At 72.5% G+C, this 112,525-nt stretch carries 96 protein-coding genes and 1 pseudogene (2 of these 97 only partly in view); 48 read left to right on the top strand and 49 right to left on the bottom strand.

From position 1 onward, the window contains the following. From QE401_RS01645 to QE401_RS01615, 7 genes are all read right to left on the bottom strand, one after another. A protein-coding gene (locus QE401_RS01645; protein ID WP_307136515.1) for a monovalent cation/H+ antiporter subunit A crosses the window boundary here: on the bottom strand, positions 1–1,929 show its 5' portion. The gene continues 957 nt to the left of window position 1, outside the view; the window shows 1,929 of its 2,886 coding nt (coding positions 1–1,929); the start codon lies at positions 1,927–1,929; its stop codon lies off the left edge, out of view. An 84-nt stretch (positions 1,930–2,013) separates the two neighbouring features. After that, the gene (locus QE401_RS01640; protein ID WP_307136514.1) at positions 2,014–2,493 is read right to left on the bottom strand and encodes a PTS sugar transporter subunit IIA; all 480 of its coding nucleotides are present in this window, start codon (positions 2,491–2,493) and stop codon (positions 2,014–2,016) included. Positions 2,494–2,626: 133 nt separating this feature from the next. Further along, on the bottom strand, positions 2,627–3,943 hold the full coding sequence (locus QE401_RS01635) for a sigma-54-dependent transcriptional regulator (RefSeq protein WP_307136513.1): 1,317 nt from the start codon (positions 3,941–3,943) through the stop codon (positions 2,627–2,629). Further along, on the bottom strand, positions 3,940–5,391 hold the full coding sequence (locus QE401_RS01630) for an ATP-binding protein (protein WP_307136512.1): 1,452 nt from the start codon (positions 5,389–5,391) through the stop codon (positions 3,940–3,942). The genes QE401_RS01635 and QE401_RS01630 overlap by 4 nt, the downstream gene beginning before the upstream one ends. Positions 5,392–5,545: 154 nt before the next feature. After that, on the bottom strand, positions 5,546–6,514 hold the full coding sequence (locus tag QE401_RS01625) for a Bug family tripartite tricarboxylate transporter substrate binding protein (RefSeq protein ID WP_307136511.1): 969 nt from the start codon (positions 6,512–6,514) through the stop codon (positions 5,546–5,548). 109 nt (positions 6,515–6,623) lie between these two features. After that, on the bottom strand, positions 6,624–7,553 hold the full coding sequence (locus tag QE401_RS01620; RefSeq protein ID WP_307136510.1) for a dihydrodipicolinate synthase family protein: 930 nt from the start codon (positions 7,551–7,553) through the stop codon (positions 6,624–6,626). Continuing rightward, entirely contained in the window at positions 7,550–8,272 is a 723-nt protein-coding gene (locus tag QE401_RS01615; protein ID WP_307136509.1) for a GntR family transcriptional regulator, read from the bottom strand. Before QE401_RS01615 ends, QE401_RS01620 begins: the two co-directional genes overlap by 4 nt. Before the next feature lie 125 nt (positions 8,273–8,397). On the opposite strand from QE401_RS01615, the gene QE401_RS01610 reads away from it, so the two are divergent. Further along, a complete protein-coding gene (locus QE401_RS01610; RefSeq protein ID WP_307136508.1) occupies positions 8,398–9,378 on the top strand; it encodes an alpha/beta hydrolase family protein in 981 nt (326 codons plus the stop codon). A 77-nt stretch (positions 9,379–9,455) separates the two neighbouring features. Beyond that, positions 9,456–10,517, top strand: coding sequence for a lytic murein transglycosylase (locus tag QE401_RS01605; RefSeq protein ID WP_307136507.1), 1,062 nt, complete (start codon positions 9,456–9,458; stop codon positions 10,515–10,517). Between the two features lies 1 nt (position 10,518). Here QE401_RS01605 and QE401_RS01600 read toward each other — a convergent pair whose 3' ends face one another. After that, positions 10,519–11,409, bottom strand: coding sequence for a LysR substrate-binding domain-containing protein (locus tag QE401_RS01600; RefSeq protein WP_307136506.1), 891 nt, complete (start codon positions 11,407–11,409; stop codon positions 10,519–10,521). A gap of 141 nt (positions 11,410–11,550) precedes the next feature. Here QE401_RS01600 and QE401_RS01595 point away from each other — a divergent pair, with 141 nt between their 5' ends. The 4 genes and pseudogenes from QE401_RS01595 to QE401_RS01580 all read left to right on the top strand — a co-directional run bounded on the left by QE401_RS01595 (position 11,551) and on the right by QE401_RS01580 (position 16,288). Next, positions 11,551–12,489: a dihydrodipicolinate synthase family protein gene (locus QE401_RS01595; protein ID WP_307136505.1), complete on the top strand. Its 939-nt coding sequence runs from the start codon at positions 11,551–11,553 to the stop codon at positions 12,487–12,489. A gap of 192 nt (positions 12,490–12,681) precedes the next feature. Further along, the gene (locus QE401_RS01590; protein WP_307136504.1) at positions 12,682–13,395 is read left to right on the top strand and encodes a hypothetical protein; all 714 of its coding nucleotides are present in this window, start codon (positions 12,682–12,684) and stop codon (positions 13,393–13,395) included. Positions 13,396–13,467: 72 nt separating this feature from the next. Further along, positions 13,468–14,205: pseudogene (locus QE401_RS22950) on the top strand (serine/threonine-protein kinase); the annotation flags it as partial. Between the two features lie 1,216 nt (positions 14,206–15,421). Next, the gene (locus QE401_RS01580; RefSeq protein ID WP_307136502.1) at positions 15,422–16,288 is read left to right on the top strand and encodes a hypothetical protein; all 867 of its coding nucleotides are present in this window, start codon (positions 15,422–15,424) and stop codon (positions 16,286–16,288) included. A gap of 12 nt (positions 16,289–16,300) precedes the next feature. Here QE401_RS01580 and QE401_RS01575 read toward each other — a convergent pair whose 3' ends face one another. The 3 genes from QE401_RS01575 to QE401_RS01565 all read right to left on the bottom strand — a co-directional run bounded on the left by QE401_RS01575 (position 16,301) and on the right by QE401_RS01565 (position 18,963). Further along, positions 16,301–17,551, bottom strand: coding sequence for a hypothetical protein (locus QE401_RS01575; protein WP_307136501.1), 1,251 nt, complete (start codon positions 17,549–17,551; stop codon positions 16,301–16,303). Positions 17,552–17,564: 13 nt separating this feature from the next. Continuing rightward, positions 17,565–18,263 (bottom strand): OmpA family protein, encoded by a 699-nt coding sequence (locus tag QE401_RS01570; RefSeq protein WP_307136500.1) that lies wholly within the window; start codon positions 18,261–18,263, stop codon positions 17,565–17,567. Between the two features lie 70 nt (positions 18,264–18,333). Beyond that, a complete protein-coding gene (locus QE401_RS01565; RefSeq protein ID WP_307136740.1) occupies positions 18,334–18,963 on the bottom strand; it encodes a TetR/AcrR family transcriptional regulator in 630 nt (209 codons plus the stop codon). 113 nt (positions 18,964–19,076) lie between these two features. Here QE401_RS01565 and QE401_RS01560 point away from each other — a divergent pair, with 113 nt between their 5' ends. Genes QE401_RS01560 through QE401_RS01550 form a run of 3 tightly spaced genes read left to right on the top strand, consistent with a single transcriptional unit; the run spans position 19,077 to position 22,869 of the window. Further along, a complete protein-coding gene (locus QE401_RS01560) occupies positions 19,077–19,601 on the top strand; it encodes a (2Fe-2S)-binding protein (protein WP_307136499.1) in 525 nt (174 codons plus the stop codon). Continuing rightward, positions 19,598–20,584, top strand: coding sequence for an FAD binding domain-containing protein (locus QE401_RS01555; RefSeq protein ID WP_307136498.1), 987 nt, complete (start codon positions 19,598–19,600; stop codon positions 20,582–20,584). The genes QE401_RS01560 and QE401_RS01555 overlap by 4 nt, the downstream gene beginning before the upstream one ends. Beyond that, a complete protein-coding gene (locus tag QE401_RS01550) occupies positions 20,581–22,869 on the top strand; it encodes a xanthine dehydrogenase family protein molybdopterin-binding subunit (RefSeq protein ID WP_307136497.1) in 2,289 nt (762 codons plus the stop codon). Before QE401_RS01555 ends, QE401_RS01550 begins: the two co-directional genes overlap by 4 nt. A 73-nt stretch (positions 22,870–22,942) precedes the next feature. Here the strand turns inward: QE401_RS01550 and QE401_RS01545 are convergent, their stop codons facing one another. The 4 genes from QE401_RS01545 to proV form a co-directional block, all read right to left on the bottom strand. Beyond that, entirely contained in the window at positions 22,943–23,971 is a 1,029-nt protein-coding gene (locus QE401_RS01545; RefSeq protein ID WP_307136496.1) for an NAD(P)H-dependent flavin oxidoreductase, read from the bottom strand. Positions 23,972–24,056: 85 nt separating this feature from the next. Next, a complete protein-coding gene (locus tag QE401_RS01540; RefSeq protein WP_307136495.1) occupies positions 24,057–24,932 on the bottom strand; it encodes a glycine betaine ABC transporter substrate-binding protein in 876 nt (291 codons plus the stop codon). Positions 24,933–25,042: 110 nt separating this feature from the next. Further along, positions 25,043–25,972 carry an ABC transporter permease gene (locus QE401_RS01535; protein WP_307136494.1) on the bottom strand — a complete coding sequence of 310 codons (930 nt, stop codon included), beginning with the start codon at positions 25,970–25,972 and terminating at the stop codon, positions 25,043–25,045. Between the two features lie 28 nt (positions 25,973–26,000). Then, on the bottom strand, positions 26,001–27,233 hold the full coding sequence (gene proV, locus QE401_RS01530) for a glycine betaine/L-proline ABC transporter ATP-binding protein ProV (protein ID WP_307136493.1): 1,233 nt from the start codon (positions 27,231–27,233) through the stop codon (positions 26,001–26,003). Positions 27,234–27,703: 470 nt separating this feature from the next. On the opposite strand from proV, the gene QE401_RS01525 reads away from it, so the two are divergent. The 4 genes from QE401_RS01525 to QE401_RS01510 all read left to right on the top strand — a co-directional run bounded on the left by QE401_RS01525 (position 27,704) and on the right by QE401_RS01510 (position 30,059). Further along, positions 27,704–28,126, top strand: coding sequence for an RbsD/FucU family protein (locus QE401_RS01525; RefSeq protein WP_307136492.1), 423 nt, complete (start codon positions 27,704–27,706; stop codon positions 28,124–28,126). Further along, on the top strand, positions 28,123–28,947 hold the full coding sequence (locus QE401_RS01520) for an amidohydrolase family protein (protein ID WP_307136491.1): 825 nt from the start codon (positions 28,123–28,125) through the stop codon (positions 28,945–28,947). Before QE401_RS01525 ends, QE401_RS01520 begins: the two co-directional genes overlap by 4 nt. 87 nt (positions 28,948–29,034) lie before the next feature. Further along, positions 29,035–29,346, top strand: a complete 312-nt coding sequence (locus QE401_RS01515; RefSeq protein WP_307136490.1) for a hypothetical protein — start codon at positions 29,035–29,037, stop codon at positions 29,344–29,346. A 41-nt stretch (positions 29,347–29,387) separates the two neighbouring features. Then, positions 29,388–30,059, top strand: a complete 672-nt coding sequence (locus tag QE401_RS01510; RefSeq protein WP_307136489.1) for an HD domain-containing protein — start codon at positions 29,388–29,390, stop codon at positions 30,057–30,059. Between the two features lie 5 nt (positions 30,060–30,064). On the opposite strand, the gene cyoD is transcribed toward QE401_RS01510, so the two are convergent. Genes cyoD through cyoA form a run of 4 tightly spaced genes read right to left on the bottom strand, consistent with a single transcriptional unit; the run spans position 30,065 to position 33,996 of the window. Then, complete coding sequence (gene cyoD, locus QE401_RS01505; protein WP_307136488.1) at positions 30,065–30,430, bottom strand: cytochrome o ubiquinol oxidase subunit IV; 366 nt, start codon at positions 30,428–30,430, stop codon at positions 30,065–30,067. A 2-nt stretch (positions 30,431–30,432) separates the two neighbouring features. Then, on the bottom strand, positions 30,433–31,071 hold the full coding sequence (gene cyoC / locus QE401_RS01500) for a cytochrome o ubiquinol oxidase subunit III (RefSeq protein ID WP_307136487.1): 639 nt from the start codon (positions 31,069–31,071) through the stop codon (positions 30,433–30,435). Between the two features lie 2 nt (positions 31,072–31,073). After that, positions 31,074–33,062, bottom strand: coding sequence for a cytochrome o ubiquinol oxidase subunit I (cyoB, locus tag QE401_RS01495; RefSeq protein WP_307136486.1), 1,989 nt, complete (start codon positions 33,060–33,062; stop codon positions 31,074–31,076). A gap of 4 nt (positions 33,063–33,066) precedes the next feature. Further along, positions 33,067–33,996: a ubiquinol oxidase subunit II gene (gene cyoA, locus QE401_RS01490; RefSeq protein WP_307136485.1), complete on the bottom strand. Its 930-nt coding sequence runs from the start codon at positions 33,994–33,996 to the stop codon at positions 33,067–33,069. Positions 33,997–34,546: 550 nt separating this feature from the next. Here cyoA and QE401_RS01485 point away from each other — a divergent pair. From QE401_RS01485 to QE401_RS01475, 3 genes are all read left to right on the top strand, one after another. Then, complete coding sequence (locus QE401_RS01485; RefSeq protein WP_307136484.1) at positions 34,547–36,379, top strand: SLC13 family permease; 1,833 nt, start codon at positions 34,547–34,549, stop codon at positions 36,377–36,379. A gap of 69 nt (positions 36,380–36,448) precedes the next feature. Further along, entirely contained in the window at positions 36,449–37,459 is a 1,011-nt protein-coding gene (locus tag QE401_RS01480) for a Bug family tripartite tricarboxylate transporter substrate binding protein (RefSeq protein ID WP_307136483.1), read from the top strand. 125 nt (positions 37,460–37,584) lie between these two features. Further along, complete coding sequence (locus tag QE401_RS01475; protein ID WP_307136482.1) at positions 37,585–39,150, top strand: sensor domain-containing diguanylate cyclase; 1,566 nt, start codon at positions 37,585–37,587, stop codon at positions 39,148–39,150. 39 nt (positions 39,151–39,189) lie between these two features. On the opposite strand, the gene QE401_RS01470 is transcribed toward QE401_RS01475, so the two are convergent. The 3 genes from QE401_RS01470 to QE401_RS01460 all read right to left on the bottom strand — a co-directional run bounded on the left by QE401_RS01470 (position 39,190) and on the right by QE401_RS01460 (position 42,466). Then, positions 39,190–40,680: a DUF4403 family protein gene (locus QE401_RS01470; protein WP_307136481.1), complete on the bottom strand. Its 1,491-nt coding sequence runs from the start codon at positions 40,678–40,680 to the stop codon at positions 39,190–39,192. 98 nt (positions 40,681–40,778) lie between these two features. Continuing rightward, a complete protein-coding gene (locus QE401_RS01465) occupies positions 40,779–41,600 on the bottom strand; it encodes an inositol monophosphatase family protein (RefSeq protein ID WP_307136480.1) in 822 nt (273 codons plus the stop codon). Beyond that, positions 41,597–42,466, bottom strand: a complete 870-nt coding sequence (locus QE401_RS01460; RefSeq protein WP_307136479.1) for a diacylglycerol/lipid kinase family protein — start codon at positions 42,464–42,466, stop codon at positions 41,597–41,599. The genes QE401_RS01465 and QE401_RS01460 overlap by 4 nt, the downstream gene beginning before the upstream one ends. A 167-nt stretch (positions 42,467–42,633) precedes the next feature. Here QE401_RS01460 and QE401_RS01455 point away from each other — a divergent pair, with 167 nt between their 5' ends. Further along, the gene (locus tag QE401_RS01455) at positions 42,634–44,325 is read left to right on the top strand and encodes a methyl-accepting chemotaxis protein (protein ID WP_307136478.1); all 1,692 of its coding nucleotides are present in this window, start codon (positions 42,634–42,636) and stop codon (positions 44,323–44,325) included. 126 nt (positions 44,326–44,451) lie between these two features. Further along, complete coding sequence (locus tag QE401_RS01450) at positions 44,452–44,958, top strand: hypothetical protein (protein WP_307136477.1); 507 nt, start codon at positions 44,452–44,454, stop codon at positions 44,956–44,958. A gap of 193 nt (positions 44,959–45,151) precedes the next feature. On the opposite strand, the gene QE401_RS01445 is transcribed toward QE401_RS01450, so the two are convergent. The 5 genes from QE401_RS01445 to QE401_RS01425 form a co-directional block, all read right to left on the bottom strand. After that, positions 45,152–46,054 (bottom strand): ABC transporter ATP-binding protein, encoded by a 903-nt coding sequence (locus QE401_RS01445; RefSeq protein ID WP_307136476.1) that lies wholly within the window; start codon positions 46,052–46,054, stop codon positions 45,152–45,154. After that, on the bottom strand, positions 46,051–47,070 hold the full coding sequence (locus QE401_RS01440) for an ABC transporter ATP-binding protein (RefSeq protein ID WP_307136475.1): 1,020 nt from the start codon (positions 47,068–47,070) through the stop codon (positions 46,051–46,053). The genes QE401_RS01445 and QE401_RS01440 overlap by 4 nt, the downstream gene beginning before the upstream one ends. 284 nt (positions 47,071–47,354) lie before the next feature. Next, complete coding sequence (locus tag QE401_RS01435) at positions 47,355–47,993, bottom strand: hypothetical protein (protein WP_307136474.1); 639 nt, start codon at positions 47,991–47,993, stop codon at positions 47,355–47,357. Between the two features lie 152 nt (positions 47,994–48,145). Then, positions 48,146–49,483 carry an omega-aminotransferase AptA gene (gene aptA / locus QE401_RS01430; protein WP_307136473.1) on the bottom strand — a complete coding sequence of 446 codons (1,338 nt, stop codon included), beginning with the start codon at positions 49,481–49,483 and terminating at the stop codon, positions 48,146–48,148. 104 nt (positions 49,484–49,587) lie between these two features. Then, complete coding sequence (locus QE401_RS01425) at positions 49,588–50,529, bottom strand: GntR family transcriptional regulator (RefSeq protein WP_307136472.1); 942 nt, start codon at positions 50,527–50,529, stop codon at positions 49,588–49,590. 105 nt (positions 50,530–50,634) lie between these two features. Here QE401_RS01425 and QE401_RS01420 point away from each other — a divergent pair, with 105 nt between their 5' ends. The 10 genes from QE401_RS01420 to QE401_RS01375 all read left to right on the top strand — a co-directional run bounded on the left by QE401_RS01420 (position 50,635) and on the right by QE401_RS01375 (position 61,162). Next, the gene (locus QE401_RS01420) at positions 50,635–52,071 is read left to right on the top strand and encodes an amidase (RefSeq protein ID WP_307136471.1); all 1,437 of its coding nucleotides are present in this window, start codon (positions 50,635–50,637) and stop codon (positions 52,069–52,071) included. An 11-nt stretch (positions 52,072–52,082) separates the two neighbouring features. Further along, positions 52,083–52,919 (top strand): alpha/beta hydrolase family protein, encoded by an 837-nt coding sequence (locus tag QE401_RS01415; protein WP_307136470.1) that lies wholly within the window; start codon positions 52,083–52,085, stop codon positions 52,917–52,919. Between the two features lie 60 nt (positions 52,920–52,979). Continuing rightward, on the top strand, positions 52,980–54,542 hold the full coding sequence (locus tag QE401_RS01410) for an ABC transporter substrate-binding protein (RefSeq protein WP_307136469.1): 1,563 nt from the start codon (positions 52,980–52,982) through the stop codon (positions 54,540–54,542). A gap of 29 nt (positions 54,543–54,571) precedes the next feature. After that, the gene (locus QE401_RS01405) at positions 54,572–55,516 is read left to right on the top strand and encodes an ABC transporter permease (protein ID WP_307136468.1); all 945 of its coding nucleotides are present in this window, start codon (positions 54,572–54,574) and stop codon (positions 55,514–55,516) included. A 5-nt stretch (positions 55,517–55,521) separates the two neighbouring features. Then, a complete protein-coding gene (locus QE401_RS01400) occupies positions 55,522–56,334 on the top strand; it encodes an ABC transporter permease (RefSeq protein ID WP_307136467.1) in 813 nt (270 codons plus the stop codon). After that, complete coding sequence (locus QE401_RS01395; RefSeq protein WP_307136466.1) at positions 56,331–57,953, top strand: ABC transporter ATP-binding protein; 1,623 nt, start codon at positions 56,331–56,333, stop codon at positions 57,951–57,953. The genes QE401_RS01400 and QE401_RS01395 overlap by 4 nt, the downstream gene beginning before the upstream one ends. After that, on the top strand, positions 57,950–59,089 hold the full coding sequence (locus QE401_RS01390; RefSeq protein WP_307136465.1) for a C45 family autoproteolytic acyltransferase/hydrolase: 1,140 nt from the start codon (positions 57,950–57,952) through the stop codon (positions 59,087–59,089). Before QE401_RS01395 ends, QE401_RS01390 begins: the two co-directional genes overlap by 4 nt. 61 nt (positions 59,090–59,150) lie before the next feature. Beyond that, on the top strand, positions 59,151–59,426 hold the full coding sequence (locus tag QE401_RS01385) for a metal/formaldehyde-sensitive transcriptional repressor (RefSeq protein ID WP_307136464.1): 276 nt from the start codon (positions 59,151–59,153) through the stop codon (positions 59,424–59,426). Positions 59,427–59,435: 9 nt separating this feature from the next. Further along, on the top strand, positions 59,436–60,473 hold the full coding sequence (locus QE401_RS01380; RefSeq protein ID WP_307136463.1) for a nickel/cobalt efflux transporter: 1,038 nt from the start codon (positions 59,436–59,438) through the stop codon (positions 60,471–60,473). Next, positions 60,431–61,162, top strand: coding sequence for a GntR family transcriptional regulator (locus tag QE401_RS01375; protein ID WP_307136462.1), 732 nt, complete (start codon positions 60,431–60,433; stop codon positions 61,160–61,162). Before QE401_RS01380 ends, QE401_RS01375 begins: the two co-directional genes overlap by 43 nt. A 51-nt stretch (positions 61,163–61,213) precedes the next feature. On the opposite strand, the gene QE401_RS01370 is transcribed toward QE401_RS01375, so the two are convergent. The 5 genes from QE401_RS01370 to QE401_RS01350 all read right to left on the bottom strand — a co-directional run bounded on the left by QE401_RS01370 (position 61,214) and on the right by QE401_RS01350 (position 65,226). Next, complete coding sequence (locus QE401_RS01370; RefSeq protein WP_307136461.1) at positions 61,214–61,639, bottom strand: OsmC family protein; 426 nt, start codon at positions 61,637–61,639, stop codon at positions 61,214–61,216. A 99-nt stretch (positions 61,640–61,738) separates the two neighbouring features. Continuing rightward, positions 61,739–62,050 carry an ArsR/SmtB family transcription factor gene (locus QE401_RS01365; RefSeq protein ID WP_307136460.1) on the bottom strand — a complete coding sequence of 104 codons (312 nt, stop codon included), beginning with the start codon at positions 62,048–62,050 and terminating at the stop codon, positions 61,739–61,741. A gap of 4 nt (positions 62,051–62,054) precedes the next feature. Further along, on the bottom strand, positions 62,055–62,936 hold the full coding sequence (locus QE401_RS01360; protein ID WP_307136459.1) for an MBL fold metallo-hydrolase: 882 nt from the start codon (positions 62,934–62,936) through the stop codon (positions 62,055–62,057). 154 nt (positions 62,937–63,090) lie between these two features. Beyond that, positions 63,091–63,765 (bottom strand): nitroreductase, encoded by a 675-nt coding sequence (locus QE401_RS01355; RefSeq protein ID WP_307136458.1) that lies wholly within the window; start codon positions 63,763–63,765, stop codon positions 63,091–63,093. Between the two features lie 108 nt (positions 63,766–63,873). Continuing rightward, entirely contained in the window at positions 63,874–65,226 is a 1,353-nt protein-coding gene (locus tag QE401_RS01350) for a dicarboxylate/amino acid:cation symporter (RefSeq protein ID WP_307136457.1), read from the bottom strand. A gap of 258 nt (positions 65,227–65,484) precedes the next feature. On the opposite strand from QE401_RS01350, the gene QE401_RS01345 reads away from it, so the two are divergent. Together QE401_RS01345 and QE401_RS01340 are read left to right on the top strand one after the other, a co-directional pair. Beyond that, complete coding sequence (locus tag QE401_RS01345; protein WP_307136456.1) at positions 65,485–67,314, top strand: ATP-binding protein; 1,830 nt, start codon at positions 65,485–65,487, stop codon at positions 67,312–67,314. Next, the gene (locus QE401_RS01340; protein WP_307136455.1) at positions 67,314–68,666 is read left to right on the top strand and encodes a sigma-54-dependent transcriptional regulator; all 1,353 of its coding nucleotides are present in this window, start codon (positions 67,314–67,316) and stop codon (positions 68,664–68,666) included. The genes QE401_RS01345 and QE401_RS01340 overlap by 1 nt, the downstream gene beginning before the upstream one ends. A gap of 19 nt (positions 68,667–68,685) precedes the next feature. Here QE401_RS01340 and QE401_RS01335 read toward each other — a convergent pair whose 3' ends face one another. From QE401_RS01335 to QE401_RS01325, 3 genes are read right to left on the bottom strand one after another with little or no spacing between them, the layout of a single operon-like run. Further along, on the bottom strand, positions 68,686–69,264 hold the full coding sequence (locus QE401_RS01335) for a class I SAM-dependent methyltransferase (protein ID WP_307136454.1): 579 nt from the start codon (positions 69,262–69,264) through the stop codon (positions 68,686–68,688). Next, positions 69,257–70,153 carry an FkbM family methyltransferase gene (locus QE401_RS01330; RefSeq protein ID WP_307136453.1) on the bottom strand — a complete coding sequence of 299 codons (897 nt, stop codon included), beginning with the start codon at positions 70,151–70,153 and terminating at the stop codon, positions 69,257–69,259. The genes QE401_RS01335 and QE401_RS01330 overlap by 8 nt, the downstream gene beginning before the upstream one ends. Before the next feature lie 27 nt (positions 70,154–70,180). Then, complete coding sequence (locus QE401_RS01325; protein ID WP_307136452.1) at positions 70,181–75,274, bottom strand: heme utilization protein; 5,094 nt, start codon at positions 75,272–75,274, stop codon at positions 70,181–70,183. Positions 75,275–75,857: 583 nt separating this feature from the next. Between QE401_RS01325 and QE401_RS01320 the strand changes: the two genes are divergently transcribed. The 5 genes from QE401_RS01320 to QE401_RS01300 all read left to right on the top strand — a co-directional run bounded on the left by QE401_RS01320 (position 75,858) and on the right by QE401_RS01300 (position 84,332). After that, positions 75,858–77,999: a peptidase domain-containing ABC transporter gene (locus QE401_RS01320; protein WP_307136451.1), complete on the top strand. Its 2,142-nt coding sequence runs from the start codon at positions 75,858–75,860 to the stop codon at positions 77,997–77,999. Then, positions 77,963–79,411 carry an HlyD family type I secretion periplasmic adaptor subunit gene (locus tag QE401_RS01315; RefSeq protein WP_307136450.1) on the top strand — a complete coding sequence of 483 codons (1,449 nt, stop codon included), beginning with the start codon at positions 77,963–77,965 and terminating at the stop codon, positions 79,409–79,411. Before QE401_RS01320 ends, QE401_RS01315 begins: the two co-directional genes overlap by 37 nt. Before the next feature lie 130 nt (positions 79,412–79,541). Next, complete coding sequence (locus tag QE401_RS01310) at positions 79,542–80,516, top strand: UDP-glucuronic acid decarboxylase family protein (protein WP_307136449.1); 975 nt, start codon at positions 79,542–79,544, stop codon at positions 80,514–80,516. A gap of 13 nt (positions 80,517–80,529) precedes the next feature. Continuing rightward, entirely contained in the window at positions 80,530–82,503 is a 1,974-nt protein-coding gene (locus QE401_RS01305) for an O-linked N-acetylglucosamine transferase, SPINDLY family protein (protein ID WP_307136448.1), read from the top strand. Beyond that, entirely contained in the window at positions 82,500–84,332 is a 1,833-nt protein-coding gene (locus QE401_RS01300) for an O-linked N-acetylglucosamine transferase, SPINDLY family protein (protein ID WP_307136447.1), read from the top strand. Before QE401_RS01305 ends, QE401_RS01300 begins: the two co-directional genes overlap by 4 nt. 7 nt (positions 84,333–84,339) lie before the next feature. Here the strand turns inward: QE401_RS01300 and QE401_RS01295 are convergent, their stop codons facing one another. The 4 genes from QE401_RS01295 to QE401_RS01280 all read right to left on the bottom strand — a co-directional run bounded on the left by QE401_RS01295 (position 84,340) and on the right by QE401_RS01280 (position 86,527). Continuing rightward, on the bottom strand, positions 84,340–84,540 hold the full coding sequence (locus QE401_RS01295; protein WP_307136446.1) for a hypothetical protein: 201 nt from the start codon (positions 84,538–84,540) through the stop codon (positions 84,340–84,342). A 125-nt stretch (positions 84,541–84,665) separates the two neighbouring features. After that, positions 84,666–85,337 (bottom strand): 3-oxoacid CoA-transferase subunit B, encoded by a 672-nt coding sequence (locus QE401_RS01290; protein ID WP_307136445.1) that lies wholly within the window; start codon positions 85,335–85,337, stop codon positions 84,666–84,668. After that, positions 85,334–86,011 (bottom strand): 3-oxoacid CoA-transferase subunit A, encoded by a 678-nt coding sequence (locus QE401_RS01285; RefSeq protein WP_307136444.1) that lies wholly within the window; start codon positions 86,009–86,011, stop codon positions 85,334–85,336. Before QE401_RS01285 ends, QE401_RS01290 begins: the two co-directional genes overlap by 4 nt. A gap of 90 nt (positions 86,012–86,101) precedes the next feature. Continuing rightward, complete coding sequence (locus tag QE401_RS01280) at positions 86,102–86,527, bottom strand: PaaI family thioesterase (protein WP_307136443.1); 426 nt, start codon at positions 86,525–86,527, stop codon at positions 86,102–86,104. Between the two features lie 165 nt (positions 86,528–86,692). Here QE401_RS01280 and QE401_RS01275 point away from each other — a divergent pair, with 165 nt between their 5' ends. Continuing rightward, the gene (locus tag QE401_RS01275; RefSeq protein WP_307136442.1) at positions 86,693–88,105 is read left to right on the top strand and encodes a protein adenylyltransferase SelO; all 1,413 of its coding nucleotides are present in this window, start codon (positions 86,693–86,695) and stop codon (positions 88,103–88,105) included. Positions 88,106–88,144: 39 nt separating this feature from the next. Here the strand turns inward: QE401_RS01275 and QE401_RS01270 are convergent, their stop codons facing one another. From QE401_RS01270 to QE401_RS01255, 4 genes are read right to left on the bottom strand one after another with little or no spacing between them, the layout of a single operon-like run. Next, positions 88,145–88,936 (bottom strand): SDR family oxidoreductase, encoded by a 792-nt coding sequence (locus tag QE401_RS01270; protein ID WP_307136441.1) that lies wholly within the window; start codon positions 88,934–88,936, stop codon positions 88,145–88,147. Further along, positions 88,864–90,210: a cytochrome d ubiquinol oxidase subunit II gene (locus QE401_RS01265; protein ID WP_307136440.1), complete on the bottom strand. Its 1,347-nt coding sequence runs from the start codon at positions 90,208–90,210 to the stop codon at positions 88,864–88,866. Before QE401_RS01265 ends, QE401_RS01270 begins: the two co-directional genes overlap by 73 nt. 10 nt (positions 90,211–90,220) lie before the next feature. Next, the gene (locus QE401_RS01260; RefSeq protein WP_307136439.1) at positions 90,221–91,564 is read right to left on the bottom strand and encodes a cytochrome ubiquinol oxidase subunit I; all 1,344 of its coding nucleotides are present in this window, start codon (positions 91,562–91,564) and stop codon (positions 90,221–90,223) included. 6 nt (positions 91,565–91,570) lie between these two features. Further along, positions 91,571–92,149, bottom strand: a complete 579-nt coding sequence (locus tag QE401_RS01255; RefSeq protein WP_307136438.1) for a GbsR/MarR family transcriptional regulator — start codon at positions 92,147–92,149, stop codon at positions 91,571–91,573. 234 nt (positions 92,150–92,383) lie between these two features. On the opposite strand from QE401_RS01255, the gene QE401_RS01250 reads away from it, so the two are divergent. The 9 genes from QE401_RS01250 (at position 92,384) to QE401_RS01210 (ending at position 102,105) form a co-directional block, all read left to right on the top strand. Beyond that, positions 92,384–94,606 carry a TonB-dependent hemoglobin/transferrin/lactoferrin family receptor gene (locus QE401_RS01250; protein ID WP_307136437.1) on the top strand — a complete coding sequence of 741 codons (2,223 nt, stop codon included), beginning with the start codon at positions 92,384–92,386 and terminating at the stop codon, positions 94,604–94,606. 37 nt (positions 94,607–94,643) lie between these two features. After that, the gene (locus tag QE401_RS01245; RefSeq protein ID WP_307136436.1) at positions 94,644–95,681 is read left to right on the top strand and encodes a hemin-degrading factor; all 1,038 of its coding nucleotides are present in this window, start codon (positions 94,644–94,646) and stop codon (positions 95,679–95,681) included. Beyond that, entirely contained in the window at positions 95,678–96,562 is an 885-nt protein-coding gene (locus QE401_RS01240; protein WP_307136435.1) for a heme/hemin ABC transporter substrate-binding protein, read from the top strand. Before QE401_RS01245 ends, QE401_RS01240 begins: the two co-directional genes overlap by 4 nt. After that, positions 96,547–97,617, top strand: a complete 1,071-nt coding sequence (locus QE401_RS01235) for a FecCD family ABC transporter permease (protein ID WP_307136434.1) — start codon at positions 96,547–96,549, stop codon at positions 97,615–97,617. The genes QE401_RS01240 and QE401_RS01235 overlap by 16 nt, the downstream gene beginning before the upstream one ends. Beyond that, positions 97,614–98,390: a heme ABC transporter ATP-binding protein gene (locus QE401_RS01230; protein WP_307136433.1), complete on the top strand. Its 777-nt coding sequence runs from the start codon at positions 97,614–97,616 to the stop codon at positions 98,388–98,390. Before QE401_RS01235 ends, QE401_RS01230 begins: the two co-directional genes overlap by 4 nt. Positions 98,391–98,480: 90 nt before the next feature. After that, complete coding sequence (locus QE401_RS01225; protein WP_271138375.1) at positions 98,481–98,843, top strand: antitoxin Xre/MbcA/ParS toxin-binding domain-containing protein; 363 nt, start codon at positions 98,481–98,483, stop codon at positions 98,841–98,843. 7 nt (positions 98,844–98,850) lie between these two features. Further along, the gene (locus tag QE401_RS01220) at positions 98,851–99,369 is read left to right on the top strand and encodes an RES family NAD+ phosphorylase (RefSeq protein WP_307136432.1); all 519 of its coding nucleotides are present in this window, start codon (positions 98,851–98,853) and stop codon (positions 99,367–99,369) included. A 49-nt stretch (positions 99,370–99,418) separates the two neighbouring features. Then, the gene (locus tag QE401_RS01215) at positions 99,419–101,455 is read left to right on the top strand and encodes an NAD(+) synthase (RefSeq protein ID WP_307136431.1); all 2,037 of its coding nucleotides are present in this window, start codon (positions 99,419–99,421) and stop codon (positions 101,453–101,455) included. Positions 101,456–101,493: 38 nt separating this feature from the next. Next, a complete protein-coding gene (locus tag QE401_RS01210; RefSeq protein ID WP_307136430.1) occupies positions 101,494–102,105 on the top strand; it encodes a cysteine hydrolase family protein in 612 nt (203 codons plus the stop codon). A gap of 36 nt (positions 102,106–102,141) precedes the next feature. On the opposite strand, the gene QE401_RS01205 is transcribed toward QE401_RS01210, so the two are convergent. The 4 genes from QE401_RS01205 to QE401_RS01190 form a co-directional block, all read right to left on the bottom strand. Then, the gene (locus QE401_RS01205; RefSeq protein WP_307136429.1) at positions 102,142–103,203 is read right to left on the bottom strand and encodes an ABC transporter ATP-binding protein; all 1,062 of its coding nucleotides are present in this window, start codon (positions 103,201–103,203) and stop codon (positions 102,142–102,144) included. Next, positions 103,200–105,398: an ABC transporter permease gene (locus tag QE401_RS01200; RefSeq protein ID WP_307136428.1), complete on the bottom strand. Its 2,199-nt coding sequence runs from the start codon at positions 105,396–105,398 to the stop codon at positions 103,200–103,202. Before QE401_RS01200 ends, QE401_RS01205 begins: the two co-directional genes overlap by 4 nt. 7 nt (positions 105,399–105,405) lie before the next feature. Next, positions 105,406–106,446: an ABC transporter substrate-binding protein gene (locus QE401_RS01195; protein ID WP_307136427.1), complete on the bottom strand. Its 1,041-nt coding sequence runs from the start codon at positions 106,444–106,446 to the stop codon at positions 105,406–105,408. Between the two features lie 104 nt (positions 106,447–106,550). Then, on the bottom strand, positions 106,551–107,495 hold the full coding sequence (locus QE401_RS01190) for a LysR substrate-binding domain-containing protein (protein ID WP_307136426.1): 945 nt from the start codon (positions 107,493–107,495) through the stop codon (positions 106,551–106,553). A 100-nt stretch (positions 107,496–107,595) separates the two neighbouring features. On the opposite strand from QE401_RS01190, the gene QE401_RS01185 reads away from it, so the two are divergent. The 3 genes from QE401_RS01185 to hemH all read left to right on the top strand — a co-directional run bounded on the left by QE401_RS01185 (position 107,596) and on the right by hemH (position 111,263). Then, positions 107,596–109,086 (top strand): catalase, encoded by a 1,491-nt coding sequence (locus QE401_RS01185; RefSeq protein ID WP_307136425.1) that lies wholly within the window; start codon positions 107,596–107,598, stop codon positions 109,084–109,086. A 150-nt stretch (positions 109,087–109,236) separates the two neighbouring features. Further along, entirely contained in the window at positions 109,237–110,238 is a 1,002-nt protein-coding gene (gene hemC / locus QE401_RS01180) for a hydroxymethylbilane synthase (protein ID WP_307136424.1), read from the top strand. Continuing rightward, entirely contained in the window at positions 110,235–111,263 is a 1,029-nt protein-coding gene (gene hemH / locus QE401_RS01175; protein WP_307136423.1) for a ferrochelatase, read from the top strand. Before hemC ends, hemH begins: the two co-directional genes overlap by 4 nt. An 81-nt stretch (positions 111,264–111,344) precedes the next feature. Here hemH and QE401_RS01170 read toward each other — a convergent pair whose 3' ends face one another. After that, complete coding sequence (locus tag QE401_RS01170) at positions 111,345–112,007, bottom strand: hypothetical protein (protein WP_307136422.1); 663 nt, start codon at positions 112,005–112,007, stop codon at positions 111,345–111,347. A 42-nt stretch (positions 112,008–112,049) separates the two neighbouring features. Beyond that, positions 112,050–112,525: the 3' portion of a hypothetical protein gene (locus tag QE401_RS01165; protein WP_307136421.1), read on the bottom strand. Its footprint extends 1 nt past the window's final position; 476 of the gene's 477 nt are visible here — the last part of the coding sequence; the start codon is cut by the window's right edge — 2 of its three bases fall inside, at positions 112,524–112,525; its stop codon occupies positions 112,050–112,052.

Here is a 112,525-nt window from a genome sequence, read left to right as displayed (position 1 = left end):
CAGCAGGATCAGCGCCGCCAGCCGGTGGTACTTGGCCTGGTAGGCGGCGCCGATGGCGCAGAGCGCGCCCACCACCCAGACCAGCGCGATCACCGGGTCGGGCCGCGTCAGCTGCAGCCCGCCCAGCGCCAGGCCGTAGGGGGCCAGGGCCAGCACCGCGGCCAGCGCGGTGACGCAGACCATCAGCCGCAGCTGCATCTGCAGCCGCGCCGTGCCCAGCAGCCGCTCGGCGGTGCGGGCGAAGCGCCAGGAGAGGAACACCATCACCCGGTCGAACAGGCGGCGGCCATCAAGGCCGCGCAGCAGCGGCGTGCCGTCGATGCCGGCGCTGAGATGGCGCTGCAGCAGCAGGTAGAGCAGCGCGCCGCCGCCCAGCGCCACGAAACTCATCACCAGCGGCAGGTTGAAGCCGTGCCAGACCGCCAGGCTGTAATAGGGCGTGGCCTCGCCCAGCACCGAGCGCACCGCGACGTCGAGGAAGGGCCCGATGGTGGCGGCCGGCAGGATGCCCACGACCATGCAGCCGAAGACCAGCACCTCGACCGGCAGGCGCATCCATTGCGGCGGCTCATGCGGGGTCTTGGGCATGTCGCCGGTGGTCGGGCCGAAGAAGGCGCCATGGATGAAGCGCAGCGAATAGGCGACCGCGAAGATGCTGGCCAGCGCCGCGGCGAAGGGCAGCATGCTGTGCAGCATGGTGGGCGCGCTGGAGGCGGTCAGCGCCTCGGTGATGAACATCTCCTTGGAGATGAAGCCGTTCAGCAGCGGCACGCCGGCCATGGCCGCGGCCGCCACCATGGCCAGCCGCGCGGTGAAGGGCATGGTGGCGTTCAGCCCCGACAATCGCCTGATGTCGCGCGTGCCCGTCTCATGGTCGATGATGCCGGCGGCCATGAACAGCGAGGCCTTGAAGGTCGCGTGGTTCATGGTGTGGAAGATCGCGGCGACCATGGCCAGCGGCGAGTTCAGGCTGAGCAGCAGCGTGATCAGGCCGAGATGGCTGATCGTCGAATAGGCCAGCAGCCCCTTCATGTCGTGCTGGAAGATGGCGACATAGGCGCCGAGCAGCAGCGTGATCATGCCGCTGGTGCCGAGGATCCAGAACCAGGCATCGGTGCCGGCCATCACCGGCCAGAGCCGCGCCATCAGGAAGATGCCGGCCTTCACCAGCGTCGCCGAGTGGAGATAGGCGGAGACCGGCGTCGGCGCCGCCATGGCGTGCGGCAGCCAGAAATGGAAGGGGAACTGGGCGCTCTTGGTCAGCGCGCCGAGCAGGATCAGCACCAGCGCCGGCAGGTAGAGCGGGTGGTTGCGGATGACGTCGCCCGCCCGCAGCACCTGGTCCAGATCATAGCTGCCGACGATATGCCCGAGCAGCAGCACGCCGGCCAGCAGGGCGAGGCCGCCGCTGGCGGTGACGGTCAGCGCCATGCGCGCGCCGTCGCGCGCCGCCGCCAGATGCTGCCAGTAGCCGATCAGCAGGAAGGAGAAGAGGCTGGTCAGCTCCCAGAAGAACACCAGCTGGATCAGGTTGCCCGACAGGACCAGGCCCATCATCGAGCCCATGAAGGCCAGCAGGAAGGAGAAGAAGCGCGGGATCGGGTCGTCCGGCGACATGTAGTAGCGGGCGTAGAGCACGACCAGCAGCCCGATGCCGGCCACCATCACCGCGAAGACGGCGGCCAGCCCATCCATCCGCAGCACCAGGTTCAGCCCGAGCTGCGGCACCCAGGGGATGTCCAGCCGGGCCACGCCCCCCTCCGACACCGCCGGCCAATAGGCCAGCCAGACCATCAGCAGCGCGGCGAGGGCGATGCCGCCCGCCAGCCAGGATTCGAGGCGGCGGGCATTGCTGGGCAGCAGGGCGGCGGCGAGCGCGCCCAGGAAGGGCAGCAGGATGGCGGCGGGGAGGAAAACAGCGTCAGGCATCGGGCGCCGGGGTCTCCTGGGACGGCATGGCGGCGGCGGTGCCCGGGCCCGGCGGAGCCGGCGGGCGGGCGGGGCGGGTCGCGGTCAGTGCGGCTCGTCATCCCCCGGCTCGGGCGGGCGGGCCGCCTGCAGCATGGCCAGCGCCTCGGCGGCGGAGCCGGCCTGGCGCAGCTGGCGCGGCAGCTGGTTGCCGCGCAGCACCTTGCAGATGCCCGACAGCGCCGGCAGGAAGCCTTCCGGCGCATCCTCCGGCCACAGCACCAGGAAGACCAGGTCGACCGGGTCGCCATCGCGCGCATCGAACTCGATCGGCCGCTGCAGCCGCGCCAGCAGGGCCAGCGGCGTGGTCAGCCCCTCGAGCCGCGCATGCGGCAGGCCGACGCCGCGGCCGAGCGCGGTGGAGCCCAGGCGCTCACGCGCCAGCAGCGCCTCCAGCACCTCCTTCTTCGGCCGGCCGAGGCGTTCCGCGGCCTGTTCCGCCAGCAGCTCCAGCAGCTCGGCCTTGTCGGCCGGGGCCAGGCTGAGAATGGAAGCCTCGCCCGGGAACAGGTCGTTGATCGCCATCATATTCTCCAGAAACTGCCGCCGTCGGGGGGTAAATGACCCCCGTCACCTCAGATGACAAGGCTGTAATGTCGTGCAGCCCCGCATTGCGGCGTAAATGCGGCAGGGCGCGGCCGGATGCAAACTGCCCGCTTCAGCCGCGCAGGCCAAGCCGGCGCATGCGCTCCCACAGCGTCGTGCGCGAGATGCCGAGCAGCTGCGCCGCATCGCCGATGCGCCCGCCGCTGCGCGCCAGCACCCGCCGGATATGCTCGGCCTCGGCGGCGTCGCGCGCCTCGGCCAGGGAGGGCAGGCGCGGCGCCTCCGCCCCGCGCTCGGGGAACAGGTCGGCGGTCTCCAGGCTGCCGCCCTCGCTCAGCACCAGCGCCCGCTCGATGCGGTTGCGCAGCTCGCGCACATTGCCGGGCCAGTCATGCGAGAGCAGCGCGTCATGCGCGGCGGGCGCCAGCAGCGGCGAAGGCCGGCCGAGGCCGGCGGCGAAATGCCGCAGGAAATGCGCCGCCAGCCCCGCCACATCCTCGGGCCGCTGGCGCAGCGGCGGCACCGCCAGCTCGACCACGCCGAGGCGATAGTAGAGATCGTCGCGGAACCGTCCCTCCGCCACCCGGGCGCGCAGATCGGCATTGCTGGCGGCCAGCACGCGGGCGCGCAGCGGCAGCTCCTCCTGCCCGCCGAGCCGGGCGAAGCGCCGCTCCTGCAGCAGGCGCAGCAGCTTGGCCTGGGCCGTGGCCGGCAGCTCCGCCACCTCATCGAGGAACAGCGTGCCCTCCCCGGCCCGCTCGGCCAGCCCCGCCTGGCGGCCGGCGGCGCCGGTGAAGGCGCCGCGCTCATGGCCGAAGATGGTGCTCTCCAGCAGCTCGGCCGGGATGGCGGCGCAGTTCACCGCCAGGAAGGGCCGGCCGGCGCGCGGCCCGGCCTCGTGCAGCAGCCGCGCCGCCATCTCCTTGCCGGCGCCGCTCTCGCCGGCCAGCAGCACGGTGGTGTCGACGGCGGCGAGCTTCAGCAGCTGGCGCCGCAGCGCCTGCATCGAGGCGGATTGCCAGCCCGCCTCGCCGGGCGGCGGCGGCGCCGGCGGCACCCAGCCGGACAGCGCCTGCAGCTTGTCGATCAGCAGCTGCACGGGGAAGGGCTTCTCGACATAGTCGTCAGCGCCCGCGCGCAGCAGCCGCACCGCCTGCGCCACATCGCCATAGGCGGTGACGACGATCACCGGCGTGCCGCCCAGATCGGGCATCAGCCGCGCCAGCAGCGCCTCGCCGCTGCCATCCGGCAGGCGCATGTCGCAGACGATCAGCCCCGGGCGCTGCTTGCGCAGCTGGATCTCGGCCTCGGCCAGGCTGCGCGCCCAGCGCGTCTCCACCCCTTCCAGCGTCAGGCGCTGCAGCAGGGATTCGCCCAGCACCGCATCATCCTCGATCAGCAGCACCGAGGCGGGCAGCGCGGCGCTCATGCCCCGCCCTCCGGCTGCGGCGGCACCACCAGGCGGATCAGGCTGCCGCCCGGGCTGTCGCCGAGGGTGATCCCGGCGCCGAGCGCCGCCGCCAGCTCGGCCGCGATCGGCAAGCCGATGCCCTGGCCCCGCGCCACGCCCTCGGCCACGCTTTCGGCCATCGCTTCCGCCGCAGGCGCCTCGCCGGCCGCCTCCGGCGCCAGGCGGCGCCCGGCCTCGCGCGGCAGGCCGCCCGCCTCGTCGCGCAGCTCGGCGCAGAGTGCCTCGCCCTCGCGCGTCACCGAGAGCCAGACATTGCCGCCGGGGGGCGTCGCGGCCACCGCGTTCAGCAGCAGGTTCAGCAGCAGCTGGCGCAGGCGCTGCGCATCGGCGGGGAAGGGCTCGGGCAGCGCCACGCGCCAATGCAGCCGCACCGCGCCGCGCCGCGCCTCGGGCTGCACCAGCAGCTGCAGATCCTCGAGATCGGCGGCGGTGATCGGCCGCGGCTCGGCATCCTGGCGGTAGCTGGCCAGGGTCGAGCGCACCACCCCCTCGATCTGCCGCAAGCCGCGCTCCACCAGGTCGAGGGCGCGGCCGCGCACCGCGGCCTCGGCGCCGAAGCGGCGGATGGTGTCGAGCGCGGTCAGCATGCCGGCCAGCGGGTTGCGCACCTCATGCGCCAGGGTGGCGGCCAGCCGCCCCAGCATCGCCGCCCGCTCGCGCCCGGCCAGGCGCGCCGCCAGCGCCTCGCGCTCGCGCAGCCGCTCGGCCATCAGGTTGAAGGCGCGGGCCAGGCGGCCGGCCTCGGGGTCGCGGGCGGGCACCGGCATCGGCGCGAAATCGCCCTCCCCGGCGCGGTCCAGCGCCCCGGCCACGGCCAGGAAGGGCCGCATCAGCCGGCGCGCGAACAGCACGGTCAGCAGCGCCGCCAGCGCCGCCAGCGCCAGGTCGGCCAGCATCAGCCCCAGCAGCAGGCGGCGGCGGCGCTCGGCCTGCTCGGGGAAGGCGATCTGCGCCGCGACCAGCGCCACCACCGCATTGTCCTCCAGCAGCTCGCGCTGCGCCCAGGCCATGTCGCCGCGCGCATTCATCACCCAGGCGGGCGCGGTGACGCCAAGCGCCATGGGCGGCAGGCCCTGCGGCTCCCCGGCGCGCGCCAGCGGCATGCCGTCGCGGTCGCCGACCACGATGGCTAGGTCTGTGACGCCGCGCTGGAAGCCCATGGCGCGCTCCAGCACCGCCTGCAGCCCGGCGAAATCCCCGGCCCGCAGCGGCGGCAGGGCGGCGCCGGAGAGGCTGTCGATATAGACATCGGCCAGCCGCTCCACCTCATGGTCCAGCTCGCGCTGCATGACATGCAGCGCCAGATGGGTGGTGCCGACCGAGGAGGCGAAGACCGCGAGCCCCACCAGCAGCGGCAGGCGCACCGCCAGGGTGGTGGGGGTGGTGAAGAAGCCGGGCATGGCCATCAGGCATAGGCGCTTCGCCGCCGCCCGGCCAGACGGGGCGTGCGGGGCCGGCCCCTGGCGGGGCGCCGCGCCCGGGCCGGCATGGCGCGGTGTCCCGCCGCGCCGCAGGGCCGGGCCGCGGCCCCCCCGAAGGGACGCGGCCCGGCAGGTCAGGCTACTGCTTCTGGATGCCGGCCTGGGTGACCACGGCCTGCCACTTCTCCACCTCGGCGCGGACGAAGCCCTGCGCCGCCTCCGGCCCGGTGCCGACGGGCGTGGCGCCGAGCGCGGCCATGCGCTCCTGCACCGAGGCCTGGCGCAGCTGCGCCGCCGCATCGGTGGCGATCTTCGCCGCGACCGGGCCGGGCAGCCCGGCGGGGCCGATGATGGCGCCCCAGGTCGAGGCCTCGAAGCCGTCGAAGCCGCCCTCGGCCACGGTCGGCAGGTCGGGGAACATCGGCAGGCGCTGCGCCGCGGTGGTGGCGATGGCGCGCAGCTTGCCGGTCTGCACATGGCCGAGCACGGCGGGCAGCGTGTCGAACATCAGGTCGACGCGGCCGCCGATCAGGTCCGGATGCGCCGCGGTGGAGCCGCGATAGGGGATATGCGTCATCGCCGCGCCGGCGCGGTGGGCGAACATCTCGGCCGCCAGATGCACCGCGCCGCCGGTGCCGGCGAAAGTGATCTCGCCGGGCTTCGCCTTCACCAGCGCCGCCAGCTCGGCCACCGAGCGGGCCGGGAAATCCGGCCGCGTCACCAGCAGCAGCGGCACCGAATAGATCTGCGTCAGCACCGAGAAGTCGCGGATGGTGTCGAAGGGCGTGGTGTAGAGCGCCGCATTCACCGCGTGATTGACCGAGACAAAGCCCAGCGTGTGGCCATCCGGCGCCGCCTTGGCCACCGCATCGCTGCCGACGATGCCATTGGCGCCGGTGCGGTTCTCCACCACCACGGGCTGGCCCCAGAGCGGCGTCAGCTTCTCGGCGATCAGCCGCGCCGCGATGTCGGAGGCGCCGCCGGGCGTGTAGGGCACGATGATGCGGACGGTCTGCGAGGGCCAGCCGCCCTGGGCGCGCGCGGTGCGGGAGAGCAGCGGCAGGGCCGCCAGCGGCGCGGCGAGCGCCGCGCGTCGGGTGAGCGTCATCGGTCGTTCCTCGTTCTTTCTTGGGATGGTTCCGGCCGGGGCGCGTGGCCCGGCCGGTGTCGCGGGGGGCTGGCCCCCGCCCTGGCGCGCCGGCCGGACGGCGCGCGGCCTACTTCGCGGCGGCGGCCTGCAGCAGGCCCCATTCGCCGAGGCGCCGGCGCAGCTCGGCCTCGGCGCGCGGCGTCAGCGGCCAGGCGGAGGGCGGGCGGGTCGGGCCGCAATCCTCGCCCATCATCTGCAGCGCCGCCTTCACCACCGAGACATTGGTGCCGTTCTGCTCCTCGGCGCGCAGCGCCTCGAAGGCCGACATGGTCTCGATCAGCTGCGCCGCGCGGGCATAGTCGCCGGCCTCCAGCGCCGCATGGATGGCCACCGAATGGGCGGGCCAGACATTGATCAGGCCGGAGGTGTAGCCGCGCGCGCCGACCGCGTAGAAGGGCGGCGCCCAGGTCTCGGCCAGGCCGCCGATCCAGGCGATGTCGAGGCCGCGCGTGGCGCGGATCAGCTCGCCGAGGCGCAGCGGCGTCGGCGCCGCCCATTTCACGCCCACCACGCCCGGCACCTGGCAGAGCGCGATGATGTTGTCGATGCCGATGCCGTCATTGCGCAGATACAGCACCACGGGCAGGCCCTGCCCGGCCTCGGCCACGCGCTGCACATAGGCCAGGATGCCGCGCGGCGAGACGAAGGGATCGGGCGGCTGGTGCACCATCAGCGCGGTGGCGCCGGCGGCGCGCGAGGCGCGGGTCAGCGCCACGGCATCGCCGATGCTGCGGCCGATGCCGGCCAGCAGTGGCACCCGGCCGGCCACCTGCTCGGCCGCCATGTGCACCGCCGCCTCGGCCTCGGCGGTGGTCAGGCCGTAGAACTCGCTGGTGTTGCCATTGGCCACCAGCACATGCACGCCGGCCTGCACGGCGCGGTCCACCACCGGCTTCAGCTTCGCCGGGGCCAGCTTGTCCTCGGCGTCGAAGGGGGTGACGAGGATGCCGGAAATGCCGTTCAGCGCGGCGCGCAGCCCGGCCGGAGCGGTGGTCATGGTGTTTCCCTTTCATTGTGGTCGAGCGCGTCGAGAATGCCGCTGGCCTCCAGCGAGCGCGTGACATGGGCGCGCATCCTGGCCTCGGCCCGGACAGGGTCGCGGCGGCGGATGGCGGAGAGGATGGCGGCGTGCTCGCGCCAGGCGCGGCGCGGCTCCTGCGGGGTGGAGCGCAGCGCGCGCAGCCGGCCGAAATGGTCATAGGCGCGCAGCGCCTGCAGCGCGCGCAGCAGGAAGGCGTTGCCGGCCAGCGCGTCGATCGCCGCGTGGAAGCGCTCATTCGCCTCGGCCAGGGCGGCGATGTCGGGTGCCGGGCCGGGCTGGCGGCTCAGCGCATGCATGGCGCGCAGCTGGCCGCGCAGCGCGGCGATGGCCACCGGCTCGGCGCGGCGGGCGGCCAGGTTGGCGGCGGTGCCTTCGAGCGCCACGCGCATCAGCCCCATCTCGGCCAGGCGGTCGGGGCCGAACTCGGCCACCAGCGTGCCGCGGCGCGGCAGGGTGACGACCATGCCCTCCGCCTCCAGCCGGCGCAGCGCCTCGCGCACCGGCTGGGCGGAGATGCCCAGGCTCTGCGCCAGGGAGCGTTCGGAGAGCTTCTCGCCGCCCGGCAGGCTGCCATCGACGATGGCGTCGCGCAGCCGGCGATAGGCGCGCTCGGCGAGCGACATCATATCCTCGGCGGCGAAGGGCAGCAGCTTCGGGGCATCGCTGGGCAGCATGGCGGCAGGCTAGACCGGGCAGCGCGTGATCTGCAATAGCAGATATCACACAGCGCCGAGGGCCCCGCCGCCGCCGCTCGACAGCCCAGGCCTGGCCGGCGATGCTGCCGGCGGAGGAGCCCCGCATGCCGCAGCACAGGCCGCCCAGCGCCGAGGCCGCGCCGCCCGAAGGGCTGCGCCTGGTCGCCGCGGATGGCGTGCCGCTGGGCGGCTTCCTCTGGCGCGCGGCGCCCCTCGCCGGGGCCGAGGCGCGTCCCGTCGTGGTCATCAGCCCCGCCACCTCGGTGCGCTGCCGCTACTATGCGCGCTTCGCCGCCTGGCTGGCGGCGCAGGGCATCGACGCGCTGACCTTCGACTATCGCGGCATCGGCGAATCGCGCCCGGCGCGGCTGCGAGGCTTCCGCGCCGGCTGGGCCGATTGGGGCGAGCTGGACCTGGAGGCGGCGCTGGGCGCGGCGCTGGCGCGCTTTCCGGGGCGCGATCTGGCGCTGGTCGGGCATTCCATCGGCGGGCTGGCGCTCGGCCTGGCGCCCTCCGCCGCCCGGGCGCGGCGGCTGCTGACGGTGGGCGCGCAATACGCCTATTGGCGCGACTACGCGCCCCGGGCGCGGCCCGGCATGCTGCTGAAATGGCATCTCGCCATGCCGCTGCTGACCGCGCTGTTCGGCTATATGCCCGCCCGCCGCCTGGGCTGGATGGAGGACACGCCGGCCGGCGTGGCGCGCGACTGGAGCGGCATGGGCCCGCGGCTGGAGGCGCAGCTGCGCGACGGGCCGGCGCTGGCGGCGCGGCTCGGCACCCTCCGCGCGCCGCTGCTGGCGGTGAGCCTCGCCGACGACCCGCATGGCACGCCGGCGGCGGTGGAGCGGCTGCTGGCCTATTTCACCGCGAGCCCGCGGCACCGGCTGCATCTGGACCCGGCGGCGCTGGGGCTCGGGCCGGTCGGGCATTTCGCCTTCTTCCACAGCCGCTTCGCCGCCACGCTCTGGCCGCTGGCGCGGGACTGGCTGGTGGCCGGGCGGCTGCCCGAGGGCGCCACGCCCTGGCCGGCGCCGGCGGCCCGGCCCATGCGGCGGTCCATGACCGGCGAGATGGCGCGGCTGTGACCGGCAAATCCCGATTTTCCAGTCCTCTCGGCGCGGATACTGTTGCGCCGCCTGAGCCAAGCTGGCACCTCTCGCCCATGCTGCAACGACGCCTCCTGCTCGGCGGCGCCGGCGCTCTGCTCGCCGGCTGCTCCACCGCCCAACCCTCCGCCCCGGCCGCCAGCCCCGCGCCCGTCGCGCCGCCGGTCGCCCCCCCGGCGCCCGCCCCGGCCGCGCCCCCGGCCGCCAGCCCGGTGGTGATCGACGAGGCCGCCTTCCAGCGCTTCATCGCCGGGGTGCGGCAGGAGGCGGCGCGCAATGGCGTCTCCAACGCCATCCTGGCCCGCTCGCTGGACCGGGCGAAGCCGCAGCCGCGCGTGCTGGAGCTGGACCGCAAGCAGCCCGAGGGCGTGCTGAGCTGGGAGCAGTATCGCGACCGCATCGTGTCGCAGACCCGCATCCAGAATGGCCGCCGCGCCTATGCCGAGAACCGCGCCCTGCTGCAGGCGATCGAGGCGCGCTTCAACGTCTCGCCGCGCGTCATCGTCGCCATCTGGGGCATGGAGACGAATTTCGGCGCCAACACCGGCGGCTTCAACGTGGTGGACGCGCTGGCGACGCTGGCCTGGGAAGGCCGCCGCGCCAGCTTCTTCCGCAACGAGCTGATGGCGGCCCTGCGCATCCTCGAGGGCGGCCATATCGCGCCGGAGCGCATGCAGGGCTCCTGGGCCGGGGCCATGGGCCAGCCGCAATTCATGCCGACCAGCTTCGAGCGGCTGGCGGTGGATTTCGACGGCGATGGCCATCGCGACATCTGGGACAATCGCGGCGACGCGCTGGCCTCCATCGCCAATTACCTGGCGCGCAGCGGCTGGCAGGCCGGCCAGGGCTGGGCGATCGAGGCGCAGCCCCCCGCCGGCTTCGACATCCAGCGGGTCGATACCGAGACGCGCCGCTCCATGGCCGAATGGAGCCGCCTCGGCTGGCGCCGGGCCGATGGCTCGCCCCTGCCGGCCAGCGGCGACGCCAATCTCGCGGTGCCGACGCGCAGCTCGGGCCAGGTCTTCCTCGGCCTGCCCAATCTGCGGGTGATCCGGCGCTACAATTCGCCGATGAATTACGGGCTGGCGGTCGGGCTGCTGGCCGACGCGGTGGCCTGACTCAGGCGGGCGGCGGGGTGTCTTGCTCCGCCGCGCCCTCGCGCAGGGCCTCGGTCAGCAGCGCCGCCAGGCTTTCGCGCCGACCGCGGCCGACCAGCATGCCGACCTCCCGCGCATAGCGCGGCTCCGGCACCGCCAGCCGGCGGAGCGCGCGGCCGGCCGGCGCCTCGATGCCCCAATCCGGCAGCAGCGCGACCCCCAGCCCTTGCGCGACCAGGATGACGATCGCCTCCTGCGCGTCCAGCTCGAACAGTTCGCGCACCGAGAGGCGGTGGTCGCGCAGATAGTCGGTGACCAGCCGCCCGCTCCAGGATTCGCGGTCGGCGCGGATCAGCGGCGCGGCGCCGAGCAGCGCGGCGACACTCTCCCCCGCCAGCCCGGCGGGCGCGATCAGCGTCAGCGCCTCGCGCCGCAGCGTGTGCCAGGCCAGGCTTTTCGGCAGGGCGAAGGGCGGCCGCACGGCCAGCACGCAATCCAGCTCGCCGCGCTCCAGCCGCTGGTGCAGCTGGGCCGAGGTGCCGGGCACCACCTTGATCTCCACCCCCGGATGCCGCTCGGCCATGCGGCGCAGCGCCGTCGGCATCAGGCTGATCAGCGCGGTCGAGATCGAGCCCACCCGCAGCTGCCCCGAGGGCTGGCCGAGCTGCGCCGCGTGGCGCATCTCCTCGACCCGGAGCAACATCTCCCCGGCCAGGCCGAGCACCGCCCGCCCGGCCTCGGTCGGCACCAGGGAACGGCCGTGGCGCACCAGCAGCCGGGCGCGCAGCTCGCGCTCCAGCGCCGCCACCTGCTCGGCCACCGAGGCGCTGGCCAGGTTCAGCCGCCGCGCCGCCGCGGCCAGCGAGCCGGCCTCGGCCACCGCGCAGAAACTGGCCAGGAAGCGGGTGTTCATCGGCATGCCCTCCAAAGCACGGAATATCCGATGTCTGACCCTGGAACAAATCGGGTTTTCCGCGCGGCGCCCTGCCGCCATACAGGCTCGCCGCCCGTCCGCGCCATCCGCGCCGGCGGCGGCGCCTGACGGAGGAATTCCATGCCGCTCGACCACACCGCCAAGGGCGTCTACCCGATCGCCCCCACCCCCTTCGACGCCGAGGGGCGGATCGACTACGCCTCGGTCGACCGCATGACCGATTTCTACCTGGAATGCGGCAGCACCGGCATGACCGTGCTGGGCGTGATGGGCGAGGCGCCGAAGCTGGACGGGGCCGAGGCGCTGGAGCTGGCCACCCGCTTCGTCACCCGCGCGAAGAACATCCCGGTCATCGTCGGCGTCTCCGCCCCCGGCTTCGCCGCCATGCGCAGCCTGGCGCGCGCGGCGATGGACAAGGGCGCGGCCGGCGTGATGATCGCCCCGCCCAACACGCTGCGCACCGACGACCAGATCGTCACCTATTACCGCCAGGCCAGCGAGGCGATCGGCGAAGACATCCCCTTCGTCATCCAGGATTTCCCGCAGACCTTCTCCGTCGTCATGACGCCGGGCGTGATCCGCCGCATCGTGCAGGAGAATTCCGCCTGCGTGATGCTGAAGCATGAGGACTGGCCGGGCCTGGAGAAGATCTCCACCCTGCGCGGCTTCCAGGCGGATGGCTCGATGAAGCCGATCTCGATCCTCTGCGGCAATGGCGGGCTGTTCCTCGATTTCGAGGTGGAGCGCGGCGCCGATGGCGCGATGACCGGCTACGCCTTCCCCGACATGCTGTGCGACATCGTCCGCCTGCAGGCGGAGGGCAAGCGCGACGAGGCGCATGATCTGTTCGACGCCCATCTGCCGCTGCTGCGCTACGAGCAGCAGCAGGGCCCGACGGGCCTGGCCGTGCGGAAATACGTGATGGCCAAGCGCGGCATCATCGCCTCCGACGCGCAGCGCAAGCCGGGCGCCAGCCTGACCGCCAAGGCCAAGGCCGAGGTGGAATATCTGCTCGCCCGCGTCGCGCGGCACGATCCGCGCGCCGGCCGCAGCATCTGAGCGGCGGGCGCCGCCGCTCCGCCGGCGGCGCCATAACCTTTGCTTGACCAGCCGGGCGGCGCCTTGCCGCCGCCCGGGTGGCGGTCAAGATGCGGCGCGAGGCCGCCCCCCGGCGGCAACCCCGCCAGGACCGCCGATGCGCATTGCCCAGGACAGCCTTCCCCGGACCGCCCGCCGCCTGGCGCCGCGGCGATGAGCGACGCGGCCTCGCCCTGGGCGCAGGCGCGCGGCGCGCCGCAGGCCATGCCCGGCGCCCCGCCGCCCGAGGCTCCCGGCGCCTCCGCCGCCCTGCCGGCGCCGGAGACCGGCATGGTGACCGGCCGGGTGCTGCATTGCGTCGATATCCCGGCCCTCGACCTGCCCGGCTACCGGCTGCTGCAGGGGCTGATGCTGGAAGGGCCGCTGCGCCAGGCCAGGGGCGGCTGGCTCGCCTGGCTGCCCTTCATCCTGCTGGGCGGGCTGGCCGGCTTCGCCGCCGCGCATTTCGGCCTGACCGCCGAATTCTGGGTGGCGACCGGCAGCGGCCAGGGGCTGGTGCTGGGCGGGCGCGGCGTCTTCATCGCCATCATCGCCCTGCTGACGGGCAGCGCCCTGCTGGTGACGCTGCGCATGCTGCGCAGCCAGGGCCGCGTGCTCGCCGCCCTGCACCGCAGCGCGCCGCGCCTGCTGGGGCCGCACCGGCTCTGCCTCGGCGAGCACGGGCTGGCGCTGACCACGCCGCGGCAGATCTTCGCCGCGCGCTGGGAGATGCTCTCCCCCGCCCGCCAGGCCGGCGCCTGGGTGTTCCTGCTGGCCGATAACAGCATCGCCTTCTGGCTGCCGCACCGGCTGCTGGCCGAGCATCCGGAGGGCCCGGCCATCCGCGCCCTGCTGGCGGCGCGGATCGGCCTGGGCAAGGGCGTCTGACCCTGCCCATACCGCAGCATCGCGCAGCCCCCGGGGCTGGACGGCGCGCCTGCCCCGACGCAGGGTGACCGGATGTCCGACCCCGCCATCCCGCCGGAGATCTCCGCCAAATACGAGCTGCGCGGCACGCTGGGCCGCGGCGCCAGCGGCGTGGTGCTGGACGCCTTCGACCGGCTGATCCAGCGCCGCGTCGCCATCAAGCTGGTGCAGCTGCCGCCCGGCGGCGAGGCCGAGGCGGCGGAGACGCATCAGCGCTTCCGGCGCGAGGCGCAGGCGGCGGGCCGGCTGTCGCATCCCGGCATCGTCGCCGTCTACGACTATGGCGAGAATGACGGCCAGGCCTGGATCGTCATGGAGCGGGTCGGCGGCGGCACGCTGAAGGCGCTGCTCGACAGCGGCGTGCGCCTGCCGGTCGCGGAGGCGGCGCGCATCATCACCCAGGTGCTGGAGGCGCTGGCCTATTCGCATGCGCGCGGCGTGGTGCACCGCGACATCAAGCCGGCCAACATCATGCTGGACGATGCGGAGGATGCCGCCGCGCCGCGCGTGAAGATCACCGATTTCGGCATTTCGCGGCTGGAGGATTCGGCGATCACCCGGCTCGGCACCGTGCTCGGCACGCCGAGCTCGATGGCGCCCGAGCAGCTGCGCGGCGAGCCGGCCGACCAGCGCGCCGATATCTGGGCCGCCGGCACCGTGCTGTACCAGCTGCTGACCGGGGAGAAGGCGTTTTCCGGCGGCTTCCAGGCGGTGATGCACAAGGTGCTGCACACCGAGCCGGTGGCGCCCTCCCTGCTCAGCGACAGCCTGCCGCGCGGCTTCGACGCGGTGATCGCCCAGGCCTTGGCCAAGCGGCCGCAGGAGCGGTTCCAGAGCGCCGCCGATTTCGCCCGCGCGGTGGCCGAGGCGGCGCGCGAGACGCCGCCCCCCGCCTTCGCCGGGGCCGGCCCGCTGCCGGGGCTGGAGGAGGATGCGACGCTGGTCGGCGCCGCCCCCGCCCGGCCCGGCCCGCGCGCCCCGGGCCCGGCGCCGGCCGCGGCGAAGCGGCGTGTCCCCGCCTGGCTGCCGGCCCTGGCCCTGCTGGCGCTGGTGGGCGGCGGCGCCGGTGCCTGGTGGCTCTGGCCGCGCGGCCCGGTGGGCGACCCGGCCGCCGGGCGGACCGATATGGCGCAATCCGGAGCGGGCCAGTCCGGAACAGGACAGTCCGGAACAGGCCAGGCTGGAACAGGCCAGGCCGGCAATGGCCAGCCCGGCCCCGATCGATCCGGCACGGGCCAACCCCCCGCGGGCCAGACCGACACCAGCCAGGGCGGCACCCCCAGGCCCGACCGGCCCGAAGAGGCGGGCGGCCAGGCCGCGCAGGGCGGCACGCCGCCGGCCGGCGGCGCGGCGCCGGAAGCTGGCGGGCCGGCCCCGCAGGGCGCCCCGGGCGACGCCACGCCGCCCCAGGCCCAGGGCGGCCCGCAGCCGGAGCGCGCGCCGCAGCCCAGCGACGCCTCGCCGCCGGCCACGGCCGAAGGCGGCCGCCCCGCCACGCCGCCGCCGCCGGACAGGCCGGCCGACCCGCCGGCCAGCGCGCCGGGCGAGGGCCGGCGGGAGAACCCGGACGCGGCTCCACGGGATCCCCAGGGCGGCGCCAGCCCGGCGCCGCAGCGCCCCGCCGACCCGCCCGCCCCCCGCCCGGACACCCCGTCGCCGGGCGGAGAGGCCCGGCCGCAACCGCCAGCGCCGCAACCGCCCGCCGACGGGACCGCCCGCCCGCCCAAGAAGCCCCCGGCCGAGCCCGGCGAGACCCAGCGCCTGGAGGACACCCAGCGCCCGCGCCCCGGCAACGAGCCGCCGGCCGCCGCCCAGCCCCCGACGCCCGAGACGCGCCCCGCCCGAGACGCGCCCGCCCGAAGCCGCGCCCGCCCCGAGGCCCCCTGCACCGCCCCCTGCGCCCCCCACAACGCCGGGGGCGTCGCCGCAGCAGGCCGCGCCGGCCCAGCCCGAAACGCCGCCGCCCTCACTGCCGCCGGGCGGCTGGATGCCGGAGGGCCGGCCGGGCCTCTCGCCCGAGCCCGGCCCGGGCCAGGCGGCACCGGCGGCTCCGGGTGGTGGCGCGCCGCAGGGCCGGCCGCAGCCAGGCCCTTCCCTGCCCGGCTTCGCCGTGCCGGATCTGGCGCCCTCACCGGATGCGCTGCCGCCCGGCCGCCCGGGCGGCGAGCCGCCCGCCACCCCGGCGGCGCCCTCCGGCGCGGCCGGCATCGCCGCGGCCATGCGGCAGGCGCTGGCCGCCTCCTCCTGCGCGCTGGTCTCCGGCAGCGCCGGCGATCAGGGCGGCGTGCTGGGCGGCGCGGTGCGGCGCGGCGAGAGCGCCAGCCTGGCCGCCTCGCTGCAGCGCGCCGGCCTGCCCGCCGGCGCGGTGCGGCTCGAGCTGCAGGAATTCATCGGCCCCTATTGCCCGCTGGCGCCGGTGCTGGCGCCCTTCCTGGCGCCGCCCGGCGCGGCCCCGGTGCTGCGCCGCGATGGCGGCACGCCGCTGCTGCAGGGCGACCTGCTGCGGCTCGACATCGTCATGCCGCAGGCGCCCTCCTATCTGGAGCTGATCTACCTGACGACCGACGGCCAGGTGGTGCAGCTGCAGCCGCCCGAGGCGCAGGCTGCCGGCGCCCGGCTGCGCAAGGGCGATCCCGGCCCCGGCTTCCCGGGCTGGGTGGTGGAGGAGCCCTTCGGCACCGATCTGCTGCTGGTCATCACCTCCGACCGCCCGGTCTTCCCGGCCGGGCGCCCGGTGGTGCAGCCGATCGCCGAGTTCACCGCCCTGGCGCAGCAATCGCTGCAGCGGCTGCGCCAGGAGGGCGGCCGGGCCGAGATCCGCCCGCTGGTGGTCACGGTGGCGCCGCGCCGCTGAGGCCCGCTGTGTTCAGCGCGCGGCGGCCTCCGGCGCCGCCGCCAGCGGCAGGCCCTCGAAGAAGGCGCCGGCGCGCAGCGTCTCGCGCAGATTCTCGAGCTGCGCCTCGCCCAGCCCGAGCAGGCCGGCGCGGAAGAAGCGGCGATCGGGGGTGAACAGCAGATAGGCCTGCATCTCGCTGGCCATCAGGTCGTCATTGCGGGTGTCGTAGCCCTCGCGGCCGAGGAAGCGGCGGAAGGCGTCGCGCTCCGCCTCCACCAGCTGCTCCTGCCAGACGCGCCGCACATGGGCGGCGTAGAAGGGCAGGGTGAAGTCGTGGCCATGGCCGATCTCGTGCCGCAGCGTGGTGCGGCGCGCCGCCATGTCCACCGGCCCGCCCGGCGCGACGATGGAGAGCAGCGCGATCTCCCCCACCGGCTCGGCCCGGCGGGCCAGCGCATATTGCTCGGCCACCCATTGCTCACCCGGGTTCAGCGGCACGCCGTCGCGCGCCGCCAGCGCCAGGAAGCGCGCCACGTCGCTGCCGCGATAGTCATGGCCGTAATAATAGCTCTCGGCGCGCTGCCCGGTGCGGGCCAGCAGGGCGCGCAGCTCGGCCTCGGCCAGCACGCGGTCGCGCGGCGCGCCGGCCTTCTCCACCAGCGCGGCGATGCGGTTCAGCGCGGCGCCCTGGCTGGCGAGGTCGGGGAAATCCAGCACGAAGATGCGCGGATTCTCGGCCAAGCGCAGCAGGCGCGGCGCCGTGGCCCGGTGCGCGGCGATGCCGGCCTCGTCCAGCAGCGGGATGTCGGGCAGCACGGCCGGCGGCCGCAGCGGGCCGCCCTGCTCCAGCGGCAGGGTCAGGATCGGCGGCGGCGGTTCCGGCAGGGCGGCAGGCGGTGCGGGCGTGGCCGGGGCGGGCGCGGTGGCGGGCGGCGCGGCAGGCGCGGCCTGCGGGGGCTGGGCTTCAGGGGTGGGCGCTGCGGGGGCCGGGGCTGCGGGCGCCATGGCCTGCCCCGCCGGGCGCGGCGCGCCGTCATGCCGGCCCGGCAGCCCGACCAGCGCGGCGCCGGCCAGGCCGAGCCCGCCCAGCAGCCCGAGCCCGATCAGCCAGGGCCCGGCGCTGCGGCGGCGGCGCGGCGCCGGCAGGCGCGCGGCCGGCCACAGCCCGGTCTCGCCCTCCCGCCGCGGCCCCGGCCAGGGGCTGGGCGGCGGTGGCAGGCGGACGGTGTCGTCCGGCGGCGCAATGCGGGGCCCTGCTGGCCCCGAAGGCTTGGGCGGCACGGCCGGACGCGGCTCAGCCGCCGAGGTTCAGCACCTGCACCCGGCGGTTGCGCGGCTCCGGCACCTGGTCGGGCGTCGGCACCAGAAGCTGGGTCTGGCCATAGCCCACCGCCTCCAGCCGCGCCGGGTTCACGCCGAATTGCCGCACCAGCAGCTCGCGCACCGCCAGGGCGCGGCGGCCGGAGAGCGACTGGTTCAGCGCCTCCGACCCCACCGTGTCGGTATGGCCCTCGATGCGGAAGCGATAGGGGCCGAGCGCCTCGCTGTTCAGCGCGCGGCCGAGCGGCGCCAGCGCCTTCACCGCATCGGGCGAGAGGGTGGCGGAGCCGGTGGCGAAATGCACGGTGATCGACACCGCGGGCACCTCCGGCGGCGCGGTGGTCAGGCGCGGCGTCTCCGGCGTGCCGGGGCGCGGCGGCGGCACGGCGGCATTGCCGGCCAGGGCGGGCCCCTCGGCCGTCGGCGGCGGCGCGGCCGGCGCGGCGGCGGCAGCGGGGTCGTCGCCGGGGCGGCCGGCCGGGGCCGCCACGGCGTCCTCGCCGGAGGGCAGGCGGATGCCGCGGGTGCGCGGCCGCAGCTGCTCGATCAGCCGCTGGGTCTCCGCCCCCTCGCCCGCCGGGCTCAGCACCGGCGCCTGGGCCTGCGACACCACCGGCGCGGCAAGGCCGAGGAGAAGCGCCAGACAGGCGGGGGCGAGCGGCGGACGGGGCATGGCGGGCGGGTCTCCTGCAAGGCCCGCCGCTCTAGCATGCGGGGGCGGCGGGCCCAATTCACCGTCGCGTTCACGCCCCTTCGGGGGCGGCGGCGGGCGGGCGGCTGCGCATGCCCTCCACCAGCAGGCCGATGATGCGCCCGGCGCGGCGCCGCCAATCCGGCCCCGAAGGCGCGTTGTACAGGCCGAACAGGGTCTGCATCACATCCTCCGCCTCGGCATCCGGGCGCAGCCTTCCGGCGGCGACGCCCTGCTCCACCAGCCGCGCGACGATGTCGGGGAAGCTGGCCTTGGCGGCGTGCATCAGCTCGGGCTGCGCCTGCATCACCTGGCGCAGCGCATCGCCCAGGCCGCGCTTGGTGGCCATGTAGTCCAGGCTGCGCTGCAGGAACTGCGCCAGCGCCTCCTCCGGCGGCAGGCTGGCGGAGAGCCGCGCGCCGGCCTCCAGCATGGCGTCCAGCTCATCTCGGTAGAGCGCCTCGACCAGCGCCTCGCGCGTCGGGAAATGCCGGTAGAGCGTGCCGATGCCGACCCCGGCGCGGCGCGCCACGGCCTCCAGCGGGGCGGCGACGCCCTGTTCGGCCAGCAGGGCGCGGGCGGCGTCCAGCAGGCGGGCGCGGTTGCGGCGGGCATCGGCACGCAGCGCGCCAGTCGCCTTTTTCGCATCCGGAACGCCATCCGTCACCACCGCATCCTCCATCACAGGCACGACTCTCCCCTTGACCGGACCCTCCCGGATCCCGATTGTAGAAAACGGAGGCATCCTCCGTTTACTGCCTTACCCCGATTATCCGCCCAACGGGAGAGCCTGTCATGCCCCTGCCCCGCCTTCGGGAGGATCACACCGCGAAACCCGGCGGCGCCATCGCCCTCACCGTGAACGGCGAGGATTACATGGTGTCGGCCGAGGATCGTACCACCCTGCTCGACGCGCTGCGCGAGCATCTGCGGCTGACCGGCGCCAAGAAGGGCTGCGACCACGGCCAGTGCGGCGCCTGCACCGTGCATGTCGATGGCGTGCGCGTGCTCGCCTGCCTGACCCTCGCCCGCCAGGCGGAGGGGCTGCCGGTCACCACCATCGAGGGGCTGGCCGGGCCGGATGGCACGCTGCACGCGGTGCAGGCCGCCTTCCTGGCGGAGGACGCCTTCCAGTGCGGCTTCTGCACGCCGGGCCAGATCATGTCCGCCGTCGCCTGCATCCGCGAGGGCCATGCCGGCTCCGCCGCGGAGATCCGCGAATACATGTCCGGCAATCTCTGCCGCTGCGGCGCCTATCCCAACATCCTGGCCGCGGTGCAGCGCGCCGCCGCCACCCTGCGAGAGGAGCCCGCGCGATGAGGGACTTCACCTATCACCGCGCCGCCACCCTGGACGAGGCGCGGCATTACGCCGCCGCCCCCGGCACGGCGCTGCTGGCCGGCGGCACCACCCTGCTGGACCTGGCGAAATGCCGTGTCGAGCGGCCGGAGCGTGTCGCCGACATCACCCGCCTGCCCGGGCTGGAGGATATCCGCGCCGAGGAGGGCGGGCTGCATCTGGGCGCGCTGGTGCGCATGGCGCGCGCCGCCCGCCACCCCGCGCTGCGCGCCGCCTGCCCGGCGGCGGCCGAGGCGCTGGCGCTCTCGGCCTCGGCGCAGATCCGCAACATGGCGACGCTGGGCGGCAACCTGCTGCAGAAGACCCGCTGCGCCTATTACCGCGACCCGGTGAATTTCGCAGAGTGCAACAAGCGCAATCCGGGCAGCGGCTGCGCGGCGCAGCAGGGGGCGACGGGCGGCCATGCGCTGCTCGGCGGCAGCGAGGCCTGCATCGCCACCTATCCGGGCGATTTCGCCGTGGCGCTGGCCGCCTTCGACGCGGTGATCGAGACCGGCACGCGCTGGATGCCGGTGGGCGATTTCTTCCTGCTGCCCGGCGACACGCCGCAGCGCGAATTCGCCCTCGAACCGGGCGAGGTCATCACCGCCATCTGCCTGCCCGACAGCGCCGCCGCGCGCCGCTCCACCTATCTGAAGCTGCGCGACCGCGCCTCCTATGAATTCGCCAGCATCAGCGTCGCCGCCGGGCTGGCGCTGGGCGCCGATGGCCGCATCGCCGAGCTGCGCCTGGCGCTGGGCGGCGTCGCCACCATCCCCTGGCGGCTGCGCGCGGTGGAGGCGGCGCTGATCGGCGCGGCGCCGACACCGGCCCTGCTGCGCGAGGCGAGCGCGCTCGCCATGCGCGGCGCCGCGCCGCGCGAGGACAACCGCCACAAGCTGGCGCTGGCGCCCCGCCTGGTGCACCGCGCCCTGGAGCAGCTGCTGCAGGAGGCGCCGGCATGATGCCGCAGCCCCCCGCCGGACAGCGCGGCGATGCCGGGGACGGCATTGGCGGCCGCCCGCCGCGCATCGATGGCGAGGCGAAGATCCGCGGCCAGGCGCGCTACGCGCTGGACCAGCCGGTGGAAGGGCTGGCCTATGGCGCGCTGGCCACCGCCAGCATCGCCGCCGGCCGGGTGCGCCGGGTGGATGCGGAGGCGGCCAGGATCGCGCCCGGCGTGCTGCTGGTGCTGACGCCGCAGAACACCCCGCCGCTGCGCCCCGCCGCCAGCTGGACCGGGGCGCCGACCACGGCCAGCGAATACCGCGCCCTCGACCCCGTCATCCGCCATGCCGGCCAGCAGGTGGCGCTGGTGGTGGCGGAGACGCTGGAGCAGGCGACCGAGGCCGCCGCCCTGCTGCGCATCGAGTATGACGCGGCGCCGGCCATCGCCGATTACGAGGCGCCGGGCGCCGAGGCCGGGCCGCCCCTGCCGCCGCTGACCATCGAGCGCGGCGACGCCGCCGCGGCGCTGGCGCAGGCCGCGGTGCGCATCGCCGCCGAATACCGCACGCCGCGCGAATACCAGGCGCCGATCGAACCGCATGGGCTGATCGCCCGCTGGGAGGGCGACCGGCTGACGCTGTGGGAGCCCAGCCAGTGGCTGGACGGCATGGCGCGCAACTACGCCGAATGGTTCGGGCTGGAATTCGACCAGGTCCGCATCGTCTCCCCCTTCATCGGCGGCGGCTTCGGCAGCAAGGCCATCGCCCTGCCGCATGGCGCCATCACCGCCCAGGCGGCGCGGCTGCTGGGCCGCCCGGTGAAGCTGGCGCTGACCCGGCCGCAGACCTTCACCGGCTATGGCGGACGGGCGGCGACGCGGCAGCGCCTGGAGCTCGGCGCCGATGCCGAGGGAAGGCTGCTGGCGATCCGCCAGCGCGGCTGGCAGGAGACCTCGCAGCAGGGCGGCTGGGTCGAGCCGCTGAACGCGGTGACGGCGCTGATGTATGCGGTGCCGAATATCAGCAGCGAGCAGCGCCTGGTGCCGGCGCATACGGTGACACCGTCCGCCAAGCGCGCGCCGGGCGAGAATCCCTCGGCCTTCGCGCTGGAATGCGCGATGGACGAGCTGGCCCATGCGCTGGGCCTCGACCCGCTGGAGCTGCGGCTGCGCAACGAGCCGGAGCGCGACCCGCATTCCGGCCAGCCCTGGTCCAGCCGCCGGCTGCGCGAGGCCTATGCGGCGGGCGCCGAGGCCTTCGGCTGGTCGCGCCGCGACCCGCGGCCGGGCGCCATGCGCGACGGCGTGCAGCGCATCGGCTGGGGCATGGCGGCCGGCACCTATCCGGTGAAGCGCAGCCCCGGCGAGGCGATGGTGCGCATCCTGGCCGATGGCGGCGTCGAGGTCGCCAGCAGCACCAGCGACATGGGCACCGGCGCCTACACCATCCTGGCGCAGACCGCCGCCTCGGTCTTCGGCCTGCCGCTGTCGCGGGTGCGGGTGACGCTGGGCGATTCCACCCTGCCGCGCGCGCCCGTCACCGGCGGCTCGCAGATGGCCGGGCTGATGACGGGGGCGGTGGACAAGGCGGCGCGCGCGGCGCGGGACGAGCTGATCGGCCTGGCGCTGAGCGATCCGCGCTCACCGCTGCGCGGCATCGCCAACACCCTCTCCGTCACCGACGGCCTGCTGGTGCCGCTGCGCGGCGAGGCGCCGCCGCTGCCGGTGGCCGAGCTGCTGGCGCTGACCGGGCGCGACCGGGTGGAGGCGCTGCGCGACACGCTGGCGGAGAACGGGCTGCAGCCGGAGGACCGGCACCGCGCCTTCACCACCGTCTCGGCGATGCGCTCCTCCACCGATGGCGAGCATTCGATGCACAGCTGGTGCGCGCATTTCGTCGAGCTGGCGGTGGATGAGGCGCTGGGCAGCATCCGGCTGCGCCGCATCGTCACCGCCTTCGATAGCGGGCTGCTCTACAATCCGCGCCTGGCGGAAAGCCAGATCAAGGGCGGCGTGGTGATGGGCATCGGCCAGGCGCTGCTGGAGGGCGGCATCGTCGACCGGCGGCATGGGCGGGTGGTGAATGGCAATTTCGCCGATTACCTGCTGCCCACCCAGGCCGATATCCCGCCGATCCAGGCCATCTCGGTGGGCGAGCCGGATCTGCACGCCTCGGCGCTGGGCGGCAAGGGGGTGGGCGAGCTCGGCATTGTCGGTGTCGCCGCCGCCATCGCCAATGCGGTGTTCCACGCGACCGGCAAGCGGGTGCGCGACCTGCCGATCACCCTGGCCGACCTCGCCTGACGCGGCGGGGTCGGGCCGGGGCGCCGTCCGGCGTGCCATCGGCCCGCCAACCGGACAAAAAGCCGGCGGGCGTTCAGGCCGCCAACCGGAAAAAAAGCCGGCGGGCGGTCAGCCCGCCGGCGTCCAGGCCGGGTTGAGCAGGGGCGAGGCCGCGCCGAGGGCGCGCCGCGCCGCCCAGTATTCCGCGTGCAGCCTGTCCACCAGCGCGGCGGCCGGGCGCACCGCGTCGATGCCGGACACGCTCTGCCCCGCGCCCCAGATCTCCTTCCAGCGCTTCTTGCGGTCGCTGCCGAAATCCATGGCGCTGGGGTCGGAGGCGGGCAAATTGTCCGGGTCCAGCCCGGCGCGGCGCAGCGAGGGCTTCAGGTAGTTGCCATGCACGCCGGTGATCAGGTTGGTGTAGGACGATGTCGCCCGCGCCCGCCTCCACCAGCATCTGCTTGTAGTCGGGCACGGCGCGCGCTTCCTCCGTCGCGATGAAGGCGCTGCCCATATAGGCGAAATCGGCGCCCATCGCCTCCGCCGCCAGGATGCCGCGGCCGCTGGCGATGGCGCCCGACAGGGCCAGCGGCCCGTCGAACCAGCGCCGGGTTTCCTGCAGCAGGGCAAAGGGGCTTTGCGTGCCGGCATGGCCGCCGGCGCCGGCGGCGACCAGCACCAGCCCGTCCGCCCCCTTCTCCACCGCCTTGTGCGCGAAATCCTGGTTGATGACGTCGTGCAGCACATGGCCGCCATAGCCCTGCACCGCCGCGAACACCTCCGGCCGGGCGCCGAGCGAGGTGATGACCAGCGGCACGCGATGCTTCACGCAAAGCGCGAGATCCTGCTCCAGCCGGTCGTTGGAGCGGTGCACGATCAGGTTGATGGCGAAGGGCGCCGCGGGACGGTCAGGATGCGCCGCGTCATGCGCGGCCAGCCGCGCGCGGATCTCGGAGAGCCATTCGTCGAGCTGCTCGACCGGGCGCGCATTCAGCGAGGGCATGCTGCCGATGACGCCGGCGCAGCATTGCGCCACCACCAGCTCCGGCACCGAGACGATGAACAGGGGCGAGCCGATCAGCGGCAGGCGCAGCCGCCCCTTCAGGCCGTGCAACAGGGTCATGCCGAACTCCAGGACGTTTTCCGTCCCGGAGTGTGCGGCCGAACCGGGCGCCGCTCAAGCCGCGGCGCCCGGGCGGGTCAGGCGGTCAGGCGCGGAACCAGCCATCGATGCGCGAGCCATGCTCGCCGATATAGGCCTCCACCGCCGCGTCCGGGCTCTTTTCCTGCGCCACCAGCATGGCCGCCTCCAGCTCGGCCAGCGGCATGTTCAGGCGGGAGAGGAAGCGCGCCAGCTGCGGCTGCTGCTCGGCCAGGCCCGGCTTGCCCAGCGCCAGCACCTCCTCCTGCCCGCCCAGCGTGCCCTTCGGGTCGGCCAGGTAGCGCAGCTCATGCTTGCCGAACATCCAGTGCGGGCTCCAGGCGGTGGCCACCACCCAGTTCTCGCGGCGCATGGCGCGCTCGACCATGCTGAGCATGGCGGCCTCGCTGGATTCCTGCAGCGTGTAGTCGAGGCCGTATTCCTCGATCGTCTTGCGCGACAGGCGGGTCAGGCCGGCGCCGGGCTCGATGCCCTGGATGCGGCCGCCGAGCTTGCCGCGCACATCGGCCTTGGCCAGGTCGGCGATCGAGCCCAGCTCGGCCTCCGGCACATAGGCCGGCACCACCCAGCCCAGCCGCGCGCCGCTGTAGAGCACGCCGAGCCGCTCGACCTTGCCCTCGACGCGGGTCCAGTAATCGGCATGGGTCTGCGGCAGCCAGCACATCAGCATGGCGTCGACATCGCCGCGCAGCAGCCCCTGGTAGAGCGGCGCGACATCGGTCTGCACCAGCTCCACCTTGGTCTCCAGGCGCTGCTCGGTCAGCCTGGCGGCGAGGCGGGTGATGAACTCGGCATCCGCCCAGGGGGCGAAGCCGAACTTCACCGTGCCGGCGGCGCGGGCGATGCGCGGGGCGGAGAGGCCGAGGGCGGTGCTGGTCAGGGCGGTCGCGGTCAGGCCGAGCAGCGTGCGCTTGCCGATCATGCGGGATCCTTTCGTGGACAGGCTTCTGTGAAACGGAGGGAGGAGGGCGCAGGGCGGGCGCCCGGCCGCGCGAGGCGCAGCCGGTGCCCAGCCCTGGGCGGATTCAGCGATCAGGCGCGGCGGGGTTCGCCGGCCGGGTCGGGGGCATGCGCCTCGGCCTGCGGCGCCGCGGCGCGGCTGCCGAGGAGCTGGCGCAGCCCGGCGCCGAGGCCGGCGCGGCCCTGGCCGAAGCTCTGGGTGATGCGGTCCAGCAGCACCGCCAGCACCACCACGGCCAGGCCGCCCTCGAAGCCGGTGCCGACATCGAGGCGCTGGATGCCGGTCAGCACCGTGTTGCCGAGGCCCCCGGCGCCGATCATCGAGGCGATGACGACCATCGACAGCGACAGCATGATGGTCTGGTTGATGCCCGCCATGATCGAGGGCAGCGCATTCGGGATCTGCACCTTCAGCAGCAGCTGCGTCGGCGTGCAGCCGAAGGCGAGGCCGGCCTCGATGAATTCCGAATGCACCTGGCGCAGGCCGAGATTGGTCAGCCGCACCACCGGCGGCATGGCGAAGATGACCGTCGCGATGGTGCCCGGCACGGCGCCGAGGCCGAAGAACATCGCCGCCGGGATCAGGTAGACGAAGGCCGGCATGGTCTGCATCAGGTCGAGCACGGGGCGCGCCACGGCCTGCACCCAGTCGCTGCGCGCCATGGCGATGCCGAGCGGCACGCCGACCAGGATGGCGAAGCCGGTCGCGGCCAGCACCAGCGACAGCGTCTCCATCATGCGGGCCCAGAGGCCCATGCCGTCGATCAGCAGCAGCGCGGCCAGCGCGAAGAGGGCGAATTTCCAGCCCACGCGCCACAGCGCCAGCAGGGCGATGACGGCGATGACCGCCGGCTCCGGCAGGCCGGTCAGCAGGTCGCGCAGCGCGCCGGTGACCAGCCCGATGGCGCTGGCAAAACCGTCCAGCGCCGGGGTGAAATGGTCAAGGACGTAGTTGACGGCGCTGTCGGCGAGCTCGCCGACACGCAGGTCGAGATCCAGCATGAAGATGGTCCTTGTGCGGTGGGCGGGCTCAGTTGCCCGAGCGGTCCAGCGTCATCAGCAGGGCGGATTTGCTGATCGAGCCGACATAGCGGCGCGATCCATCCACCACCGGCACGGGAAAGGGGCTCTGCGCCACACGGCCCATCACCTCGGACAGCGTCTCGCCGGCATCGATCGGCTCGACCTCCGGCAGGAAGGCGCGGTGATACGGGTCGGCCTCGCCGCTGCGGGCGGCGCGCGCCAGCGAATCGGCGCTGACCATGCCGTGGTAGCGCTTGTCGCGGCCGACCACGATGGCGATGTCGCGATCATGCCGGCGCATGCGCTCCAGCGCCGCCGGGATCGCCAGGCCCTTGCGCTCGATCAGCGTCACCTGCGTCTCGCGCGCGATGTCGCCGGCGCGGAACACCTGGCTGACATCGACATTGCGGAAGAAGGAGCGGACATAGTCATTGGCCGGCTTCGTCACGATCTCGTCCGGCGTGCCGACCTGCACCACCTCGCCATGCTGCATGATGGCGATGCGGTCGCCGATGCGCATCGCCTCGTCGAGATCATGGCTGACGAAGACGATGGTGCGGCTGTGCTCGGATTGCAGGCGCAGCAGCTCGTCCTGCATCTCGGCGCGGATCAGCGGGTCGAGGGCGGAGAAGGCCTCGTCCATCAGCAGCACGGTGGGCTCGCCCGCCAGGGCGCGGGCGAGGCCGACGCGCTGCTTCATGCCGCCCGACAGCTCCTCGGGCCGGCTCTGCGCATAGGCGCCGAGGCCGACACCCTCCAGCGCGGCCATCGCCTTGGCGTGGCGCTCCGCCTCCTTCACGCCGGCGACCTCGAGGCCGAAGGCGGCGTTGTCGAGCACGCTGCGATTGGGCAGCAGGGCGAAGGACTGGAAGACCATGCTCATGTCGCGGCGGCGCAGCGCGATCAGCTCGGCGGGCGACATGCGGGTGATGTCCTGGCCATCGACCAGGATGCTGCCGGCGGAGGGCTCGATCAGCCGGTTGATCAGCCGCAGCAGCGTGGATTTGCCGGAGCCCGAGAGCCCCATGATGACGAAGATCTCGCCGGCATGAATGTCGAAGCTGGCGTCGCGGACGCCGATCGTGCAGCCGGTCTCGGCCAGGATCTCTTCCTTGCCGCGGCCCTGCCGGACCATCTCGACCGCCGCGTCGGGGCGGTCGCCAAAGACTTTGAAGACGTTGCGGAGCGCGATCTTCACCTGCGGCTGGGCGTCGCCGCCCATCGGGGTTGTGGGTTCCATTGCGTCCTCTGGCCTGCCGCCCGCCTTCGGGGACGGCACCACCTCCATAGGGTTTCGGTCAGGCGGCGGGCGCCGGATGCGCCCCGAAAAAGCCACAATCTGTGGAGCCGCCGGCTCAGTTGGCACCGGTCATAGAGGGCCGATGCTGAATTGTCCAGTCTCCTGCCACAATTGACCCTTCACATCTGCCCCAGCAATGCAGTCGATACCCGAGTACTTTCACGGGCACACCAGAATACAGGCTTCGACATGCGGGCAAAGTGCTCGCGCCGGCGCTGCATTTCTGATCTTGATGCTGCATCGAACAGAGTATGGTCTTTCGCGGCGCCTCCGTCATTCTGTCATCGCTGCCGGGAGGGCGCCGTTCGCCGCCGCCTTATTGCCCTGCTTGCGGCGGGACAACGCCAGGCCCATGGTCGGGTTGCGCCCGCCGGGATCGCCGCCCGGCGCGCCCCGGGGAGGACACCGCCATGCTGAAGGGCATCGACCCGCTGCTGACGCCGGACCTGCTGCACATGCTCTGCGCCATGGGCCATGGCGACAGCATCGTGCTGGCCGACGCGAATTTCCCCGCCGCCGCCCGCGCGCGCCGATTGCTGCGCCTGCCGGGATTGCCGGCCGATGCGGTGCTGCGCGCCATCCTCAGCGTGCTGCCGATCGATGATTTCATCGAGCACCCGGTGCGCAGCATGCAGGTGGTGGGCGATGCCGCCGCCGTGCCGGAGGCGGTGCAGGCCTTCGCCGCCGTGCTGGCGCAGCACGGCCAGAAACCCCCCGCCCCGCTGGAGCGCCACGCCTTCTATGCCGAGGCCGAGCGCGCCTATGCCATCGTGCAGACCGGCGAGCGCCGCCTCTACGGCAATCTGCTGCTGACCAAGGGCGTGATCGCATGAGCCGCGTCGACGCGCATCACCATATCTGGGACCTGTCGCGCCCCGGCTATGGCTGGATCGCGCCGGATTCGCCGCTGCGGCGCGATGTCGCGCTGGAGGAGTTGCGGCCGCTTCTGGGTCCGGTGACGGCGACCCTGCTGGTGCAGGCCGATGATTCGGAGGCCGAGACCGAATACCTGCTGCGCCAGGCCCGCAATTCGGGCGGGCTGGTGCGGGGTGTGGTCGGCTGGACCGACCTCGCCGCACCCGACGCGGAAGCGCGCATCGCGGCGCTGGCGCGCGATCCGCTGCTGAAGGGGCTGCGGCCGATGCTGCAGGACATCCCCGAGCGCGACTGGATCCTGCGCGAGGATGTCGCGCCAGGGCTGCGGGCGATGCGGCGCGCCGGGCTGCGCCTCGACCTGCTGGTGCTGCCGCATCACCTGCCCCTGCTGCCGGAGCTGGTGGCGCGCCATCCCGACCTGCCGATGGTGATCGACCACGCCGCCAAGCCGCCGATCCGCGACGGGCGCTTCGAGCCCTGGGCCAGCGACATGGCGCGCGCCGCCGCCTGCCCTGGCCTGCACTGCAAACTCTCCGGCCTGCTGACCGAGGCGCCGCCGGGCGCGGAGGCCGGGACGCTGCGCCCCTGGGTCGCGCATCTGCTGGCGGTGTTCGGCCCGCAGCGGCTGATCTGGGGCAGCGATTGGCCGGTGCTGGAGCTGGCCGCGCCCTATGCGCGCTGGCTGGCGCTGACCGACGCGCTGCTGGCCCCGCTCGCCGAGGCCGAGCGCGCCGCGATCCTCGGCGGCAATGCCCGGCGCTTCTACGGGCTGGGCTGAGTCGGAAGCGGCAACACGGCTTTGTGCGCTTGACCCCCTGTCGCCCGGCGCGCAGAAGCCGCCGCCTTGTCAGCAAGGAGGGTGAGCATGCTGGTGACATGGTCGGGCTGGGGTCCGGCATCCGCGGTGATCCTGCTGGGCTGCCTGGCGGCGGCCAGCTTCGGCCTGCGTCCGCTGCTGCTGGAGCAGCTCGGGCTGCAGCCCGCCGTCTATGTGGCGAATGGCTTCGGGCTGCTGCTGGGCGCGGCGCTGAACCTGCTGCTGGCGCGCTGGCTCTCATCGCGCCCCGAGGATGACGGGCAGCACAGCTTCCTCGGCCTCGGCATGCTGGCCTGGTCGGTGCTGGCGCTGCTGGGCGGCGCCGCCATGGTGGTCTACGGGCTGTTCCTGGCCAGCTGAACCCGGCTTGCGCGCCGGCGCCGCGGCGCCGAGATTGCGGCATGACCATCGATCCGCGCCTCGCCCAGGCCTTCGCCCCGCATCAGACGCTGGCGGCGGCGCTGCTGCCCGCCCTGCCGCAGGGCGATGACGGGGCGCATGACATGGCGCATCTGCTGCGCGTCTGGGCCAATGCGCGGGCGATCCAGGCGGCGGAGGGCGGCGATGCCGAGCTGCTCGCCGCCGCCGTGCTGCTGCATGACAATGTCGCGGTGGAGAAGAATTCGCCGCAGCGCGCCATGGCCTCGCGCCTGGCGGCGGAGCGCGGCGCCGCGCTGCTGGCGGCGCAGGGCTGGCCGCCGGCGCGCTGCGCCGCCGCCGCGCATGCGATCGCGTCGCACAGCTTCTCCGCCGGCATCGCCCCGGAGACCCTGGAGGCGCGCATCCTGCAGGATGCCGACCGGCTGGACGCGATCGGCGCCATCGGCATCGCGCGCTGCTTCTACACAGCCGGCCGCATGGGCAGCGCGCTGTATGACGCGGCCGATCCGCGGGCCACCGCGCGCCCGCTGGCGGATACGCGCTTCGCCCTCGACCATTTCCACACCAAGTTGCTGCGCCTGGCCGAGGGTTTCCAGACCGCGGCGGGCCAGCGCCTGGCGCAGGCGCGGCAGCAGAGGCTGCGCCGCTTCCTCGACGAGCTGGCCGAGGAGGCGGGCTTCCCGCCGGGCTGAGCGGCCTAGATGCCCGGCATCATGTTGGCGTCGAGATTCTGCATCACCCAGAGCGAGCCGATCACCACGATGCCGACCACCACGGCGGTGAACAGGAAGGCCATCAGGGTCCAGCGCTCGCCGGGCGCAGTGCGCAGATGCAGGAAATACACCAGATGCACCGCCATCTGCGCCACGGCGAGGACCAGCACGGCGGGCACCGCAAGGTCGCGCGGCAGCCAACCGCCGAGCACGATGGCGAAGGGCAGCGCCGTCAGCGCCAGCGACCAGAGCAGGCCGCGCAGATAGCCCAGCGCATCGCCATGCGCATGCGCCGATTGCGCGGCGGCGGGGTCGGGGCCCGGGCGGGCCGGGTGGCGGGAGGCCAGCATGCTCAGAGAACTCCCAGCAGATAGACGATGGTGAAGACACCGATCCAGATGACGTCGAGGAAGTGCCAGAACATGCTGAGGCAGTTCAGCCGCGTCAGGTTGGTGTCGCTGAGCCCCTTCACCGCGACCTGCGCCATCAGCACGCCGAGCCAGAGCAGGCCGGCGGTGACATGCAGCCCATGCGTGCCCACCAGGGTGAAGAAGGCGGAGAGGAAGGCGGAGCGGTCCGGCCCCGCGCCCTCGGCGATCATGTGGTGGAACTCGTTCAGCTCCATCGCCAGGAAGGCGAGGCCGAGCAGCGCCGTCAGCCCCAGCCAGGACAGCGCCACCCGCCGGCGGCCGCGCACCGCCGCCAGCATGCCCATGCCATAGGTGATGCTGCTGGCCAGCAGGATCATCGTCTCGGTGAAGACATAGGGCAGGTCGAACAGCGCATGGCCATCCGGCCCGCCGGCGGTCGCGTGGCTGAGCACCGCATAGGTGGCGAAGATCCCCGCGAAGAGGATGCAGTCGCTCATCAGATAGATCCAGAAGCCGAGCGCCACGGTCGGCCCGGCATGGGCATGCGCCTCGGCCGCCGAATGGCTCTGCGCCGGCGTCTCGGCGCCGAGATGCTCGATCTCGAAAGTGTGGGCGGACATGCTCAGGCCTCCTGCAGGCTGTGGCCGGCCTGCATGCGCCGCGCATGCGCCGTCTCGGTGCGGGCGACCAGCGCGGCCGGCACCTCATAGCCGTGATGCTCGAACCAGGAATGGGTGATGGCGGAGAGCACCATGCCGGCCAGCCCCAGCGCCGCCATCCACCAGATGTGCCAGACCAGGGCGAAGCCGAGCACGACGCTGAAGCCGCCAATGACGATGCCGGTCGGCGTGTTGCCCGGCATGTGGATCGGCTGGAAATCCTCGCGCTTCGGCGACAGGCCCTGCGCCTTCATGTCCCAATAGGCGTCGATGTCGCGCACATGCGGCGTCTCGGCGAAATTGTAGAAGGGCGGCGGCGAGGCGATGGCCCATTCCAGCGTGCGCCCGCCCCAGGGATCGCCGGTCAGGTCGCGCAGGCTCTCGCGCTGGCGGATGCTGACGATGATCTGCGCGATCTGGAACAGGATGCCGCAGAGGATGACCAGCGCGCCCAGCGCCGCGACATACAGATAGGGCTGCCAGAGCGGATTGTCGGAATGGTTCAGCCGCCGCGTCATGCCCAGGAAGCCCAGGATGTAGAGCGGCATGAAGGCCAGGTAGAAGCCGATGATCCAGCACCAGAAGGCCTTGCGGCCCAGCCCCTCATGCAGACGGAAGCCGGTGGCCTTCGGGAACCAGTAGGTGAAGCCGGCGAAGCAGCCGAACACCACGCCGCCGATGATGGCGTTGTGGAAATGCGCGATCAGGAACAGGCTGTTGTGCAGCACGAAGCTGACCGGCGGCAGCGCCATCAGCACCCCCGTCATGCCCCCGATGACGAAGGTGATGATGAAGCCGATGGTCCACAGCACCGGCGTGTCGAAGCGCACCCGGCCGCGATACATGGTGAACAGCCAATTAAACACTTTCACGCCGGTCGGGATCGAGATGATCATCGTCGTGATGCCGAAGAAGGCATTGACGTTGGCGCCCGAGCCCATGGTGAAGAAGTGGTGCAGCCAGACGATGAAGGACAGCACGGTGATGCAGACCGTGGCCCAGACCATGGCGTGGTAGCCGAAGAGCCGCTTGGCGGAGAAGGTCGAGACGATCTCGGAGAACACGCCGAAGACCGGCAGGATCAGGATGTACACCTCCGGATGGCCCCAGGCCCAGACCAGGTTGATGTACATCATGGCGTTGCCGCCGGCCTCGTTGGTGAAGAAATGCGTGCCGGCGTAACGGTCGAGCCCGAGCAGCGCCAGCACCACCGTCAGGATCGGGAAGGCGGCGACGATCAGCATGTTGGCGCAGAGCGAGGTCCAGGCGAAGATCGGCATGCGGAACATCGTCATGCCCGGCGCGCGCATCTGCAGGATGGTGACGATCATGTTCACCCCGGCCAGCAGCGTGCCGAGGCCGGAGATCTGCAAGGCCCAAAGATAATAGTCGACACCGACGCCCGGGCTGTAGTCGAGCCCCGAAAGCGGCGGATAGGCCAGCCAGCCGGTGCGCGCGAACTCGCCGACGCCGAGCGAGATATTGACCAGGATGGCCCCCGCCGCGGTCAGCCAGAAGCTGAGATTGTTGAGGAAGGGGAAGGCCACGTCGCGCGCGCCGATCTGCAGCGGCACCACCAGGTTCATCAGCCCGACGATGAAGGGCATCGCCATGAAGAAGATCATGATGACGCCATGCGCGGTGAAGATCTGGTCGTAATGCTCCGGCGGCAGGTAGCCGGCGCCGCCGCCCGAGGCGAGGGCCAGCTGCAGCCGCATCATCAGCGCGTCGGCGAAGCCGCGCAGCAGCATCAGCCCGGCCAGGATGATGTACATGATGCCGATATTCTTGTGGTCGACCGAGGTCAGCCATTCCGACCACAGCCAGCCCCAGCGGCGCTGCCGCGTCAGCAGCAGCGCGACCGCCAGCGCGGCCAGCGCCATCATGCCGACCGCCGCCATGATGATCGGCTCGTGATAGGGAATGGCGTCGAGGGTGAGCTTGCCCAGCATGGCGCTACTCCTGGGGTGCGGCCAGCGCCGCGTGATGCGCGGGCGCAGGGGCCGCCGAGAGGTGCCGGTCCATCATGCCGCCCGGCGCGCTGCGGCGCAGGATCGCGGCGAAGAGATCGGGGGTGACGCGACTGTAATGCGCGACGGGGGCGCGTTCGCTCGGCCTGGACAATTGTTCATAGGCGGCGGCGTCCAGCGCGCCGCCCTCGGCGCGCAGCCGCGCCACCCAGGCGTCGAAACCGGCGCGGTCCGAGGCATGCGCGATGAACTTCATGTCGGAGAAGCCGGCGCCGCTGTAATTGGCCGAAAGGCCGGCATAATCGCCCGGCGCGTCGGCCAGCAGGTCGAGCTGCGTCACCATGCCGGCCATCGCATAGACCTGGCTGCCCAGCTGCGGCATGAAGAAGGAGTTCATCACGCTGCCGGAGGTGATGCGGAAATGCACCGGCGTGCCGACAGGCAGCGCCATCTCGTTCACCGCGGCGACGCCCTGGTCGGGGTAGATGAACAGCCATTTCCAGTCGAGCGCGACGACCTCGACATTCACCGGCGGCACGCCGGATTCGATGCGGCGATAGGGGTCCAGCTGATGCGTGGCGCGCCAGGTGATCACCGCCAGCGCCAGGATGATGGCGCAGGGCACCGCCCAGACCACCGCCTCGATCCGCCCCGAATGGTCCCAGTCCGGCGTGTAGCGCGCCGCCCTGTTGCCGGCGCGGTAGCGCCAGGCAAAGGCCAGCGTCATGATGATGACCGGCACCACCACCAGCAGCATCAGCCAGGTCGCCGTCAGCATCAGCGATTTCTCGGCCAGGCCGATCGGCCCCTTCGGGTCCAGCACGCCCTCCTGGCAGCCGGCCAGCCAGGGCAGCGCGGCCAGGAGCGGCAGGCAGGGCCGCCAGCCCCGCCGGGCGCTTGCCGGTGTGTGTCTCATCCTCGGTCCCATCCTCGCGGGCGCGGCGCCCCGGCCGGCGGCGCGGGCGCGCCTGGCCGGGGGCCTGCCGCCCGGTTGCATCCTGTCGCGTTCCTGGACATCCCTGGCCGGGGCGATGCCGCAGGCGCGGGGCGCGGGCGGATCAGCGGCGGCGTCCGGGCCGCGCTGGGGCGGCCCGCCTGCGGCCGGCGGCGATGGCGCCGGCTCTTGCTGCACCGCACTACAGAGGGCGGAAAGCCCCGGCAAGCCGGGCGGCCCGGCCGCATGAAGCCGGCATGACGTGGGCGTCATCGCTGTCGTGCAGCGCAAGTTTGCGCAACAGAGCGCAACAGGAGGTACCGCCGCGCCCACCCCGCCGTGGCCAGCTCCGCCCCGGGCTGGCGCCGCCGGCCGCGATGCGGGAGGCTGCCTCCCGGACCGGCGGGGAGACAGGCATGCGGCAGGCGACGGGGCACCCTGGGCAGGACGGCAGGCCGAGGCGGGCGGCGATGGCCAGGCGGCCGCCCGGCCGGGGCCGGGTCGCGCCCCGCCTTGCCGGGCCCCGCCGCGCATGAGCGGCGATCTCGCCCTGGTGCTGGGGCTGCTCGGCCTGTCGGTGCTGCTGTTCCTCCTGGGCCGGCCGCGCATGGATGCGGTGGCGCTGCTGATGCTGCTGGCGCTGCCGCTGAGCGGCGTGCTGACTCTGCCCGAGGCGCTGTCCGGCTTCAGCGACCCCTCCGTGCTGCTGGTGGCGGCGCTGTTCGTCATCGGCGAGGGGCTGGTGCGCACCGGCATCGCCCGGCGGCTCGGCGACTGGCTGGTGCGCTCGGCCGGCGGCAGCGAGACGCGGCTGATCGTGCTGCTGATGGGCATCGTCGCGCTGCTCGGCTCGGTGATGAGCTCGACCGGGGTGGTGGCGCTGTTCATCCCGGTGGCGCTGCGGGCGGCGGCGCGGCTGCGCCTGGCGCCGGGGCGGGTGATGATGCCGCTCAGCGTCGCCGCGCTGATCAGCGGCATGCTGACCCTGGTGGCCACCGCCCCCAACCTGGTGGTGGATGCCGAGCTGCGGCGCGAGGGGCTCGGCGGCTTCGGCTTCTTCAGCCTGACCCCCTTCGGCCTGCCGATCCTGGCGCTCGGCATCCTCTACATGCTGGTGGCGCGGCGCTTCCTGGGTGGGGCGGCGGCGCCGGAGCTGGCGCGCGGCGGCCGCCCCAGCCTGGCCCGGCTGGTCGAGGATTACGGGCTGGATGCGCGGGCCCGCCGGCTGCGCCTGCGCCCGGGCTCGCCGCTGGCCGGGCAGCGCCTCGGCGCGCTGCGGCTGCGCCAGCTGCATGGGCTGACCATCCTGGCGATCGAGCGGCCGCGCCGCTTCGGCAGCGCCTGGCTGGAGCCGGTGGCCGAGGCGGTGCCGCAGCCGGGCGACGTGCTGCTGGCCGAATGGCCGGTGCCGGAGGCGGCGCTGGCCGAGCGCTGCGCCGGGCTCGGGCTGGAGGCGCTGCCGCTGGAGCAGGAGGCGCTGGTGGCGCAGCCCAGCCCGCTCGGCCTGGCCGAGGTGATCGTGACGCCGGATTCCCGGCTGGTCGGCCGCTCGGTGCTGCAGGCGGGCTTCCGCGACCAGTATGGGCTGAGCGTGGTCGGGCTGCGCCAGGGGCGGCAGGCGGTGCAGCAGGGCCAGCTGGAGCAGGTGCTGCAGACCGGCGACACGCTGCTGCTGGTCGGGCCCTGGCGGCATCTGCGCCGCTCGCAGCGCGGCGGGCGGGATTTCCTGCTGCTGAACCTGCCGCCCGAGCTGGAGGAGCCCGCCCCCGCCGCCGACCGCGCGCCGCAGGCGCTGCTGGCGGTGCTGGTGATGGTGGCGCTGATGGTCAGCGGGCTGGTGCCGCATCTGCTGGCGGCGCTGATCGGCTGCGCGCTGATGGCGGCGACGCGCTGCATCGATCTCGACGCCGCCTATCGCGCCATCCACTGGCCCAGCCTGGCGCTGATCATCGGCATGCTGCCCTTCTCGCTGGCGCTGCAGAAGACCGGCGGCATCGCGCTGGCCGCCGACGGGCTGGTGCGGCTGATGGGCGATGCCGGGCCGCATGCCATCCTGGCCTGCCTGTTCGCGCTGACGGCGGTGACCGGGCTGTTCATTTCCAACACCGCGACGGCGGTGCTGATGGCGCCCGTGGCCATCGCCGCGGCGCGGGCGCTGGACGCCTCCCCCCTGCCCTTTGCCATGATCGTGGCGCTGGCCGCCTCCACCGCCTTCATGACGCCGGTCTCCTCGCCGGTGAACGCGCTGGTGCTGGGGCCGGGGCGCTACCGCTTCGCCGATTTCCTGCGCATCGGCACGCCGCTGGCACTGCTGGTGATGGCGCTGTCGGTGCTGCTGGTGCCCTGGCTGCTGCCGCTGCGCTGACGCGCCGCCACCGGCTTGACGCGGTTTCTGTTGCGCCGCAGCATCGTCGCGCCTGTTCCCGGAGCCGCCATGCCCAGCCGCCGCGCCCTGCTCGCCCTGCCCGCCACCCTGGCCGGGCTGTCGCCCCTGGCGCGGCCGGCCCTCGCCCAGGGCGCGCCCCAGCCGGGCGCCGCAGCCTGGCCGAGCCGCCCGGTGCGGATGGTGGTGCCCTTCGCCGCCGGCGGCAGCACCGATGTCTCGGCCCGCATGCTGGCGCCGCGGCTGCAGGCGCTGCTCGGCCAGCCCATCGTCATCGAGAACCGCGCCGGCGCCGGCGGCACGCTGGGCTCGGATGCGGTGGCCAAGGCGGCGCCCGACGGCCACACCTTCCTGATGGGCACCATCTCCACCCATGTGCTGGCGGTGGGGCTGTACCGGGAGCGGCTGCCCTACGACCCGGAGCGCGACTTCGCCGCCGTGGCCGCCACCGTGCTGGTGCCGATCTGCATCACCGTGCACCCCTCGCTCGGCGTCGCGACGCTGTCCGAGTTCATCGCGCTGCTGAAGGCCAATCCGGGCAAGTACAGCTATGGCACGGGCGGCGCCGGCGGCTCGGCGCATATCGCCGCGGTCAGCTTCCTCAACGCCATCGGCGCCGAGGCGACCCACATCCCCTATCGCGGCAGCGCGCCGATGCTGAACGACCTGGTGGCGGGCCAGGTGGCGGTGGGCTTCGACACGCCGGCGCTGATCGCCCAGCATCACCGCAGCGGCGCGCTGCGCTGCCTGGCCATCGCCACCGACGAGCATTCGACGCTGATGCCCGAGGTGCCGACCGCCGCCGAGGCCGGGCTGCCCGGCTACAAGGCCTATTCCTGGTTCGGCGTCTTCGCCCCCGCCGGCACGCCGGCGCCGATCGTGCAGGCGATGAACCGCGCGGTGCGCGCCGCGGTGCTGGAGCCCGCCACCGCGCAGCGCCTGCGCGAGATGGAGCTGCCGCCGCTGCCGCAGGACAGCCCGGCCGATTTCGCCGCCTTCCTGAAGAGCGAGCTGGCGCTCTGGGTGCCGCTGGTGCGCGCCAGCGGCGCCACCGCGGACTGACCGGAACCGGCAGACCGGGCCGCGCCGCCACAAGCCTGAGCGAAACCGTAAACGAAAGTTGAATTTTGCTGGGCGGCGAGCATCGCCGCGTGCATAAGGCGCCCGGTCTACAACGGGAGCGGGATGTGAACAGGCCGGCGGAACGCTCGTCCTGGTGGGGGCGGCTCGGGGCGGTGCCGGGGCTGCGCCAGGGCATGATGGTGGGGGCGCTGTGCCTGGCCACCGGCGTGCTCGGCTCGGTCCTGGTCTATGAGAATGGCCGCAGCACGCTGATCCGCGAGCACGGCGCCCGGCTGGCCGGCCAGGCCGCCGAGATGGCGCGCCGCATGGATGGCGAGCTGGATGAGTGGGCGACGCAGGTCGAGCGTCTGGCCCGCTTCCAGGTGTTCCGCCAGCAGCCGCCGGACCGGGCGCTGGCGCGCGGCCTGCTCGAGGATCTGCGCATGGCGGCGCCGACCTTCTCCTGGATCGGCTTCGCCGGGCGGGATGGCCGCGTCATCGCCGCCACCGGTGGGCTGCTGGAGGGGGTCGATGTCTCCCAGCGCCCCTGGTTCGCGCCCGGGCTGCGCGGCCCCTTCCTGGGCGATGTCCACCCCGCCGTGCTGCTGGCCAAGCTGCTGCCCGAGGCGCAGGGCGGCGGCGAGGGCGCCTATTTCGTCGATGCCGCGGCGCCGGTGCTGGCCGAGGACGGCACGGTGCTGGGCGTCATCGCCGGCCATCTGACCTGGCGCTGGGCCGACAATCTGCGCCAGCAGATGCTGCGCCAGGCCTCCTGGCGGCCGGCCCCGGAGATCCTGGTGCTGGGCGCCGACGGCACCGTGCTGCTGGGCCCCGAGGCGGAGCGCGGCAAGCCCTGGACCGGCCGCCCCCTGCCCGCCGGCGAGGAGCCGGGCTGGGAGGCGGTGGAGCCGCCCCAGGGCCCGGCCCTGCTGGTCGGCCATGCGCGCGCCAGCGGCACGCCGCAGCGGCCGGGGCTGAACTGGGTGGTGGTGGCGCGCAGCGAGCGCGAGGCGGCGCTGGCGCCGCTGCGCGGCATGGCGGGCTGGCTGACGGCCTCGACGCTGGGCATCGCGCTGCTGGGCGGGCTGATCGCCGGCTGGCGCAGCCGCCGGCTGGGCCAGGCGCTGCAGAGCGTGCTGGGCGGCAGCCTGGGCGAGGAGCAGCTGGCCAGCAGCCTGGCGCGCTTACGCGACCAGGCCTGGCGCGACCCGCTGACCGGGCTGCTGAACCGCGCCGGCTTCGAGGCCTGGCGCAGCGCCCGCGCCCATGCCTGGACCGGCTGCGCCGTGCTGGCGCTCGACCTCGACGGCTTCAAGCCGATCAATGACCGCTACGGCCATGCCGCGGGCGATGCCGTGCTGCGCGAGATCGGCGCCTGGCTGCTGACCCATGTGCGGGAGGGCGATGCGGCGGTGCGGCTGGGCGGCGACGAGTTCCTGGTCTGCCTGCCCGGCCCGCCGGAGCAGGTGCAGCAGGCGGCCGAGTCGGTCGGCCAGGGGCTGGACGCCATGCTGCGCGAGGGGGTGCCGACGCCGGCCGGCCTGCTGACGCTGGGCTGCAGCATGGGCTGCGCGCTGCTGCCGCCGGCGCAGCCGGATTTCGACAGCGCCATCGCCGATGCCGATGCGCGGCTCTACGCCGCCAAGCGCGAGCGCCAGGCGCAGGGGGCGGCGCCCTCCCGGCCGGGCTGAAGCGCCGCCGCCCGCCAGGCGCCAGGGCAGCGGCGGGCGTCAGGGCAGCGGCAGGCTGGTGATCTCGGCCTCCACCCCGGCCTCGGCGCTGCCCAGGATGGTCAGCGCGTCATTCTCCGCCACCAGCTGCTCCAGCCGCAGGCTGGGCCGGGTCAGGGTGACGCGCAGCCCGCCGGTCAGCGCCGGGTCGGCGGCGCGGGCGCGCAGCGCCGCCAGCGCGCCGTCCATCACCCCGCGCAGGTCATAGACCGCGATACCCTCCAGCCAGGCGCGGATGCGCCCCTCGAAGAGCAGCGTCGCCAGCGACCACAGCGTGCTGTCGAGGTCGCGGGCGAAGCGCAGCTCGGTCAGCGCCACGCGGCTGCCATCCGGGCTCAGCACCGGCCGGGCGGAGAAGGTGACATGCCCGGTGGTGTCCGGCAGCAGCCCGGGCAGGCTGGCCTCGAAGGTGACCGCCAGCGCCAGCGCCGGGTGGCTGGGATAGAGGAAGATGTCGCGCACCCGGAGGGTCAGCGTGCCGAGCGGCGTCTCGACGGGGATGTCGCGGCCGCCGAACTCGGCCACCAGCCAGTCGCGGATCATGTCGTAGCCGGCGCGCACCGGGATGGCGACGCGCAGCCGCCCGTCGCGCTCGCTCCAGCGCTCCGGCAAGGCGCGCAGCGGCGGCAGGAAGCCGGGCTCGGCCGCCGGCGGCGGCGTCGAGGAGATGGCGGTGCTGGCCCGGAGCGCCAGCATCACCGACAGCGTGTCCGGCTCGAAGCTGATCTCGGACAGGCCGATCGCCTGCGGCTTCAGCAGCAGGTGCAGGGGTGGCGCCGCCGGCAGCTGCAGCGCGACGCTGCGCGGCTGCCACAGGGCGAAGGCCTGTTCGCGCAGCGCGGCGCAGGGCAGCAGATTGGCCAGCTGCGCCGGCAGGCCGGCCAGCGCCTCATCCACCCGGGCGCGCAGCCGCTCCTCCACATCGATCCAGACGCCGCCGATGATCTCGAGCCGCGGGCTGCGCAGCCAGCGATAGCGCGAGGTGACGCTCCAGACCGGGCACCAGCCCTCATCCAGGGTCAGCTTCAGGTCGAGCTGCAGCTCGGCCTCGGCATCGATGCGGTTGGCGTCCAGCGCCAGCAGCGCCGCCAGCCCGCCGCCCAGCCCCGCCGTGCCGCCGACGCCGAGCCGCGCGGTGGCGCGCAGCCCCTCCCCCGTGCTCTGCAGCGCGACGGGGCCGAGGCGGCGCAGCGTGATGTCATAGACCGTCTCGGCGCCGGGCTCGCTGGCCTGGCGCAGCTCAGCGGGCAGGTTGCGCTCGGCCGCCTGGCGCAGCAGGTCGAGCGGCAGGCGCAGCTTCAGCGCCACGCGGCTCTCGCGCTCCGGCAGCAGGAGCTGCGAGGAGCGGCGCGGCGGATCGTCCAGCAGCGCCGCCTCCTGCCGCTGCAGCCAGAGCAGCCCGCTCAGGCCAAGCCCGGCCAGCACCGCCAGCGGCAGCCAGCGCCGCCATGGCCCGCGCCGCCGGCGCCTCTTTTCCGGTTCACCCGCCATGCGGCGGCGTCCTAGCAAGCACGGGCGTGGCGCGCCGCATCACGTCGGTGTCAGGCCGCGGCGGCGGGCAGCCCGGCCGGCGCGGCGCCAGCCTTGCCTCAGGGCTCGCGGCACAGCCGCTCCACCGCCTCCGCCTGGCCCAGGATCACCGGGCGGCGCCACTGGCCGGGATCGCCCTCGAAGCGTTCGAAGGGCTGCCAGCCCTGATCGCCCAGCACGCGGATGGCGCAGCCCGCGGCCTGCGCCAGGGCGAAGCCGCCGGCGACATCCCAGGCATTGGGCCGCTCGAACCGCGCCACCTCCAGCAGCCCGGCGGCGACGAAGGCGCATTCGATGGCGGCCGAGCCGGTGCGCCGCGCCTCCCAGCCCTGCGGCGAGCGCGGCGAGGCATCGACAAAGCCGGCCAGCCGCCGCCGCACCTCCGGATTGTGCAGCGGCTGCATCGCCTGGCCCTCGAAATGCAGCGGCCCGCCCTGGAGGGCGTGGTAGACGCCGGCGCGCAGGTCATGGCTGGTGGCGCACCACACCGCGCCCGCCACCGGCGCGCCGTCCAGCAGCACGCCGATCGAGCCGGCGAACAGCGGAAAGCCGTTGATGTAGTTGGCGGTGCCATCCACCGGGTCGACCGCCCAGAGGAAGCGGGCGCCGCGCGCCGGGCGCTCGGCCGATTCCTCGCCCAGCACGTCATGCTCGGGGAAGCGCTCGGCCAGGCGGGCGCGGATTTCCGCCTCCACCGCCTGGTCGACCTCGGAGACCGGGTCGCGCAGGCTCTCGCCCCCCGTGCCGCCGGGCTTGTAGCGCACCGCCGGGCTGCGGCCGATCTCCTGCTTCATCTCGCGCCCTGCCAGCGCCGCCAGCTCCACCGCCAGCCCGCCGATCTGCCGCAGCAGCGCGGGCGGCACCGCCTCCGCCGCGCTCACGCCGCGCGCTCCAGCGCCCGCGGCACCAGGGTGGGCAGCACCCTCTCCTCCAGCCCCAGCGTCACGCTCATGGCCTCCTCCGTCAGCGGCGTGTCGTCCAGCCGCACCGGGCCGCCGGGCCAGTCGATGCGGATCCGTCGCCCCTGGCGCAGCAGCACCGGCGCGCGGCCCTGCTCCGGCGCGTCCAGCCAGGCCAGCAGCGCGCCGCGCCGCTCGGGCGGCAGCAGCACCAGGTCGAGCAGCCCGTCATCCGGCCGCGAGCCCGGCGCCAGCGGCAGGTTGGGGCCGAAAAGCGGGATGTTCATCACCTCCAGCAGCAGCGTCTCCCCCTCCCAGGCCGCGCCATCGACGCTGAGCGCGACGCGCTGCGCCTCGGTGTTGGCCAGGATGGCGCGGAAGGCGGCGCGGCCGGCCTCGATGCCCTTCAGCCCCTTCTCGTCGGCCCGGTCGATGGCGCGCGCGAAGGCGCCGAACCCCGCCGCCTCCAGGAAGGGGCGCCGGCCGAAGGGGCCCTCCGCATAGGCCAGGTTCAGCATCCGGCGCGGCGCGGCGCGCCAGCCCGCGGCCAGCGCCTCGACCGAGGGCCAGGGGCCGAGGGCGCGGGCCAGGTTGTTGGCGGTGCCGCAGGGCAGCACCGCCAGCGCCACGCCGCGCCCGGCCAGGGCCGGGGCGATGCGGCCCACCGTGCCGTCGCCGCCGGCGATGATGGCCAGCTGCATCGGCCGGGCCAGCCCCTCCCGCAGGGCCTCCCCCTTGGCCCCGCACAGGCTGAGCGAAAGGCCGCCGGCCCGCAGCGCCGCGGCCAGCTGCGCCGCGGAATGGGTCTCGTCCCCGGCATCGGGGTTGTGGAAGAGCGTGGCTTGCATGCGCCAGCAACAGACGAGCCCCGGCTCGGGTTCCGTTTCTTGCGGTGCGGCGCCGCTTAAGGGTTCCTTCAGCGAGAGCGCGGAGAGTTGAGCGGCCCGCCTGGACCGGCGCCGCCGGCGGGGGCGACGCACCATGCCGGCTGGTCCGCCGGTGCAGGGAACCCCGCATGCTGTCCTTCATGCAGAATCTCAGGATCGGCACCAAACTCGGCCTGGCGGTCGGGCTGCTGACCCTGGCCAGCCTTGGCATGCTCTATGCCAGCCTGGCCGGGCTCTCCAGCCAGGCGGAGGTGACACGCGAATTCGGCACCGTGCGCGTGCCGCGGCTGGTGCATGCCCAGGCCGCGAGCAGCGCCATCAACGCCGCCGCGACGGAGGAGAAGAACGCCATCCTGGAAACCTCCGTCGAGGCGGTCGAGCAGCGCCGCGCCCAGTTCGAGACGGCGGCGCAGCAGACCGCGACCGAGCTGCGCGAGCTGCGTGGCCGCGCCGCCGCGGCGCGGGTGCCGCTGGTGCAGGAGGCGGAGACAGCGCTGCAGAACTACCGCGCCGTGGTGGCCCGCATCCTGGAGCTCGCGGCGCAGAACCGCGATGCCGAGGCGATGGCCCTCTCCACCGGCGAGGCGCGGCTCGCCCGCCGCCGCATCGTCGAGATCCTGGACGGCATCGTGAGCAGCAACCGCGAGGAGATGCGCGCCGGCCTGGCCAAGGCGGAGCAGGAGCACGAGACGCTGCGGTTCAACCTGCTCGTGGGCGCCGCCATCGGCCTCGGCCTGGCGCTGGCGCTGGTGGTCTGGATCGCCCGCTGGCAGATCAGCCTGCCGCTCGGCCGTATCACCACCGATATGGGGCGGCTGGCCGGCGGCACGCTGGACCTCAGCATCGCCGGGCAGGCCCGGAAGGATGAGGTGGGCGCGCTGGCCCGCGCGCTGGAGGTGTTCCAGAGCAATGCGCGGCAGGCGCGCGACCTCGCCGCCGCCCAGGCGCGGGAGCAGCAGGGCAAGGAGCAGCGCGCGGCGAAGCTCGCCGCGCTGGTGCGCAGCTTCGAGGACACGGTGAACGGGCTGACCGGCCATCTGGCCGCCGCCTCGACCGAGCTGGAGGCGACCGCCGCCTCCATGTCGCAGATCGCGAAGCAGACCAATGACGAGGCCGGGACGGTGGCCAGCGCCGCGCGCTCGACCAGCGGCGGGGTGCAGACCGTGGCGGCGGCGACCGAGGAGCTGACGGCCTCGATCGGCGAGATCAGCCGGCAGGTGGCGCAGGCCACCGCGGTGACCGGCCGCGCCGTGCAGAATGCGCGCGACACCGACATGACGGTGCGCACCCTCGCCGCCTCGGCCAACAAGATCGGCGAGGTGGTGAGCCTGATCACCTCCATCGCCGGGCAGACCAACCTGCTGGCGCTGAACGCCACGATCGAGGCGGCCCGCGCCGGCGAGGCCGGCAAGGGCTTCGCCGTCGTCGCCTCGGAGGTGAAGAACCTGGCCAGCCAGACCAGCCGCGCCACCGACGAGATCGCGGCGCAGATCGCCGAGATCCAGTCCGCCACCTCCAACACGGTGAACGCCATCCAGGCCATCGCCGCCACCATCGAGGAGGTCAGCGCCATCACCGTGACCATCGCCGCGGCGGTGGAGGAGCAGAGTGCGGCCACCAGCGAGATCGCCCGCACCGTGCAATCCACCGCCCAGGCGACGGAGGAGGTGACGCGCACCATCGCCAGCGTCAGCCGCAATGCGGGGGAGACCGGCGCCGCCTCGGCCGAGGTGCTGACCGCCGCCTCGGAGCTGTCGCGCAGCTCGGAGAAGCTGCAGGCCGAGGTGGGCAGCTTCCTGGGCGAGGTGCGCGCCGCCTGAGGCGTCCCCTTCCCTCCGGCCCCGCGCCGCGCCCCCCAGGGGCGGCGCGGGGCTGCGCCGTCTTGCGCAACGCCATTGCAATGCGAATGATTATTAATATCATGATGGCGCCGCAGGAGACGCGCCATGGACCATGCCGATGCCGATGAACCGACGCAGAGCGCCGCCCTGCCGCCGCTGGAGGCCGCGCTGCTCTGGAGCATGCGGGCCTGGGCCATCGGCCTCAGCCGCGGGCTGCGCACCGAGGCGGAGATCGCCGCCCTGTATGGCGAGCTCGGCGTGCCCGGCGCCGCCTTCGTGCTGGACCGCTTCATGCTGGCGCTGAATCGCGGCGCGCAGCGCATGATCGACGTCAATTGCGTCTGCCATCCCGGGCTCAGCCAGGACGAGTTGGACCTGGTCGATGTGCTGGCGCTGCAGCAGGAAGGCCGCGCCGAGGACGCCATGGCCGTGCTGCGCCGCCTGGCCAGCCCGCGCGAGGCGGCGCAGGCCGCGCAGGCGGCGGCGGAGCTGGTGCGCATGCTGAACCGCGAGGGGCATTGGCTGCCCCGCGCCTCGGCGGCGCTGCGCCGGCATGGCTTCGCCGCCCAGCGTGCCTGGAGCGGCCAAGCCCCGTCGACCTGCCTGCACTGACGGCGCGCGGCGGGCGCCGGGCCATAACGTCCGCAAGCAACGCCCGCATGAAAGGCATGGCGGCGAGGATGCCCCGCCGCCGCTTCGCCACGCGACTGCCCGCAGCCATCGCGGGCGATCATCATGGCGGCCAGGCCCGACACGCCCCGCCGCCCGGCGCGTCAGCGGCCGGGCAGCATCGCCGCCAGGCCGCTCAGGCGGCCATCACCCAATGCCCCGCCGCCACCTCCTGCAGCTGGGCGCCCGGCGGCGGCGGCACCGGCTCGTAGCTGATGCGGCGGCGCTGCGCCTCGCGCTCCGGATCCGGGATCGGCGCGGCGGAGAGCAGGGCGCGGGTATAGGGGTGGCGCGGATCGGAGAAGACCTGCGCCACCGGCCCCATCTCGACGATGCGGCCGCGCAGCATCACCGCCACGCGGTGGCAGAGATAGCGCACCATGCCGAGATCATGCGCGATGAACAGATAGGCCACGCCCATCTGCTCCTGCAGGTCGAGGAACAGGTTGATGATCTGCGCCTGGATCGAGACGTCGAGCGCGGTGATCGGCTCATCCGCCACGATCAGCTTCGGCCCCAGCGCGATGGCGCGGGCGATGCCGATGCGCTGGCGCTGCCCGCCGGAAAACTGATGCGGGAAGCGGTCCATGAAGCGCGGATCCAGCCCGACCTGGGCGAAGAGGGCGGCCACGCGCTCGCGCTGCTCGGCGCGGCTGGCGACCATGCCATGGGTGCGCAGCGGCTCGCCGACACTCTCCCCCACCCGCAGCCGCGGGTTCAGCGAGGAGAAGGGGTCCTGGAACACCACCTGCAGCCTCTTGCGCACCGGCGCCAGGGCGGCGCCATGCAGCTTGGTGATGTCCTGGCCCTCGAAGCGGATGCGGCCGGCGCTCGCCTCCTCCAGCCGCAGCACCATGCGGCCGGTGGTGCTCTTGCCCGAGCCGGATTCGCCCACCAGCCCCAGCGTCTCGCCCGGGGCGATGGCGAAGGAGACGCCATCCACCGCGCGCAGCGTGCGCACCGGCTGGCCGAACAGGCCGCGCTGCAGCACGAAGTCGCGGGTCAGGCCCTCGACCTCCAGGAGCGGGGCGGCGCTCATGCCGCCCGCCCGCGCGCGTCGCGCAGATCATACCAGGCGGCGACGAGATGGCCGGGCACGCCCCCGGGCGCCTGCGCCAGCGGCGGCACCTCCTGCCGGCAGCGCTCGGTGGCCCAGGGGTTGCGGGGGGCGAAGGGGTCGCCCGGTGGCGGGTGGTAGAGATCGGGCGGCTGGCCGCCGATCTGCTGCAGCCGCGGCCGGCCGCCGGGCTGATCCGGCACCGGCGGCCGGTCGTGATCGGGCAGCGAGCGCAACAGGCCCCAGGTATAGGCGCTGCGCGTGTCGCGGAACACGGCGCGGGTGGGCCCGCGCTCCAGGATGCGGCCGCCATACATGACCTGCACCGTGTCGGCGATGCCGGCGACCACGCCCATGTCATGGGTGATCCAGATCATCGCCATGCCGAGCTTCTTCTTCAGGTCGCGCATCAGGTCGAGCACCTGGGCCTGCACGGTGACGTCGAGCGCCGTGGTCGGCTCATCGGCGATCAGCAGCTTCGGCTCGCAGGCGATGCCGATGGCGATCATCACGCGCTGGCGCATGCCGCCGGAGAATTCATGCGGGTACTGGGTGACGCGCTTCTGCGGCTCGGGAATGCCGACCAGGTCGAGCAGCTCCACAGCGCGCCTTCGCGCCGCGCTGCGGCTCATCCGGCGGTGGCAGACCAGCGCCTCGACGATCTGGGTGCTGACGCGCAGCACCGGGTTCAGCGCCGTCATCGGGTCTTGGAAGATGATGCCGATCTCGGCGCCGCGGACCTGGCGCAGCTCGGCCTCCGACATGGCGAGCAGGTCGCGGCCGCGGAACAGGGCACGGCCGGCGGCGATGCGGCCGGGCGGGCGCGGGATCAGGCCGAGCAGGCTCAGCACATGCACGCTCTTGCCGCTGCCGCTCTCCCCCACCACGCCCAGGGTCTCGCCCTCCTCCAGGCTGTAGGTGACGCCATTGACCGCGTGCACGCTGCCCTCCGAGGTGTCGAAGCGAACGGTGAGGTCCTGGATCTCGAGCAAGGGCATGGGCGGCTCCGCGTTATCGAGAATGATTCTTAGTATCATTCTTAACAGGACCGCAAGCAGGCGCGTGGCGCCGCGCGGCCCGACGGGCGAGGCGAACGGGAGACAGGCTTCAGGAAGCGCGGGCCGAGGAAGCGGCGGCCGGGCGATGGCGGCGCGTCCTGCCAGGCAGGCCATGGCGTCATGGCGCAGAAGCAGAGCGGCCGACAAGACGGCGGATTTCGCGGGACGGACCAGCCGGGAGGGGCAGGCTCAGCCGGAGAGGCGCCGGGCCGGCGCGGCCCGGCTCAGGCGGCGCTGCGGCGGGGGCGGCGCGGCGTGGGCGGGCCGGCGGCGACGCCGGGCAGCAGGGCCAGCTGCATCGGCGCGGGCGGCTGCGCCGGCATGGGACGCGGCCGCGGCGTGCTGGGCACGGCGGTGGCGGGCGGCGGCAGCGGCACCGGCCAGAAGCATTCGGCGCGGCCTTCCTCGCCGCGCAGCGCCAGGAAGACCACGCGCTCGATGCCGCCACGCTCGGCCGGCTCCAGCGCGAAGCGGAACATCAGCCCCTGGCTGCTTTCCGTCTCCCCGCCGAAGGCCATGGCCATCTGCGCCGCCTCATCCTCCTGCTGGCGCAGGGTGCGGCGGTTCGGATCCTCGGCATCGCCGCGATAGAAGCGCACGGGAATGCCGTCGATCAGGAAGACGAAGTGATGCGTGTGGTCGAGCACGCCGAGCCAGGGATAGCGCCCGGCCTCGGCGGCGGCGCGCAACTGGTGGCGGCTGAAGGAATAGGCGCGGCAGCCGACCGACCAGGGATCGTCGCCGGCCTCGTAATCGGCCATGCGCAGCGCCTGCTCCCGCCCGCGGACCAGCAGCCGGGCGGCGGCGACCAGGCGATCTTCCGTCAGGGACGGATGCAGCTCCCAGGGGAGGCGGCTCCGCATCGGCCGTTGCGCATCGCTCATAATGGTACAGATAGGCAACCTTGCCGGCGCGGGAAAGGGTTTTCTGCACCAAGATCCTGTGATTCCTGCGATTTTGCCGCGAAACCCCGGCCGGGGACGCAGATCCCCGGCCGGGCGCCGGCAGCGGCGCCTCAGTTCAGCCCAGACAGCGCCTCGGCGATGGTGCCGAACAGCCGCTCGATCTCGGCTTCCGAGATGATCAGCGGCGGCGACAGCACCAGCGTGTCGCCCGAGGCGCGGATCAGGATGTCCTTCTCCAGGCAATGGCGCAGCACGGCGGCGCCGCGCTCGCCCGCAGCCCCCGGGCGCGGCGCCAGCTCGACCGCGGCGAGCAGGCCGATATTGCGGATGTCGACGACATGCGCCTTGCCCTGCAGCGCATGCGCCGCCGCTTCCCACACGGTCGAGATCCCGGCGCAGCGTTCGAACAGCGCCTCCTCCTGATAGGTCTCGATGGCGGCGAGGCCGGCGGCGCAGGCCAGCGGATGCGCGGAATAGGTATAGCCATGCATCAGCTCGACCGCTTCCGGCGCGGCGGCCATGAAGGCGTCATGCACGCGGCGATGCACCAGCACGCCGCCCATCGGCACCGCGCCATTGGTCATGCCCTTGGCGCAGGTGATGATGTCCGGGGTGACGCCGAAGGCATTGGCGGCGAAGGGCGCGCCGATGCGGCCGAAGCCGGTGATCACCTCGTCAAAGATCAGCAGGATGCCGTGCCGGTCGCAGATCTCGCGCAGCCGCTCAAGGTAACCCACTGGCGGCGGCAGCACGCCGCCCGAGCCGGTGACCGGCTCGACGATGACGGCGGCGATGGTCGAGGCGTCATGGATCTGGCACAGCGCCTCCAGCTCATCGGCCAGATGCGCGCCCCAGGCGGGGCGCCCGCGCGAGAAGGCGTTGTGCTCAGGGTGGTGGGTGTGCGGCAGATGGTCGACATCGCCCAGCAGCGGGCCGAAATCGCGCCGGTGGCGGGCGATGCCGGCGACCGACAGCCCGCCGAAGCCCATGCCGTGATAGCCCTTGGCGCGGCCGATCAGCCTTGTGCGGCGGCCATCGCCGCGCGCCTGGTGATAGGCGCGGGCGATCTTCAGCGCGGTGTCCACCGCCTCCGACCCCGAATTGGCGAAGAAGATGTGGTCGATGCCCTCCGGCGCCATGCCGGTGATGCGCGCGGCGAGGGTGAAGGCCAGCGGGTGGCTCATGCCGAAGGAGGAGACATAGTCCAGCGCATCGGCCTGGCGCTTGATGGCGTCGGCGATGCGCGGCGCGGCATGGCCGGCATTGACGCACCACAGCCCGGCCATGGCGTCCATCACCTGCCGCCCCTCGGCGGTGGTGTAGTACATGCCGCGCGCGCCGGTGAAGATCTTTGGATTGGCCTTGAACTGACGGTTCGCGGTGAAGGGCAGCCAGAAGGCCTCCATCGCCTCGCGGCTGAGCGGCGCCTCGTCCAGGGTGGTGGTCATCACAGCCTCCGCAGCGCGCGCCCCGCCCGGCCCGCCTGCCGGGCTTCGGAATGAAGCGCATTTTCTAACGCTAAAAGACATTCCGCCCGGAGGAGGGCCGCGCGTCAAGCCGGAAGCGGCGCGGCCTCCCCCTCGGCCGCGGCGCGGCGCAGCCCTTCTTCCTGCCCGGGATGGTGCGGCAGCACGCTGGCGCGCTCCAGATGCCGGCGCAGCAGCAGCGAGGCGATCTCCATCTCGCCCTGGTCGATGCGGTCGAGGATCTCCAGATGCTCGGTGCAGGAGGCGATGACGCGGGCGAAGCCATAGCCCCAATCATAGTTCAGGAAGCGGCGCAGCCGGTTCTGCTGCTGCACCACCAGCAGCATGTGCCGGTTGCCCGCCCCGGCCACCAGCCCTTCGTGGAAGGCGGCGTTCATCTCGAACAGCCGGATGCTGTCGGTGTCCTTCCAGGGCGAGGTGAGCATCGCCTGATGGGCGCGGCGCATCTGCTCCACCCAGCCCGGCGCCAGGGCATAGCCCGGCTGCAGCAGCGCCGCCGGCTCCAGCACCAGGCGCAGCATATAGCTCTCGGCGCGGGAGCGGCGATCCTCCAGGCTCGGCATGAACTGCCAGCCATGGCCGGGCTTGCGCTCCACCATGGCGACCTCGGCCAGCCGCGCCAGCACGCGCAGCAGGAAGGCGCGGCGGACATCGTAGCGGCGCATCAAATCGGCCTCGGTCACCTCGGCCGGCAGGCGCTGCGCCACCCGGTCCTCGGCGATGCGGATGCAGAGCTGCTCGACCGCATCCGCCCCCTCGGCCGGCTCGCCCCCCGCCTCGGGCGGCGGCAGCGCGGCCAGCAGGTAGCCGCCGCCCTCGCGCCGGGCCAGCACGCCGCGCCGCGCCAGCTCCTCCATCACCGCGCGCACCGGGGTGCGGGAGACCTGCAGCATGCGGGCCAGGCCCGGCTCGGTCAGCCTGGTGCCGGGGGGCACCGCGTCGCGGCGCAGCGCCTCGACCAGGCGGTGGATCAGGTCGCGTTGCAATCGGCTGGGTTCGGGCGGCATTTTCTGTTTCCTGTCCGCTCAAAGTACACTAGCGTTTCGGGACCGACCAGCGGAGTTCGCGATGTCCCGAGCCCAGCCCCTCCCTTCTCCTGCCGGAGGCGCCGCATGAGCCTGGCCCAGCATAGCCTGGCCACCGGGGAGAATGGCGCGCTGTGGCAGGCGGATGCGGCGGAGCTGGCGATGCGGATCCGCAAGGGCGAGATCTCCAGCCGCGAGGCGGTGCAGGCCTGCCTGGAGCGGATGGACGCGCTGAACGGGTCGCTGAACGCCGTGGTGCGGCGCATGGATGCCGAGGCATTGGCGGCCGCCGACGCCGCCGATACCGCGCGCCGCCACGGAGAGACCCTGCCGCCGCTGCATGGCGTGCCGGTGACCATCAAGGTGAACACCGACCAGGCGGGCCATCCGAGCGATGGCGGCATCGCCGCCTATCGCGACCACATGGCGGCCGAGGACAATCCGGTGGTGGCCAATCTGCGCCGCGCCGGGGCGGTGATCATCGGCCGCACCAACACCCCCTGCTACTCCATGCGCTGGTTCACCGAGAACAGCCTGCATGGCGATACGCGGAACCCCTGGGATGCGCGGGCGACGCCGGGCGGCTCCTCCGGCGGCGCGGCGGCGGCCGTCGCGGCGGGCTTCGGCCCGATCGCGCATGGCAATGACATCGCCGGCTCGGTCCGCTACCCGGCCTATTGCTGCGGCGTGTTCGGGCTGCGCCCGGGGCTCGGCCGCATCCCCTCCTTCAATCCCAGCGCCAAGGGCCATGCCAGCATCACCAGCCAGCTGATGGCGGTGCAGGGGCCCATGACGCGCTCGCTGCGCGACCAGCGCCTGGCCTTCGCCGCCATGGCGGTGCCCGATCCGCGCGATCCGCGCTCGCTGGCGCCGCAGGCGCCGCCGCCGCCGCGCCGGAAGCGCCATGCGGCGCTGGTGCCCGCCCCCTCGGGCGGGTCGACGCATCCGGCGGTGCAGGATGCGGTGCGCGCCGCAGGCCGCGCCTTGGCCGCGGCCGGCTGGGTGGTGGAGGAGATCGAGCCGCCGGCCCTCTCCGAGGCCGCCGAGCTCTGGGGCCGCATCGGCGGGCCCGACACCATCGCCCGGCTGCTGCCGCTGGTGGCGCAGCATGGCGATGAGGGCATCCGCGAGGCGCTCGGCCTCTGGGCGGAACACTGGCCGCTGCGCGACCCCGCCGCCTGCCTGGAGGGGCTGACCCGCCGCATGGCGCTGCTGCGCGAATGGCTGCTCTTCCTGGAAGACTGGCCGGTGATCGTGGCGCCGGTCTCCACCGAGCCGCCCTTCCCCGTGGCGCATGACCGGCGCGACACCGCCACCACTGCCGCCATCATGCAGGCGCAGCGGGTGATGCTGGCGGTCTCCGCCCTTGGCCTGCCGGGGCTGTCGGTGCCGACCGGCCTGGCCGAGGGCCTGCCGATGGGCGTGCAGCTGATCGGCGCCCTGCACCGGGACGAGGCGCTGTTCGACGCCGCCGAGCCGATCGCCGCCGCCCTGCCCATGCCCGCCTTGCCGATCATCGCCTGAGGAGACACGACATGCCCCGCCCCGCCGGCCATGGACGCCGCCTCAGCTATTATGATTTCGGCCGCACCACGGTGCGCGCCTGCCAGGCCGATCCGCGCTTCTCCTACTGCGCCTATGTGCCGGAGAGCTATGAGGAGGATGGCGCCCAGGACTACCCGCTGCTGGTCGCCATGCATGGCACCGGGCGGATGATGGAGCTGTACCGCGACACTTTCGCATCACTCGCCGAGGCGCGGCAGCTGATCGTGCTGGCGCCGCTCTTCCCCGCCGGCATCACCGGGCCGGAGGATCTCTCCAGCTACAAGATGCTGCGCGCCGGCGATCTGCATTACGATGCCGTGCTGCTGTCGATGGTGGAGGAGATGCGCGCGCGCTACCGCATCCGCGGCCACCGCTTCTCGCTGTTCGGCTTTTCCGGCGGCGGGCATTTCGCGCATCGCTTCCTCTATCTGCATCCCGGCCGGCTTGCATCCGTGTCGATCGGCGCGCCCGGCCTGGTGACGCTGCTGGACGACAGCTACGATTTCTGGCCCGGCGTGCGCGACTGGGAGAGCCGCTTCGGCCAGCGCATCGACATCGACGCGATGCGCGAGGTCGCCGTGCAGATGGTGGTCGGCGGCGACGACACCGACACCTGGGAAATCACCATCCGCCCCGGCGACCGGCTGTGGATGCCGGGCGCCGATGCCGCCGGCGCCAACCGGCAGGACCGGCTGCGCGCGCTGCGCGCCAGCCTGGAGGCGCGGGGCATCGCCGTGCGGCACGACACCGTGCCGGGCGTGGCGCACTGGATGCCGGGCGTCGCCCCGGCGGTGATCGACTTCTTCACGGAGCATCACGCGGCCTGAAGACCGCGGATGTCAGGGGGGTGCCGGCGGCGCCGGACGGAGAGAAAGGGAAAGAGGATGATGAGACCGCGCAGCATGGCGCTGGCCGCCCTGGTGGCGCTGGCCGCCTGGCCGCTGGCCGCCTGGGCCCAGGAAACGCCGCAGCGCGGCGGCCGGGCGACGGTGGCGCTGAACGCCGATATCCGCAGCCTGGAGCCGGGCATCAACCGCGATGCCAACACCGACGCCGTGGTGCACCACATCTTCGAGGGGCTGGTCGCCTATCGCACCGATGTCAGCGTCGGCCCGGCGCTGGCCGAATCCTGGAGCGTGTCGGAGGACGGGCTGAGCTGGCGCTTCACCCTGCGCGAGGGGGTGCGCTTCCACAATGGCGCGACCCTGACCTCGGCCGAGGTGAAGGCGAGCTGGGACCGGCAATGGGGCAATAGCGGCTGGAGCTGCCGCCGCTTCTTCGATTCGCCCGACGGGCTGCAGGTGCAGGCGGTCGAGGCCGAGGATGCCCGCACCATCACCTACCGCCTGGCGCGGCCGAGCGCGCTGCTGCTGCCGCAGCTGGCCAATATCCAGTGCGGCACGGTGGTGTTCCACCCCGACAGCATCGGCGCCGATGGCAAATGGCGCGCGCCGATCGGCACCGGCCCGTTCCAGCTGCAGGAATGGCGGCGCGGCGAATTCGTCACGCTGCGGCGCTTCGATGGCTATGTCGCCTCCACCGCCCCCGCCAGCGCCTTCTCCGGCGCGCGCCAGGCGCTGCTGGACGAGGTGGTGTTCCGCGTCATCCCCGACCCCAACGCGGCCGAGGCGGCGCTGCTGACCGGCGCCGTCGACATCCTGCCCAGCGTCGAGCCCGAGCGCGCCGACAAGATGCGCGAAGCCGGCGTGCAGATGCTGACCGCCCCCGGCCTCGGCTGGACCACGATGCTGGTGCAGACGCGCGACGCGGTGCTGAAGGATGTGCGCATCCGCCGCGCCATCGCCCATGCCATCGACCTGGCGCAGATCGCCGAGGTGCGCACCGGCGGCGGCGCCGGGCCGAACCCCTCGGCGGTGGGCGATTCCAGCCCCTTCTTCGACGAGGCCTTCCGCGGCTGGCCGGCCTATGACCCGGCCGCGGCGCGGCGCCTGCTGCGCGAGGCCGGCTACCGCAACCAGCTCATCAAGATCCAGGCCAATCGCCGCTATCCCGGCATGTACGACAATGCGGTGGCGATCCAGTCGATGCTGACCGCCGTCGGCCTGCGCGTCGAGCTGGAAGTGCTGGACTGGGCGACGCAGCTGAACAACTACCTCAACGGCAATTTCCAGCTGCAATCCTTCTCCTATTCCGCGCGGCTCGACCCCTCGCTGATGTTCAACTCGATCATCGGCGACAAGACGGCGCAGCCCTGGGCGCAATGGGAGGATCCGGAGGCGCGCCGCCTGCTGGCCGAGAGCATCACCACCACCGACAATGCCCGCCGTGGCGAGGTGTTCCGCGCGCTGCATGCGCGCATGCAGCAGGAGGTGCCGATCATCGGCCTGTATTACGACCCGCAGCTCGGCGCGGCGCGGCCCACGATCCGCGGCTATGCGCCGCAGGTGGCGGGGCGGATGATCACCTGGGGCGTGTGGCGGCAGCCATGAGCCGCATCGCACAGGCGGGGGGCTGAGCCATGCCGCTCTATGCCCTGAAGCGGCTGGCGATGGCGCTGCCAACGCTGCTGCTGGTCTCGCTCGGCGTGTTCCTGCTGCTGCGGCTGGTGCCGGGCGACCCGGCGGAGCTGATGCTGGGCGACAGCGCCGATGGCGTGGCGCTGGCCGCGCTGCGCGCCGAGATGGGGCTGGACCGCTCGCTGCCGGTGCAGTTCCTGCGCTGGCTGGGCGCGGCGCTGTCCGGCGATCTCGGCCGCTCCATCGGCAATGACCAGCCGGTGCTGCCGCTGGTGCTGCAGCGCTTCCAGGTCACCGCCTCGATCGTCTTCGCGGCGGTGGGCCTGGCCGCGCTGGTCGCCGTGCCGCTCGGCCTGATCGCCGCCTGGAAGCAGAACAGCGGCACCGACCTGGCCATTGTCGGCGGCGCGACGCTGCTGCTCTCGGTGCCGAGCTTCTGGCTCGGCCTGCTGATGCTGCTGGCCTTCGGGCTGAAGCTCGGCTGGGTGCCGGTCGTCGGCTATGTCGGCTTCTCCGAGAATGCGTGGGAGGCGCTGCGCTACATCGCCCTGCCGGTCGCGACGCTCACGCTGATCGAGATCGGCGTGCTGACGCGCATGTCGCGCGCCGCCGGCATCGATGTGCTGCGGCTGGAATTCGTGGCGCATGCCCGCGCCAAGGGGCTGCCGGAGCGCACCGTGCTGCGGCGCCATGTGCTGCCCAACGCCTTCGCGCCGACCCTGACGCTGATCGGCATCGTGCTGGGCAATCTGCTGGGCGGCGTCGCGGTGATCGAGACGGTGTTCACCCTGCCCGGCCTCGGCCGGCTGCTGGTCGATGGCATCTATGCCCGCGACTATCCGGTGGTGCAGGGCTGCATGCTGTTCGTCGCAACCATCTATGTGCTGGTCAATCTGGCGGTGGACCTGCTCTACCCGCTGTTCGACCCGCGCGTGACGGCGGAGTGAGGCCGATGCGCCTGCGATTGAACGCTCTGGCCGGCGCCGTGCTGGTCGGCTCCATGGTCGCCATGGCCCTGCTCTCCCTGGTCTGGACGCCGCGCGACCCGATGGGTGTGGCGCTGCGCCAGCGGCTGAAGCCGCCCTCGGGCGACTACCTGCTCGGCACCGACGAGGTCGGGCGCGACGTGCTCAGCCGCATCATGGAGGGCGCCGGCGCCAGCGTCACCGTCGCCGCCTGCACCGTGCTGCTGGCGGTGCTGCTGGGCTCGGCGATCGGGCTGCTGGCCGGCTTCCTGCGCGGCTGGCCGGACCGGCTGCTCTCCATGGTCAATGATTCGCTGCTGGCCTTCCCCGGCATCCTGCTGGCGCTCGGCCTGCTGGCGGTGTTCGGCGCCAGCCAATGGGGCATCGTGGCGGCCCTCGGCCTGGCCTATGCGCCGACGGTCGCGCGCATCGTGCGCGGCACGGTGCTGTCGCTGCGCGAGCGCGAATTCATCGAGGCCAGCCGCGCCATCGGCAATTCCGAGAGCTACACGCTGTGGCGGCATGTGCTGCCCAACACCGTCTCGCCGGTGATCGTGCTGGCCACCAGCATGTTCGGCTGGGCGATCCTGTCGGAAAGCGCGCTGTCCTTCCTGGGCCTCGGCGTGCCGCCGCCGGCGCCGAGCTGGGGCAACATGCTGGCCGCCAGCCGCCCCTATCTGGACAGCGCGCTGTGGCTGAGCCTGTCGCCCGGGCTGTGCATCGCGCTGACGCTGCTCGGCGCCAATCTGCTGGGCGACGCGCTGCGCGACCGGCTCGACCCGCGGAGCGAAGCCCGATGAGCCCGAGCCAGGACACGCCCCTGCTCTCGGTCGAGGGGCTGCGCATCGCCGCCGGCGGCACCGAGGTCGTGCAGGGCATCTCCTTCGCCATCGCGCCGGGCGAGATCCTGGCGCTGGTGGGCGAATCCGGCAGCGGCAAGACGGCCACCGGCCGCGCCGCCATCGGCCTGCTGCCGCCCGGGCTGCGCGCCTCGGGCGGCGCGATCCGGCTGCGCGGCGAGGATCTGCTGGCGGCGCGCCCCGACCGGCTGCGGGCGCTGCGCGGCGCCGAGATCGGCATGGTGTTCCAGGAGCCGATGGTCTCGCTGAACCCGGCCATGACGATCGGCGCGCAGATGGCCGAGGGGCTTGCGCTGCACCGGAAGATGTCGGCCGCCGAGATCCGCGCGGCCAGCCTCGCCATGCTGCGTCGGGTGCATATCCGCGATCCAGAAGCCTGCCTCTCCGCCTTCCCGCATGAATTCTCGGGCGGCATGCGGCAGCGGATCATGCTGGCCTCGGTGATGCTGCTGCGCCCCGCGCTGCTGATCGCCGATGAGCCGACCACCGCGCTCGACACGCTGGCGCAGCGCGAGATCCTCGACCTGATGGTCGAGCTGGCGCGCGACAACGGCACCGCCGTGCTGCTGATCACCCACAATCTGGGGCTGGTCGCGCGCTACGCGCATCGCGCCGTGGTGCTGCAGCGCGGCCTGGTGGTGGAGCAGGGCCCGGCGGCGGCGCTGCTCGGCGCGCCGCAGCACGCCTACACGCGGGCGCTGGTGGAGGCGCTGCCGCGCCGCACGCCGCGCCCGCCCCGCGCCGTCGACACGGCGCAGCCGGTGCTGGAGGCGCGCGGCCTGGAGGTGACCTATCCCGGCCGCCGCCGCTTCTTCCGCCGCCAGCCTTCGGTCGCCGCGGTGCGCGGCGTTGACCTCGCCATCTATCCCGGCGAGACGGTGGCGCTGGTGGGCGGCAGCGGCTCGGGCAAGACGACGCTGGGGCGCGCCATGCTGCGGCTGGTGCAGCCCACCGCCGGCCAGCTGCTGTTCCGCGGCGAGGATGTGACGCAGGCGAAGGGCGACCCGCTGCGCCGCTTCCGCCTGGCCTGCCAGATCGTCTTCCAGGACCCCTATTCCTCGCTCGACCCGCGCATGCGCATCGGCGAGATCGTGGCCGAGCCGCTGCGGCATTTGCCCGATCTCGACGCCGGCGCGCGCCGCCGCCGCACCGAGCAGGTCTTCGAGGAGGTCGGCCTGCCCGGCCTCGCCCACCGCTTCCCACATGAGCTTTCGGGCGGGCAGCGGCAGCGCGTGGCGATCGCCCGCGCCATCATCCGCAACCCGGCGCTGGTGGTGGCGGATGAGCCGGTGAGCGCGCTCGACATGAGCGTGCAGAAGCAGATCCTGGCGCTGTTCCGCCGGCTGCAGCAGGAACATGGCTTCGCCTGCCTGTTCGTCTCGCATGATCTGGCGGCGGTCGAGGAGGTCTCCGACCGCGTCATCGTCATGCAGCAGGGCAGGCTGGTCGAGCAGGGTCCGCGCGACCGCATCTTCGACCATCCCGAACACCCCTATACCCGTGAATTGCTGGCGGCGGCGCCCCGGCTGGACGCGCTTCCGCAGAGGATCCTGGCATGAGCAGCATCGAACCCTTCCCGCTGATCGAGCTGAGCGGCACGCCCGAGGCGCGCGGCCGCGCCTATGGGCGGCAGGCGGCGTCGCGGGTGCACCGCTCGCTCGCGCATTACGGCCAGCAGCTGACCGCCGGCGGACAGGATGCGGGGGCGGTGCGCGCCATGGCGCGCGATTTCGTCCCCCAGGTCGAGGCCTTCGACCCCGCCTATGTCGCCGAGATGCGCGGCATCGCCGAGGGCGCCAATGTCGCCTTCGAGGACATCCTGCTGATCAATTGCCGCACCGAGATCCTGCAGCTGGCCAAGCGCCGCGCCGACCGGATGCGGGAGGAGGAGGCGCGCAACCCGGATGGCTGCACCGGCGCCATCCTGCTGCCCTCGGTGACGCAGGATGGCCGGCTGGTGCATGGCCAGAACTGGGACTGGAAGCAGGAATGCGCCGAGACCGGCGTGGTGCTGCGCATCCGGCGCGAGGACGGGCCGGACATGCTGACCTTCGTCGAGGCCGGCGGCCTGGCGCGCTGCGGCATGAACGCCGCCGGCATCGCGGTGACGGCGAACTATCTCAGCAGCGAGCGCGACTACACCCGCCAGGGCGTGCCGCTCTCCCTGCTGCGGCGCAAGGTGCTGGAGCAGGAGCATGTGGCCCTCGCGCTCCGCACCCTCTACGCCACGCCGAAATCCGCCTCCAACAACCTGATGCTGAGCCATGTCGACGGCTTCGCCCTCGACATCGAATGCGCCCCCGATGAGAGCTTCCTGGTGCAGCCGGAGGCCGGCATGCTGGTGCATGCCAATCACTGGCAGAGCCCGGTGGCGCTGGCCAAGCTGCGCGAGGCCGGGGTGGAGAGCACGCCGGACAGCCTGTATCGCGACCTGCGGGTGCGGCAGATCCTCGACTCCCATCGCGGCGCGCTGGGCATCGAGGCGATGCGCGAGGCGCTGTTCGACGACTGGCAATCGCCCTGGTCGGTCTGCCGGCCGCCGCGGATGAATCTGGGCGGCAACCTCTCCGCCACCGTCGCCATGATCCTGATGGTGCCGGCCGAGGGGCGCATGGAGATCGCGCCGCTGCCGGCGCTGAACCGGCATTTCACCCGCTACGACCTGCAGCCGGGCCGCGCCGCCGTCGCCGCCTGAGATCCTGGCGCGCCGCGCCGCCTCCGCGTAGGATACCCCCCTACCCTATCGGAGGCGGCGCATGCACACGCTGCGCGACAAGCGGAAGCTGCTGGCCCGGGTGCGCCGCCTGCGCGGCCAGGTGGAGGCGATCGAGCGCGCGCTGGAGGAGGAGGCCGGCTGCGAGCAGGTGATGCACCGCATCGCCGCGGCCCGCGGCGCCATGGCGGGGCTGATGGCCGAGGTGGTGGAGGACCATATCCGCCACCATCTGGTCGACCCCGCCCGGCATCCCGGCGCGCTGGACGAGGCGGCGGCGGAGCAGCTGGTCGACCTCGTCCGCAGCTACCTGAAATAGGCGGCGCGCATGACCCCCTTTGCCGAGCTGCTGCAGCAGGGCGCGGCGCAGGCCTGGCTGTTCATCCCCTCCGCCATCCTGCTCGGTGCGCTGCACGGGCTGGAGCCGGGCCATTCCAAGACGATGATGGCGGCCTTCATCGTCGCCATCCGCGGCAGCGTCGGCCAGGCGGTGCTGCTCGGCCTGTCGGCGGCGCTGTCGCACACGCTGGTGGTCTGGGCGGTGGCGCTGCTCGGCCTGGCCTATGCCGGCCGGTTCGACACCGCCACCTCCGAGCCCTATTTCCAGCTCGCCTCGGGCGGCATCGTGGTGCTGGTGGCCTTGTGGATGCTGTGGCGGCAATGGCGCGCGCTGCACCCGGCCGCGCATCACCACCACCATCATGACCATGACCATGACCATGACCATGACCATGACCATGACCATGACCATGACCATGACCATGACCATGACCATGACCATGACCATGACCATGACCATGACCATGACCATGACCATGACCATGGGCCTCCGCCCGCCTGGCCCGGCCCGCAAGAGGATGGGCAGGACCACCATGCGCGCGCCCATGCCGAGCAGATCCGCCGCCGCTTCGCCGGCCGCGCCGTGACCACGCCGCAGATCGTGCTGTTCGGCCTGACCGGCGGGCTCATCCCCTGCCCCGCCGCCATCACCGTGCTGCTGCTCTGCCTGCAGCTGCAGCATGTGGCGCTGGGGGCGACGCTGGTCATGGGGTTCTCGCTCGGCCTGGCGGCGGTGATGGTGGCGGTGGGGGTGGTGGCCGCCATCGGGCTGCGCCGGGCGGAGCGGCGCTGGTCCGCAGGCTTCGCCACCCTGGCCCGCCGCGCGCCCCTTCGCCTCGGCGCTGCTGATCCTGCTGGTCGGGCTCTATATGGGCTGGAGCGGCTGGTCGGGTCTCGCCTGAGCCGCGAAAATGACGGGGCGGCAGGCGCGGACGGCGCGGAAATCCGCTATGAGCGGCGGGTGCCGCCGGAGAACCGCGCCCCATGCCCTTGCCCACCCGCCAGCCACCCCTGCATGAGCGGGTGAAGCGCCAGCTCTCCGAGGCCATCGCCCTGGGCCATTGGCCGGCCGGCCATGTGATCCCCGGGGAGACGGCGCTGGCGCGGGATTTCGCGGTGGGCATCGGCACCATGCGGCGGGCGCTGGCCGATCTGGTGGCCGAGGGCCAGCTCAGCCGCCAGCCCAAGCGCGGCACCGTGGTCACCGGCCGCGCGCCGCTGCATTCGCTGCGCTTCTTCTACCAGTATTTCCGGCTGCACAGCGCGGATGGGGCGCTGCTGCGCTCGCGCGTGCAGCTGCTGGAGCTGCGCCGCCGCCCGGCCAGCGCGGCGGAGGCCGAGCGGCTGCAGCTCGCCCCCGGCGCGCCGCTGATCACGCTGCAGCGGCTGCGCCTGGTGGAGGGCGAGCCCGCCATGCTGGATGATTTCCGCATCAGCGCCGAGCGCGCGCCGGATTTCCCCGAGGCGCCGGAGGCCGCGCCCGCGCTGATCTACCGCTATCTGCTGGAGCGCAACGGCATCCGCCTCTCCGCCGTGCGGGAGGAGCTGCGCGCCGTGCTGGCGGAGTCGGAGACCGCCGCGCTGTTCCGGCTGGCCCCGCCGGCTGCGCTGCTGCGCATCGATTCCGTGGCCTATGACCAGGCCGGCCAGCCCTTCCTGCTCTCGACCCACCACGCGCCGACCGAGCGGCGGATCTATGTGAACGAGGTGCGCTGAGCACCCAGGCGCGGGGCGGCGGCGGCGCCGCCCCGCGCCAGGCCCGATTCGTCAGGCCAGGCTGGCGTCCAGCGTGATCTCGGCCTTGAGCAGCTTGGAGACGGGGCAGCCCGCCTTGGCTTTGCCGGCCAGCTCCTGGAACTGCTCCGGCGTGGCGCCGGGCACGCTGCCCTTCAGCACCAGATGCACGGCGGTGATGGCGAAGCCATTCTCCTGCTTCTCCAGCGAGACCGTCGCCCTGGTGTCCAGCCGATCGGCCTTCAGCCCGGCCTGCTCCAGGATCAGCGACAGCGCCATGCTGAAGCAGGCGGCATGGGCGGCACCGACCAACTCCTCCGGATTGCTGCCCGGCTTGCCCTCGAAGCGGGTGGCGAAGCCATAAGGGTAGGCGGAGAGCGCGCCGCTCTCGGTCGAGATCTCGCCCTTGCCGTCCTTGATCCCGCCCTGCCAGACGGCGCTGCCATGCTTCTTGATCATGCTGTTCTCCGTGGAGTGGTTGCACCCGGGGGAGAATGCCCCAAGGCGCGGAAGGATGCCTGCCTGGCCGCGGCCGCCCCCCGACCGTGCCAGGCGCCATCAGCCACGCGGCTGCTCCCCGGCGCAGAACAGCCGCCGCAGGCTGTGGAGGAAGGCGGCGACGCGGTCATCGGCCAGGCGGTAGAACACCGCCTTGCCGGCGCGCCGGGTGGCCACCAGCCCCGCCGCGCGCAGCCCCGCCAGCTGCTGCGACAGGCCGGGCTGGCGGATGTCGAGCAGGACCTCCAGCTCGCCCACCGCCCGCTCGCCCTCGACCAGCGCGCAGGCGATCAGCAGCCGGTCGCGATGCGCGAGGCTCTTCAGGAAGGCGGTGGCCTCGGCGGCGCGCGGCGGCAGGGCGGCGGCGTCCATGGCGCTACGCCCAGGCCGCGCCGGGCAGCACGTCGAGCGGGATGGACAGGCAGCGCCGCCCGCCCGGCCCCGGCTCCGGCAGGCGGCCGCCGCGCAGATTCACCTGCAGCGCGTGCAGGATCAGCTTCGGCATCGGCAGGGTGCGGTCGCGCGCCTGGCGGGCGGCGACGAAGCTCGCCTCGTCGCGGTGGCGGGTCAGGTGGATGTTCTGGGCCTTCTGCTCGGCCACGCTGCTCTCCCAGCGCGGCGCGCGGCCGCCGGGGGCGTAGTCATGCCCGGTGAAGAGCCGCGTCGAATCGGGCAGGGCCAGGATCGCCTGGATCGAGCGCCACAGCGCCGCCGCGTCGCCGCCAGGGAAATCTGCCCGCGCCGTGCCGGAATCGGGCATGAACAGCGTGTCGTGGATGAAGGCGGCATCGCCCACCACGATGCTGACCGAGGCCAGCGTATGGCCGGGCGAATGCATCACCCGCGCCTGCAGCCCGCCGATGCGGAAGGTCTCGCCCGGCGCGAACAGCCGGTCCCAGTCATCGGCGCGGAAATGCCCCTCGGGAAAGCCATAGAGCCCGGCCCACAGCGCCTGCACCTCGGTCACCAGGGCGCCGGTGGCCATGGGCGCGCCGGTGCGCTGCTTCAGATAGGGGGCGGCGGAGAAATGGTCGGCATGCGGATGGGTGTCGAGGATCCAGACCGGGCGCAGCCCCCGCTCGGCGATGAAGTCCAGGATGCGATCAGCCTGGATCGTCGCGGTGGCGCCGGATTTCTCGTCGTAATCCCGCACCGGGTCGATGATGGCGCAGTCCCGCGTCGCCGGATCGGCCACCACATACTGGACGGAGCCGGTGCGCGCCTCGTGGAAGGCGGTGATCTCGGGGCGGGCGCTCATGCGGCGCGGCGCCCGGTGGCATGAAGGGCGGGCGCGTGCTGGCGGGTCATGGCGGGGGCTCCTTCCCGGCGCGGCCGGCCGCTCCGGCCCCGCCGGGCGGCAGGCTTGCATCAATTGCAAAGAATCGAAATCGTCTTCCCGAACATGGCGTGGCTCAGGCCTCGTGGAAGGTGGTGAAGGCCGCGGCCGGCTCGCGCTCCGACACCAGCCGGTTCACCGCCGCCGCGGGGTCGGCCCAGCCCAGCGCCATGCCGCAGACCACCATCTCGGCCTCCGGGATATCGAGCGCCTCGCGCAGCAGATGCGGGTAGTTGGCGAAGGCCGCCTGCGGGCAGGTGTCGAGGCCGAGGCCGCGCGCCGCCACCATCACCGATTGCAGGAACATCCCATAGTCAAGCCAGCTGCCCTGCTCCATGTCGCGGTCGATGGTGAAGATCAGCCCGACCGGCGCGCCGAAGAAGCGGTAGTTCAGCCCTTCCTGGCGCATCCCGCCCTCGCGGTCGCCGCGCTGCACACCCGCCAGCTCATAGAGTTTCCAGCCCACGGCGCGCCGCCGCTCCAGATAGGGGGAGCGCCATTGCCTCGGGTAGTACTGGTATTCGCGCCGCGGCGCCTCGCCGGCGGCATGCGCGGCGGAGAGCCGGTCGCAGAGCCGGGTGAGCGCCGCGCCGGTCAGGGCGTGCAGCTTCCATGGTTGGATGTTGCTGCCGCTGGGGGCGCGGGCGGCGGTGTCGAGGATGCGCAGCAGCGTCTCGCGCGGCACCGGGCGCGGCAGGAAGGCGCGCACGCTGCGCCGGCTGGTGATCGCCTCGAGGGCGGCTTCGCTCATGGCTGTCTCTCCCTGTCGCCGCCCAGGCTGCCATGGCGGCCGGCCATGCAAAAGGGCCCGGGGGAGCGTCTCCCCCGGGCCCCGTCCCGCCCCTACCGGGGCGATGGCTCACTCGGCCGGCTGCATCACCGGGCCGCCGAGCACCGGCGCGTCGATCTCCTCGCGCGGCAGCGGGCGGCCGGCCATGGCGGCATCCAGCCGCTCCTTGTCCAGCTCGCCCTCCCAGCGGGCGACGACGATGGTGGCCACCGCATTGCCGACCAGGTTGGTCAAAGCGCGGCACTCGGACATGAAGCGATCGATGCCGAGGATCAGCGCCATGCCGGCGACCGGCACGGAGGGCACGACGGAGAGGGTGGCGGCGAGCGTGATGAAGCCGGCGCCGGTGATGCCGGCCGCGCCCTTGGAGGAGAGCATGGCCACCAGCAGCAGCAGCACCTGGTCCCAGAGCGAGAGCTGGATGCCGCAGGCCTGGGCGATGAACAGCGCCGCCATCGTCATGTAGATGTTGGTGCCGTCCAGGTTGAAGCTGTAGCCGGTGGGCACCACCAGCCCGACCACCGACTTCTTGGCGCCGGCGCGCTCCATCTTCTCCATCAGCGTCGGCAGCGCGGCTTCCGAGGAGGAGGTGCCGAGCACCAGCAGCAGCTCCTCCTTGATGTAGCGGATCAGCGCCAGGATGGAGAAGCCATTGTAGCGGGCGACGGCGCCGAGCACGACCAGCACGAAGAGCAGCGAGGTGATGTAGAAGGTGGCGATCAGCAGCGCCAGATTGGCGATGGAGCCGATGCCGTAGCGGCCGATGGTGAAGGCCATGGCGCCGAAGGCGCCGATCGGGGCGGCCTTCATCAGGATCGCCACCAGCTTGAACATGCCGGCCGAGGCGGAGTGGAACAGCTTCATCAGCGGCTCCGCCTTCTCGCCCACCGCGGCCAGCGCGATGCCGAGCAGCACGGAGAAGAACAGCACCTGCAGGATGTCGCCGGAGGCGAAGGCGCTGACCGGCGAGGCCGGGATGATGTTCATCAGGAAGCCGGTGATCGTCGTCTCATGCGCGCGGGCGGCGTAGCCGGAGACGGCGGAGGCATCGAGCGTCGCCGGGTTGATGTTCAGCCCCGCGCCCGGCTGGATGACATTGCCGGTGATCAGGCCGACGATCAGCGCCAGGGTCGAGAAGACCAGGAAGTAGAGCATCGCCTTGCCGGCGACGCGCCCGACCTTGCCGAGGTCGCGCACACCGGCGATGCCGGTGACGACGGTCAGGAAGATCACCGGCGCGATCACCATCTTCACCAGCTTGATGAAGGCGTCGCCCAGCGGCTTCATGTCCGCGCCGGTCTGCGGGTAGAAATGGCCGAGCAGGATGCCGGCCGCGATGGCCACCAGCACCTGCACATAGAGATGCTGATAGAACCGCTTGGGCGAGGACGGGGCCGCCGTCGCCAGATCCAGAGACGCCATGGACGTTCCTCCACCAGGGCCACGCCCTTTCCGGGGCGGCCATACCGATCAGAAAAGCCTGTCCGCACGCGGCGGAGCTGGCCCTTCCATGGCAAGCGCGATGCCAGCCGAAACGCGCCCGGAGGAGATTTCTAACTCTTTGGTCTTATACATCTTTGCATTGCAGCATTCCCAGAGACGGCCCGGTGTCTGTGTGGATTTCCACACAGGGGCGGCGCCGCGGGTGCGGGAATCCGCCCAGGCCGGGCGGGGGGCGGCATGAGGCGGGGCCTGCGCCCGGGCTGGCCCAGACGGGCCGGGCTGCTGCTGGCCGCGCTGCTGCTGCTGCTGGCGCTGGACCGGCTGGCGGTGACCCTGGCCGGCCGCGTGGCGCTGGCCGATCTGGAGGGTGCCTCCCGCGCCGCCGCCGGGCTGCGCGCCGCCGTGCTGCGCGCCGAGATCGACAAGCAGCGCAGCCTGCCGGTGATCCTGGCGCAGGACCCCGATCTGCGCCTGGCGCTGGAAAGCCGCGACCCGGAGCGGCTGGCGACGCTGAACGCCAAGCTGGAGGCGCTGAGCGCCGGCACCCGCAGCGCCGTGCTCTACGCGCTGGATGCCGGGGGGCTGACCCTGGCGGCCAGCAATTGGCGCCTGCCGGACAGTTTCGTCGGCAGCGACTACGCCTTCCGCCCCTATTTCCACGACGCCCTGGCCGAGGGCGCGGCCGAGCATTTCGCCCTCGGCACCGTCAGCCACCGCCCCGGCCTCTACCTCTCCCGCCGGGTGGAGGGGGCCGCCGGCCCGCTCGGCGTCATCGTGGTCAAGGCCGAGTTCGACGCGGTGGAGGAGGCCTGGTCGCGCGCGCCCGAGCCGGTGCTGGCCACCGATCCGCGCGGCATCGTCACGGTGACCAGCGTGGCCGACTGGCATTTCCGCATGACGCAGCCGCTGGAGGAGGCCGAGCAGCGGGCCATCCGCGACAGCCTGCAATTCGGCGAGGCGCCGCTGCTGCCGCTCGGCCTGCGCCCGGCCGCCCTGCCCGGCCTGCCGGCGCTGGTGCGACCCAGCCCGGTGCCGGCCGATTCGCATGTGCCGCCCGGCCCCTTCCTGGCGGTGCGGGAGGCGGTGCCGGGCACCGGCTGGATGCTGACCCTGCTGGCCCCGGTGCAGCCGGCGCTGGAGCCGGCCCGGCTGGCGGCGCGGGCCACCGCCTGGGCGCTGGGCGGCGCGGCGCTCGGCCTGCTGGTGCTGGCGCTGCGCCGGCAGCGGAGGCTGCGCGATGAGCGCGCCCGCGCCCAGGCCCGCCGCACCGCGCTGGAGGCCGAGGTGGCGCAGCGCACCGCCGAGCTGCGCGCCGCCAATGCCGAGCTGCGCGACGAGGTGGAGGAGCGCCGCCGCGCCGAGGCCGCGCTGATGCGGCTGCGCGACGAGCTGGGCCAGGCCAACCGGCTGGCGGTGCTGGGCCAGATCACCGCCAGCGTGGCGCATGAGATCAACCAGCCGGTCGCCGCCATCCGCAGCTTCGCCGACAATGCCGCGCTGCTGGCCGAGCGCGGCGACAGCCACGCCGCGCGCCGCGCCATGGGCACCATCGCGACGCTGACCGAGCGGATCGGCGCCATCACCGCCGGGCTGCGCGGCTTCGCCCGCAAGAGCACCGGCGAGACGCGGCCAGAGCCGGTGCGCGGCGCCATCGAGGGCGCGCTGCTGCTGCTCGGCCACCGGCTGCGCCAGCACGGCATCGCGGTGGAGCTGGCCATCGCGGGCGAGCCGTTGGTGCGGGCCGAGCGGGTGCGGCTGGAGCAGATCCTGGTCAACCTGGTGCAGAACGCCATCGAGGCGCTGCAGGACCAGCCGGAAGGCCGCATCGCCATCGGCGCCGCGGCGGAGGGCGGGCGGGTGCGCATCCGCGTCGCCGACAATGGCCCCGGCCTGGCGCCCGCCGTGCGGCAGGCGTTGTTCATGCCCTTCACCACCACCAAATCCGCTGGGCTGGGGCTGGGTCTGGTGATCTCGCGCCAGATCGCCGCCGATCTCGGCGGCACGCTTGACGCGCCGGAGACTGCATCCGGCGCCATGTTCGTGCTGGAGCTGGAGCTGGCCGCCTGATGGATGTGCTGTTCGTCGACGATGATGCGATGCTGCGCGAGGCCAATCTGCAGAGCTTCGCGCTCGCCGGGCTGGAGGCGATGGCCGTGCCCTCCGCCGCGCGAGCGCTGGAGGTGGTGGACGACGCCTTCCCCGGCGTGGTGGTGACCGATATCCGCATGCCCGGCATGGACGGGCTGGCGCTGTTCCGCCGGCTGCGGGCGGCCGATGACGGGCTGCCGGTCATCCTGATCACCGGCCATGGCGACATCCCCATGGCGGTGGCGGCGATGCGCGACGGCGCCTTCCACTTCCTGCCCAAGCCCTATCCGGCGGAGCAGCTGGTCACCTCGGTGCGGCACGCGCTGGAGCAGCGGCGGCTGGTGCTGGAGAACCGGCGCCTGTCGCGCGCCGTGGCGCTGGCCGAGGGCGACAGCACGCTGCTGGGCGCCGCCCCCGCCATGGAGCGGCTGCGCGCCACGCTGCGGCAGATCGCCGACACCGATGTCGATGTGCTGGTCGAGGGCGAGACCGGCAGCGGCAAGGATGTGGTGGCCGGCGCCCTGCATCGCTGGAGCCGCCGCGCCCACCGCCCCTTCGTGGCGCTGAATTGCGGCGCGCTGCCCGAGAGCGTGATGGAGAGCGAGCTGTTCGGCCATGAGGCCGGCGCCTTCACCGGCGCGCAGAAGCGCCGCGTCGGCCGCATCGAGCATGCCGATGGCGGCACGCTGTTCCTCGACGAGATCGAGGCGATGTCGCCCGCCATGCAGGTGAAGCTTCTCCGGGTTCTGGAAAGCCGCGAGATCGCGCCGCTCGGCACCAATGAGGTGCGGCGGCTGGATCTGCGCGTCGTCGCCGCCACCAAGCTGCCCTTGCTGGAGCTGGTGAAGCGCGGCGGCTTCCGCGAGGATCTCTATTACCGCCTGCATGTGGTGACGCTGCGCGTGCCGCCGCTGCGCGAGCGGCGCGAGGATGTGCCGCTGCTCTTCGCGCATTTCCTGGAGCGCGCGGCGCGCCGCTTCGGGCGCGAGGCGCCGGCGCTGGACGCCGCGCTGCGGGCGCATCTGGCGCAGCATGACTGGCCCGGCAATGTGCGCGAGCTGACGCATTTCGCCGAGCGTGTGGCGCTCGGCCTGGCCGCGCCGCCAGCGGAGACCGCAGCGCCGGCGCTGCCCGAGGCCTCGCTGGCCGAGCGGGTCGATGCCTATGAGGCGCTTCTGCTGCGCCAGGCGCTGGCCGAGCATGGCGGCGCGGTGCAGCCGGTGCTGGAGGCGCTGCGCCTGCCGCGCAAGACCTTCTACGACAAGCTGCGCAAGCACGGCATCGAGGCGCAGGAATACCGCGCCGAGCGCAAGGGCGCCGGGGAGCCCTAGCCCCGGCGCGGCGCCGCGGTCAGGCGGTCAGCCAGGCCGTGGCCCAGAGGGCGAATTTGCCGTCGCGCACCACCCGCACCAGCGGGAAGCCGGCCCCGCGCAGCGCCGCTTCCAGCGTGCGCGCGGTGAAGCCGGTGCGGTGGCCCATGAAGCCATTGCCCTGCGCCAGCGAGGCGTTGTGGCCATAGATCATGTCGAGCGGCGTGATCGGCCCCATGGGCGACATGTAGGCGGGGTCGCCCAGGCGATCCTGCGCCACCAGCTCCGCCACCTGCTGCAGATCCGGCAGGGTGATCAGCACGAAGCCGCCCGGCTTCAGCACCCGGCGGAACTCGGCGAAGGCCAGCGGCACCTCATGCGGGTAGAGATGCTCGACATTGTGCGAGGACCACACCGCATCCACCGAACCCGCGGCGACCTCGCCCATCTCGGTGATCGAGGCGATGATGTCGGGCTCAACCCCCGGGTCGATGTCGAGCCGCAGCTCGCGCCATTCGCCGGCGGGGAAAAACTCGGCCGGCAGCTTGGCCGGGTTGGCCAGGCCGCAGCCGACATGCAGGACGGTGCGGAGCTGCGCCTCGAGCGCGGTGTCAGGCATGGGCATGTTGCTCCATCGGTGCGGGATTTTGCCGCAGCTTCTCGAAATAGGTGGGGGCGAGGTGGCCGCCCTGCCGGCGATCATGCTCGCCCAGCAGATGCAGCACCACGTCGTAGGATTGGTAGCAATCGTGCAGGATCGCGGCCATGGCGAGGATCTGCCGCGCGGTCAGCTCTTCCGGCCGGGTGAAATCGCGCAGGAACAGCCCATCCGCCCAGACAAGCTGGCTGAGCCCGGCATAGATGTCCTGGTTCACCAGCATCGGCCGCAGCGTGCGGCTGACGATGGGGAAGAAGCGGTGGAAGATGAAGCCCTGGCTGCGCAGATAGCGCTCCACATCGCTGAACAGCGGCTGGCCGCGATAGAGCGGCAGGAACTCCACCTCGGCCTGCACCACCACCGCGTCGCGCAGCCGCGCCTCGGCATGCTGCAGCACCATCAGCTCGGCGCCCTGGATGTCGAGCTTCAGCAGATCGGCGCCGGCGGTCTCCGGCACATCGTCCAGCCGCACCGTCTGGATCTCCTCCCGCCCCAGCACGGTGCCCCAATCGGGGAAGCCGTGGAACAGGCCGAGGATCGCCGGGTCCGGCTCCAGCAGCGAGGTCATGCCGGGCGCCTGGCAGAGATGCAGCACATGCCGCCCGCCATCGCCCACCGCATGCGGGAAGTAGCGCTCCAGCGGCCCCTTGCGGGCATCGAGCACCGCCAGCGCCTCGGGGTTGGGCTCGAAGCCCACCACCTCGGCATCGCCCCGGCGCAGCATGCCGATATAGGGCGGCTCGGAATCGATCGGGTTGGCGCCGATATCGATTACCTTCACCCGCACCCTCCCGGCCGGCAGGGCAGGCCCCGCCAGCTGGTTGAAGCTCGCCGGACCGCCCTCGCCCATCGCCATCCTGCCCTTGCCCCGCCGCGCTTACAGGAACAGCGCGCTGACCTGGCTGGCCGTCATCGCGCCGATCTGGGTGGTCGTGAAGGCCGCGGTCTGCACGCTGGTCAGCGCCGCGATGTCCTGCGTCTCCAGCCCGCCGATCTGCGTCGTGGTCAGCGCCGCCAGCTGCGTGGTCTTGAGGCCCAGCATCTGGGTGGTGGTCAGCGCGGTGATCGCCGTGCTGGTCAGCGCCGCCACCTGCGTCGTGCTCAGCGCGCCCAGATTGGCGGTACCGAGCCCGGCCACCTGGGTGGTGCTCAGCGCCGCCATGGCAGTGGTGCCGAGCCCGGCCAGCTGCGTCGTGCTCAGCGCGTTCAGCTGGGCGATTCCGAGGCCACCGATCTGCGTCGTCGTCAGCGCCGCAAGGTCGGTCGTCTCCAGCCCGCGCAGCTGCGCGGTGCCGAGGCTGCCGATCTGCGTCGTCGACAGGGCACCGATCTGCGTCGTGGTGAGCGCACCGACCTGGGTCGAGGTGAGACCGCGCAGCTGCGCGGTGCTCAGCACACCGACATCGGTCGATTCCAGGCCCACCAGCTGGGTGGTGCTCAGCGCCCCCAGCTGCGCCGAGGTCAGGCCCGCCATCTGCGTCGTCGTCAGCGCCGCCAGATCGGTCGTCTCCAGCCCGCGCACCTGCGCCGTGCTCAGCGCGCCCAGCTGCGAGGCCGACAACCCGCCGATCTGCGTCGTCGTCAGCGCCGCCATCTGCGTCGTCGTCAGGCCGCTCAGCTGATTGGTCGCCAGCGCTCCCACCTGCGTGGTGCTCAGCGCCCCCAGCTGCGTCGTGGTCAGCGAACCCAGCTGCGCCGAAGTCAGCCCGCGCACCTGCGTCGTGCTCAGCACCGCAAGGTCCGTCGTCTCCAGGCCGCGCAGCTGCGCCGTGCTCAGCGCCGCCACCTGGGTCGAGCTCAGACCACCCACCTGCGTTGTCGTCAGCGCCGCAACCTGCGTGGTGTTCAGGCCCGCCAGCTGCGCCGCCGCCAGGCTGCCCAGCTGCGTGCTCGACATCGCGCCCAGCTGCGTCGTGGTCAGCGCCGCAACCTGCGCCGAGCTCAGGCCCCGCAGCTGCGTCGTGTTCAGCACGCCGACATCGGTCGATTCCAGACCCGCCACCTGCGTGGTCGTCAGCGCCCCCAGCTGCGCCGAGGTCAGGCCCGCCATCTGCGTCGTCGTCAGCGCCGCCAGATCGGTCGTCTCCAGACCGCGCATCTGCGCCGTGCTCAGCGCGCCCAGCTGCGAGGCCGACAACCCGCCGATCTGCGTCGTCGTCAGCGCCACCACCTGCGTCGTTGTCAGGCCGCTCAGCTGGTTCGTCGCCAGCGCCCCCACCTGCGTGGTGCTCAGCGCGCCGAGCTGCGTCGTGGTCAGCGAGCCCAGCTGCGCCGAAGTCAGCCCGCGCACCTGCGTCGTGCTCAGCACCGCCAGGTCCGTGGTCTCCAGGCCGCGCAGCTGCGCCGTGCTCAGCGCCGCGACCTGGGTCGAGCTCAGCCCCGCCACCTGGGTCGTCGTCAGCGCCGCCACCTGCGTGGTGTTCAGGCCCGCCAGCTGCGCCGCCGCCAGGCTGCCCAGCTGCGTGCTCGACATCGCGCCCAGCTGCGTCGTGGTCAGCGCCGCAACCTGCGCCGAGCTCAGGCCGCGCAGCTGCGTCGTGTTCAGCACACCGACATCGGTCGATTCCAGACCCGCCACCTGCGTGGTCGTCAGCGCGCCCAGCTGCGCCGAGGTCAGGCCCGCCATCTGCGTCGTCGTCAGCGCCGCAAGGTCGGTCGTCTCAAGCCCGCGCACCTGCGCCGTGCTCAGCGCGCCCAGTTGCGAGGCCGAGAGGCCGCCGATCTGCGTCGTCGTCAGCGCCGCCACCTGCGTCGTCGTCAGGCCGCTCAGCTGGTTCGTCGCCAGCGTCCCCACCTGCGTGGTGCTCAGCGCGCCGAGCTGCGTCGTGGTCAGCGAACCCAGCTGCGCCGAGGTCAGGCCGCGCACCTGCGTCGTGCTCAGCACCGCCAGGTCGGTCGTCTCCAGCCCCCGCAGCTGCGCCGTGCTCAGCGCCGCGACCTGGGTCGAGCTCAGACCACCCACCTGGGTCGTCGTCAGCGCCGCCACCTGCGTGGTGTTCAGGCCCGCCAGCTGCGCCGCCGCCAGGCTGCCCAGCTGCGTGCTCGACATCGCGCCCAGCTGCGTCGTCGTCAGCGCCGCGACCTGCGCCGAGCTCAGGCCCCGCAGCTGCGTCGTGTTCAGCACACCGACATCGGTCGATTCCAGGCCCGCCACCTGCGTCGTGGTCAGCGCCCCCAGCTGCGCCGAGGTCAGGCCCGCCATCTGCGTCGTCGTCAGCGCCGCCAGATCGGTCGTCTCCAGCCCGCGCATCTGCGCCGTGCTCAGCGCGCCCAGCTGCGAGGCCGACAACCCGCCGATCTGCGTCGTGGTCAGCGCCGCCACCTGCGTCGTCGTCAGGCCGCTCAGCTGGTTCGTCGCCAGCGCCCCCACCTGCGTGGTGCTCAGCGCCCCCAGCTGCGTCGTGGTCAGCGAACCCAGCTGCGCCGAGGTCAGGCCCCGCACCTGCGTCGTGCTCAGCACCGCAAGGTCCGTCGTCTCCAGGCCCCGCAGCTGCGCCGTGCTCAGCGCCGCCACCTGGGTCGAGCTCAGCCCCGCCACCTGCGTCGTCGTCAGCGCCGCCACCTGCGTGGTGTTCAGGCCCGCCAGCTGCGCCGCCGCCAGGCTGCCCAGCTGCGTGCTCGACATCGCGCCCAGCTGCGTCGTTGTCAGCGCCGCGACCTGCGCCGAGCTCAGGCCCCGCAGCTGCGCGGTGCTCAGCACGCCCACATCGGTCGATTCCAGGCCCGCCACCTGCGTCGTGGTCAGCGCCCCCAGCTGCGCCGAGGTCAGGCCCGCCATCTGCGTCGTCGTCAGCGCCGCAAGGTCGGTCGTCTCAAGCCCGCGCACCTGCGCCGTGCTCAGCGCGCCCAGCTGCGAGGCCGACAACCCGCCGATCTGCGTCGTGGTCAGCGCCGCCACCTGCGTCGTGGTCAGCCCGCTCAGCTGGTTGGTCGCCAGCGCTCCCACCTGCGTGGTGCTCAGCGCCCCCAGCTGCGTCGTGGTCAGCGAGCCCAGCTGCGCCGAGGTCAGGCCACGCACCTGCGTCGTGCTCAACACCGCAAGGTCCGTCGTCTCCAGCCCGCGCAGCTGCGCCGTGCTCAGCGCCGCGACCTGGGTCGAGCTCAGCCCCGCCACCTGCGTCGTCGTCAGCGCCGCCACCTGCGTGGTGTTCAGGCCCGCCAGCTGCGCCGCCGCCAGGCTGCCCAGCTGCGTGCTCGACATCGCGCCCAGCTGCGTCGTCGTCAGCGCCGCAACCTGCGCCGAGCTCAGGCCCCGCAACTGCGTCGTGTTCAGCACGCCCACATCGGTCGATTCCAGGCCCGCCACCTGCGTGGTCGTCAGCGCCCCCAGCTGCGCCGAGGTCAGGCCCGCCATCTGCGTCGTGGTCAGCGCCGCCAGATCGGTCGTCTCAAGCCCGCGCATCTGCGCCGTGCTCAGCGCGCCCAGCTGCGAGGCCGACAACCCGCCGATCTGCGTCGTCGTCAGCGCCGCCACCTGCGTCGTCGTCAGGCCGCTCAGCTGGTTCGTCGCCAGCGCCGCGACCTGGCTGGTGGCCAGCGCGCCGAGCTGCGTCGTGGTCAGCGAGCCCAGCTGCGCCGAGGTCAGGCCGCGCACCTGCGTCGTGCTCAGCACCGCAAGGTCGGTCGTCTCCAGCCCCCGCAGCTGCGCCGTGCTCAGCGCCGCGACCTGGGTCGAGCTCAGCCCCGCCACCTGGGTCGTCGTCAGCGCCGCCACCTGCGTGGTGTTCAGGCCCGCCAGCTGCGCCGCCGCCAGGCTGCCCAGCTGCGTGCTCGACATCGCGCCCAGCTGCGTCGTGGTCAGCGCCGCAACCTGCGCCGAGCTCAGGCCGCGCAGCTGCGTCGTGTTCAGCACACCGACATCGGTCGATTCCAGACCCGCCACCTGCGTGGTCGTCAGCGCCCCCAGCTGCGCCGAGGTCAGGCCCGCCATCTGCGTCGTCGTCAGCGCCGCAAGGTCGGTCGTCTCAAGCCCGCGCACCTGCGCCGTGCTCAGCGCGCCCAGCTGCGAGGCCGACAACCCGCCGATCTGCGTCGTCGTCAGCGCCGCCACCTGCGTCGTCGTCAGGCCGCTCAGCTGGTTCGTCGCCAGCGTCCCCACCTGCGTGGTGCTCAGCGCGCCGAGCTGCGTCGTGGTCAGCGAACCCAGCTGCGCCGAGGTCAGGCCGCGCACCTGCGTCGTGCTCAGCACCGCCAGGTCGGTCGTCTCCAGCCCCCGCAGCTGCGCCGTGCTCAGCGCCGCGACCTGGGTCGAGCTCAGACCACCCACCTGGGTCGTCGTCAGCGCCGCCACCTGCGTGGTGTTCAGGCCCGCCAGCTGCGCCGCCGCCAGGCTGCCCAGCTGCGTGCTCGACATCGCGCCCAGCTGCGTCGTCGTCAGCGCCGCGACCTGCGCCGAGCTCAGGCCCCGCAGCTGCGTCGTGTTCAGCACACCGACATCGGTCGATTCCAGGCCCGCCACCTGCGTGGTCGTCAGCGCGCCCAGCTGCGCCGAGGTCAGGCCCGCCATCTGCGTCGTGGTCAGCGCCGCCAGGTCGGTCGTCTCAAGCCCGCGCACCTGCGCCGTGCTCAGCGCGCCCAGCTGCGAGGCCGACAACCCGCCGATCTGCGTCGTGGTCAGCGCCGCCAGCTGGGTGGTGTTCAGCGTCGACATCTGGGTGTTGGCGAGCGCCGCCATCTGGCTGGTCGCCAGCGCGCCCAGCTGCGTCGTCGTCAGCGCGTTCAGCTGCGCCGAGGTCAGGCCGCGCATCTGCGCGGTGCTGAGCACCCCGATATCGGTGGATTCCAGCGCCGCCACCTGCGTCGTGCTCAGCACGCCGAGCTGCGTCGTGCTCAGCACGCCGATCTGCGTGGTGGTCAGCGCCGCCAGCTGCGTTGCCTTCAGCGCGGCCATGTCGGCGCTGCCGAGGGCGGCCACCGCGGTGGTGGTCAGGCTGGCGATCTGGGTGGTGGTCAGGTTGGCAATGACGGACATGATCGGTTCACTCGCCCGGAGGGTCGGATGGCGGCGTTAGACGGCGGCAGCGTGGGCGCCCCGGGGGGGGCGCTGCGCGGCTCGGATCGGGGGATCGTCATCCGGCGCGGCCCGCAACGGGCCGCCGGCCTGGCGCCATCCTGTCCGGACGGAAACGCCGCAGGGCGAGGCCTGCGGCTGGCGGGGCAGGTCGATGAGGCTCGGCGTCTTCTGTCGCCGGCGGCAGGACTGCAACGGGGCCAAGACCCTCTCCACTTGCCCGCCCGCGTTCTTGGGCTTGTCCGACCGGATTCTTCGGCGGTTTGCGCAGGCAGCCCCCAACAGGGAGCGGCCGGGCGAGAGGGCGGTACCTTTTGAACCGGCCTCCTCGACCCGCCTGGACCCTCGCCCAGGATCATTAACCGTTCATCAACCGGCCGGAACGGCCCCCTGGCCGCGCGGCCCCGGCGGCACAAGGCTTTCCGGCCCGGCGCCGCCGCGGTGGAAATGGTTAATGGACAGGCAACATGGCGCTGCTTTCCTGCCAGCCTTCCCGACCGCCTGGGCAAGAGGCCCGGCTTGAGCAAAACGCACGGATCCGGCCTTGGCACCTGAACTGACCGCGCTGCGGTGCCTCTTCCTGCTGGCCATGCATCATGGCCGGCCGCTTGCGGCCGAGGACATGCCGCAGCCCGTCGCCGGCGATATGAGCCGCGCCCTGCTGCAGGGCCTGCGCAAGGTGGGGCTGGAGGGCCGGGTGCTGGCCCGCTGCCGCTTCGACAAGGCCGCCGGCCTCGGCACCGCCTACCCGGCCCTGGCGCGCCGGCCGGATGGCAGCTGGTTCATCCTCATCAACATGGTGCCCGCCGCCGAGGGCGGGCTGCTGGTCGCCCTGCTGGACCCGAGGGCGGAGCAGGAAGGCGTCACCCTGGTCAGCCGCGAGCGCTTCGAGGCGCAATGGGACGGCACGCTGCTGCTCTGCCGCCCCTCCCGCGCGCTGACCGAGGAGAACCAACCCTTCGGCTTCCGCTGGTTCATCCCCGAGATCCTGCGCCATCGCAGCCTGTTCCAGGGCGTGGCCATGGCGGCGATCATGGCGAACCTGATCAGCTTCGCCATCCCGCTGCTGTTCCAGGTGCTGATCGACAAGGTCATCGCGCATCATTCCTATCGCAGCCTCGGCGCCATCGTGGCGATCTTCCTGCTGCTGGTGCTGTTCGACGGGCTGTTCGGCTATGCCCGCCAGCGGCTGATGCTGCTGGCCAGCAACAAGATCGATGCCAGGCTCAGCTCGCGCACCTTCCGCCACCTGCTCGGCCTGCCGCTGCATTTCTTCGAGAGCAACACCGCCGGCGTGCTGGCCCGCCATCTGCAGCAGACCGAGAAGCTGCGGCATTTCCTGACCGGCCGCCTGTTCCAGACCCTGCTCGACGCCGCCGCCCTGCCGGTGCTGATCCTGCTGCTCTGCCTCTATAGCGGGGTGCTGACGGCGGTGGTGCTGGGCTTCTCCATCGCCATCGCCATCGTCATCGGCGCCATGGTGCCGAGCTTCCGCGGCCGGCTCGACCGGCTCTACGCCACCGAGGGCGCCCGCCAGGCCTATCTGGTGGAGACGCTGCACAGCATCCGCGCGGTGAAGTCGCTGGTGCTGGAACCGGCGCGCGAGCGCGCCTGGGATGACCGCCTGGCCGAGGCGATGCGCCAGCACGCCGCGGTCGGGCGCATCGGCGCCGCCGGCAATGTGCTGACCACCGGCCTTGAGAAGATGATGCAGATCGCGGTGCTCGGCACCGGGGCGCTGCTGGTCTTTGACGGGCAGCTCAGCATCGGCGCGCTGGTCGCCTTCAACATGCTCTCCGGCCGCGTCACCGGTCCGCTGGTGCAGATCGTCGCCCTGATCAACGAGTATCAGGAGGCGGCGCTCTCGGTGCAGATGATGGGCACGGTGATGAACACGCCCCCCGAGCGCCAGGGCCAGGACCGCCGCGCCCGCCCGCCCATCGCCGGCGCGCTCGACTTCCAGAAGGTCGGCTTCCGCTATCCCGGCGCCGCGCTTCCGGCGCTGCAGGATGTTTCTTTCAGTGTGGCGCAGGGGCAGGTGCTGGGCGTGGTCGGCCGGTCGGGCTCGGGCAAGACGACGCTGACGCGGCTGATCCAGGCCATCCACCTGCCGCAGGAAGGGCTGATCCAGCTCGACGGCATGGATCTGCGGCAGATCGAGCTGTCGCATCTGCGCCGCCATGTCGGCGTGGTGCTGCAGGACAATCTGCTGTTCCGCGGCAGCATCCGCGACAATATCGCCGCCGCCCGCCCCGACGCGTCGCTGGAGGAGGTGGTGCAGGCCGCGCGCCTGGCCGGCGCCGACGAGTTCATCGCCCGCCTGCCGCTTTCCTACGACACGCTGGTGGAGGAGAATGCGGCGAATTTCTCCGGCGGCCAGCGCCAGCGCCTGGCCATCGCCCGCGCCCTCATCACCCGCCCGCCGCTGCTGATCTTCGACGAGGCGACCAGCGCCCTCGACCCGGAAAGCGAGGCGATCATCCAGCGCAACCTGGCCGAGATTGCCCGCGGGCGCACCATGGTCATCGTCTCCCACCGCCTGGCCTCGCTGGTCATGGCGGATGCCATCCTGGTGCTGGACCAGGGCCGCGTGGTGGATTGCGCCCCCCATGCCGTGCTGCTTGAGCGCTGCGAGATCTACCGGCACCTATGGCAACAGCAGACGCATTTCCTGCAGCCGGCCTGAGCCGCGCGGCCGCCGCGCCGCCGCTCTGGACCCGCCTTCGCCACCGGCTGCGCCGGCCGCGCCCGGCCGCGCCGCGCCCGCTGGCGCCCGAGGCGGTCGAGTTCCAGGAGCCGCTCGAGCAGGTGATCGGCGAGCGGCCGCCACCCTGGCTGCGCGGCCCGCATCACCTGGCGGCGCTGCTGCTGCTGGCGCTGGTCCTCGCCGCCGCGCTGCTGCGCACCGATATCGTGGTGACGGCGACGGGCCGGCTGGCCACCGACGGCCCGCCCCTGGTGCTGCAGCCGCTGGAGCGCAGCGTCATCCGCGAGATCCGTGTCCGCCCCGGCGATGCCGTGCAGCGCGGCCAGGTGCTGGCGGTGCTCGACCCGACCTTCGCCCGCGCCGACCGCGCCGCGCTGGAGGCGCAGCGCCGTCAGGCGCGCGCCGAGCAGGCGCGGCTGGAGGCCGAGCTCGCCGGCCAGCCTCTGCCGCTGCCCGCCGCGCCGGGCATGGAGGAGCTGCTGCAGGCCACATTGCACGCGCAGCGCCAGGCGCAATACACTGCAAGGCTGCGCGGCTTCGATGAGGAGATCGGCAGCCAGGAGGCGGCCTTGCGCGGCACCCGCGAATCGCTCGCCCTGCTGGCCGGGCAGCTGGCGCTGGCCGGCGAGGTCGAGGGCGTGCGCGCCCGGCTGATGGAAAGCCAGGTCGGCTCGCGGCTGAACTATCTGGGCGCGCGCAGCCAGCGTCTGGCGGCCGAGCAGGAGCACAGCGCCGCGCAGAACCGCGCCACGGAATTGCAGCACAATCTGGAGGCGCGCCGCGCCGCGCGGCAGGCCTTCCTCGACGAATGGCGGCGCGACCTGCTGGAGTCGCTGCTGCGCGCCCGCGCCGAGCTGGCGCGGCTGGAGGAGGCGCTGACCAAAGCCGCGCGCATCGACGAGCTGACCCTGCTGACCGCGCCGGAGGATGGCGTGGTGCTGGAAGTGGCGCGCCGCTCCGCCGGCTCCGTGCTGCGCGAGGCCGAGCCGCTGGTGACGCTGGTGCCGGCCGGCAGGCCGCTGATCGCCGAGATCACCCTGGCCTCGGCCGATATCGGCTATCCGCATCCGGGCGATGCGGTGGTGCTGAAGGTCGACGCCTTCCCCTATCAGCGGCACGGCACGCTGCAGGGCCGGCTGCGCAGCATCGCGCAGGATTCCTACGCCCCCGGCCTGCCCGCCGGCAGCGATACCGCCTCCGCCGGCGGCGCCGTGGTGCATCGCGGCCAGGTCGAGATCCTCACCCCCCGCCTGCCCGGCATGCCGGAGGCGGCGCGGCTGATCCCCGGCATGAGCCTGAGCGCCGAGATCCAGGTCGGCACCCGCTCCCTGCTCTCCTTCTTCCTGGAGCCGCTGACCCGCGGCCTGCAGGAGGCGGTGCGGGAGCCTTGAACAACGCCGCAAAGCAGGGGAAGGAAGGGCGGGGGCCGGGTGGTGCCGGCGCCCGGCCGGGCCCCACTCGCCGCCCGGCGGCGGAACGACCCCAGAGCGCGGCCGGGATGGCCGATGCGGAGAGGCCAGAATGAAGCGCGCGCACAAGCGGATCCTCGTCACCGGCGGCGCCGGCTTCCTCGGCTCGCATCTCTGCGAGCGGCTGCTGGCGCGCGGCGACGACGTGCTCTGCGTCGACAACTTCTTCACCGGCTCGCGCGACAACATCCTGCATCTGCTCGGCCATCCGCGCTTCGAGCTGATGCGCCACGACGTCACCTTCCCGCTCTATGTCGAGGTGGACGAGATCTACAACCTGGCCTGCCCGGCCTCCCCGGTGCACTACCAGCGCAACCCGGTGCAGACCATCAAGACCGCGGTGCATGGCGCCATCAACATGCTGGGCCTGGCCAAAAGGCTGGACGCCAAGATCCTGCAGGCCTCGACCTCGGAGGTCTATGGCGACCCCTCGGTGCATCCGCAGCCCGAGGAGTACCGCGGCAATGTCAACCCGATCGGCCCACGCTCCTGCTACGACGAGGGCAAGCGCTGCGCGGAGACGCTGTTCTACGACTATCACCGGCAGAACCGCGTCAATATCCGCGTCGCGCGCATCTTCAACACCTATGGCCCGCGCATGCACCCGAACGATGGCCGGGTGATCTCCAACTTCATCGTGCAGGCGCTGCGCGACGAGCCCATCACCCTGTTCGGCGAGGGCACGCAGACCCGTTCCTTCTGCTATGTCGATGACCTGATCGAGGGTCTGATGCGGCTGATGGACGCGCCGGACGAGGTCACCATGCCGGTCAATATCGGCAATCCGGGCGAGTTCACCATCCGCGAACTGGCCGAGATCACCCGCCGCCTGACCGGCACCGAAGCGCCGCTGGTGCACCGCCCGCTGCCGGCGGACGACCCGATGCAGCGCTGCCCCGACATCACCCGCGCCCGCCAGCTGCTGGGCTGGGAGCCGCGCATCGCGCTGGAGGAAGGGCTGACCCGCACCATCGCGCATTTCCGCGCGACGCTCGGCCTCGACGCCGCCGACGCCCCGGCCGGCTGAGGCGGTGACCGGCATGGAAAGCGCCGCGGCCGTGGGTGCCCTGTTCGCCGCCGCGCAGCGCCGGACCGAGGCCGGCGATGTGGCGGGCGCGCTGGCGCTCTACCAGGACTACATCGCGCAACATCCGCAGGATCCGCTGCTGCACGCGGTGCGCTTCAACCAGGGCGTGCTGCTACAGCAGCTGGGCGACCTCGCCCATGCGGCGCAGGCCTTCGGCGAGGCCATCCAGCGCGCACCCGGCTTCGTGCCGCCCTATATCAATCTCGGCAGCATCCATGAGCGGCTGGGCAGCGGCGAATCGGCGCTGGCGCATTGGCACCAGGCCGCCGCCCTGCTGGGCGCCGTCACCGGCGAGGCGGTGGCCTGGAAGGCCGCGGCGCTGAAGCAGAGCGCGCGTCTCCTGGAAGACAGCAAGCGCCTGGCCGAGGCCGAGGCGGCGCTGCTCGCCATCCTGCAGCTGCAGCCGCAGCAGCGCGACGTGGCGCAGCATTGGGTGGCGCTGCGGCAGCGGCAATGCCGCTGGCCCGTGCTGGCCGGCGCGCCCGGGGGCCACTCCCCCGCCGCGCTGAAGGCGCTGATGGCGCCGCTCAGCCTCGCCACCTACACCGACGACCCGCTGCTGCAGCTGGCCGGCGCCTGGTCCAACACGCGGCAGGAAGCCGGGCTGCCACGGCATTGCCTGGCGCTGGAGGATTTCGACCGCGCGCCACGCGCCGGCCGGCGGCTGCGCATCGGCTATCTCTCCTCCGACCTGCGCGCCCATGCCATCGGCTTCCTGATGGCCGAGATGTTCGGCCTGCACGACCGCGACCGCTACGAGATCCACGCCTATTACTGCGGCATCCCGGCCGAGGATGCGATCAAGCAGCGCATCCGCGCGCAGGTCGAGCATTGGCACGACATCACCCCGCTGGACGATGATGCGGCGCTGGCGCTGATGCGTGGCCATGGCATCGACATCCTGATCGACATCAACGGCCATACGCGTGGCGGCCGTGCCGCGCTGCTGGCGCGGCGGCCGGCGCCGGCCATCGTCAACTGGCTGGGCTTCCCGGGCAGCATGGGCAGCCCTTTCCACCACTACATCATCGCCGATGAGGTGATCATCCCGCCGGGGCAGGAGCATCTCTACACCGAGGCGGTGCTGCGCCTGCCCTGCTACCAGCCGAATGACCGCGCCCGCATCGTCGCCGCCGCGCCGCCCGGCCGCGCCGAGGCCGGGCTGCCGGAGAAGGCCACGGTGTTCTGCGCCTTCAACGGGCCGCAGAAGATCACCCCCTTCGGATTCGCGCGCTGGATGCGCATCCTGCACGCCGTGCCGGACAGCGTGCTCTGGCTGCTGAAGGCGAGCGAGGAGGTGGATATCCGGCTGCGCGAACTGGCCGCCGCCGCGCGCATCGATCCGGCGCGGCTGGTCTTCGCGCCGATGGCCGGCAATGCCGAGCATCTGGCGCGCTACGCGCTGGCCGATCTGTTCCTCGACACCGCGCCCTATGGCGCGCACACCACCGCCTCCGACGCGCTGTGGATGGGCGTGCCGGTGCTGACGGCGCCCGGGCGCTGCTTCGCCTCCCGCGTCTGCGCCAGCCTGGTGCGGGCCGCCGGCCTGCCCGAGCTGGTCTGCGCGGATGGCGAGGCCTATGTCGAACGCGCCGTCGCCCTCGGCCGCGACCGCCCTGCCCTGGCGGCGCTGCGCGAGAGATTGCTGGCCGCGCGCGGAACCTCGCTGCTGTTCGACACGCCGCTGCTGGTGCGCAGCCTGGAAGCGCTGTTCGAGCAGATCTTGCAAGATATCGAGCAGGGCCGCCTGCCGCAGCCGGAGCTGACCAATCTTCCCGTCTATCTCGAGATCGGCGCCGCGCTCGACCATGAGTCGCAGGAATTCGGCGCAGGCGTGGAGGCGGAAACGCTGTATCGCGAGGCGCTGCGCGAGCGGCATCGCTACAGCCCGCTGCCCGCCGATTCCCGCCTGTGGCAGGGCGCATGAGCGCGAACCCCGCCGAGGCCTGGCTGCTGGCGCGGCTTGGACGAGAGCTGCCGGCCGAGGAAGCCGCGCAGCGCCAGGCGCTGCTCTCCGGCCTGCCGCTGGAAACCTTGCTGGGACTGGCCGAGCGCGTGCCGGCGCCGCTGCCGCCGCTGTTCCGCATCTGCCTCTATCGCGACTGGATCCTGGCCAATCCGGAGGCGCCGCAGCGCCCGGCCGCCTGGTTCAATCTCGGCGTCGAATGGGCGCAGGAGGGTGACAAGGCCAAGGCCGCCAGCGCCTATCAGCAGGCCCTCGCCCTGCGGCCGGATTTCCATCCGGCGGCGGTCAATCTCGGCCTGTCGCTGGAGGCGCAGGGCCAGGCGGAGGCCGCGCTGGCGGTGTGGGACAGCGCGTTGCAGCCGGATGCCGCGCGCACCGCGCTGCTGAACCATCGCGGCCGTCTGCTGGAGGAAAGCGGGCGATTGGAGGAGGCGGAGCGCACCCTGTTCCGCAGCCTGCTGACCGACCCGGCACAGCCCGATGTCATCCAGCATTGGAGCCATCTGCGGCAGAAGATCTGCGCCTGGCCGCTGCTGCCCGAACTGCCCGGCCTGCCGCGCGAGACGCTGGTGCTGAATTCCGGCCCGCTCGGCGCACTGGCGCTGCTGGAGGACCCGGCGGAGCAGGCGCGTATCGGCGCGCATTGGCTGGCGCGCAAGATCGCCCCCGCACCGCGCCGGCTGAGCCCGGAGCAGGGCTATCGCCATGCGCGCATCCGGCTGGGCTACATGTCCTCCGATTTCTGCCGCCATGCGATGAGCTTCCTGATCGCCGAGCTGCTGGAGCGGCACGACCGCACGCAATTCGAGGTGTTCGGCTATTGCTCCAGCCCCGAGGATGGCAGCCCGGTCAGGCAGCGCGTGCTGGCGGCGCTGGACCATTGCGTGCTGGCACGCGGCATGGACGATGCGGCGCTGGCCGAGCGCATCCGCGCCGATGAGATCGATATCCTGATCGACCTGAATGGCATGACGCGCGGTGCGCGGCTGCACACGCTGCGCTGGAAGCCGGCGCCGGTGCAGCTCACCTATCTCGGCTATATCGGACCGGTGCCGCTGCCCGAGCTGGATTATTTGCTCTGCGACGATTACGTCATCCCGCCAGCGCAGGCCAGCGACTACGCGCCGCGGCCGCTGCCGCTGCCCGGCGTGTATCAGGCGAATGACGGGCGCGAGCCGGTGCTGCCCGCCGTCTCCCGCGCCGAGGAAGGCCTGCCCGAGAACGGCTTCGTCTTCTGCTGCTTCTGCGGTGCCTACAAGATCACGCCGGAAATCTTCGCCGCCTGGACCGACATCCTGCGGCAGGTGCCGCATGCGGTGCTGTGGCTGGCGGTGGATGATCCGACGGCGCGGCGCAACCTGACCGAGGCGGCCCTGGCGGCTGGCGTCGCGACGCAGCTGATCTTCGCGCGCCGTGTCGAGCCGGAGCGCTATCTGGCGCGCATGGCGCTGGCGGATCTGTTCCTCGACACCAGCCCCTACAATGCCGGCACGGTGGCCAGCGACGCGCTGCGCATGGGTCTGCCGCTGCTGACGCTGTCGCAGCGCTCCTTCGCCTCGCGCATGGCAGGCAGCCTGCTGCGGGCCGTCGGCCTGCCGCAACTGGCCGTCACGCATCTCGCCGATTACGTGACCGAGGCGGTGTCGATCGCCAACACGCCGGAGCGGCAGGCGACGCTGCGCGCCGCGCTGGCCGGCGACGCCTGGCGCAACAGCCTGGGCGACGCCGCCGGCTTCACCGCCAGGCTGGAGGCAGTGCTGCACAGCATCCGCCTGCAACCACCCGGATAGCCAGGGTTCAGGCGGTGCGCGTCTTCTCGCGACGCTCCGCCGGGCGCTGGCCGAGCGCCTGCTCCACCCGCGCGATCATGCGCTGCAGGCCGGAGAGGCGGCCGGTGCTGGCCGGCGGCTGGCCGGTGCCGAGCGTGTGGGAGATATGCTGCCGCCGCGCCTCGAGCGCGGAGCGGCGCAGCATGCGCAGCTTGTCCATATCCGACATGGGGATTCCTCCGGTTCTTGTGCCGCCCATCTGAGCGCATCCGCGGCCAAGGGCAAGAGCGCTGCGAGGATGGCCGCCATGCCGCCAGCTGCGGGCGGTGCGGCCTTCCCGCCAGGGCTCGCCCGTCACCCCAGCAGGGGCTGCATGGCACCCGGAATCAGCCGCGCCTCGGTGCGGGCCTGCAGTTCCTCGAAGCTGAGGCCTGGCAGGATCTCCTCCACCAGCAGCCCCGCTTCCGTCACGGCCAGCAGGGCGAGATTGGTGAAGACGCGCTTCACCACCCCGCGCGCCGTCAGCGGGTAATGGCATTCGCGCAGGATGCGGGGCGCGCCGTCGCGGGCATTGTGCTCCATCATCACCCAGATCTGCCGCGCGCCGACGGCGAGATCCATGGCACCGCCCACCGCCGGGATGCCATCCCCCGCGCCCGTGCTCCAATTCGCCAGGTCGCCGCGCTCCGACACCTGGAAGGCGCCGAGGACGGAGATGTCGAGATGCCCGCCGCGCATCATGGCGAAGCTCAGCGAACTGTCGAAATAGCTGCCACCGGTGCGCAGCGTCACCGGCTGCTTGCCGGCATTGATCAGGTCCCAATCCTCCTCCCCCTGCGGCGGGCGCGGGCCGATATGCAGCACGCCATTCTCGCTGTGCAGGAAGATCTCGATGCCGTCCGGGATATGGTCCGGCACGCTGTCGGGCAGGCCGATGCCGAGATTGACGAAGGCGCCATCCGGCATGGCCCGGGCGACACGGCGGGCAATCTGCTCGCGGCTCAGGGGAAGGCTGTTCGGGGTCATTGCGGCGCCTCCCTGCGCACCACGCGGTCGACGAAGATGCCCGGCGTCACGACGCTTTCCGGATCCAGCGCGCCGAGTTCGACGAACTCCTCGACCTCGGCGACCACCAGCTTCGCCGCGGTGGCCATGGCCGGGGCGAAGTTGCGCGCCGTCCTGTTGTAGGTGAGGTTGCCGAGACGGTCCGCCTGCTTCCCGCGCAGCAGCGCGACATCGCCGGGCAGCGGCTTCTCGAAGACATGCTCGCGCCCGTCGATCAGCCGCGTCTCCTTGCCCTCGGCGAGCGCGGTGCCGGCACCGACGGGCGTGAAGAAACCACCGAGCCCGGCGCCGGCGCAGCGGATGCGCTCCACCAGCGTGCCCTGCGGCACCAGCTCCAGCTCGATCTTCCCGGCGCGGTAGAGGTCGCTGAAGCTGCTGGTGCTGTTCGCCTTGGATTTCGGGTAGGAACAGACCAGCTTGCGCACCTGCCCCGCCGCCAGCCACAGGCTGAGATCGGCCGTGGCGCTGCCGCCATTGTTGCAGACCACGGTCAGCTCCCGCAGCCCCGCCGCATGGATGGCGGCGATCAGCCCGAGCGGCGTGCCCGCGCCGCCGAAACCGCCCAGCAGGATGGTCGCGCCATCGCCGATGCCGGCGATGGCTTCCGCAAAACTCTCGACGCGCCGGTCCAGCATGGAATGCGCCGCCCCTCCCCTTCTGTGCCGGGCCGGTCGGGGCGCGTGCCCCGCCAGCCTCTTGGCTTTTGTGCCTGGCCGCCTTGCGGCTCAGCTGCCGCTCAGCAGCTTCCAGATGCCGTCGGCGGCCAGGATGTGGCGGTCGCCGACGCTGAGCACACCGCGCACGAAGACCACGCTGCGCGTGCGGCGCAGGATCTCGGCCCGCGCCTCGATGAAATCGCCCGGCTGGGCGGTGGCCAGGAAATGCGTGTTCAGCTGCATGGTGACGGCGGGCTGGCGGCCGGTTGCCTCCCACACCGTCATGCCCAGCGCATTGTCGGCCAGCGTCACCAGCAGCCCGCCATGCACGATGGCGCGGCCATTGGCGTGGTGCGGCTTGGTCTGCAGCCCATAGGCCCAGCCATCGCCCTCCTTGCGCGCCCAGAGCGGCCCGACCAGGTCGAGGAATTCATTGCCCGGCGCCAGGCGCCAACCGGCCGCCGCCGCACCCGTGGCCGGAGGGTCAGCCGGCATCGCTTGGCCTGTGGACGGGCATGGGCGTCTCCATCGCAATTCCGCTTCGCGGAATATCATTCCGCACTCCATGGCGAGTATGAGCCGGTGCCACAGGGCGTCAAGACAGGGCTGCCGCCGCAGGAGGCCGGTTCAAACGCGCCGGCGGAGCGACTAGATCAACCCATGCCCTTCGATCCGCAGTACCGCCCCCGCCAGACCCATGCCGAACTCGGCGAGGATTTCTTCGATCCCGTCGCCGCGGCGCGCTTCCCGCAGCAGATCCTGCGCTACCGTAACCAACGCTGGGCGGAGGCGCTGGGCCTGGGCGGGCTGAGCGAGGCGGAATGGCTCGGCCATTTCGCGGGCTTCATGCCGCTGCCCGGCAGTTTCGCGACGCCGCTGGCGCTGCGCTATCACGGCCACCAGTTCCGGCAGTTCAACCCGCAGCTCGGCGATGGCCGCGGATTCCTCTTTGCCCAGCTCGAGGATGCGCAAGGCAGGCTGCTCGACCTCGGCACCAAGGGCAGCGGGCAGACGCCCTGGTCGCGCGGTGCGGATGGAAAGCTGACGCTGAAGGGCGGCGTGCGCGAGGTGCTGGCGGCCTCGCTGCTGGAGGCGCAGGGTGTCGACACCTCCAAACCCTTCAGCCTGGTCGAGACCGGCGAGCAGCTGGTGCGGGGCGATGAGCCCTCCCCCACCCGCAGCGCCGTGCTGGTGCGGCTGAGCCATTCGCATGTCCGCATCGGCACCTTCCAGCGCCTGGCCTATCGCCGCGACGAGGCAGGGCTGCGCGCCCTGCTGGCGCATTGCCTCCGCCATTACCTGCCCGAGGCGCGAGGCGCGGAAGGCGAGGAAGCCCAGGCGCTGGCCTTCCTGCAGGCGGTGATGCGGCGCGTCGCGCGGGTCGGCGCGCAATGGATGGCGGCCGGCTTCGTGCATGGCGTGCTGAACACCGACAACATCAACATCACCGGCGAGAGCTTCGATTACGGCCCCTGGCGCTTCCTGCCGCATTACGATCCCGGCTTCACCGCGGCCTATTTCGACCATGGCGGGCTCTACGCCTATGGGCGGCAGCCGCAGACATTGCTGTGGAATTTGGCGCGGCTGGCGGAATGCCTGCTGCCGCTGGCGCCGCTGGAGAAGCTGGAAGCGGTGCTGGACGGTTTCGCGGGACAGTTCGGCGCCGAATGGGCCACGGCCTGGCTGCGTCGCCTTGGCCTGCGCCCGCGCGGCACCGAGGCGGATATGGAGCTGGTCGCCATGCTGGAGAAATTCCTGCAGCAGAGCCAGGCGCCGTTCGAGCAGGCGGTGTTCGACTGGCAGGGCGGGCTGCTCAGCGAGGCGCGCGCCGCGCGCAGCCCCTCCGCCGCGCATTATGGCAGCGAGGGTTTCGCATCCGTGCATGCGCTGCTCGCGCGCTACGAGGCGCAGGCGCCGGCGCGGCTGGAGCATGCCTATTTCCGCCGGGAGCGGCCGGCGACGCTGCTGATCGAGGAGGTGGAAGCGCTCTGGGCGCCGATCGCCGAACGCGACGATTGGCGCCTGTTCGAGGCGAAGATGCAGGAGATCGCGCTGCTGCGCGAGGCCGGCTGACACCCGGCCGGCGGGGCGCGTGCCCCGCCGGCCCTGGCCTCACCACATCGGGCGGCCGCCGGTGACCGGCAGCACCACACCGGTCATGTAGCTCGCCTCATCGGAGGCCAGCAGCACGAAGGGCCCGGCCAGCTCCGCCGGCTGCCCGGCGCGGCCGAGCGGCGTGTTCTGTCCGAAGCTCTCCACCTTGTCGGGCGGCATGGTGGACGGGATCAACGGTGTCCAGATCGGCCCAGGGGCCACGCTGTTCACGCGGATGCCCTGCTTGGCCAGCATCTGGCTGAGCCCCACGGTGAAGTTGGCGATGGCGCCCTTGGTCGTCGCATAGGCCAGCAGGGTCGGAGACGGATCCTTGGCGTTGATAGAGCTCGTGCCGATGATCGAGCTGCCCGGCTGCATCACCTTCGACGCCGCCTTGGCCAGGTAGAAATGCGCATAGATGTTGGTGCGGAAGGTGGCGTCCCATTCCTCCGCGCTGATCTCGTCGATCTTCTCATGGGTCCGCTGCAGAGCGGCATTGTTGATCAGGATGTCGAGCCGGCCGAATTCCTGCATGGCGCGGTCCACCAGGCCGTTGCAATGCGCCTCCTGCGAGACATCGCCCGGCACCAGCACGGCCTTGCGCCCCGCCTCGCGCACCCAGCGCGCGGTCTCCTCGGCATCCTCATGCTCCTCCAGATAGGAGATCAGGATATCCGCGCCCTCCCGCGCATAGGCGATGGCAACGGCGCGGCCGATGCCGGAATCGCCGCCCGTGATCAGCGCGGCACGCCCGTCGAGCTTGCCGCTGCCGCGATAGGATTGCTCGCCATGGTCAGGCCTGGGCTGCATCTCCGGCGTCGTGCCCGGCGGTTCCTGCTGCTGCTTGGGCTGCGGCGGGGTCGGGTGGTTCTGCGTCGGGTCAAGCGGCATGGGAAGCTCCTGCGTGATGGGTCGGGCGCAGCGATGGCCGCTCTCGGGCGGGCGGCCTTCGCCCGATCTCTGTCAGGACAACAGGCTTGGCTCGGGGGGGTTGCCGGAGGGGCCGAACGCGAACGGCCCGGGAACGCGCCCCGGGCCGTCGCTCGATCCTGGTCCGCGCGGACGAAGCTCAGTCGTAGCGGAGATCGGCCGCCTTGCCGCCGAAGATCTTCCAGGCCAGCAGCGTGTAGAGCGCGATCACCGGGCAGCACGAACATCGCGCCCGCCAGGATGATCGACAGGCTTTCCGGCGAGGCCGCCGCCTGCCACAGCGTCAGCCGCTCCGGCACGATATAGGGGAAGAAGGACCAGGCGAGGCCGGTGAAGGAGAGCACGAACAGCCCGGTCGCGCCCCAGAAGGGCAGTGTCTCCAGCGCGCCATTCTGCAGCGGCAGGTGCTTCAGCAGATGATGCAGGCCAAGCAGCAGCACGAAGGTCGTCGCCGGCAGGGGTGCCAGCAGCACGAGGTTGGGCATTTCGAACCAGCGCGCCAGGATGCGCGGCGAGGCCAGCGGCGTCGCGACCGACACGGCAAGAATGCCGGCGCCGAGCAGCCAGAGCGTGGCCCGTGCCCAGGCGACGGATTGGCGCTGCAGCGCGCCCTCGGTCCGCCAGATCAGCCAGCAGGCGCCAATGAAGGCATAGCCGGCCGCCAGGCCCACGGCGGAGAGGGCGGCGAAGCCCTGCGCTGGCCAGCCCTCGGCGAAGCCCAGCACGTAGCGGCCGAGCATCCAGCCCTGCGCCAGCGAGGCCAGCAGCGAGCCGGTGAAGAAGGCATGGTCCCAGCGCCGCTTGCCCATGACGGAGGCCGCCTTGGCGCGGAATTCGAAGGCTACGCCGCGCAGGATCAGCCCGGCCAGCATCACCGCGACCGGCAGATACAGCGCGGTCAGGATGGCGCCATGCGCGATCGGGAAGGCCACCAGCAGCAGGCCCACGCCGAGCACCAGCCAGGTCTCGTTGGCGTCCCAGAAAGGGCCGATGGAGGCGATCATGCGGTCGCGCTCCGCCTCCTCCGGCGTCGCGTTCAGCAGCAGGCCGACGCCGAGATCGAAGCCGTCCAGCACGACATAGGCGAGCACGGAGAGCGCCATCAGCGCCGCGAAGGCGACCGGCAGCAGCTCGGGGTCGAGGAAGGGGGTCATGGCGTGATCCTCAGCTGGCGCGCGCGGCAAGCGCGCCATCGGCCAGGCCGGCCTCGGGCTTCGGGCGGCTCTTGCGCGCCAGGCGGAACAGCGCGGCGATATAGGCCGCCAGCAGCACCGCGTAGAGCGACAGATACATGGCCAGCGTCAGCCCGATATTGCCGGCCGGCACGGGGCCCGCGGCCTGCGCCGTGGTCAGCACGCCATGGACCAGCCAGGGCTGGCGGCCGATCTCGGTGACATACCAGCCGGCCAGCGTCGCCACCCAGCCGGCGAAGCTCATGCCGGCCAGCACGCGCAGCAGCACGACCGGCAGCGTGCCGCGGCGCCACAGCAGGAAGGCCGCGCTGGCGCTGACCGCGATCATCAGCAGCCCGGTGCCGACCATGACACGGAAGGCGTAGAAGACCGGCTTCACCGGCGGGTGGTTGCCCGCGAATTGGTCAAGCCCCGGCACCACGCCATCCGGATGGTGCTTCAGGATCAGGCTGGCGCCGAGCGGGATGCCAATCTCGAAGCGGTTCTCACGCGCCGCCTCGTCCGGCACGGCGAAGAGCAGCAGCGGCACACGGCCCTGGGTCGTCCAGTTGCCCTCCATCGCCGCGACCTTGGCCGGCTGGTGCTCCAGCGTGTTCAGCCCGTGCAGATCGCCCACAAAGGCCTGCAGCGGCGCCAGCAGGGCGGCCATGACGATGCCGGTGCGCAGGGCCACGCCCACGCCCGGCGCGCGGTCGCCCTTCAGCCAGCGCCAGGCGGAGAGACCGGCCACCAGGAAACCCACCGTCAGCGCCGAGGCCAGCAGCATATGCGTCAGGCGATAGGGCATGGAGGGGTTGAAGACGATCGCCCACCAATCGGTGGCATGGGCGATGCCGTCGCGCAGCTCGAAGCCCTGCGGCGTGTGCATCCAGGAATTCAGCACCAGGATCCAGAAGGCGCTGAGCGTGGTGCCGACGGCCACCAGCACGGTGGCCAGCGTGTGCAGCCAGCCCGGCACGCGGCGGAAGCCGAACAGCATGATGCCGAGGAAGGTCGCCTCCATGAAGAAGGCGGTCAGGATCTCATAGGCCAGCAAGGGCCCGGCGATGTTGCCGACATGCTGCATGAAGCCCGGCCAGTTGGTGCCGAACTGGAAGCTCATGGTGATGCCGGAGACGACGCCGAGCGCGAAGGACAGCGCGAAGACCTTCACCCAGAAGCGGTAGGCGTCCATCCACGCCGCGTCGCCGGTGCGGTTGAAGCGCAGCTTGAAGAACAGCAGCACCCAGCCCAGCGCGATGGTCACCGTCGGGAACAGGATGTGGAAGGAGATGTTCGCCGCGAACTGGATGCGGGCGAGGATGATCGGGTCCATGGCGGGTCACTCCCCGGGGTCGGACTGGCCGCGCCGCGGGCGGCCGAGCGAGACGATGCGGTCCTTGGCCTCGAGCAGCCGCGTCACCTTGGCGCCGAGCGCCAGCAGCGAGGCCAGGCGCTCGGTCTCCAGCCGCTTGACGTCCTCGTACCAGGTGGTGAGCTGCTCGATCAGCCCGTGCATCTCGGCGATGCGGGCCTGGGCGAAGCGCTCCTGCTCGCTGCCCGGCTGCTGCATCTGCAGCTCGCGCAGCACCGACAGCGTCGGGTCCACCTCGCGCTTCTTCCGTTCCTCCGCCAGCGTCCGCAGGATCTGCCAGACATCGTCGGGCGTGGTGAAATGGTCGCGCCGGTCGTCCGGGATGTGCTTCGGGATGATCAGGTTCCAGGCCTGCAGCTCGCGCAGCCCCATCGACACGTTGGAGCGCGAGACGCCCAGCGCCTCGACGATCTGCTCGGCATTCAGCGGCGTGGGCGAGACGTAGAGCAGCGCGTAGATCTGGCCGACCGTGCGGTTGATGCCCCAGCGGCTGCCCATCTCGCCGAAATGCAGCACGAAGGCCTGGGCGATGGGGGGGAGGTTCATGGTGTCCTGCACATCCTGGCGATTCGGAAATTTCAGGAAAGACTGAAAATTGATATAGCGCAACTTCGCGGACGGCAAGGGCACGGTTTGTAACCGGTTTCGCCGGGTTTTCTTCGAATGCGACTCATTTGCAACACTGGCAAGCGAAGGTGACCGATCGGCCATCAAGCGCTTGCGAGGCCGCCAGGCCCGCGCTCTTTTGTTGCGAACGATTCCTAGTTGCAGGAGAGCCCATTGCCCGCTTCCCGCCCGGCCCGCCGGCCCGCCGCCAGCCAGGCCTCCCTGGCCGCGCTCGCGCTGCTGGTGCCCGTCGCCGGTCCCTCCGGCCTCGCCGCCCAGCCTGCGCCCACCCCCTCTCCGGCCGCCGCCGCCTCTCCCGCCTCCGAAGCCCCTGCCGTTGTCCTGCCGCCCATCGCCGTCACCGCCACGCGCGGCCCACGCCCGGTCGATGACGTGCCGGCCACCATCACGGTGACCGAGGAGCTGGAGCTGGAGCGGCGCAACGTCACCTCGCCGCGCGACCTGCTGCGCTACGAGCCGGGGGTGAATTTCGGCAACCAGCCCTCGCGCAATGGCGGCACCAATTTCGTCATCCGCGGCATCGGCGGCAACCGCGTGCGCGTGCAGGTGGACGGCATCCGCCTGCCGGACTTCCCGGAAAGCAATGCCGGCTCGGGCAACTACACGCGCGACTTCGTCGATCTCGACACGGTGCGCCGCGTCGAGATCCTGCGCGGCCCGGCCTCGGCGCTGTATGGCTCGGACGCGCTGGGCGGTGTCGTCTCCTATTTCCTGAAGGACCCGTCGGACTATCTGGAGCCGGGGCGCAACAGCTTCTTCAGCGGCCGCTTCGGTTACAATGGCGCCGATCAGAGCCTGAGCCAGACCGTCACCGGCGCGGCGCGCGCCGGCAATGTCGAGGCGCTGCTGAGCTACACGCATCGCGAGGGGCATGAGATCCGCCCCAATGGCAATGTGCTGCCCAACCCGCAGGACTACACCGCCAACACCGTGCTCGGCCGCTTCGTCTACCGGCTGAGCGATGTCGAGCGGCTGCGCCTGACCGGTGAGCTGATCCAGCGCGACACCGACACCAATCTGCGCAGCGAGCTGTCCAGCAGCGTCCTCACCAGCCTGGGCGAGGACACGGCGACGCGTGGCCGCATCGCGCTCGACTATGTGCGCGAGGCGCCTTTCCTCTTCGCCGACCGGGTGGAGGCGCGGCTCGGCTGGACCCGGCTCGACCGCACCGAATACACGAACCAGCTGCGCAGCGGCAACACGCTGCGCAACTCGGTCTTCGGCTTCGAGCAGGATGTGTGGAGCAGCGACGTCCAGTTCGGCTCCAATGTCCAGGCTTTCGGCCTGAACCATGTGCTGACCTATGGCGTCTCGCTCGACCGCACCGAGAGCAGCCGCCCGCGCGACCGCTGGCAGACCAACCTGACCACCGGCGCCGTCACCAGCACCGTCGCCGGCGAGACCTTCCCCAACAAGAACTTTCCCGACACCACCACCTGGCAGGCCGGCGCCTATCTGCAGGACGAGATCACGCTGGGCGCGGTGACGCTGACGCCGGCGCTGCGGCTCGACTATTACGGGCTGCGCGCGCATCCGGATGCCGACTATCTGCGCGCCTCGCTGGGCGGTGCCGCGCCGCAGCTCGAGGACATGGACAAGTTCGCGCTGTCGCCGAAATTCGGCGCGGTCTGGCGGCTGGATCCGGTCTACTCGCTCTATGGCCAGTACGCGCATGGCTTCCGCGCGCCGCCCTATGATTCGGCGACGCTCGGCTTCCGCAACACGGTGATGCGCTACGAGATCCTGCCCTCCACCGACCTGAAGCCGGAGACCAGCGACGGTGTCGAGATCGGCTTCCGCGGCCGCTTCGCCAATGGCAGCTTCTTCCAGCTCTCGGGCTTCTACAACCGCTACGAGAACTTCATCGACACCCGCACCATCGGCACCTCGCCGGCCGGGCTGACGCAGTTCCAGTACCGCAACCTGAACAGCGTCACCATCTATGGCGCCGAGGCGCGCGGCGAATGGCAGTTCGCCGAGGGCTGGGCGCTGCGCGGCAGCGCGTCCTATGCCTGGGGCAAGGATGACGACACCGGCCGGCCGATCGACAGCGTCGACCCGCTGCGCTTCGTGGGCGGCCTGGCCTGGCAGCATGAATCCGGCTTCGGCGCCGAGGCGATGGTCACCCATGCGCTGCGCCACAACCGCGTCAGCGACGACAGCTATTTCCGCGCGCCGCGCTACACGGTGCTGGATCTCGCCATGCATTACGACTTCCGCAACGACATCAGCATCAATGCCGGTCTCTTCAACGTCACCAACGAGAAGTACTTCAACTCGCAGGACGTGATCGGCGTCGCCGCCAACAGCACGACGCGCGACCTCTACGCGCAGCCCGGCCGCTACGCCGCGGTCAATCTCGTCGTGCGTTTCTGAGCCCAATCCTGTTACCCTGTCGAACGGAGACAGAGCGATGCACAGCCTTCTCGAGCGGTTCCAGGCCCTGCGGGCCGAGACCCCGCATCTGCGCGCCCGCGACGCGGCGGCGCGCCTCGGCACCACCGAGGCGGCGCTGCTGGCCAGCGGCGCGCTCGGCCCCGTCACGCCGCTGCGGCCCGACTGGGCCGCGCTGATCGGCGGCATGCCGGCGCTCGGCCGCATCATGGCGCTGACCCGCAACGAGATGGCCGTGCATGAGCGCTACGGCCAGTTCCGCGACGTGTCCTCCGGCCCCGGCCATATCCTGGTGCTGGGGCCGGAGATCGATCTGCGGCTGTTCCCCGGCAGCTGGACGCATGGCTTCGCGCTCGGCGGGGAGCGGCCCTCGATCCAGATCTTCGATGATCGCGGCGTGGCCGTGCACAAGATCTACGCGGCCGAGGGCACCGACCGCATCGCCTGGGCGTCGCTCGTCGACCGCTTCGCCGATCCGGCGGCCGCGATGCCGCCGCTGCAGCCGGCCGCCCCCGTCGCGGCCAAGGCCGAGGCGGAGGTGGATGGCGACAGCCTGCGCAGCGACTGGCTGGCGCTGCGCGACACGCATGATTTCTTCCCGCTGCTGCGCCGGCACAAGGCCAGCCGCCGCCAGGCCTTCCGCCTCGCCGGCGAGGATCTGGCGCGCCGCCTGGCCCCGGCCGCGGCGGCCGAGGCGCTGCGCCTGGCGGCCGAGCGCGCCGTGCCGGTGATGGTCTTCGTCGGCAATCGCGGCGCCATCCAGATCCACACCGGCCCGGTGCAGCGGCTGCTGGAGCGCGGCGGCTGGTTCAACGTGCTGGATGCGGATTTCAACCTGCATCTGCGCCAGGATGGCGTGGCCGAGGCCTGGCTGGTCACCAAGCCCACCGAGGATGGCGCCGTCACCTCGATCGAGCTGCTGGACGCGGCGGGCGAGGTCATCGCCATGCTGTTCGGCGCCCGCAAGCCCGGCCAGGCGGAGCTGCCGGAATGGCGCGCCCTCGCCACCGAGGCGGCGGCGCGCCAGCCGCATGCGGCGCAGGAGGTGGCGGCATGACCGCCCCCCGCCGGCTGTTCCTGGCCGGCGGCGCGGCGCTGCTGCTGGCGGCGCGGCCCGGACGGGCCGTGCCGCCGCGCCGCGTCGTGGCCATCGGCCCCGCCATGACGGAAACCGTCTGCGCCCTTGGCCAGCAGGGCACGCTGGTGGCGGTGGACAGCAGCAGCCTGTTTCCCGCCGCCATCACCGCCCTGCCCAAGGTCGGCTATCTGCGCGCCCTGCCGACCGAGGGCATCATCGGCCTGCATCCGGACCTGCTGCTGCTCTCCGACCAGGCCGGCCCGGCCCAGGCGGTGGAGGTGCTGCGCGCCTCCGGCCTGCCGGTGGTCACCGTGGCCGATGGCGCCGGCATCGCCGCCACCCTCGCCAAAATCCGCGCCGCCGCCGCCGCGCTGGAGCAGGATGGCACCGCCCTCGCCAGCGCCGTCGCGGCCGACTGGGCGCTGCTGGATGCGCCGCTCGCCGCGCTGCCGCGCCGGCCGCGGGTGATGTTCGTGCTCTCCGCCGGCCAGGGCGCGCCCCTGGTCTCGGGCGAGGCCACCCATGCCGCGGCGCTGATCGAGGCGGCGGGCGGCATCAACGCCGTCACCGGCTTCCGCGGCTACCGCCCGCTCTCGGCCGAGATGGGCGCCAGCCTGGCGCCCGATCTGCTGCTGATGATGCCCCATGCGCTGGGCGAGGCCGGTGGGCGCGCCGCCGTGCTCGGCCACCCCGCGCTGGCCTTGACGCCGGCCGCTGCCGCCGGCGCGCTGCACGCCATCGATTCCGGCCATCTCACCTTCGGCCCGCGCGCCGCGCTCGCCCGGCGGGAGGTTGCCGCCCTGCTGCATCCGGGCCTCGCCTTGCCCGCCCTGCCGGAGCGCCCATGGTACCGGGGCTGACGCTGCCCCGCCTGGCGCGGCGCCACCCCTGGGCCGGGGCCTGGGGCTTCGGTGTGCTGGCGCTGCTGGCGGCGCTGCTGGCCGGGCTCGCCCTCGGCCCCGCCTCGGTCTCCGGCGCCGCGCTCTGGGCGACGCTGCTGGACGCGCTGGGCCTCGCCCCGCTGCCGCGCGCCCTGCAGCGGGAGGCGGCGGTGCTCACCATCATCCGCCTGCCGCGCGCGCTGCTGGCCATGATGGTGGGCGGCGGGCTCGGCGTGGCGGGGGCGGTGATGCAGGGGCTGTTCCGCAACCCGCTGGCCGATCCGGGGCTGATCGGCGTCTCCGCCGGGGCGGCGCTCGGCGCCGTCACCACCATCGTCTTCGGCGGCGCGCTGCTGGCGCTGGGCGGCGGGCTGCTCGGGTTGTGGCTGCTGCCGCTGGCCGCCTTCGCCGGCGGGCTCGGCGCCACGCTGCTGATCATCCGCCTCGGCCGGCGCGAGGGGGTGACGGCGGTGGCGACGCTGCTGCTGGCCGGCGTCGCGGTGAACGCCCTGGCCGCGGCGCTGACCGGCATGCTGATCTTCATGGCTGATGAGCGCCAGGCGCGCGACATCACCTTCTGGACCATGGGCAGCCTGTCCGGCGCGCGCTGGTCGCAGATGCCGGTGCTGCTGGCCTTGGTGCTGCTGCCGACCCTCGCTTTGCTGCGCCTGGCCCGGCCGCTGAACGCCCTGGTGCTGGGTGAGGCCGAGGCCTTCCATCTTGGCCTGAAGGTGGAGCGGGTGAAGCGCCAGGCGACGCTGCTGGCCGCCATCGCCGTCTCCGCCGGCGTGGCCTTCACCGGGCTGATCGGCTTCGTGGGCCTGGTCGTGCCGCATCTGGTGCGGCTGGCCTGGGGGGCGGATCACCGGCTGGTGCTGCCGCTCTCCGCCCTGCTCGGCGCCGCGCTGCTGGTGCTGGCCGACCTCGCCGCGCGCAGCCTGGCCGCCCCGGCCGAGCTGCCGATCGGCGTCGTCACCGCCCTCCTCGGCGCGCCCTTCTTCCTGTGGCTGCTGCGGCGCGGGGGGGTGGCATGATCGGGCTGCAGGAATGCCGCCTGTCGCGCGGCGGCAGGGTGCTGCTGGAGGGTGTCTCCCTGGCGCTGCGCCCGGGCGAGGTGCTGGCGCTGGTCGGCCCCAATGGCGCCGGGAAATCCACCCTGCTGCGGCTCTTCTCCGGCGAGCTGGCCCCCGATGCGGGCGCGGCGCGGCTGGAGGGGCGCGACCTCGCCGCCTGGGACCCGCTGGCGCTGTCGCGGCGGCGCGCCGTGGTCAGCCAGAAGATCGCCCTCTCCTTCCCGCTGCGCGCGGCGGAGGTGGCGGCCCTCGGCCGGCTGCCCTGGCACGGCACCGGGGCGATGCGCCAGGACCGCGCGGCGGTGGCCGAGGCCATGGCCCGCGCCGGCATCGCGCATCTGGCGGAACGGCCCTATGGGCGGCTCTCGGGCGGCGAGCAGCAGCGGGTGCAGATCGCCCGCGCCCTGGCGCAGCTCTCCGGCATGGCAAGGCCGGCGGCGCTGCTGCTGGACGAGCCGACGGCCAGCCTGGATGCCGGCCATCGCGCCCAGCTGCTGCGCCTGTTGCGCGAGCTGGCGGCGGAGGGGCTGGCAGTGCTGATCGTGCTGCACGACCTGAACGAGGCGCGCTACGTCGCCGACCGCGTCGCCCTGCTGGAGCAGGGCCGGCTGGTGGCCGAGGGCCCGCCGGAGGCCGTGTTCCAGCCGGCGCGGCTGGAGGCGGTCTATGGCATCCCCTTCCTGGCGACGGAGGAGGCGCTGCTGCCGCGCTACGCCGCCGCCCTCCGCCCCTGAGGGCGCGGCCGCCGCCGAAAACCCTTGAAGCGGCGGCCTCGCCGCCCCATCATCTGCCCCATGAATGGGACATCTGTTGAGGCAGTGCGGATGGATCCGCGGTTCATCGCCGAGGTGATGGGGCCGGATGGCTACATCACCGCCGACCGCCTGGTGGAGCAGTTCCGCATCACCAAGGTGGAGCTGGCGCTGGTCGCCGGCCTGTCGCGCGACGCCGTCTCCAAGCTGGCGCGGCTGAAGGCCGGCGCCACCCAGTCCCGGCTGCGCGACATGGTGGAGATCATCAACCGCGTCCGCCCCTGGGCCGGCTCCACCGCCCAGGCCTTCGCCTGGTACCGGGCGCAGCCCCTGCCCTCCTTCGGCGACCAGACCGCCGAGGCGCTGGTGAAGGAAGGCCGGGCCGAGGCGGTGAAGCGCTATCTCGACCGGATGGCGGTCGGCGGCTACGCCTGACCGCGGCGTGCTGCTCTCCGCCACGGTCTACCGCGCGCATCATCCGCGCTGGTCCTTCGACCCGCTCTCGGGTGCCGGGGCGGCGCGGTATGGCGGGCGCTTCAACCCGCGCGGTATGGCCGCCCTCTACACCTCGCTGCGCTTCGAGACCGCCTGGCGCGAGGCGCAGCAGGGCTTCGCCTTCAAGGCCCAGCCGCTGACACTTTGCGCCTATCGCGCCGAATGCGACGACGTGCTGGACCTGACCGACCCGGCCACGCGAGAGGCGCATGGCATCCGCCCTGGCGATCTCGCCTGCGCCTGGGAGGATCTGGCCGATCGCGGCATCGAGCCGCCGAGCTGGCGCCTGGCCCGGCGGCTGCGCGAGGCCGGCATCGCCGCCATCCTGGTGCCGAGCTACGCCCCCGGCGCCACGCCCGAGGATGTGAATGCCGTCTTCTGGGACTGGGGCGAGGCGGCGCCGCACAGCCTGCGCCTGGTCGATGACGAGCGGCGCCTGCCGCGCGACGATTCCTCCTGGCGATAGAAGCGCGGCCAAGCTGGACGGCGGGCGCGGCGCGCCCCATCCTTGGGGCATGAGCTTCCTCTCCCTCTACCGCCACGGCTTCGCCCGCGTCGCCGCCTGCACCACGCGCTGCAGCATCGCCCATCCGGCGGCGAATGCCGCCGCCATGCTGGAGGCCGCCCGCCGCGCGCATGAGCAGGGCGCGGCGCTGGTGGTGTTCCCGGAGCTGGGCCTGTCCGGCTACGCCATCGACGATCTGCTGCTGCAGGACACGCTGCTGGACGCGGTGGAGCAGGCGCTGGCCACCATGCTGGCGGAGAGCGCGGGGCTGCGGCCGCTGCTGCTGGTGGGCGCGCCGCTGCGCCACCAGGGGCGGCTCTACAATTGCGCCGTGGCCATGCAGGGCGGCAGGCTGCTCGGCGTCACGCCGAAGCAGCATCTGCCGAACTACCGCGAATTCTACGAGCACCGGCATTTCGCCTCCGGCCAGGGCATGGCGGGCAGCATCCGCCTGCTGGGGCAGGAGGTGCCCTTCGGCGGCGATTTGATCTACCGCGCCGAGGATGTGCCGGGCCTCACCATCCATGCCGAGATCTGCGAGGATTTCTGGGTGCCGATCCCGCCCAGTTCGCAGGCGGCGCTGGCCGGCGCCGTGGTGCTGGCCAATCTCTCGGCCAGCAACATCACCGTGGGCAAGGCGGAGACGCGGCGGCTGCTCTGCCAGTCGCAATCGGCGCGCTGCCTCGGCGCCTATCTCTACGCCGCCGCCGGCGCCGGCGAATCCACCACCGACCTCGCCTGGGACGGCCAGGTCTCGATCTTCGAGAATGGCGCGGTGCTGGCGGAGAGCGAGCGCTTCCCTGAGGGCGAGCAGATGGTGCTGGCCGATATCGATCTCGACCTGCTGCGGCAGGAGCGGTCGCGCCAGGGCACTTTCGACGACAACCGCCGCGGCTTCGGCGCTCCCTTCCGCGAGATTGCCTTCCGCCTCGACCCGCCGCAGGGCGATATCGGCTTCCTGCGCGCGCTGGAGCGTTTCCCCTTCGTGCCCGCCGATGCGGCGCGGCTGCACCAGGATTGCTACGAGGCCTACAACATCCAGGTCGCGGGGCTGGTGCAGCGCTGCCAGGCGACGCGCAACCGCAAGATCATCATCGGCGTCTCGGGCGGGCTGGATTCGACCCAGGCGCTGATCGTCGCGGCGCACGCGATGGATGTGATGGGGCGGCCGCGCAGCGACATCATCGCCTATACCATGCCCGGCTTCGGCACCAGCGCCGGCACCAAGACCAATGCGCATGCGCTGATGGCGAGCCTTGGCGTCACCGCGCATGAGCTGGATATCCGCCCCGCGGCCCGGCAGATGCTGGCCGATCTCGGCCATCCCTTCGCGCAGGGCGAGCCGGTCTATGACGTGACCTTCGAGAATGTCCAGGCCGGGCTGCGCACCGACTATCTGTTCCGCGCCGCCAACCGGCATGGCGGCATGGTGCTCGGCACCGGCGACCTGTCGGAGCTGGCGCTGGGCTGGTGCACCTATGGCGTGGGCGACCAGATGTCGCATTACAACGTCAATGCCGGCGTGCCGAAGACGCTGATCCAGCATCTGATCCGCTGGGTGATCCAGTCCGGCCAGTTCTCGGCGGAGGTCGGCACGACGCTGCAGGCGATCCTGGAGACGGAGATCTCGCCCGAGCTGATCCCGGCCGATGGCGAAAGCCAGGCGCTGCAGAGCACCGAGGCCAAGATCGGCCCCTATGCACTGCAGGATTTTCATCTGTTTTATACGCTGCGCTACGGCTTCCGGCCCTCGAAGATCGCTTTCCTGGCCTTGCAGGCCTGGGGCGATGCGGCACGCGGCCATTGGCCGCCGGGCTTCCCGGAGGAGCGGCGCAACACCTACGACCTGGCCACCATCCGCCATTGGCTGGAGGTGTTCCTGCAGCGCTTCTTCGGCTTCGCGCAGTTCAAGCGCTCGGCCCTGCCGAACGGGCCGAAGGTGGTGGCGGGCGGCTCGCTCTCGCCGCGCGGCGATTGGCGCGCGCCGTCCGATGGCAATGCGGAGATCTGGCTGGAGGAGCTGCGCCGCAACGTGCCCGAGGCCTGAGGCGTTGGCCTCCTGGTCACCAACCGGGAGGGCACATCATGGCCGCGAAACGCGGGCTCCGCTACGGCCCCTTGGGGGCGCGTTGCCACCATCTCTGCGTCGACATGCAGAACCTCTTCGCCGAAGGCTCCGCCTGGCACACGCCCTGGATGGCGCGTGTGCTGCCGGTGGTGGAGCGGCTGGCGGAGGCGCAGCCGGCGCAGACCATCTTCACCCGCTTCATCCCGCAGCCCCGCCCCGGCGAGGGCAAGGGCGCCTGGCGCCGCTACTACGAGAACTGGCCGCAGATGACGCTGCAGGCGCTGCCGCCGGACGCGGTGGAGCTGCTGCCCAGCCTGCGCCGCTTCACCCCGCCGGCGCCGGTCATCGACAAGACGGTGTATTCGCCCTGGCTGGAGGACGGGCTGGAGACGCTGCTGCAGGAGCGGGGCGTGGACACGCTGATCATCAGCGGGGCGGAGACGGATGTCTGCGTGCTGGCCGCCGTGCTGGGCGCGGTGGATCGCGGCTATCGCGTGGTGGTGCCGGTGGATGCTATCTGCTCCTCCTCCGACCGCACGCATGACGCGCTGCTGACGCTCTACCAGGAGCGCTTCGGCCAGCAGATCGAGGCCGCGGCGACGGAGGAGATTCTCCGCGCCTGGCCGTGAGCGGGGCGGGGGCGTGCGGCGCCCCCGCCCGGCGCGTCACTCCGCCAGCACGGCGATGCCGCTGCCACCGACGCCGATGCCCACCGCATCGCCCGCCGCCAGATGCGGGCCTGACGCCGGCGCGGTGATGAAGACCGGGCCCAGCTTCGTCTCCACCGTGTACTCCATGATGCCGCCGAGATAGGCGGCCTTGGCGACGCGGCCGGTGGTCGCGGCCTCCGGCGCATCGGGGGGCAGCAGGCGCACCGCCTCGGGCCGCAGCGCCACCTGCGCGGCACCCGGGGCCCGGCCGCGATGCGGCAGCATCAGCCGCGCCTGGCCCAGCACCACCTCGGCCAGCTCGCCCTCGATGCGGCCGATCGTCACCGGCAGCTGGTTGGCATCGCCGATGAAGCCGGCGACGAAGGCGTTGCGCGGCGCCTCATAGAGCTCGGAGGGTGTGCCCTCCTGCGCGATCACCGCATTGTTCATGACGATGATCTTGTCGCTGATCGCCAGCGCCTCGCTCTGGTCATGCGTCACATAGACCACCGTGACGCCGAGGCGCTGCTGCAGCTCGCGGATCTCCTCGCGCATGTGGCGGCGGAGCCGAGCGTCGAGATTGGAGAGCGGCTCGTCGAACAGCAGCACGGAGGGTTCCAGCACCAGCGCGCGCGCCACCGCGACGCGCTGCTGCTGGCCGCCCGACAGCTCGGAGGGCAGGCGGGCGTCGAAACCGGCCAGCCCCACCGAGTTCAGCGCGGCCTTCGCCGCCTCCATCGCCTCCCGCTTCGGGCGGCCGGAGACGGTCAGGCCATAGGCGACATTCTCCAGCACGCTCATATGCGGGAACAGCGCGTAGGACTGGAACACCATGGAGACGTCGCGCTCGGCCGGCGGCAGGCCGGAGACGTCGCGGCCGCCGATCATCACCTGGCCCTCGGTCGGGTATTCCAGCCCGGCCACCATGCGCAGGATTGTCGTCTTGCCGCAGCCCGAGGGGCCGAGCAGCGTGCAGAGCTGCCCGGCGGGGATGGTGAAGGACACGTTCCGCACCGCGGTCGCCGTGCCGAAGCGCTTGACGACGTTGTTGAAGCGGATCTCGGCGGCGCGGCTCATGCGGCGGTTCCTGCAACGGGAGTGGCGGCGCGGCGGCCGATGCGGCGGCGGCCGACCGCCAGCTGCGCCAGGCCGAGCACGGCCAGCATCAGCACGATCAGCGCGACGGCGACGGCAATGGCCAGGCCGTAATCGCCATTGATGACGCGGTTGACGATGAAGACGGTCGCCAGCTCGGTCTCGGCGGTGACGAGGAAGATGACCGCGCTGATCGTCGTCATGGCGCGGACGAAGGCGTAGGTGAGGCCGGCGATCAGCGCGGGGCGCAGCAGCGGCATCAGCACGCGGCGGAAGGCGTCCATGCCACCGCCGCCCAGCGTGTGCGAGGCCTCGTCCAGCGAGCGGTCGATCTGCGCCATCGCCGCCATGCCGGAGCGCAAGCCCACCGGCAGATTGCGGAAGATGAAGCAGAGCACGATGATCGCCCCCGTCCCCGCCAGCTCCAGCGGGGGGAGGTTGAAGGCGCGCAGATAGGCGACGCCGATCACCGTGCCGGGCACGGCGAAGGAGAGCAGGGTCGCGAATTCCAGGACGCCCCGCCCGGCGAAGCGGGTGCGGCTGAACAGCCAGGCCGCCAGGATGCCGAGCATGGCGGTGATGGGGGCGGCGATGGCCGAGAGCTCCAGCGTGGTCAGCACGCTGTTCCAGGCCATGCCGGTCAGCTGCAGCCCGTCCGCCCATTCGAAGTCGAAGGCCTTGACCATGTGGCGCAGCGTCGGCGTGTAGTCGCGGCCCCAGATCTCGACGAAGGCGCCGGAGATGGCCAGCACATAGAGCGCGATGGTCAGCCCCGCCCAGGGCAGCGCCAGGGACAGGCACAGCCGGCGGATGCGCGGCGGCAGCGCCGGCGGCAGGCCGGAATCGCCCTTGCCGCCGATCGAGACGAAGGATTTGCGGCCGCCTGTCAGCCGCTGCTGCGCGATGAAGATCAGGCAGGCCAGCGCCAGCAGCACCAGCGACAGCGCCGCCGCCCGGCCCGGATCGGCCTGGGCGCCGACCACCGCGAAGAAGATCTCGGTGGCCAGCACGTTGAAGCTGCCGCCCAGCACCACGGCATTGCCGAAATCGGCGATGCTCTCGATGAAGCCGAGCAGGAAGGCATTGGCCAGCCCCGGCATCAGCAGCGGCAGGGTGACGGTGCGGAAGGTCTTCTCCGGCGAGGCGCGCAGCATCGACGCCGCTTCCTCGAGCGTCGGCGACAGCCCCTCGACCACGCCGATCAGCACCAGGAAGGCGATCGGGGTGAAGGCGAAGAGCTGCGCCAGCAGCAGGCCCGGCAGGCCATAGATCCAGCGGCCGAGCTCGATGCCGAACCAGTTGGCCGCCGCCAGCGAGACCAGGCCGGAGCGGCCGAAGATCAGGATCAGCCCGAGGCCCAGGATGAAGGGCGGCGTGACGATGGGCAGCACGGTCAGCCAGCGCAGCGGCGCCGCGTAGCGCAGCCGCCCGCGGGTGACCAGCAGGGCGAAGGCGAGGCCGAGGGCGGTGGTGCCGAAGCCCACCAGCGTGGCCAGGAAGACGGTGTTCCACACCACGCCGCAGCGCGGCGCGCCCGCCAGGCAGCCCAGCCCCCAGAGCCGGTCATCCAGCAGCCGCGGCGCCGAGGCCAGCGGGCTGAAGGCGCCCGCCGGGTCGCGGAAGGCATCGCCCAGCAGCGCCGCGATGGGCAGGAAGGTGAAGAGCAGCACGCCGACGCCGATGGCCACCGCCGCGCTGGCGGTGAAGGCATCGCCGCGGAAGGCGCCGCGCCCGGCCAGCCCCGCCGCCAGCACCTGGCAGAGGCCCAGCGCCACGACGGCGCCGCCCCAGCCGATGCCGAATTGCCGGTCCTCCATCGGGCCGAACAGGCCTTCCAGCCAGGCATGGTTCCAGCCGCGCACGCCGATGGCCTCGCCCTGCGCCACCAGAAGCAGCAGGCCGAGCCCGCCCGCCAACAGATAGAGATCGGCGCGGCGGGCACGCGGCAGGGGGGCGAGCCCCGCCGCCAGCGCCAGCGCCGGGGCCAGCACCGCGGGCCAGAGCCACCAGCGGCCCTGGCTCAGCGCCTGGCCCAGGGCCGGGGCGTAATCGGGGTCGTTCAGCCAGGCGAAGCCGGCCAGGGGAGTCGTGAGGATCCCGTCCTGGAGCAGGTACCAGGGCAGGAGCAGCGCGGCGACCAGGGTGATCGCCGCGCCGGACAGGCCGGCTGCGCGCATGGTCGGATCAGCGCGGCAGGCTGTTGACTTCGCGGTCCCAGCGCTCGATCAGCCGCCGCCGCTCCGCGCTGGTGCCGTATTTGGCGAAGTCGTAGTCGATCAGGCGGATCTGGCTCATCTGCGGCGCCTCGGCCGGCACGGGGGTGTTGCGGTTGGACGGCGTCTGGAAGGATTTCGCCTCGGCGGCGACGCGCTGGCCCTCGGGCGACAGCGCCCAGTCATAGAAGCGGCGGGCATTGCGCTCATTGCGGGCGCCGCGGATGATCGACATGGAGCCGATCTCGTAGCCCGTGCCCTCGCAGGGCACCGCATAGCCCACCGGGAAGCCGCCCAGCCGCTCGGTCACCACGTCATGCACGAAGGAGATGGAGACCCCCGTCTCGCCCCGCGCCACCGCCTTGACCGGCGCCGTGCCGCTGCGCGGATAGGCATTGATGTTGCGGTGCAGCTGGCGGAGATAGTCGAAGGCCGGCTCCTCCCCCATCACCTGCACCATGGTCGCGATCATCACATAGGCGGTGCCGCTGGATTGCGGGTTGGCCATCTGGATCTCGTTGCGGAAGGGCCCGGTCAGCAGGTCGCGCCAGCAGGCGGGGGGCGTGATGCCGCGGCGGGCCAGCAGCTCGGTGTTGAAGCCGAAGCCCAGCGCGCCGGCATAGATGCCGACCGTGCGATACTGGGAATCGCGCGCCTGCTTCTGCGCCCAGTCATGCAGCTGGTCGAGCAGGGGGGAACGGTACTCGGCGCTCAGATTGTCCTCGGCCGCCTGCAGATGCGGGTCGCCGGTGCCGCCATACCAGATGTCGCCGCGCGGGTTCTGCGCCTCGGCGCGGATCTGCGCCAGCACCTCGCCGCTGCCCTTCTGCGACATGTTGACGCGGATGCCGGTCTCACGCGCGAAGGCATTGGCCGCCGCCTGGCACCATTCGACCAGCGCCGAGCAGTAGATGTTGAGGCTGCCCTGGGCGGCGGCGGGCTTGGCCGCCAGGCCGGCGGCCAGGACAAAGCCGGCACCCAGCAGGGCGCGGCGCAGCGAGATCGTGTTCATGGGTCTTCCCCCCTCTCCGCCCTCGGGGGGCGGCGCGTTGAGCTGGCGGACCCTTCAATGCAACAAAACTGTCATATTCACAATGAGGACAGGTGGAATCGCGCTCAGCCGGGGACGCCATCGGGCGCCGGCGGCAGCGGCGCCGTCTCGCGCAGGAAGCCGGCCAGCGCGCGAAAACTCTCCCGACGCGGGTCGGTGCCGCGCCAGACCAGGCCGATGCGCCGCCCGGCCTCGGCATCCTCCAGCCGGCGCAGCGCCACCAGCCCGCCCAGATCGCTGCGCCCCTGCGCCGCCAGCTGCGGCAGCAGGGAGATCCCCTCCCCGGCGGCGATCATGTGGCGCAGCATCTCCAGGCTGGTGGCGAAGCGGCTGTCGCGCTCGCCGCGCGGCACGGCGCAGAGGGAGAGCGCCTGGTCGCGCAGGCAATGCCCCTCCTCCAGCAGCAGCAGGTCGCTACCGCGCAGATCGGCCAGCGTCAGCTCCGGCTGGTCGAGCAGCCCATGCCCCTGCGGGCAGGCCAGCAGGAAGGGCTCGAAGAAGAGCGGCGCGGCGGCCAGGCTGTCGGAGGGCGCCGGCAGGGCGATCAGCGCCGCATCCAGCTCGCCCTGCTCCAGCGCCGCCACCAGGGCGGCGGTGCGCCCCTCCTGCAGCCGCAGCACCAGCCGGGGGAAGCGGTCGCGCACCGCGCGCAGCACGCCGGGCAGGTAATAGGGGCCGAGGGTCGCGATCACCCCCAGTCGCAGCGGGCCCGAGAGCGGCTCGGCCTGCTGCTGGGCCAGGTCGAGCAGCCCGCGCGCGGCGCGCGTCACCGCCCGGGCCTGGGCCAGCAGCGCCTCGCCCTGCGGGGTCACCTCCACCCGGCGGGCGGCGCGCTCGAACAGGGCGACGCCCAGCAGCGCCTCCAGCTTGCGGATCTGCTCGGACAGCGCCGGCTGGCTGACGCCGCAGCGCTCCGCGGCACGACCGAAATGTCGCATTTCCGCAACGGTCACGGCATATTCCAGGTCGCGCAGGGACAGGCCTGCGAGCGTCGAAGGGGGGGCCGGCATTCTTCGGTTTTCCCTATCGCACGAAAATACAAGATCGATTTAACCGATCGAAGCGAGGCTGTTAAGTCAGTTCGCACCCCTGCCAGAGGAGCTGCCAGAAATGTCCGAGACCCAGCGCCCGACCCTGACCACCACCGCCGGCGCCCCGGTGCCCGACAACCAGAATTCGCTCTCCGCCGGGCCGCGCGGCCCGCTGCTGCTGCAGGACTACCAGCTGATCGAGAAGCTGGCGCACCAGAACCGCGAGCGCATCCCCGAGCGCGTGGTGCATGCCAAGGGCTCCGGCGCCTATGGCACCCTGACCATCACCAACGACATCACGAAATACACCAAGGCGAAGCTGTTCGACGGCATCGGCAAGCAGACTGAGGTTCTGCTGCGCTTCTCCACCGTCGCCGGCGAGCGCGGCGCGGCCGATGCCGAGCGCGATGTGCGCGGCTTCGCGCTGAAATTCTACACCGAGGAGGGCAATTGGGACCTCGTCGGCAACAACACGCCGGTCTTCTTCATCCGCGACCCGGTGAAGTTCCCCGATTTCATCCGCACCCAGAAGCGCCACCCGGCGACCAATATGCGCTCGCCGACCGCCATGTGGGATTTCTGGTCGCTCTCGCCCGAGAGCCTGCACCAGGTGACCATCCTGTTCAGCGATCGCGGCCTGCCGCAGGGCTACCGCTTCGTGAACGGCTATGGCAGCCACACCTTCTCCTTCTGGAACGATGCCGGCGAGCGCTACTGGGTGAAGTTCCACTTCAAGTGCATGCAGGGCATCAAGACCTGGACGAATGACGAGGGCAACGCCGTCATCGCGCATGACCGCGAGAGCTCGCAGCGCGACCTGTACGAGGCGATCGAGCGGGGCGAATTCCCGCGCTGGCGCATGTGCGTGCAGATCATGCCGGAGCTGGATGCGGAGAAGACCGCCTACAACCCCTTCGACCTGACCAAGGTCTGGCCGCATGCCGACTACCCGCTGATCGAGGTCGGCATCCTCGAGCTGAACCGCAACGCCAAGCACTATTTCGCCGAGATCGAGCAATCCTCCTTCTCGCCCTCGAACATCGTGCCCGGCATCGGCTTCTCGCCGGACAAGATGCTGCAGGGCCGCATCTTCGCCTATGCGGATGCGCATCGCTACCGCGTCGGCACGCATTACGAGGCGCTGCCGGTGAACCGCCCGAAGGCGCAGGTGCATCACTACCACGCCGATGGCGCCATGCGCTTCGACGCGCCGGTGGGGACGGATGCCTATTACGAGCCGAACTCCTTCAACGGCCCGGTCGAGGCGAAATCCGCCCAGGAGCCGCCGCTGCGCATCACCGGCGATGCCGACCGCTACAACCACCGCGAGGGCAATGACGATTACAGCCAGCCCCGCGCGCTGTTCCACCTGCTCGGCGCCGAGCAGCAGCAGCGGCTGTTCAAGAATATCGCCGGCGCCATGCAGGGCGTGCCGCAATTCATCATCGACCGGCAGCTCGGGCATTTCGAGAAGGTGGACCCGGCCTATGCCGCCGGTGTGGCCGAGGCGCTGAAGCATCTGCAGCCGGAAGCGGATTCCGCGCCGACCAACGCGCAGGCCGCCGAGTGACCCGATGCGGAGGGGGCGCGGCGCGCCCCTTCCACCCTCCGGGGCGCGGCGGCCACTGATACCCCTGCCGCCGCGCCGCACGGGGGCGGGCCGGCCATACTTCGCCGGCCCGCAGCCCCTCCCCGGCCTCTGACCTGCCTGGAGCCGCCCATGTCCGCCGCCTTGCAGCATGCCGCGCCCGGCGCGGCGGTGACCATCCCGTCGCGTCCGCGCCGCCCCCTGCGCGCCGGCGCCGCGCCGCTGCGCGCCGGCACCCGCGCCTCCCCCCTGGCGCTGCGCCAGACGGCGCTGGTGCTGGCGGCGCTGGGCGAGGCGCGCGCCCTGCCGGTGCCGCTCTCCACCAGCGGCGATGCCGAGCAGCGCCGCCGCCTGGCGGAGCTGGGCGGCAAGGGCCTGTTCGCCAAGGAGATCCATGAGGCGCTGCTGGACGGCCGGGTCGATTTCGCCGTGCACAGCCTGAAGGATCTGGAGACCGAGCTGCCGCCCGGCCTGGTCATCGCCGCCTGCCTGCCGCGCGAGGATGCGCGCGACGCGCTGCTGCTGGCCCCCGCCTGCCCGCCGGAGGAGCGCGCCCTGCCGCTGGGCTTCCTGCCGGTGGGGGCGCGCATCGGCACCGCCTCGGCGCGGCGGGCGGCGCAGCTGCGGCATCTGCGCCCGGATCTGCGCTTCGGCCTGCTGCGCGGCAATGTGCAGACGCGGCTGGGCCGGCTGGAACAGGGCGATTTCGCCGTGACGGTGCTGGCCATGGCCGGGCTGAAGCGGCTGGACCTCGCCGCCCGCGCCACCCGGGTGCTCTCCCCGGAGGAGATGCTGCCGGCGGCCGGCCAGGGTGTCATCGCCGTCACCGCCCGCGCGGGGGATGACGCGCTGCGCGAGCGGCTGGCAGCCATCGACCATGCAGAGACCCGCCTGGCCGCGGCCGCCGAGCGTGCCCTGCTGGCGGCGCTGGAAGGTTCCTGCCGCACGCCGGTCGGCGCCCATGCCGTGCTGGATGGCAGCGGCGCGCTGCGGCTGACCGGGCTGGTGGCGCGGGAGGACGGCACCTTCCTGCTGCGCCGCCGGATCAGCGGGTCCGCGGCCGATGCCGCGCGCCTCGGCGCGGCGCTGGGCGCGGAGCTGCGCGCCGACAGCCCGGCGGATCTCTTCGCATGAGCTTCCTCTCCGCCACCCCGCCCCGCCCGCTGCGGCGCGCGGCCAGCGAGACCGGGCGCAGCGGCGTGCTGCTGGTCAATCTCGGAACGCCCGATTCCACGCGCTACTGGGATGTGCGGCGCTATTTGTCGGAATTCCTCTCCGACCGGCGCGTCATCGAGATCAATCCGCTGCTCTGGCAGCCGCTGCTGCAGGGCGTCATCCTGACGACGCGCCCCTTCCGCAGCGGCGCGGCCTATCGCCGCATCTGGAACACGGCGCTGGATGAATCGCCGCTGCGCAGCTTCACCCGCAGCCAGGCGGAGAAGCTGCAGCACGCCTTCCCGGAGGACGGCCCGCTGATCGACTGGGCCATGCGCTATGGCCGCCCCAGCATCGCGGAAAAGCTGGAGGCGATGCAGGACCAGGGCTGCGACCGCATCCTGGTGGTGCCGCTCTACCCGCAATACAGCGCCACCACCACGGCGACGGTAAACGACCAGGTGTTCCGCGCGCTGATGCGCATGCGGCGCCAGCCCACCATCCGCATCGCGCCGCCCTTCCCCGATCATCCGCTCTATATCGAGGGTCTGGCGAAATCGGTGCGCGAGACGCTGGCAACCCTGCCGCAGGCGCCGCAGCTGCTGGTCGCCTCCTTCCACGGGCTGCCGCGCCGCTATGTCAAGGCGGGCGATCCCTATCCGGCGGAGTGCAACCGCACCATGCGGGCGCTGCGCGCTTCGCTCGGCCTGACGGCGCGGGACTTCCCGATGACCTTCCAGTCCCGCTTCGGCCGCGAGCCCTGGCTGGAACCCTATACGGATGAGCGCATCACCAGCCTGCCGAAGCGCGGCATCACCCGGGTCGCGGTGATCACGCCGGGCTTCCTGTCCGATTGCATCGAGACGCTGGACGAGATCGGCCACGAGCTGCGCGAGGAGTTCCTCGAGGCCGGTGGCGAGACGCTGACCGTTATCCCCTGCCTGAACGACACGCCGGATGCGATCCGCCTGCTGCGGGCGCTGGTGCGGGACAACATGTTCTAGCCGCGCAGGCGCCAGGGCACCGCCCCCGCGGCGGATCGCTCCGCCGCGGTGACAGTGCCCTGTGCCGCCCTGCCGCCGGGATCAGATCCGGCGGTCAGGGGTGCTCACGCCCGGGGCGGTGAAGCTGCGGCCGGCCGGGGTGCCGGGCAGATCTGCCGCATGCGGCTCGTCGCGATAGCCTTCCCAGCCGCCGGCGCGATACTCGGCCTCGCGCGCATTGACATCGACCGGGTTGTGGCGGGCCAGGATGGCCTCGGCCTCGGCGGCGCGCGCATCATTGGTGCGCACCACCACCATGCTGCCACCGCGCTTCATGCCCTCGGCATAGACGGGCGCCTCGCGCTCGCTGACACCGGCGCCGGTCAGGCTGCCGATCAGGCCGCCCGCCGCCGCACCGGCGCCGGCGCCGGTCAGCGCCGCGACCAGCGCGCCCGCCGCCACGATCGGGCCGATACCCGGAATGGCCAGGGCGCCCAGCCCCGCCGCCAGGCCGGCGCCGCCGCCGACCACGGTGCCCAGCGTCGCGCCGATGCCGGCGCCGGATTTGGTCTTCTCGACCGAGCGATCCTCCGTCACCGGATCGACGCCGGGGCGCGGATCGACGGTGCTGGAATAGTGGCCGTCATGATTGTTGGCGATGACGCCGACATCATCATGGTTGAAGCCCGCGGCCTCGAGATCGCGCACCGCCGCCAGGGCATGGTCGCGCGTGTCGAACAGGCGGGTGATCGTCCTGTTGTTCATGGGGAATGCCTTTCTGTCAGGGTGAGGGGACGCGGCGCGCGATCAGCGCGCCGGCGCGTTCCCGGTCACCACATTGCCCTGGAAGTCCAGCCCGACATCGGCCTGGGTGCCGTTGCGCATCGCGCGGCCGCGCCACACGCCCTGGTCGTCCTTGCGCAGGTCGCGGACATCGGTGTAGCCGGCGGCCTCGATGCGGCTGCGCGCCTGGCCCTCGGTGAAGCTGTTGGCACCCTGGGCCGGGGTGGTGGTGGTGGGCGGGCTGTCGGTGCCGGGCGCGTTGGCGCCGCCGGTGCTGGGCCGCTCGGTGCGGCTGCCATCGGCCGGCGCCGGATTCATGCCGGGGGCCGGGGCCGCGCCGGTCGCACCCGTGCCGGGCGTGCCCTGCTGCATCGTCGTGCCGCCGCCGCGCGGCGCCTCGGGCGAGCCCGCCGTGCCGGTGCCGCCCGTCGCCTGGGCCATCGCGGCCGGCGCCGCCAGAAGGGCTGCCGCAAGGGCAAAAGCCGTGGTCGTGGAGCGCA

The organism is Pseudoroseomonas cervicalis, assembly GCF_030818485.1.
Classification (GTDB): Bacteria; Pseudomonadota; Alphaproteobacteria; order Acetobacterales; family Acetobacteraceae; genus Pseudoroseomonas; species Pseudoroseomonas cervicalis_A.
The sequence above is the reverse complement of the archived record's forward strand: the minus strand, read 5'-3'. Positions and strand labels throughout refer to the sequence as shown.

Excerpts from the sequence above, each read along its gene's own strand:
- cyoC (WP_307136487.1), bottom strand. The coding sequence starts at position 31,071 with ATGTCCGCCCACACTTTCGAGATCGAGCATCTCGGCGCCGAGACGCCG.
- QE401_RS01460 (WP_307136479.1), bottom strand. The coding sequence starts at position 42,466 with ATGCAAGCCACGCTCTTCCACAACCCCGATGCCGGGGACGAGACCCAT.
- QE401_RS01625 (WP_307136511.1), bottom strand. The coding sequence starts at position 6,514 with ATGACGCTCACCCGACGCGCGGCGCTCGCCGCGCCGCTGGCGGCCCTG.
- QE401_RS01425 (WP_307136472.1), bottom strand. The coding sequence starts at position 50,529 with ATGCCGCCCGAACCCAGCCGATTGCAACGCGACCTGATCCACCGCCTG.
- QE401_RS01365 (WP_307136460.1), bottom strand. The coding sequence starts at position 62,050 with ATGGACGCCGCCGCCCTGCCGCCGCGCGCCGCCGAGGCCACCGCCTTC.
- QE401_RS01590 (WP_307136504.1), top strand. The coding sequence starts at position 12,682 with ATGAGCGACGCGGCCTCGCCCTGGGCGCAGGCGCGCGGCGCGCCGCAG.
- QE401_RS01325 (WP_307136452.1), bottom strand. The coding sequence starts at position 75,274 with ATGTCCGTCATTGCCAACCTGACCACCACCCAGATCGCCAGCCTGACC.
- QE401_RS01470 (WP_307136481.1), bottom strand. The coding sequence starts at position 40,680 with ATGGCGGGTGAACCGGAAAAGAGGCGCCGGCGGCGCGGGCCATGGCGG.
- QE401_RS01630 (WP_307136512.1), bottom strand. The coding sequence starts at position 5,391 with ATGGCCATGCCCGGCTTCTTCACCACCCCCACCACCCTGGCGGTGCGC.
- QE401_RS01370 (WP_307136461.1), bottom strand. The coding sequence starts at position 61,639 with ATGATCAAGAAGCATGGCAGCGCCGTCTGGCAGGGCGGGATCAAGGAC.
- QE401_RS01605 (WP_307136507.1), top strand. The coding sequence starts at position 9,456 with ATGCTGCAACGACGCCTCCTGCTCGGCGGCGCCGGCGCTCTGCTCGCC.
- QE401_RS01350 (WP_307136457.1), bottom strand. The coding sequence starts at position 65,226 with ATGGCGTCTCTGGATCTGGCGACGGCGGCCCCGTCCTCGCCCAAGCGG.
- QE401_RS01640 (WP_307136514.1), bottom strand. The coding sequence starts at position 2,493 with ATGGCGATCAACGACCTGTTCCCGGGCGAGGCTTCCATTCTCAGCCTG.
- QE401_RS01560 (WP_307136499.1), top strand. The coding sequence starts at position 19,077 with ATGCCCCTGCCCCGCCTTCGGGAGGATCACACCGCGAAACCCGGCGGC.
- QE401_RS01450 (WP_307136477.1), top strand. The coding sequence starts at position 44,452 with ATGGACCATGCCGATGCCGATGAACCGACGCAGAGCGCCGCCCTGCCG.
- QE401_RS01555 (WP_307136498.1), top strand. The coding sequence starts at position 19,598 with ATGAGGGACTTCACCTATCACCGCGCCGCCACCCTGGACGAGGCGCGG.
- QE401_RS01200 (WP_307136428.1), bottom strand. The coding sequence starts at position 105,398 with ATGCGCGCAGCCGGCCTGTCCGGCGCGGCGATCACCCTGGTCGCCGCG.
- QE401_RS01245 (WP_307136436.1), top strand. The coding sequence starts at position 94,644 with ATGCACAGCCTTCTCGAGCGGTTCCAGGCCCTGCGGGCCGAGACCCCG.
- QE401_RS01275 (WP_307136442.1), top strand. The coding sequence starts at position 86,693 with ATGCCCTTCGATCCGCAGTACCGCCCCCGCCAGACCCATGCCGAACTC.
- proV (WP_307136493.1), bottom strand. The coding sequence starts at position 27,233 with ATGGAACCCACAACCCCGATGGGCGGCGACGCCCAGCCGCAGGTGAAG.
- QE401_RS01185 (WP_307136425.1), top strand. The coding sequence starts at position 107,596 with ATGTCCGAGACCCAGCGCCCGACCCTGACCACCACCGCCGGCGCCCCG.
- QE401_RS01310 (WP_307136449.1), top strand. The coding sequence starts at position 79,542 with ATGAAGCGCGCGCACAAGCGGATCCTCGTCACCGGCGGCGCCGGCTTC.
- hemC (WP_307136424.1), top strand. The coding sequence starts at position 109,237 with ATGTCCGCCGCCTTGCAGCATGCCGCGCCCGGCGCGGCGGTGACCATC.
- QE401_RS01525 (WP_307136492.1), top strand. The coding sequence starts at position 27,704 with ATGCTGAAGGGCATCGACCCGCTGCTGACGCCGGACCTGCTGCACATG.
- QE401_RS01330 (WP_307136453.1), bottom strand. The coding sequence starts at position 70,153 with ATGGGCGAGGGCGGTCCGGCGAGCTTCAACCAGCTGGCGGGGCCTGCC.
- QE401_RS01610 (WP_307136508.1), top strand. The coding sequence starts at position 8,398 with ATGCCGCAGCACAGGCCGCCCAGCGCCGAGGCCGCGCCGCCCGAAGGG.
- QE401_RS01270 (WP_307136441.1), bottom strand. The coding sequence starts at position 88,936 with ATGCAGCCCAGGCCTGACCATGGCGAGCAATCCTATCGCGGCAGCGGC.
- QE401_RS01405 (WP_307136468.1), top strand. The coding sequence starts at position 54,572 with ATGCCGCTCTATGCCCTGAAGCGGCTGGCGATGGCGCTGCCAACGCTG.
- QE401_RS01485 (WP_307136484.1), top strand. The coding sequence starts at position 34,547 with ATGAGCGGCGATCTCGCCCTGGTGCTGGGGCTGCTCGGCCTGTCGGTG.
- QE401_RS01400 (WP_307136467.1), top strand. The coding sequence starts at position 55,522 with ATGCGCCTGCGATTGAACGCTCTGGCCGGCGCCGTGCTGGTCGGCTCC.
- QE401_RS01315 (WP_307136450.1), top strand. The coding sequence starts at position 77,963 with ATGGCAACAGCAGACGCATTTCCTGCAGCCGGCCTGAGCCGCGCGGCC.
- QE401_RS01195 (WP_307136427.1), bottom strand. The coding sequence starts at position 106,446 with ATGAACACGATCTCGCTGCGCCGCGCCCTGCTGGGTGCCGGCTTTGTC.
- QE401_RS01515 (WP_307136490.1), top strand. The coding sequence starts at position 29,035 with ATGCTGGTGACATGGTCGGGCTGGGGTCCGGCATCCGCGGTGATCCTG.
- QE401_RS01215 (WP_307136431.1), top strand. The coding sequence starts at position 99,419 with ATGAGCTTCCTCTCCCTCTACCGCCACGGCTTCGCCCGCGTCGCCGCC.
- QE401_RS01355 (WP_307136458.1), bottom strand. The coding sequence starts at position 63,765 with ATGAGCGAAGCCGCCCTCGAGGCGATCACCAGCCGGCGCAGCGTGCGC.
- QE401_RS01455 (WP_307136478.1), top strand. The coding sequence starts at position 42,634 with ATGCTGTCCTTCATGCAGAATCTCAGGATCGGCACCAAACTCGGCCTG.
- QE401_RS01255 (WP_307136438.1), bottom strand. The coding sequence starts at position 92,149 with ATGAACCTCCCCCCCATCGCCCAGGCCTTCGTGCTGCATTTCGGCGAG.
- cyoA (WP_307136485.1), bottom strand. The coding sequence starts at position 33,996 with ATGAGACACACACCGGCAAGCGCCCGGCGGGGCTGGCGGCCCTGCCTG.
- QE401_RS01440 (WP_307136475.1), bottom strand. The coding sequence starts at position 47,070 with ATGCCCTTGCTCGAGATCCAGGACCTCACCGTTCGCTTCGACACCTCG.
- QE401_RS01550 (WP_307136497.1), top strand. The coding sequence starts at position 20,581 with ATGATGCCGCAGCCCCCCGCCGGACAGCGCGGCGATGCCGGGGACGGC.
- QE401_RS01170 (WP_307136422.1), bottom strand. The coding sequence starts at position 112,007 with ATGAACAACAGGACGATCACCCGCCTGTTCGACACGCGCGACCATGCC.
- QE401_RS01305 (WP_307136448.1), top strand. The coding sequence starts at position 80,530 with ATGGAAAGCGCCGCGGCCGTGGGTGCCCTGTTCGCCGCCGCGCAGCGC.
- QE401_RS01570 (WP_307136500.1), bottom strand. The coding sequence starts at position 18,263 with ATGCCCCGTCCGCCGCTCGCCCCCGCCTGTCTGGCGCTTCTCCTCGGC.
- QE401_RS01390 (WP_307136465.1), top strand. The coding sequence starts at position 57,950 with ATGAGCAGCATCGAACCCTTCCCGCTGATCGAGCTGAGCGGCACGCCC.
- QE401_RS01520 (WP_307136491.1), top strand. The coding sequence starts at position 28,123 with ATGAGCCGCGTCGACGCGCATCACCATATCTGGGACCTGTCGCGCCCC.
- QE401_RS01480 (WP_307136483.1), top strand. The coding sequence starts at position 36,449 with ATGCCCAGCCGCCGCGCCCTGCTCGCCCTGCCCGCCACCCTGGCCGGG.
- QE401_RS01335 (WP_307136454.1), bottom strand. The coding sequence starts at position 69,264 with ATGCCTGACACCGCGCTCGAGGCGCAGCTCCGCACCGTCCTGCATGTC.
- QE401_RS01445 (WP_307136476.1), bottom strand. The coding sequence starts at position 46,054 with ATGAGCGCCGCCCCGCTCCTGGAGGTCGAGGGCCTGACCCGCGACTTC.
- QE401_RS01360 (WP_307136459.1), bottom strand. The coding sequence starts at position 62,936 with ATGAGCGCCCGCCCCGAGATCACCGCCTTCCACGAGGCGCGCACCGGC.
- hemH (WP_307136423.1), top strand. The coding sequence starts at position 110,235 with ATGAGCTTCCTCTCCGCCACCCCGCCCCGCCCGCTGCGGCGCGCGGCC.
- QE401_RS01295 (WP_307136446.1), bottom strand. The coding sequence starts at position 84,540 with ATGTCGGATATGGACAAGCTGCGCATGCTGCGCCGCTCCGCGCTCGAG.
- QE401_RS01510 (WP_307136489.1), top strand. The coding sequence starts at position 29,388 with ATGACCATCGATCCGCGCCTCGCCCAGGCCTTCGCCCCGCATCAGACG.
- QE401_RS01345 (WP_307136456.1), top strand. The coding sequence starts at position 65,485 with ATGAGGCGGGGCCTGCGCCCGGGCTGGCCCAGACGGGCCGGGCTGCTG.
- QE401_RS01380 (WP_307136463.1), top strand. The coding sequence starts at position 59,436 with ATGACCCCCTTTGCCGAGCTGCTGCAGCAGGGCGCGGCGCAGGCCTGG.
- QE401_RS01635 (WP_307136513.1), bottom strand. The coding sequence starts at position 3,943 with ATGAGCGCCGCGCTGCCCGCCTCGGTGCTGCTGATCGAGGATGATGCG.
- QE401_RS01600 (WP_307136506.1), bottom strand. The coding sequence starts at position 11,409 with ATGAACACCCGCTTCCTGGCCAGTTTCTGCGCGGTGGCCGAGGCCGGC.
- QE401_RS01190 (WP_307136426.1), bottom strand. The coding sequence starts at position 107,495 with ATGCCGGCCCCCCCTTCGACGCTCGCAGGCCTGTCCCTGCGCGACCTG.
- QE401_RS01615 (WP_307136509.1), bottom strand. The coding sequence starts at position 8,272 with ATGCTGCCCAGCGATGCCCCGAAGCTGCTGCCCTTCGCCGCCGAGGAT.
- QE401_RS01410 (WP_307136469.1), top strand. The coding sequence starts at position 52,980 with ATGAGACCGCGCAGCATGGCGCTGGCCGCCCTGGTGGCGCTGGCCGCC.
- QE401_RS01420 (WP_307136471.1), top strand. The coding sequence starts at position 50,635 with ATGAGCCTGGCCCAGCATAGCCTGGCCACCGGGGAGAATGGCGCGCTG.
- QE401_RS01595 (WP_307136505.1), top strand. The coding sequence starts at position 11,551 with ATGCCGCTCGACCACACCGCCAAGGGCGTCTACCCGATCGCCCCCACC.
- aptA (WP_307136473.1), bottom strand. The coding sequence starts at position 49,483 with ATGACCACCACCCTGGACGAGGCGCCGCTCAGCCGCGAGGCGATGGAG.
- cyoD (WP_307136488.1), bottom strand. The coding sequence starts at position 30,430 with ATGCTGGCCTCCCGCCACCCGGCCCGCCCGGGCCCCGACCCCGCCGCC.
- QE401_RS01580 (WP_307136502.1), top strand. The coding sequence starts at position 15,422 with ATGCCGGAGGGCCGGCCGGGCCTCTCGCCCGAGCCCGGCCCGGGCCAG.
- QE401_RS01205 (WP_307136429.1), bottom strand. The coding sequence starts at position 103,203 with ATGAGCCGCGCCGCCGAGATCCGCTTCAACAACGTCGTCAAGCGCTTC.
- QE401_RS01235 (WP_307136434.1), top strand. The coding sequence starts at position 96,547 with ATGGTACCGGGGCTGACGCTGCCCCGCCTGGCGCGGCGCCACCCCTGG.
- QE401_RS01260 (WP_307136439.1), bottom strand. The coding sequence starts at position 91,564 with ATGGACCCGATCATCCTCGCCCGCATCCAGTTCGCGGCGAACATCTCC.
- QE401_RS01230 (WP_307136433.1), top strand. The coding sequence starts at position 97,614 with ATGATCGGGCTGCAGGAATGCCGCCTGTCGCGCGGCGGCAGGGTGCTG.
- QE401_RS01265 (WP_307136440.1), bottom strand. The coding sequence starts at position 90,210 with ATGACCCCCTTCCTCGACCCCGAGCTGCTGCCGGTCGCCTTCGCGGCG.
- QE401_RS01565 (WP_307136740.1), bottom strand. The coding sequence starts at position 18,963 with ATGGAGGATGCGGTGGTGACGGATGGCGTTCCGGATGCGAAAAAGGCG.
- QE401_RS01240 (WP_307136435.1), top strand. The coding sequence starts at position 95,678 with ATGACCGCCCCCCGCCGGCTGTTCCTGGCCGGCGGCGCGGCGCTGCTG.
- QE401_RS01280 (WP_307136443.1), bottom strand. The coding sequence starts at position 86,527 with ATGCCGGCTGACCCTCCGGCCACGGGTGCGGCGGCGGCCGGTTGGCGC.
- QE401_RS01620 (WP_307136510.1), bottom strand. The coding sequence starts at position 7,553 with ATGACCACCGCTCCGGCCGGGCTGCGCGCCGCGCTGAACGGCATTTCC.
- QE401_RS01415 (WP_307136470.1), top strand. The coding sequence starts at position 52,083 with ATGCCCCGCCCCGCCGGCCATGGACGCCGCCTCAGCTATTATGATTTC.
- QE401_RS01435 (WP_307136474.1), bottom strand. The coding sequence starts at position 47,993 with ATGCGGAGCCGCCTCCCCTGGGAGCTGCATCCGTCCCTGACGGAAGAT.
- QE401_RS01340 (WP_307136455.1), top strand. The coding sequence starts at position 67,314 with ATGGATGTGCTGTTCGTCGACGATGATGCGATGCTGCGCGAGGCCAAT.
- QE401_RS01395 (WP_307136466.1), top strand. The coding sequence starts at position 56,331 with ATGAGCCCGAGCCAGGACACGCCCCTGCTCTCGGTCGAGGGGCTGCGC.
- QE401_RS01225 (WP_271138375.1), top strand. The coding sequence starts at position 98,481 with ATGGATCCGCGGTTCATCGCCGAGGTGATGGGGCCGGATGGCTACATC.
- cyoB (WP_307136486.1), bottom strand. The coding sequence starts at position 33,062 with ATGCTGGGCAAGCTCACCCTCGACGCCATTCCCTATCACGAGCCGATC.
- QE401_RS01545 (WP_307136496.1), bottom strand. The coding sequence starts at position 23,971 with ATGACCCTGTTGCACGGCCTGAAGGGGCGGCTGCGCCTGCCGCTGATC.
- QE401_RS01535 (WP_307136494.1), bottom strand. The coding sequence starts at position 25,972 with ATGCTGGATCTCGACCTGCGTGTCGGCGAGCTCGCCGACAGCGCCGTC.
- QE401_RS01385 (WP_307136464.1), top strand. The coding sequence starts at position 59,151 with ATGCACACGCTGCGCGACAAGCGGAAGCTGCTGGCCCGGGTGCGCCGC.
- QE401_RS01375 (WP_307136462.1), top strand. The coding sequence starts at position 60,431 with ATGCCCTTGCCCACCCGCCAGCCACCCCTGCATGAGCGGGTGAAGCGC.
- QE401_RS01285 (WP_307136444.1), bottom strand. The coding sequence starts at position 86,011 with ATGCTGGACCGGCGCGTCGAGAGTTTTGCGGAAGCCATCGCCGGCATC.
- QE401_RS01290 (WP_307136445.1), bottom strand. The coding sequence starts at position 85,337 with ATGACCCCGAACAGCCTTCCCCTGAGCCGCGAGCAGATTGCCCGCCGT.
- QE401_RS01300 (WP_307136447.1), top strand. The coding sequence starts at position 82,500 with ATGAGCGCGAACCCCGCCGAGGCCTGGCTGCTGGCGCGGCTTGGACGA.
- QE401_RS01540 (WP_307136495.1), bottom strand. The coding sequence starts at position 24,932 with ATGATCGGCAAGCGCACGCTGCTCGGCCTGACCGCGACCGCCCTGACC.
- QE401_RS01210 (WP_307136430.1), top strand. The coding sequence starts at position 101,494 with ATGGCCGCGAAACGCGGGCTCCGCTACGGCCCCTTGGGGGCGCGTTGC.